Origin of the sequence: Bacillus sp. PSXD-155, from assembly GCF_049310765.1 — a bacterium.
Classification (GTDB): domain Bacteria; phylum Bacillota; class Bacilli; order Bacillales; family Bacillaceae_G; genus Bacillus_A; species Bacillus_A cereus.
In genome coordinates this window covers 114929-228568 of record NZ_JBMOWC010000002.1, presented here as the reverse complement: position 1 = coordinate 228568, position 113640 = coordinate 114929, and the positions used below count along the sequence as shown (strand labels likewise).

Genomic DNA, 113640 nt, shown 5'->3' with positions numbered 1-113640 from the left:
AGATTTCCCATAGCGTAAGCTAGTAAGATCCCTGAAAGATGATCAGGTTGATAGGTTCGAGGTGGAAGCATGGTGACATGTGGAGCTGACGAATACTAATAGATCGAGGACTTAACCATATAATATGAAGCAATGTTATCTAGTTTTGAAAGAATATAAAAAACTTGTTGACTTTAGAAGTTAAATGAGTTACAATAATTCTTGTCTTAAATGAATACAGTCTGGTAATGATGGCAGAGAGGTCACACCCGTTCCCATACCGAACACGGAAGTTAAGCTCTCTAGCGCCGATGGTAGTTGGGACCTTGTCCCTGTGAGAGTAGGACGTTGCCAGGCAAATGGAGGATTAGCTCAGCTGGGAGAGCACCTGCCTTACAAGCAGGGGGTCGGCGGTTCGATCCCGTCATCCTCCACCATTTAGCCGACTTAGCTCAATTGGTAGAGCAACTGACTTGTAATCAGTAGGTTGGGGGTTCAAGTCCTCTAGTCGGCACCAGAAAATCATGGCGGTTGTGGCGAAGTGGTTAACGCACCGGATTGTGGCTCCGGCATTCGTGGGTTCGATTCCCATCAGTCGCCCCATTTTTTCTTAAAATATTAATATGCGGGTGTGGCGGAATTGGCAGACGCACTAGACTTAGGATCTAGCGCCTTTGGCGTGGGGGTTCGACTCCCTTCACCCGCACTTTTAATAAAATATCTCAAACATGTCTTGCGGAAGTAGTTCAGTGGTAGAATACAACCTTGCCAAGGTTGGGGTCGCGGGTTCGAATCCCGTCTTCCGCTCCAATTTTCAATATGACATGCCGGGGTGGCGGAACAGGCAGACGCACAGGACTTAAAATCCTGCGGTGGGTGACCACCGTGCGGGTTCGACCCCCGCCCTCGGCACCATATGCGCCCGTAGCTCAATTGGATAGAGCGTTTGACTACGGATCAAGAGGTTAGGGGTTCGACTCCTCTCGGGCGCGCTTTTATTAACGGGAAGTGGCTCAGCTTGGTAGAGCACCTGGTTTGGGACCAGGGGGTCGCAGGTTCAAATCCTGTCTTCCCGATATTCCCAAAAACATGGGGCCTTAGCTCAGCTGGGAGAGCGCCTGCCTTGCACGCAGGAGGTCAGCGGTTCGATCCCGCTAGGCTCCACTTATTTTAATATCATTTATGGCGGTGTAGCTCAGCTGGCTAGAGCGTACGGTTCATACCCGTGAGGTCGGGGGTTCGATCCCCTCCGCCGCTACCATAAAGGACCTTTAGCTCAGCTGGTTAGAGCAGACGGCTCATAACCGTCCGGTCGTAGGTTCGAGTCCTACAAGGTCCACCACTAAAGGTTTATATCTCGGAGGTATACCCAAGTTCGGCTGAAGGGATCGGTCTTGAAAACCGACAGGCGGCGAGAGTCGCGCGGGGGTTCGAATCCCTCTACCTCCTCCATTTTTTCTTAAATTACATATTATATCATCGCGGGGTGGAGCAGTACGGTAGCTCGTCGGGCTCATAACCCGAAGGTCGCAGGTTCAAATCCTGTCCCCGCAACCAAATGGTCCCGTGGTGTAGTGGTTAACATGCCTGCCTGTCACGCAGGAGATCGCCGGTTCGACCCCGGTCGGGACCGCCATTTTAATAAGGCTCGGTAGCTCAGTCGGTAGAGCAGAGGACTGAAAATCCTCGTGTCGGCGGTTCGATTCCGTCCCGAGCCACCATTTTGAAGTCGCAAGCCGGCTTAGCTCAATTGGTAGAGCAACTGACTTGTAATCAGTAGGTTGGGGGTTCAAGTCCTCTAGCCGGCACCACTTTCAAAATGAGCCATTAGCTCAGTTGGTAGAGCATCTGACTTTTAATCAGAGGGTCGAAGGTTCGAATCCTTCATGGCTCACCATTTTCAATTTAATGCGGGTGTAGTTTAGTGGTAAAACAAGAGCCTTCCAAGCTCTGGTCGAGAGTTCGATTCTCTTCACCCGCTTTTCAATTATGGGCCTATAGCTCAGCTGGTTAGAGCGCACGCCTGATAAGCGTGAGGTCGATGGTTCGAGTCCATTTAGGCCCACCATAATTGTTCCGCAGTAGCTCAGTGGTAGAGCTATCGGCTGTTAACCGATCGGTCGTAGGTTCGAGTCCTACCTGCGGAGCCATATTTATAGAGAAGTACCCAAGTGGCTCAAGGGGCTCCCCTGCTAAGGGAGTAGATCGCGAACGCGGTGCGAGGGTTCGAATCCCTTCTTCTCTGCCAGTAATTGGCCCGTTGGTCAAGTGGTTAAGACACCGCCCTTTCACGGCGGTAACACGGGTTCGAATCCCGTACGGGTCATACTAAAAGAGATAGCATAATCTGCTATCTCTTTTTTGTTGTATAAAAGTAGACTTTGGATAGTCTGCTTTTTTTATGCAATAGAAGAAATATGAAGTATTCGCTGTTGCAGTTAGGTACATAGAGAGCCGTAAATACAATCATGTTATTTATTTGGACCTGTATGGATATGAAGGAAGTATGACTGTAGCCTCCTATACTTGGAGAAACCGATGAAAATACATCCGGGAGCTACTGTGGAAAATAAATAATATATAGAAGACAGCTTTTTTAGGTTGTCATTATTGTCGAGTTTTGTCGGTAAGTCGATATATTGCAAAAATCGCTGATATAATTTGAGTTACGATCGATAAATTTCAATAATCGCTGATATATTTGGAGTTACGGTCGATATATTCTAAAAATCGCCGATATAATTTCACTTACCGACAAAAACATAAGAAAATCCCTTTCACAATCTAAAGAAAACGCCTCCATTGAAATTGATTCCACACCTATTCTAATAACTTTACACTCTATGTGAAAAAGTTCACAAATAGGTCATAATTTGTGAAGTAATTCACAATAATACGTGCTACAATATGAATGTAAAGAAGTTAAACAACATTAAATTAGTATTTTAATTAATTACTTAAACAATCATAAAAAATAGATGTGAACAATAGAGAGGGGAAATTACCATGAAAAAAGGTATCAATCGTGTAGTATTAGTAGGAACAGGAGCTGTAGGTTGTAGTTACGCTTACTCAATGATCAACCAAGGTGTAGCTGAAGAGTTCGTATTAGTAGATGTTAATGAAGCAAAAGCAGAAGGGGAAGCAATGGACTTAAGCCATGCGGTACCATTCTCTCCATCACCAACAAAAGTTTGGAGCGGTAGCTATGCAGATTGTAAAGATGCAGATTTAGTAGTTATCACTGCTGGATTACCACAAAAGCCAGGTGAAACTCGTTTAGACTTAGTTGAGAAAAATACAAAGATCTTTAAACAAATCGTTCGCGGTATTATGGATAGTGGATTCGATGGAATCTTCTTAATCGCAACTAACCCAGTTGACATTTTAACTTACGTAACTTGGAAAGAATCTGGTTTACCAAAAGAGCGCGTAATCGGTTCTGGTACTACTTTAGACTCTGCTCGTTTCCGTTACATGTTAGGTGACTACTTAGATGTAGATCCACGTAACGTTCATGCTTACATCGTTGGTGAACACGGTGACACTGAACTTCCAGTATGGAGCCACGCTACTATCGGTGTACAAAAACTAGAAACAATCTTAGCTAACAACGAACAGTATAATCAAGAAGACTTAGATAAAATCTTCGAAAACGTACGTGATGCAGCTTACCATATTATCGAGCGTAAAGGTGCAACTTACTACGGAATCGGTATGTCACTACTTCGTGTAACTAAAGCAATCTTAAACAACGAGAACAGCGTATTAACTGTATCTGCATACCTTGAAGGTCAATACGGAGAGAAAGATGCTTACGTAGGTGTTCCAGCTGTAATTAACCGCGAAGGTGTACGTGAAATCGTAGAACTTGAGCTAAATGAAGATGAAAAAGCGAAATTCGCTCATTCTGTAAAAGTATTAAAAGAAACAATGGCACCAGTACTATAATAATTGCTAAATAATTCAGAGGTGGGAAACTGCTTCTTACCTCTGAACTTATATAATTTAATATAAATTCCTTTTCCGGTTTCCCTTGTATATCCCCAATATACCCCTTTTGCTGGATAAGGGTCGTTTATAGAAAAGAGCACTCTACTTTACGTAGAGTGCTCTTTATTATCCCGCATTAACGGGCAGTAAGATCCCCACCTCAAAATGCAGCGAAAGCAAAGAAGTTAGTTTGGTGATCAACTGCCCGTAAAAGCCCGATTGGTTCAACTAATAATCAGTGGGGGGATGAACACCCCCCACTGATTAAAGTTTCACTTTATCATTTTTTAGGCGTTAATCCCAATTTCTTTAAAATATCTGTCAGTGTACCGTTTTTTGATTTTTCTACAGGTGTTTGTGATTTAGATGCATCTGGCCCTTTTTTCAAGAAGTTCTTTTCAACGAAGCGAATATCTTTTTCGTCGACAATCCCATCTTTATTAAGGTCTCCGTCTTTTACAGTTAGTCCTTTTTTACCATAGTTGCTAGCGATAATTTCAGCATCTTTAATATCGATTACTTTATCAGCATTTACATCGCCGGCAAGGTTTTCGTCAGGTCTTGCATAATAATATTGGCCAAGCAGCTTACCGTCTTTTTCAGTACCAAGTTTCGTTGTTAGGCGGCTTGTTAAATGTCCTGGCACTTCTACATATAGGTTATAGTCGCGTTTATTAACTGGAAGTCCATTTAGTTTGAAGTACCCATATTTATCTAGTGAACCTTCAAACTTATGACGGTAAGAATCAGTTGCGTATACTTTTACGCCAAGCTTTGCATAATCAAACTTTTCATCTAAATATCCACGTTCATTTAAGAATGCACCAGGTTTAATATTTCCTTCTACTAGTGAATTTAAGGACATAACTGAGAATGTTTGATCTTGAAGTACACGCATTCTATTTGGTTCTGATTCACCTTGTTTCCAGTAAACAAAAATTGGTGACTCTAATTGAGCGTTTGCTTCATAAAATTCATCATTTTCTACTTTGAAAGTTACATCAATGAACGGGAAATCACCATCTAATCCAGCAAAGTTTTTGTCATCGATAGTGCCGCCAACTGTAACCGAACCTGCCTCTAGTTTCGGTTCATTTACTTTTGCGGTTACTCCTTTTTCGGAAAGTAGCTTTTCAAAAGCAGGATTAAATTTTGCATTTGCAAATTTGAAGTTCTTCTCTAGGAAGTTTACATTAAATTGCCCAGCAACAAATTGTTTTACGTGTTTTGCGTTTAGTGTTACTGTGAACTCGTCATTTTTATATAATTCTTTTTTATCGTAACTAGCTTTCGCATATTGAGCACCTTGTGGGATAAACCAGTAGTTATTTACACCGCTTGGATAGTCAGCTCCTGCAGTTGCATAATCGAAAATATATACGCCTGTGTTCATTGGACCTTCCGTTCTGAAGGAGTCAGGTGTAATGCCAACTTTAAAGTCGCCATTTGCATTAATCGGTAAAAACTTATGCAAGTATGGAGAATAGTCATAGTACATAACGCCATTCGCTTCTTGCGTAATGTTTAATCCTTTTCCTTTTAAGTAGTCAACGTTTGAATCGTATACATTTCCTTTAATCCATAGTGCTTTTTTGCCATCTTCTACTGTATAATTTTCTTCATTTAACTCGTAAATACCAGGTTTTAATCCAGTTAGTTTCACTTCTGGTGGGGTATTATCAATTACAACATAATCACCTTTTACACGTGCTTTCCCAGCCTTATCATAACCGACAAACTCAATTGTGTAGTCTCCTTCTGGTAAGTTGATTTTCTCATCACCAATTGGTTTTGCAGGATCATTTGTAAAAGGATACACTTTTCCATTAAAGAATGAGTCTAAGTAGTAATACACATCAGTTTTTAGTCCACTTGTGTTTAATGTCCCAATGAAGCCCAGAGCTTTATCTGTTTTGGAATCTTTTACGATAAGATCTAACGTTTCAAGTTCGCTGTTTAATTGGAATGCCCCGTGAACATACGATTCACCGTATGGATTAAATTTAGATGTATCAGTTGAAATTGCTTTTCTTGATAGTATTGCATTTTCAATACCAGGCTCTGATACACGAATAGAGAATGGGATTTGATATGTTTCTTCTTTATTTTTCGTGTTCGTAATATGAATATATCCTTCATATCGGCCTTGTTTTACACCGGCTGGAACATTAATTTTTGCTTCAATTTCACCTGCTTTGCCAGCATCAAGAGTAATTGTTTCTGGAGCAGAGATTTTTACACCGTTTGCGACAGCATCGTTAATAGTAGACGAAGCTGGTGTATAAGAAATTTCTGTTTTAAATTCTTTTTTCTCTTGTTTATTATGATTAGTTACTTTTATATTTCGTTTTTGTTCAAGAGCTTCACCGTCTTTTTGATAAAACTTACCGAATGCAATAGATCCAGTTTCTTCGGGCACTTCAATTACTTCATCATTTACAACAGTTTGTGTCGTATCTAATACTTTAAAGCTTGTTTCTGTATGAACGGCGTTGTAAGCATCTACTCGCCCAGCTCCAACTTCATACACCGAATATTTTTCTTTTAAATCATCAGCTGTGTTCATAAGAGACGCTTTTACATCGAACGGAGAGTAGTCTGGGTGTTCTTGTAAAATTAGAGCAGCAACGCCAGCAATATGAGGGGAAGCCATAGATGTTCCTTGCATACGCTCATAGGAAACAGCGTAGTTTTCACCCTCTTGCGGGTCGTTAATATATTCAGGAACTGTTGAAAGGACAGCGACACCAGGCGCTGTAATATCAGGCTTAATATCATCATTTGCTGTAACAGGACCGCGTGAGCTAAAGTCTGCAAGATGATCGCCTTCTGTTTGAATGTAATTAATTTCATCGAAAGTTAAGGATGTGCTACCTTGTTCAATTTGAGCTTTTAGTTTTTCACCGTCTTCTTTCGTTAGGCGGAATGATGGAATGTATTTTGTGCTTTCACCAACGTAGAAAGGAATTTCTCCATCCACGTTGTTATAAATAATAACGGCCTTTGCACCTGCTTGTTTTGCGTTAGCAATTTTTTCATCAAATGAGGTTGTACCACGTGCAACGAGAGCGATTTTTCCTTTTACATCTTTTTTACTAAACTCGTCAGGCGTACCGATTCCTACAGATTCAATAGGTAAAGTTTGTCCCTTAAAATCTTCTATTTTATCAGTGAAGTTTTTGCCGAACAAAATTAGGTTAGGGAATGGTAATTGTCCAGCATGACCTGATAGTTTCGGTAAGGAAATAGAGCTATCACTGGCTCCAACCGTAATAGCAAATGGCGAAGCACCTGGTGATCCGAGTGTTGATGGATTCGGTCCAGAGTTACCAGCAGCAACGACTGTAACAACGCCTGAAAGCATCGCGTTATTAACAGCGATAGATGTTGGATCAAGAGGATTGTTGCTATCATCACCTAACGATAAGTTAATAACGTTCATACCGTCAGAAATAGATTTATCAATTGCAGCGATAATACCTGAACTATCTCCACTTCCGTATGGACCGAGTACACGATAGTTATACAGTTCAATGTCAGGTGCAACACCTTTTACTGCTGAATCAGATTGGTTCTTCTTTTGAGCAGAAACGATACCTGCTACGTGAGTGCCGTGGGCTGTGTAGAAGGAAGAACCGCGGCTATCAAATTCAGGAGCACCAGATTTTTGCCATTCTGAATAAGTAGTTTCCATTGGATCTGCATCGTTATTAATAAAGTCCCAACCCTTTACTGAGTTTGGGTCTACTTTGCTAGAGTCCTCACCAGGTTTTGCGCGATAGCCTTTATATACGTCTTTTAAGTCAGGATGATTGTAATCAATACCTGTATCTAATACACCAACTTTAATTCCTTTTCCGGTAATGCCCTCACTATGTAACTTATCTACTCCAATTTGCGGGATGCTATCTGTTAGTTTTTGAGGTGCTTTTTGCTCAGCTTGTTTTGGTAAATTTAATTTCACTTCGTAATCTTTCCAAATGCGTTTTACAACACCAATTCGTAACAACTCTTCAACTGTATTTGCTGGTAATGTCATCGCAACACCATTTATCGCATGCTTATAAGAACGTTTAATTTGTACAGACTGGAAGTTTCCTGATTTTACTGATGGGCTGAATTGATAAAGACGTTTTAGTCCTTTTTCGAATTCTTCATGTTCTTGATCAATACGTGCTTTTGTATTTTCAGGAGCAGACTGTAATCCTTTTTCTTTTTGTTTTAATTCATTAATCTTTACTGGAGCAGTTTGAAATTCTACGATGATATTTACAGGCTCAGAACTACTCGTATTAATATCTGGTGAAATTGTAAAACCAGGGTTGGCATCTACCGTTTGTAATGCTAGGCGTTGTTCTTTAGAAAGCTTCGATAATATAGAATGAGCATTTGAAGATTCAATTTGGTTAATAGGACTTTCAGCAAGTACATTGAACGGAATGGCAGTTGAAAACAGAACGCCAGCCGTTACAATTCCAGTAACAAAACGGTTTTTCTTTTTCATTTATAGGCCTCCGGTAATATATATTTTTAAAAATTATTTCTCCACACCTGCTGTTTGCTCAGCATGGAATGTCCAGTTTAGCTGCAGGGAATCACCTTGAAATCTATTTTGATCTTGGTCGTTATCTTCAAATGAGAAGAGGACATGTAAGTAATCTGTTTCACCAGATTTAATACCATCTATTAAGTTATGACGTTCTAGAGACGTAGCGACATCTTCAGGTTTCATAGTTTTTAATTCTGATAGTTTTGTTTCCCACAAAATCTCATGATCATCGTTTGGATTAGATGGCTGTCCATCATTCACTAGAAACTTGACGATAATGTGATCACCTAAATCTTCACCGACATTATTTTGCGTTGCATCTGTAACTTCATATGATGTTTCAAGTGCTACTTTTGCAATATCCAATGTACCTTTATTTTCAAGCTTGAAGTTCCTTTCAATAAAATCACCTGGTTTTAAATCTTTCACATTAACGATTACACTTGGATTAATAGAAAGATCTAGTGTTCCAGCTTGAAATGAGTTACTTGATGTTTCTGAATCACTGAAATAGGCGAATACACCGCCGAATGTAAGGGATAAGCCAAGTGAAGCGGTGATAATTCCCATTCCTACTTTTTGTTTTAATGACATAAGAAAGCCTCCTAGTTAAATTTGTATAGCAACCGTTCGCAACAAGGATAAATAAGTAAACATAGTAGTCCGCTATGAATTATAGTTACGAAAGATCGTAGTTCTTTATTGAGAACAAGTATATGCTTATGAATTTCGCGTTTCAATAAAAATATGACAAAAAATGTTGAGAAACATTTTTTTATTACAGATTATTTTGTTTTGATTTTGAGTGGAAAATAGCATGAAAAATAGTATAAACCTAATAAAATAAAGGTTGAGAAAAAAATAATAGGAGGAAATATAGAAGTAGAATGAAGCGTTTACAATGAATATTCGTCAAAATTCGATATTTTACACGGAAATGTGAAGAAAAACTAACATTTTTAAGAAAAAAACGAATGTTTTTTATAAATTAACAAGGATATTGCAGTTTTTCGCAGAAATAGTTAAAGTATAAAAAATTCTGTCATCTAAGTGAGGTGAGCATATTGAATGTAATAAATTGTGAAGAAGTGAAACGAGATGAGTTTCATACAGAAAAGTACTATGAAAGTTATAACATCTTTGGCGCGCATGTTGTGACGGAAGATGAGATTCAAGGGGTACGATTTACAGTGTGGGCTCCTCATGCGAAAGCAATGAGTGTTGTTGGGGATTTTAATGAGTGGGATTATGAGCAACATAAGATGCTACAAGTGACAGAAGAAGGCATTTGGTCCTTATTTATACCGCATATTGAAGAAGGAGAAATATATAAATATGCGATTGAAACGTTGGCTGGTGACGTCATTTTAAAGGCAGATCCGTATGCTGTATATGCAGAAGTAAGACCGAATACGGCATCTGTAGTTTTTGATATAAAAGGATATGAATGGAATGATAAAAACTGGAATCGTAAGAAAAAGAAAAAATCGATTTATAAAGAAGCGATGACAGTTTATGAATTACATTTTGGTTCTTGGAAAAAGAAAGAAGATGGAACGCTGTACTCTTACAGGGAAATGGTTGAAGAGCTCATCCCGTATGTGGTGGAACATCAATTTACACATATTGAAATTATGCCGCTTGTTGAGCATCCATATGATCGTTCTTGGGGATACCAAGGAACGGGATATTATGCAGCGACGAGTAGATTTGGTACGCCGCATGATTTAATGCATTTTGTCGACGAATGTCATAAATATGGAATCGGTGTCATTTTAGATTGGGTGCCGGGGCATTTTTGTAAAGATGCTCACGGTTTATATTTGTTTGATGGTACACCGACCTATGAATATAAAGATAAAGATGTACAAGAAAATCCAGTATGGGGAACTGTCAATTTTGATTTAGGAAAGAGAGAGGTACGTAATTTCTTAATTTCAAATGCGTTATTTTGGATGAGATATTTCCATATTGATGGTTTCAGAGTTGATGCAGTTGCGAACATGTTGTACTGGAATAAAGAAGGACAAGAGCAAAGTAATGAGCATGCTGTTTCATTTTTAAGAGAGTTAAATGAAGCAGTGTTTGCAGAGGATGAAGATTTTCTTATGACGGCAGAAGATTCAACAGCTTGGCCACTTGTAACAACTCCAACGTATGAAGGTGGGCTTGGATTCAATTACAAATGGAACATGGGCTGGATGAATGACGTGCTGAAATATATGGAGTGTGCGCCTGAATATAGGAAACACATTCATGAGAAAATGACGTTTTCTTTACTATATGCGTACTCTGAAAACTTCATATTACCGCTTTCTCATGATGAAGTCGTTCATGGGAAAAAGTCGTTATTAAATAAAATGCCAGGTGATTACTGGGATAAGTTTGCTCAACTTCGTTTATTATATGGATATTTCTTTACTCACCCAGGAAAGAAGTTACTTTTCATGGGAGGAGAATTCGGACAGTTTGATGAGTGGAAAGACCTTGAAGATTTAGATTGGAATTTACATGATTTTGAAATGCATCGTTATATGCATGATTACTTTAATGAGCTCATAGCATTGTATAAGCGCTCAAAACCACTTTGGCAACTTGACCATTCACCTGAAGGTTTTCAGTGGATTGATGCTAATAATAATGAGCAAAGTATTTTCTCTTTTATCCGCCAAGGGGATAAACAAGAAGATGCGTTAGTTGTCGTATGTAATTTTACGAAAGCTACATATGAAAACTATAAAGTAGGTGTACCAGATTTCGAGTATTATAACGAGATTTTAAACAGTGATGCACAGCAATATGGCGGTTCGGGGCAAGTGAATAAGAAACGTCTTAAGACGATTCTAGAACCGTACCATAATCAAGCAGCGCATGTAGAGATTACAATTCCACCATTTGGCGTATCCATATTACGACCAGTGAAGACGAGAAAGGGGAGCAAAAAACAAGATGGCTCAAAAACAAAAGTGCGTAGCAATGTTACTAGCAGGGGGAAAAGGTAGTCGTTTAAGTGCATTAACAAAAAATTTAGCCAAGCCAGCTGTTCCATTTGGTGGTAAATATCGCATTATTGATTTTACGCTAAGTAACTGTGCGAATTCTGGTATTGAAACGGTTGGGATTTTAACGCAATATCAACCACTTGAACTTCATAATTATATCGGAATCGGAAATGCGTGGGATTTAGACCGAGTAAACGGTGGGGTCACAGTATTACCTCCTTATGCGGAGTCTTCAGGGGTTAAGTGGTATACAGGTACGGCAAGTGCCATTTATCAAAATTTAAACTATTTAAGTCAGTATGAACCGGAGTATGTTCTTATTTTATCAGGCGACCATATTTATAAAATGGATTACAGTAAGATGCTAGATTACCATATTGAGAAAGAATCGGACGTATCCATTTCTGTTATTGAAGTACCTTGGGATGAAGCGAGTCGCTTTGGCATTATGAATACAAATGAAGAGATGGAGATTGTTGAGTTTGAAGAGAAACCACAATTTCCAAGAAGTAATCTTGCATCGATGGGAATCTATATTTTTAATTGGTCAATTTTGAAAGAGTATTTAGAGATGGATGCAAGAAATCCTGAATCTAGTAACGATTTTGGAAAAGACGTCCTTCCGCTTTTATTAGATGAAGGGAAGAAGCTAATGGCGTACCCGTTTGAAGGATATTGGAAAGATGTTGGAACGGTGAAGAGCTTATGGGAAGCGAATATGGATTTGCTTCGCGATGAAACATCACTGAATTTAAACGATCGTAATTGGCGTATTTACTCTGTCAATCCAAACGAACCGCCTCAATATATTGCTGAAAAGGCGAAAGTAGAAGAATCGCTTATTAACGAAGGGTGCGTCATTGAAGGGGACGTGAAGCATTCTGTGTTATTCCAAGGAGTGACGGTGGAAGAAGGTAGTATGGTAATTGATTCTGTCGTTATGCCAGGGGCCAAGATTGGTAAAAATGTTGTGATTGAAAGAGCGATTGTTGGATCAGAAATGGTTATCGAAGATGGAACAATCATTCGTCCAGAAAAGAATGTTGACGATGTAGTATTAATTGCTGAAGGGAAATAGAAAAGGGGGATGAAATGAATGGGAGAAAAAATGTTAGGGATTATTAATGCAACGGGAAGTTTTCCTTCCTTAAAGAAAGTAACAGGGCATCGTTCACTAGCGGCGTTACCGTTTGGGGGCCGTTATCGACTCATTGATTTCATGCTTTCAAATATGGTGAATTCTAGTATTCATAGTGTGGCAGTTTTTACAAGCCATAAAAATCGTTCGTTAATGGACCATGTTGGTTCAGGAAAACAGTGGGATTTAGATAGAAAACGAGACGGACTATTTTTATTCCCGCCAAACTGCCAATGTGACCAAGATGAATTTGGGTCTTTTGCACACTTTAGAAGACATATTGATTATTTTCTAAGAAGCAGAGAAGAGTACGTTGTTATTACGAATAGCCATCTCGTAACAGCATTAAATTTTCAAGCGGTGTTAGAGCGACATATACATACGGCAGCTGATATTACAGAAGTTTGCCATGAAGGGGTTTCGCTTCAAACATACGTGTTAAAGAAACAATTATTATTAGATTTATTTGAGTCATATAAAGATGTGGAGCAATACAGTTTATTTGATGTAGTGAGAGAAAAACGCGGGAAATCATTACATATTGCTACATATGAACATACTGGATATGTAGCAATTATTGACTCGATCGAAAGTTACTATAAACATAGCTTAGAAATTTTGCAACCTGCTATTTGGAAGCAATTATTTAAGAAAGAAGCACCGATTTTTACGAAAGTAAAAGATGAGCCACCAACTCGTTATCTAAAGGGTGCAGTTGTGAAAAATACAATGATTGCAAATGGCAGTATTATTGAGGGGGAGGTAGAAAACAGTGTTATTTCCCGTTCAGTTAAAATTGGAAAAGGATCAATTATTCGTAACAGTATTATTATGCAAAAGAGCCAAATTGGAGATAACTGTATAATAGACGGTGTTATTATTGATAAAGACGTGAAAATTGGCGACGGTGTCGTATTAAAAGGAAATATCGATGAGCCGTATGTTGTAGAAAAAGGAAGCGTACAAAACAGTACGATTAATAGTTATTCCTAAAGAATCAGTGGGGGCTTTTTCCTCCACTGATTAAAGTTTTAATTTAAATGAAAACTCGAAGGGAGGAAGCTGCAAGAGGAGTAATAAAAACTTTTCGCGCAGTGGGACAACAAGTGAATATTTTATTTGCAGTATCAGAATGTGTACCGTTTGTGAAATCGGGAGGATTAGCTGATGTAGCGGGTGCGCTCCCAAAAGAGCTGAAAAAATTAGGAGTGGACGTTCGTATTATACTTCCGAATTATAGCCTCATTCCACAAAAGTTAAGAGATGGATGTACGTTACATAAAGTAATTAACGTCCCGCTCGGGTGGAGAAATCAATATTGTGGAATTTTAAAAGGTGAGCAAGACGGAATTACGTATTACTTAATAGATAATGAATATTATTTTAAGAGAGATTCTCTGTATGGTCATTATGATGACGGGGAGCGTTTTTCTTATTTCTCAAAAGCAGTGTTAGAGTGTATTCCGCACCTTGATTTTGAAGTGGATGTTCTTCATAGCCACGATTGGCATACGGCTATGGTTAATTTCTTACTTCGTGAAAAGTATCAAGATAACCCGTTATATGAGCGTATTAAAACGGTATATACGATTCATAACTTGCAGTTCCAAGGTGTATTTCCTCCTGAAGTGATGTACGACTTGTTAGAGCTTGGTGATGAATATTTTCATAGTGAGCAGCTAGAGTTTTATGGAAACATAAACTTTATGAAAGGCGGTATTATCGCTTCGGATCAAATTACAGCGGTGAGCCCGACGTATAAAGAAGAAATTCAATATGAATTTTTCGGTGAGAAGCTAGATGGATTACTGCGAAAATATAATGATAAGCTTAGCGGCATTGTAAATGGTATTGATACGAGCGTATATAATCCAGAAAAGGATTCGTATATTAAGGCTCAGTATGATGCAGAGTCATTATATGAAAAGAGTGAAAATAAACGCGCTTTGCAGCGTTATTTTGGTTTGCCAGAAAAAGAGGATACACCAATTATTTCAATGGTAACGAGATTAACGAAGCAAAAAGGTCTTGATTTAGTACGCACTGTATTCCGCGAAATAATGGAAGAAGATGTACAATGTATTATTTTAGGTTCAGGTGATTCGGAATATGAGCAATTCTTTGAGTGGATGGCATATGAGTATCCGGAGAAGGTAAAAGTTTATATCGGATTTAATGAAGAATTAGCGCACCAAGTGTATGCGGGAAGCGATTTGTTTTTAATGCCATCGCTGTTTGAACCGTGTGGACTTGGACAACTTATCGCATTAGCGTACGGTACGATTCCAATTGTAAGAGAAACAGGTGGATTAAACGATACAGTACATTCTTATGATGAAGAAACAGGCGAAGGAAATGGTTTCAGTTTCACGAACTTTAATGCACATGACATGCTGCATACGGTTCACCGTGCAATTGAATTTTATCATGATAAACCAGTGTGGGAGCAGCTTGTAAAACAAGCGATGACTGAAGATTATAGCTGGGAGCAATCGGCTCTTGCTTATAAGGAATTGTATAAAAGTCTCATGGAATAACATGTAGGTGGTGAAAAAATGTTTACTCATGTTGAAAGTTTTAAATCAACTTTTCTAGAAAAGTTAGAGACGATGTATGGGAAAAGTTTCAAAGATTCTACAACTCGTGATCAATATAATACGCTCGGCCATATGGTACGTGAGTATATGAATAGTCAATGGATTGCAACGAATGAGAGTTATCGATCCGGAGAGCAAAAGCAAATGTATTACTTGTCTATTGAGTTTTTGCTTGGACGTTTGCTTGGAAGTAACATCTTGAATTTAGGTATTAGAGATGTATGCGAGCAGGGGTTATCTGAACTAGGGATTTCGTTGCAAGAGTTAGAAGAAGTGGAAGCAGATGCAGGCCTTGGTAATGGTGGGCTTGGACGCTTAGCAGCCTGTTTTCTCGATTCACTTGCATCTTTAAACTTGCCAGGACACGGCTGTGGAATTCGTTATAAACATGGTTTGTTTGATCAGAAAATTGTTGATGGTTATCAAGTTGAATTTCCAGAACAGTGGCTTCTTCATGAAAATGTATGGGAAGTAAGAAGGCATGATCAAGCTGTGGAAGTAAGTTATTTCGGCAGTGTTGAACCGCTAGAAATTGACGGGCGTTTAGAGTTTAGGCATACAAATGCAGAAGTCATTATGGCAGTGCCATATGATGTGCCGGTAGTAGGCTATGAGGCGAGTACTGTAAACACACTTAGACTTTGGAATGCTGAACCAGTTCCTTTCCCGCAAAACTGCAAAGATATTTTGAAATATAAGCGCGAAACAGAGGCTGTATCGGAGTTTTTATATCCAGATGATACGCATGATGAGGGGAAAATACTTCGTTTAAAACAACAGTATTTCCTCGTATCAGCAAGTTTACAAAATATTGTTCGAATGCATAGAGAAAGATATGGTGACCTTCGTCAACTACATGAAAAAATTGCGATTCATATTAACGATACACATCCGGTTTTAGCAATTCCAGAACTGATGCGTATTTTACTAGACGAAGAAAAGTTAACATGGGAAGAAGCTTGGCACATAACGACGCAGACGATTTCTTATACGAATCATACGACGTTATCAGAAGCGCTCGAAAAGTGGCCAATTCACATTTTTAAACCATTATTACCGAGAATTTATATGATTATTGAAGAGATTAATGAACGTTTCTGTCATGAACTTTGGGAACGTTATCCTTATGAATGGCATCGCATCGAAGACATGGCAATTATTGCGCATGATCTTGTGAAAATGGCTCATTTAGCAATTGTCGGTAGCCATAGCGTAAACGGTGTAGCAAAAATTCATACGGAAATATTAAAGCAGCGGGAAATGCGATTGTTTTATGAATTTTATCCAGATAAGTTTAATAATAAGACGAATGGAATTGCTCATAGGCGCTGGCTTATGAAAGCAAATCCACAGTTAACAAATCTCATTTCAGAGGCGATTGGAACAGAGTGGAAGAAAGAACCGATTAAGCTTCAATCGTTGCAAACAGTTCAATATGATGCGAGTTTCCAAGAGAAATTTGCAGAAGTAAAACAAGAACGTAAAGAGATTTTAGCGGAGCGCATTCATAATACAATGGGGATTACGATTGATCCAAATTCTATTTTTGATGTGCAAGTGAAAAGATTACATGCTTACAAACGACAATTATTAAATGTTCTTCATATTTTATATTTGTATAACCGTTTGAAAGAGGATGCTAGTTTTACATTTTATCCGCGTACTTTTATTTTTGGAGCGAAAGCATCACCTGGATATTATTACGCGAAAAAAATTATTAAATTAATAAATGAACTCGCAAGAAAAGTAAATAATGACCCGTATGTCAGTCAATATATGAAAGTTATCTTTCTAGAAAACTATCGAGTTTCTTTAGCGGAAGATATATTCCCGGCAGCGGATGTAAGTGAACAAATTTCAACGGCGAGTAAAGAAGCATCGGGAACAGGTAATATGAAATTTATGATGAACGGTGCGATTACACTCGGAACGCTAGACGGAGCTAACATTGAAATAAAAGACCGGGTCGGTGATGATAACTGTTTCATTTTCGGCTTAACAGCGGAAGAGGTTCTTCATTACTATCAAAATGGTGGATATCGTGCAAGTGATTATTATCACCACAATAGGCACATTAAGAAAGTAGTTGATCAATTAACAAATGGTTTCTTTGCACAATCGGGAGCAGAATTTGAAGCGATTTATGATTCTCTCGTTATTCAAAATGATGAATATTTCGTTCTGCGAGATTTTGGCCCATATGCTGAAAAACAAGAAGCTGTCGGTAGAGCTTATGAGAACCGAACAAAGTGGCTAGAAATGTCGATTTTAAATATTGCACAGTCTGGTCATTTTGCGAGTGATCGAACGATTTTGCAGTACAGCAATGAAATTTGGGGTATTGGTAATGCAGTTAAACAGTTTTAAAGAAGTTGCTATATTGGGAGATATATTATCGATTTACCAACAAAAATGGATATTAATAAATAAAACGGGCTTAATAAAATTAAGCTCGTTTTATTTATTTTGCTTAAGAAAGACATGGAACAGTGGTATATATGATACCTGCCCCATCATACTCTCCTGTCGCAAAGTATGAAAATGTAAAGAAACCTGTGACCGTAAAAATTACAATAAGAAAAAGTGTGAAGATAAATTTTAACATGTAAGGTCCCCTCATCCAAAAATAACTTCATAGAGTATTATAGTATACGAATATTTTATTTCCAATTGTTTACTGGTTAAAAATGAGAAGTCAGACATGTTTTGTATGTTGTAATGGAATGATTATTTGTAATGGATTTTGTATTTTTTGTAAATGTCATATTGTGATGGACGTGTGCATACTCCCAATCATGATCATTAAAATTTATGTTTCGGGGAGGGAGAAGTGGAACGACATCGAACAAGTTGACGAAACGAAAGCTACTAGCTACTTGTAGTTTATAATAATTTCGAAAAGCGATATCTCCTACTTTTGGAGAAGCGAATGTATAAAGTCCATACTGTGCGAAGGCAGTATTTATACGTGCATCTAATATGTGTAATGTGGCAAGCGCACCACCTAGACTATGCCCAGTAGCTAGCAGTTTTTTATGTGCTGGCAATGATACGAGCATATCCATAATAGAATCACGACAAGACTCATAAATAGAGAGAAAGCCGTTATGGACATTTCCGCTATTTAAAGCATAAGGATAAGGTTTTTGATTGACGAGAGAGTCAATAATCCAATCAGGGTCTGTTTGAGTGCCCCTGAAGGCAACGATAATTGTATCCTCAGATTCTAATATAAACCCGAACCATTCTGTTGTTTGAATGGCTTTTCCTTGAAACCCTTGTACATATTGAAAACCATCTGGTATTTCGAAAATACCATTTTGTTTATATTGTTCATACGTTAACTCACAACAAGAAGCTAACAGTATGGCAGTGTCTTTATCAAAGGATAAAGGAGTACGCATTAAGGAAGCCCTCCTTAAGAAAAGGTATAGTTTAATATATGCGGTGAGGAACTTGATTCATGCTTTTGGAAAAAAGACTTGAACCTACAGTTACGTGAGGGAGTATGATTTTTGTAAACATATTGTTAGGAGGAGTGTAAGATGAGCAAAAGGGAAGGCTGTTCAATTGGTGAGTTTGCAAAGAGGACAGGCACATCAATACGGACACTACAATATTACGATGAAATTGGACTACTTAAACCTGGAAAGAATGTTAGCTCTGGTCACCGTGTGTACAAAGGAAAAGATATATTAGAACTACAGAAAATAGTGAGTCTTAAAGTATTAGGATATAGTTTAGAAGAAATACGCGTTATGCTGAAAATGCCAAGTTTGAATGTAAATTTAAAAGAAACGTTGGAACAACAAAGAAAAGCCTTTGAAGAAAAGAGAAGACACATTGAAGTTTCGATAAAGGCGCTTGAACGAACAATGGTATGTCTTGAGGAAGATGAAGAGTTGGATAGTGACATATTAATGAGTCTAATTAACAGCATTCAAAAAGAAAACGAACAACGTTTATGGCTTGAAGGATATGTATCAAAAGACTTGGCTGATGGATTATATAATAAGTCGGAAGAAGAGGGCATAGCACTTGATAAAGAGTTTGTGCGTTTAGCAAAAGAAGTGAAAAGGTTATTTGGAAGACAAATTGAGGATTCAGAAGTGCAAAAATTGGTTGATGAACATATGAAGGCGACTCTTAAGTATGTTGGTGAAGAGACAATGTATTCTTTAGGTAAATTAGAGAATGTAGAAGAACAATATAATAATATGATGCCATCTCCTTACACGGAAGAAGAAGAGACATGGCTTAATGAAGCGATGGAGTATTATATGATTCGAAATGGTATGTATAGCCCTCCGCATTAAAAATAAAGTGCCATAGTCATAAACTTTAGAGAAATGCCTCCGATGTTTTTTTGCATTGGAGGCATTTTTTACTCTTTTCCATCTAAAAGGTGAACAAGGCCACCTAATATACTACTTTCACCAGTACTTTATAATGCTGGGCTTGTAAGAGGTTTGAAAAAATAGCCTGTATATATTTGAACGATGATTACCTATTTACTTGTGTTTGTTCGCACTATATACCGAAAATTTCGGGAAACGAAACATATTATTTATCTGTTTGTTTTTGCTTTTTTTTCAAATACTCCGCACGTAATTGTTCAAGTTGCTGCTTTTTATCAAATTTGGCAGGCTTCTGTTTTTCATGAAACTTTGCCACAGCTACCTGACTTTTGGAATCCAATTGATATTTTCCCACTTTGTTCACCTACTTTTCTTGTCTTGAAAGAGAATCTATTCAACAAATATAATATACCTTATTTTACTGAAGTAAACCTTATTACTTTATTTCATCTGCTTTTTCTCGTTTGTAGACGTAAATTAAAACACCCTTTCACTGCATTACTGCAAGCAAGGGTGTTTAATTTTAGTATTATATTAGTCGATGGACAAGCCTGCATAAGGGCCCTTTTTACTCTTTCCCATCCAATAAACGACCAAGGCCACCTAATACACTACCTTCACCAGTACTTTGCGCTGCTGGGCTTGTAAGGCGTGCTGCTAATCGGCTAAGTGTTAAGGACTGAATCCAAACTGTTCCAGGACCTTCTAATGTTGCGAAGAATAAACCCTCACCGCCAAATAGAGCTGTTTTTACTTTTCCAACGAACTCGATATCATAGTTAATATCTTTTGTCATGGCAACGAGACAACCTGTATCAATGCGAAGTTTCTCACCAGGTTTTAATTCACGTTTATATACAGTTCCACCTGCGTGCATGAAAGCAAGGCCGTCACCTTCAAGTTTCTGCATGATAAACCCTTCACCACCGAAGAAACCAGTTCCTATTTTTTTCGTAAATTCAATTCCGATAGAAACACCTTTTGCGGCACAAAGAAAGGCATCTTTTTGACAAACTACTTTTCCTTGATATTCTGTTAAATCTACAGGAATAATTTTACCAGGATAAGGAGCAGCAAATGAGACGTGGCGTTTGCCGTGACCTGTATTTGTAAATACAGTCATAAACATACTTTCGCCTGTAACGAGACGTTTACCAGCGCCCATTAATTTGCCGAATAAACCGTTAGATGGGCCAGAACCGTCACCAAAGATTGTTTCCATTTCAATGTAATCTTCCATCATCATCATTGCGCCAGCTTCTGCGATAACGCTTTCTTTTGGATCTAATTCAATTTCAACAAACTGCATATCATCGCCATATAACTTATACTCGATTTCATGTGCTTGCATTTTTTCACCTCATAAATATGTAGTAATTATATTGTACAGAAGTTAAAAGAATTAGAGTACTGTATTTTTGTTAATTTTTGAATAAAAATAGAATGAAAATTTAAGGTTATACTAGGATTATAAAAAATGATGGAATGAAAGTGTTCTCATTTGACGTTTTCGATATAGCATGATATAGTGAAAGCACTATTGAGCTACATAATGTGGTACGGAAATAAAGCACGTTGTATTAAAGGCTGTAAGCTTGTTATACATTCATGTCCTTTATATCCACCTTTTCATGTGGATTCATAGTTTCATTTTTATTTAGGAGGTACATGACATGCAAACAGGTAAAGTTAAATGGTTTAACGGCGAAAAAGGTTTTGGCTTCATCGAAGTTGAAGGCGGAGAAGACGTATTCGTACATTTCTCAGCTATCCAAGGCGACGGCTTCAAAACTTTAGAAGAAGGTCAAGAAGTTTCTTTCGAAATCGTTGAAGGAAACCGCGGACCACAAGCAGCTAACGTTACAAAAAACTAATTAGCTAGCGATAAAAAGCATTCCGATTTTCGGAATGCTTTTTTTTATTCTTTGGAACTAGATTCATTTGAAGATAATTCACCTTTGAAGGTACGTTCTTCAAAATCATCAAGCATTTGTTCATATTCTTCATGCTCTTCTGTAGCGAAAACTTGTGGGTTTTTCCCGTACATATCCGTACCGATAAAGTTTTCAAAATCCTCCACGTAGCCTACGTTTTCTTCACTATTTACATACATGCCATTATAGTTTTTTGAATCTTGTCTTTCTAAATCAGACGGCGTTTCAGATGTTCCGTAATTTGCGACATCTTGCCACGCATCTTCCGCATCGTACTCAACAGAATGGTCCTCATCATGCTTGTGGAAAGAAGGAGACAACACTTCTTCTTCAACTGGCCGTGTATTCATATTTAACTTATTTGTCGCGTGCTGTATGCATGTTGTAGCAGTCGGCATTGCTTCCAATCTTTCAAATGGAATTTCTTCGCCAGACACTTCACAAATGCCGTACGTACCCGCTTCTATTTTTTGTAGGGCATGTTTCGTCTCCTCAAGCTGTTTATGCCAAAGTTCAATAAGCCCGAAGTCTTTTTCCCGTTCATATAGCTCTGTAGCCATATCACCTGGATGGTTGTCATAGCTAGACAGTTCTCCTACTGAATCGCGTTCAGAAGCACGATCTGTATTTTCATGAGTTTGTATCGTTTGTTCCAGTTCTTGTTTTTGTTTTTCTAAAATGGATTTAAATTGACCTACTTGTTGTGGAGTTAACATAGTCGTCCACCTTCCTACAATTCAGTTTCTTTACATAGTATGAGCGTTGAGAGTAGGAATTATGAGATGAATTTCAGATATGAAAAAGGAGCCACATAAGCAGCTCCTTTTATAGAAAGTATCCAAGTAATAATCCGATTCCCATTAGGAAACCGAAGATTGTATTTGTTTTTGCTGTTGCAATCATCGCAGGTACCATTTCCATTGGAATGCTTTTGCCGATAAAGCCTTTCGTCGCTTTAAATGCTTTCGGCGCACTTAAAAATACGATAAGCATCCATGGTGATACGATGCCCACGATAATTAAAGCAATTGTCCAAATGTAGGAAACGATGAACATCGAAGCAAGTACACCAACAGCTCTTTCACGTCCAACGAGAATTGCTAACGTTTTACGACCGTTTTCTTTATCGCCATCCAAGTCGCGAATATTATTAGCTAGTAAAATGGCGCCAATTAAAATGGAGCTTGGAATAGATAGTAAAATGACTTCTGATGTTACAGTTCCAGTTTGAATAAAGAATGAAATCCCAATAATAATGACACCCATAAATAATCCGGCTGTCAACTCTCCAAATGGTGTATATGCAATTGGAAGTGGGCCACCTGTATAAAGGTAAGCAACGGCCATACAAACAAGACCGATTGCAGCAAGCCACCAGCTAGAATTCATACAAATATAAACACCTAATAGTATTGCGATGCCGAAAAATCCAAATGCTAAGTTAAGCACTGTTTTTGGCTGAATGCCATCGCGAACGATAGCGCCGCCGATACCAACTGAACCTTCGTGATCGAGTCCTCTTTTATAATCAAAGTATTCATTAAACATGTTTGTTGCTGCTTGAATGAGAAGACAAGCAAGAAGCATCATAAGGAAAAGAGGAAGATGTATTTGATTTATACCTCCGACCTGCATCGAATATGCTGTTCCGATGAAAACAGGTACGAAAGCGGCTGTTAATGTATGGGGACGTAGTAAACTCCACCAGATGCGCCAGCCTGTTTGCTTACTTGGCTTTGGCGCCGTAGGAGAGGAATTCGTTTTGACGTTCATTTCCATGTTGAATCCTCCTTTGGTCACATATTGTACACAACTAAGTGTAGAAAAAGCATCATTTAGTGTCAACGTTTATTTTCTAGGAAGAGAAGGTGAATTTCTCAGAAATGCTAAACGTTGACAGGCCTTTCGTTTGAGGTGTATCTTAAAATCAAGCGTAATTATGACTATTTTTCGCCCATAGGGGGGAGACAATTGTGATTCAAACGAAACAAAAAGGCTTGCAAGAAGTTCTTATTGCAGCTATCAAGCGTGCAACTAACGAAAAAACATTGGTTAGTTTTGTAAAACAAATAGACTGGGTGGATCCGCTTCTGTTCTATGCAGCAGGAAAAAGGATTTCATTCGAAAATAGATGTTATTTTGCAGACCCGGCTCAGCATGTAATATTTGCAGGAATTGGCTCTGTTTTCACTATAGCAAATTCTTCTCATAAGCGCTTTCAAACCGCTCGTGACGAGTGGGAGAAAGTAAAAGAGAATGCATTTGTCCAAAGAGATGAATATGAATTTGGAACGGGTCCGCTTTTATTTGGTGGTTTTTCCTTTGATCCAGAAAAAGAGAAAACGGACCTATGGAAAGAGTTTAAAGATACGACATTTTCACTACCAGCATTTTTATTAACTGTAAAAAATGAAAAAGCATGGTTAACGATGAATACATTTGTTGCAGCAACAGATTGTGCAGAAACTCTTTATAATGAAATAATTTCTTTAGAAGAGAAAATTTTTGAGGAGAGTAAATGTGCGCTAAACGGATCGAAATTAACTGTTATTTCTAAAGTAGAAGTGGATCCGAAAGGCTGGATGAAAGCAATTGAAAAAGTACAAGATGAGATGAAGCAGGGTAACGTGCAGAAGGTTGTATTGGCGAGGGAACTAAAAGTAGAGATGAACCATTCGATTGATTCTGCTCTTGTTTTAGAAGCACTTCGCATTGGTCAACCGGATTGTTACGTATTTTCTTTTGATTATAAAGGAGCATGCTTCTTAGGAGCGACGCCTGAGAGATTAATTCGCAAAGAAGATGAGAAATTTACATCGATGTGTCTTGCTGGTTCAATCGGTCATGGTCATTCTATAGAAGAAAGTGAACGAAATAGTAATGCGCTTCTTCATGATGAAAAGAATTTAGCTGAACATGGTTATGTTGTTAACATGATCCGCTCGGTACTAAATGAACATTGCGAATACGTTAATATTCCGGAAAGCCCAGGTTTATTAACAACGAAAAACTTAATTCACTTATATACGCCTGTAGAAGCAAAAGGCGATGCGAGTCTTTTAACAATGGTAGAAGAATTACATCCAACACCAGCTCTTGGCGGGACACCTCGTTTGGAAGCGATGAAACTGATCCGTGATGTTGAATTGTTAGACAGAGGGTTGTATGGTGCACCGATTGGCTGGATAGATGATGAAGGAAATGGTGAATTTGCGGTTGCGCTGCGCTGCGGATTATTAAACGGCGAGAAAGCATCCTTATTTGCCGGTTGTGGTATTGTAATTGATTCAATCCCGCAGCTTGAATATGAAGAAACAAGTTTGAAGTTTAGACCGATGCTTGGTGCTTTGGAGGAATTAATGAAATGAACAATCATATAGAAGCATTATCATATTATTTAGGCGCGTTCGTGGATGAACTGACGCGTCTAGATGTATGTGATGTTGTCATTAGTCCAGGCTCACGGTCAACGCCGATTGCTTTACTAATGGAACAACACGAAGGAATGAACACATATTTACATGTAGATGAAAGATCAGCTGGATTTTTCGCGCTCGGTATTGCGAAAGCGAAAAAACGCCCAGTAGCATTATTATGTACGTCAGGAACAGCAGCAGCTAATTACTATCCAGCTGTATGTGAAGCTTTTCATTCAAGGGTCCCGCTTATCGTCTTAACAGCGGATAGACCGCATGAATTAAGAGATGTGGGTGCACCACAAGCAATGAATCAATTTAATTTATACGGTACTTTTGTGAAACAATTTACAGAGATGGCACTGCCAGAAGCGAGTGAAGCGATGTATCATTACGCTCGTATGACGACGCAGCGCATAGTAGCAAATGCTTGTTTAGCGCCGCAGGGTCCTGTTCATCTTAATTTTCCAGTTCGCGAGCCACTTATCCCTGATTTCTCACTAGGAAGCTTATGGGATAAAGGACGTAGTGAATATACAGGAGTAGTTCAGCAAGGAAACGTGACGATGCCGAGTGAATATGTAGATTCTCTTGTAGGGCGCCTTTCACATATGGAAAAGGGGCTTATTATTTGTGGAGATGATAGTCATTCAGAAATTGCAATGTTTGCAACGCAACTAGCTGAAAAAACTGGCTATCCTATATTAGCAGACCCACTTTCTAATATTCGTAGCGGACACCACGATAAAACGATGGTAATTGACTGTTATGATACATTTTTACGAAATGAGCAGTTAAAAGAAAAATGGAAACCGGACGTGTTAATTCGCTTTGGTGGTATGCCTATTTCTAAATCATTAACGCAGTTCATAAAAAAACAAACGAAAGCAGTTCATATCGTTGTCGATGAATCAGGACAATGGAGAGATCCAGCTCTTGTTGCGACAGAAGTTGTGCAAGCAAGTGACATTGAATTCTGCAAGGCAGTAATAGAAAAAATGCCAGTTATGAAGAAGAATGATTGGTTCGTAATGTGGCAACATATAAACGAAAAAACGAAGGAAACGCTTCGTGAAATGGAAACATATGAAACTGCATTTGAAGGAAAGGTTATTACAGATATTGTGCACGTATTACCAGAAGACGCAACGTTATTTGCGAGCAATAGTATGCCAATTCGTGATACAGACTCATTCTTCTTCACATCGGATAAAAACATCCATGTGATGGCAAACCGTGGCGTAAATGGTATTGATGGAATCATTTCGACAGCTTTAGGAGCGAGCATTATTTGCGATCCACTTGTATTAGTGATTGGTGATTTATCATTTTATCACGATTTAAATGGGCTATTAGCAGCGAAATTACATGAATTAAACATAACAATTGTCGTTGTAAATAATGATGGCGGGGGTATTTTCTCATTCTTACCACAATATGAGAAAAAGGAACATTTTGAATCATTATTTGGAACACCAATTGGACTTGATTATGAGCACGTTGTCAAAATGTACGGTGGTTCATTTAGCCGTGTAAATGGTTGGGAGCAATTCCGTGAAGAAGTACAAAAGGGAGCAACGACAAAAGGTTTACACGTTGTGGAAATTTGTACGAACCGTGATGAAAACTTAACATTGCACCGTACGTTATGGGCAAAAACACAAGACGTAATTACTACATCGTTGCAAGGTGAATCAAAATGAACGTAACACTGCAAGGTGTATCGTATGAATATGAAGTAGTTGGAAGCGGGGAACCACTTCTACTTCTTCATGGTTTTACGGGAAGCATGGAAACGTGGCGTTCTTTTATCCCTTCATGGAGCGAGCAGTTTCAAGTTATTGTAGTAGATCTTGTTGGACACGGAAAGACCGAGAGTCCTGAAGATGTTGCGCATTATGATATCCGAAATGTGGCATTGCAAATGAAAGAACTATTAGATTACCTTCAGATTGAAAAAGCACATATACTTGGCTATTCAATGGGCGGTAGATTAGCGATTACGATGGCATGTCTATATCCAGATTATGTACACTCTCTTTTATTAGAAAATTGTACAGCTGGGCTCGAAAACGAAGAGGATAGAAAAGAACGTCGTGAAAAAGATGATCGACTTGCTAATAAAATTGAGCGAGAAGGCGTTCAAAGTTTTGTTTCTATGTGGGAAAATATTCCGCTTTTTGAAACGCAAAAACGTTTAGCAGAAAACGTACAAGAAGCGGTGCGAAAAGAACGGCTTGCTAACAATCCAAAAGGACTTGCAAATAGCTTGCGCGGCATGGGAACAGGGGCTCAGCCTTCATGGTGGGATGAGCTACACAACTTGAAAATGCCTGTTCTTTTAATGAACGGAGAATATGATGAAAAGTTCTTTCGCATATTAAAAAACATCGAAAAATACGTTTCTGATGCGAAAATTGTCAAAATTGATGGTGCTGGCCATGCAATTCATGTGGAACAACCGGAAAAGTTTGATACAATAGTAAAGGGATTTCTAAAAACTATGCAGTGATGCTTTTTTCAGTAAGAAGGAAGTCACACTTATAGAGGAGATCAGAAATATACAAGGAGGTAGTTGTAATGGCTATTGAATGGGTAACAGAAGGCAATTACGAAGATATTATTTATTCAACATACAATGGTATCGCAAAGATTTCGATTAACCGCCCTGAAGTACATAACGCATTCCGTCCAAAAACGGTAATGGAGTTAATCAATGCATTTGCACACGCTCGTGATGATGCAAATGTTGGCGTTATCATTTTAACAGGAGAAGGTGGACGTGCATTCTGTTCTGGCGGCGACCAAAAAGTTCGCGGTCATGGTGGATATGTAGGTGACGACCAAATCCCACGTCTAAACGTATTAGACTTACAACGTCTAATTCGCGCAATTCCTAAACCAGTTATCGCAATGGTAGCAGGTTATGCAATCGGCGGTGGACACGTACTTCATATCGTATGTGACTTAACAATCGCTGCAGACAACGCTGTATTCGGACAAACAGGTCCTAAAGTAGGAAGCTTTGACGGTGGATACGGAGCTGGTTACTTAGCTCGTATGGTAGGCCACAAGAAAGCTCGCGAAATTTGGTACCTATGCCGTCAATACAACGCACAAGAAGCGCTTGATATGGGCTTAGTAAATACAGTAGTACCATTAGAAGAGCTTGAAGCAGAAACAGTACAATGGGCACAAGAAATTTTAGCAAACAGCCCAATGGCACTTCGTTTCCTAAAAGCTGCATTCAACGCAGACACAGACGGTCTAGCTGGTATTCAACAACTAGCTGGAGATGCAACGTTATTGTACTACACAACTGACGAAGCAAAAGAAGGTCGCGACGCATTCAAAGAAAAACGCAGTCCGGACTTCGGTCAATTCCCTCGTTTCCCGTGATCAAACCAAAAGCGGAAGCAGCTCACCCACAAAGTGAGACGCAACCAAAAGAACAAACCGGAAACAAAACAACTAAGAGACTTGATGTCATATCAAGTCTCTTTCTTTCATGAAAGGAGAATGAGTAATGGAGACGATGCCTAATTGGTTAATGCAGCGTGCATTTTTAACACCAGATCGCACTGCAATTGAAATAGAGGAAGAGAAAGTTACTTTTATACAGCTACATGAAAAAGTAGTATCTGTTTGTGAACACCTTACGCATGTAGGAGTGAAGCGTGGGCAAAAGGTGGCTGTTCTGATGAAAAATGGTATGGAGATGATTACAGTTATTCACGCCCTATCTTATGTAGGTGCAGTAGCTGTGCTTTTAAATACGCGTCTTTCAAGAGAAGAGCTACTTTGGCAAATGGATGATGCTGAAGTTGTTTGTTTAGTGACGGATCAAGATTTTGATGCTAAAGATGTTCCTGTTTATTCATTCGCCGAAGTGATGAATGGACCAAAAGAGGAAGCCTCTATACAAGAAGAGTTTTCTTTAGAAGAAGCGATGACAATTATTTATACATCTGGGACAACAGGCAAACCGAAAGGAGTTATTTTAACGTACGGAAATCATTGGGCAAGCGCAGTTGGTTCGTCGCTTAATTTAGGACTTCGTGATGATGATTGCTGGTTAGCCTGCATGCCGATGTTCCATGTTGGCGGGCTATCTCTTTTAATGAAAAACATTATGTACGGCATGCGTATTTTACTTGTTCCGAAATATGATGCTGATTTTATTCATAAAGCACTTCAAAAAAGAGGAGTAACAATTATTTCTGTCGTTTCTAAAATGTTAACTGATTTATTAGAGCGACTTGGGGCAGAGACATATCCATCTTCTTTACGATGCATGTTACTTGGCGGAGGACCAGCGCCAAAACCACTATTAGAAGCATGTGTAGAAAAAGGGATTCCTGTATATCAAACGTACGGTATGACAGAAACATCTTCGCAAATTTGTACGTTATCCGCAGATTACATGTTAACGAAAGTAGGATCAGCTGGAAAACCACTATTTCAGTGCCAACTTCGTATTGAAAAAGATGGCGTAGTAGTGCCACCATTTGCGGAAGGTGAGATTGTAGTAAAAGGACCGAACGTAACAGGCGGTTACTTTAACCGTGAAGATGCGACGCGAGAGACTATTCAAAACGGATGGCTTCATACTGGCGACCTCGGTTATTTAGACGAAGAAGGGTTTTTATACGTATTAGATCGTCGCAGTGATTTAATTATTTCTGGCGGAGAGAATATATATCCAGCTCAAATTGAAGAAGTGTTGCTTTCTCATCCGGCAGTAGCGGAAGCTGGTGTTGTCGGCATGGCTGACGATAAATGGGGACAAGTACCAGCTGCTTTTGTTGTGAAAAGCGGGGCGGTAACAGAAGAAGAAATTCTTCATTTTTGCGAGGAGAAGTTAGCGAAATATAAAGTGCCGAAGAAAGCATGTTTCTTAGAGGAATTACCACGTAACGCTTCGAAAAAATTGTTAAGACGAGAGTTAAGACAATTAGTGGAGGAGATGTAGGTGGAAATAAAAAAAGCGACACTGTATATAACGGAAATGCCACTCGTAATCCCGTTTGCTGCAAGCTACGGGACTTACGAAAAGCGTGAGAGTATCGTTATTGAATTAGAGGATACGGACGGGTACATCGGATTTGGGGAAGTCGTTGCATTCTCTGAACCGTGGTATACGGAAGAAACGGTGAAGACAGCGCTGCATGTACTGCAAGACTTTTTAATACCTGATTTATTAAAGGCTGAAATTTCTCATCCGAATGAGGTACCGGGTCTATTTCAACATATAAAAAGAAACCGAATGGCAAAAGCCGGAATAGAGGGGGCTGTTTGGGATTTATATGCGAAGCGTCAAAAGAAATCGCTAGCGACAGTACTTGGCGGAACTAGTCATGAAATTGAAGTCGGCGTTGTAATTGGGATTAATACGATTCCGGTTATGTTAAAACAAATCGAGAAGTACGCGGAAGAAGGATACGAGCGTTTTAAAGTGAAAATAAAGCCAGAGCATGATTATGAGTTATTAAAAGAAATTCGAAAAGAGTTTCCGCATATCCCGCTAATGGCTGATGCAAATTCAGCATATACATTAGCGGATACAGAGAGGCTGAAACGACTAGATGAATTCCAATTAATGATGATTGAACAACCGTTAGCGGATTACGATTTTCTTGATCACGCGGAGTTGCAAAAGAAAATTGAAACGCCGATTTGTTTAGATGAAAGTATTCATGGTTTAGAAGACGCACGCGTTGCGATTACGCTTGGTAGTTGCCGCATCGTTAACATTAAGCCAGGGCGAGTGGGCGGATTAACAGAGTCGGTTCAAATTCATAATTATTGCATGGAGCATAACATACCCGTTTGGTGCGGCGGTATGGTAGAAATGGGGGTTTCACGAGCGCAAAATGTTGCTCTTGCTTCACTGCCGAACTTTACGATTCCTGGTGATATATCCGCTTCTAGTAGACATTGGCAGAGGGATATTATTTCACCGGAAGTGACGCTTGAGGGCGGGAAAGTGAGGGTGCCGCAAAGCGTTGATGCTGAGTATGAAGTAGATCGCGGAAGGCTGGCGGAAATCACGAAGCAGCGAATTGTTTTTGAGCGGTAAAGGGGAGTTTCCTTAGGCTGCCCGCAAGTAGCGAGAGGATTTTGTCGTTCATTGTCGGTAAGTCGATATATTTCAATAATCGCTGATATAATTTTATTTACAAAGGTTACTTTAACGAGTAGCCTTTTTGTATTGTACAAATTGGATAGACTAGTTTACAATCGAGCGTATAAAAATGGAATGAAAAAGGGGGAGTAAAATGAAACGCATTTCAATTTTAATCGCTGATGATGAGGCGGAAATTGCTGACTTAATTGAGATACATTTAGAAAAAGAAGGGTACCATGTTGTGAAAGCAGCGGATGGGGAAGAGGCGGTTCATATTATTGAAACGCAGCCAATCGACTTGGTAGTTTTAGATATTATGATGCCGAAAATGGATGGTTATGAGGTGACGCGTCAAATTCGCGCGAAACATCATATGCCAATTATTTTTTTAAGCGCGAAAACTTCGGACTTTGATAAGGTGACAGGTCTTGTACTAGGTGCGGATGATTATATGACGAAGCCTTTCACACCGATAGAATTAGTTGCACGTGTAAATGCACAACTGCGTAGGTTTTTTACGTTAAATCAACCGAAAGTAGCGGAGAGTAAATCTGCTTTAGAAATAGGCGGAGTCGTAATTAATCCTGAGCGCAGGACGGTTGATGTGTATGGTGAGCAAATTGAATTAACGCCGAAAGAGTTCGATATTTTATATTTATTAGCGAGTCATCCGAAGAAAGTATACAATGTGGAAAATATTTTTCAGCACGTATGGGCGGATGATTATTATGAAGGTGGAAATACAGTAATGGTACATATTCGTACTTTGCGGAAGAAACTTGGAGAAGATAAAAGAAAGGATAAATTAATAAAAACAGTGTGGGGAGTAGGTTATACTTTCAATGGCTAATATGATGAAAAGTTTTCGATTTAAAATGATTGCCTTATTTGCGTTAAGTATGGTGCTTGCAGCAACTGTAACTTATATAATTTATAAAGGATTGCAGTTGTATTATAAAACGATGGTTCGCTACGAAGAGCCTTTAGCACAATTTAGGTCAATGGTAAGGGAATTTGGAGACATTAACTTCTTTTTAATTTTCTTTATTCCGTTATCTATTATCTTTTTCTTCTTTTTGACAAAACCGTATTTAAAATACTTTGATGAAATTTCTAATGGGATTCATCATCTTGCGAACGGTAACTTTACGAATAAAGTTCAAGTTTCATCAAATGATGAGTTTGGAAATATCGCGCGTGAAATAAATGTTGCAAGTGAAAAGTTAAAAGAAGCTGTTGAAAGAGGAGATTTTGCTGAAAGTAGTAAAGATCAGCTCGTTGTGAATTTAGCTCATGATTTAAGAACACCGTTAACATCCGTGTTAGGATATTTAGATTTAATTCTTAAAGATGAAAATTTAACAAAAGAACAAATTAAACATTTCTCCACAATTGCATATACAAAATCGCAAAGACTGGAAAGTTTAATTGATGAGCTATTTGAAATTACACGTATGAATTATGGCATGCTAAACCTGGATAAAAAGCCGATTGATATAAGTGAGTTGCTTATACAGTTAGAGGAGGAATTGTATCCGTTATTAGAAAAACATCATTTAGAAGCTAGATTGAATGTGGATCCTCATTTACCGATGCACGGTGATGGGAAATTGTTAGCTAGAGTATTTGAAAACTTGTTAACAAATGCCGTTCGTTACGGGTATGATGGGCAATTTGTTGATATGAATGGGTATGTTGATAATGGAGAAGTTGTCGTACAAATTATGAATTACGGAGATAGCATTCCAGAAGAAGATTTACCTTATCTTTTTGATATGTTTTATACAGGTGATAAAGCGAGAACAGAGAACCGTGGCGGGACAGGCCTTGGACTATTTATTGCGAAAAATATTGTCGAGCAACATAACGGTACGATTTCTGCTGAGAGCAATGTAGTTAGAACGCTATTTGAAGTACGATTGCCAAAAGACGAGAATGTAACAATTTAATAAAAATTTAAACTTTACCCCACTTTTTATTTTAATAGTTTTTTCTATTCTATACGTAAGTTACGTTAAGGAGGAACTAGAAATGAAAAAGTGGGTATTTATTTCTTTTTTTATAGCATTCACAGTATGTGTAGGCGTTTATATATCACCGTTATTTCAAAAGGAAATCGATGTTAAAATTGTCGGGAAAGATGAGCTAGTAAAGGCGGCAAACACCGAGGGGAAAGAGATTACGAAGGAACAAATTTATAAGGGCGATTTATTATTAGTTAACAGGGATTATCCAGTAAAAAAAGATAGTATTAGGTCTGATATTATAAATGTAAATCATAATAGTGAATTAGTAAGAGGTTATGTAATATTTGATAGAAATCTTCGTTTATCAAAGGATGTTGTGAAAAAGTTTTTGAACGTTGTCGATGCGGCTGGAAAAGAAAGTGTTAACCATTTTTTGATTAGTAGTGGTTATAGAGATTTCCAAGAGCAAAAACAGCTATATGAAAAAATGGGATCTGATTATGCACTTCCAGCAGGATACAGTGAACATAATTTAGGATTATCACTGGACATTGGGTCTACTCAAAAGAAAATGGAGAAAGCGCCTGAAGGAAAATGGATTGAAGAGAACGTATGGAAGCATGGCTTTGTATTACGTTATCCGAAAAATAAAAGTAACATTACTGGAATTCAATATGAGCCATGGCATATCCGTTATGTCGGCCTACCTCATAGCGCAATTATGCAAAAAAAGAATTTTACACTAGAGGAATATTTAGAGTTTTTAAAAGAGGAAAAAGAGGTTTCAACTGAAGTAGAAGGTAAGAAATATACTGTTTCTTATTATAAAGTTTCTGAGAATACGAAAGTGAACGTTCCAGCAAACAAGCAGTATGAAATTTCCGGGAACAATATGGATGGGGTTATTGTGACGGTTCAGGAATAGAGAAAAAGGCTGTGCCATTTGGAACAGCCTTTTCTTATATAAGAAAGGAAGTGACGTTTTTTGTCGGTAAATCGATATTCTTTGTCGAATCGTTAATATATTATAAGTTATGATAGATATAATTGAAAAATCGTTGATATATTGTAAGTTATGATAGATATATTCAAAAAATCGTTGATATAATTTCCTATACTATTAGCATTTTGGAGGAGCATCTTTTTATGTATTTTTAAACATTATAACGTTATATTTACTTCTCCCTTTTTTTGTGTTACGCTAAAAGTGTGAAAGAGATATAAAATGAAACTTTAATGTAAGCGTATTCTTATGGCTTCTTATAGAAAAGGGTGGAAATACAATGACAGAACGATTCGTACTACGTAATGTGAAACGTGTGAACGGGGAAGAGATTGACATTGTAATTGAAAATAACAAAATCGCACAGGTGACGAAAGCTGGTGCTGGCGAGGGTGGAAAGGTTCTTGATTACTCTGGTACTTACGTATCGAGTGGTTGGATTGATTTACACGTTCATGCTTTTCCAGAGTTTGATCCGTATGGCGATGAGGTGGATGAAATTGGCGTTAAGCAAGGGGTAACGACAATTGTTGATGCGGGTAGTTGCGGTGCTAATCGCATTGCAGATTTAGTAAAAAGTAGAGAGCAGGCAAAGACAAATTTATTTGCCTTTTTAAATATTTCTCGCATCGGTTTGAAACGAATTGATGAACTATCCAATATGGAATGGATAGATAAAGAGAAAGCGATAGAAGCAGTAGAAAAGTATAAAGATGTAATCGTTGGGTTAAAGGCGAGAATGAGTAAAAGTGTCGTTTGTGATAGTGGAATTGAACCGCTGCATGTAGCGCGCGCTTTATCTCGAGAAACATCATTACCGATTATGGTACATATCGGTTCAGCGCCTCCCCGTATAGAGGAAGTTGTACCTCTTTTAGAAAAAGATGATGTGATTACACATTATTTAAACGGGAAAGAAAATAATTTATTTGATGAAGAAGGGAAACCGCTACCTGTGTTGTTAGATGCGGTGAATCGCGGCGTGCATTTAGATGTTGGTCACGGTAATGCTAGCTTTTCTTTTAAAGTAGCAGAAGCGGCGAAGCGTCACGATATTGCCTTTAATACAATTAGTACGGATATTTACCGGAAGAATCGTATACATGGTCCAGTGTATAGTATGGCTCACGTTCTTTCGAAATTCCTTTACTTAGGTTATCCGCTAGAAGAAGTGATTGATGCGGTTACGAAAAATGCGGCAGAGTGGCTTAAGAAACCAGAGCTTGGCCGTATTCAAGAAGGGGATATTGCAAACTTAACTTTATTTACGGTTAAAGATGAGAAGGTTACGTTAATTGATTCAGAAGGGGATCAGCGCATTGCTGAAAAAAGAATTGATACGAAAGGGGTTGTAATTAATGGGTCATTCATTGAATGCTAAGTACGGATTAAAAAGAGTGATTAATGCGAGCGGTAGAATGAGTATTTTAGGTGTATCTGCTCCTACAGATACAGTAATGGATGCGATGAAACATGGTGGACAAAATTATGTGGAAATTGCTGATTTAGTAGATAAAGCAGGAGACCATATTGCGAGAATTCTAGATTCAGAGGCAGCGGTCGTTGTGAATTCAGCATCGAGCGGAATTGCGCTTTCTATCGCTGGTATCGTTACAGAAGGAAATCGCCGTAAAAGTGAAAGACTTCATCAAGAAGTAATCGCGAAAAACGAAGTGATTATGTTAAAAGGTCATAACGTTCAATACGGTGCTCCTGTTGAAACGATGATTTACTTAGGTGGAGGAAAACTCGTTGAAGTTGGCTACGCAAATGAAGGGAAAGCAGAACATATTGAAGATGCGATTGGCGAAAATACAGCAGCAATTCTTTATGTGAAATCACATCATGCAGTGCAAAAAAATATGATTTCTGTTGAAGAAGCATGGGAAGTAGCGCAGCGAAATAACGTACCACTTATCGTTGATGCGGCAGCTGAAGAAGACATTCAAAAATATGTGAAGTATTCAGACCTTGCCATTTATAGTGGTTCAAAGGCAATTGAAGGACCTACTTCTGGTATTGTTGGCGGTAAACGAAAATATATCGAATGGCTGAAAGTGCAATTACATTGCATCGGAAGAAGTATGAAAGTCGGGAAAGAGACAACTTTTGGCTTACTTCAAGCGCTTGATGAGTACGGAGTAAAAGAAGATAAGAGCGAGCAAGAAAAAGAATTGCTACTAGTACTTATGCCGCTAAAAGAATTAAATGGTGTAAATGTAACGATCGTTCAAGATGAAGCTGGAAGAGCAATCTTTAGAGCTCGTATTCATATTAACGAGAAAGAGTTAAACAAATCAGCAAGAGATGTTGTGACTGCATTACGCGAAGGGGAAATCGCCATTTATACACGTGATTACGGAGTAAGACAAGGATTCTTTGATATTGATCCACGTCCACTTCAAGGTGATGACATACATGTGATTGAAGAAAAATTGAGAGAAATCGTAGGGGGAAACTAAAATGACAAACATTCAAAACCGTTTTTATAAAGGCCGCGTAGCATTAAATGTATTAGCAAACAATATAGAAAATGCAAAAGATATTTTTGAAGCAGCAGAAGGTTATGTAGTAGTGGGAGTGTTATCAAAAGACTACCCAACAGTAGAAGAAGCTGTTACAGCTATGAAAGCATACGGAAAAGAAATTGATGACGCTGTATCAATCGGACTAGGCGCAGGAGATAATCGCCAAGCAGCAGTTGTAGCTGAAATTGCGAAGCATTATCCTGGTAGCCATATTAACCAAGTGTTCCCTTCAGTTGGAGCAACGCGTGCAAATCTCGGCGAAAAAGATAGCTGGATTAATAGTTTAGTATCACCAACAGGAAAAGTAGGTTACGTAAATATTTCTACTGGCCCAATTAGTGCGGCTGGAGAAGAAAAAGCAATCGTTCCAATTAAAACAGCAATCGCACTTGTGCGTGATATGGGCGGAAATTCATTGAAATACTTCCCGATGAAAGGGCTAGCTCACGAAGAAGAATATCGCGCAGTTGCGAAAGCTTGTGCAGAAGAAGGATTCGCATTAGAGCCAACAGGTGGAATTGATAAAGAAAACTTTGAAACAATTGTACGTATTGCGCTTGAGGCAAATGTAGAGCAAGTTATCCCGCACGTATACTCTTCTATTATTGATAAAGAAACTGGTAATACGAAAGTAGAAGATGTTCGTGAATTATTAGCAGTCGTGAAAAAGCTAGTTGATCAATATGCGTAAGAAAATTGCAGCGTTCGGCGAAGTAATGATGCGCCTGCAAGTACCTGGATATGAATTGTTGTCGCAAGCTAACACGTTAAATTACTCATTTTCAGGTACAGGTGTGAACGTTGTAGCGGCACTTTCTCACTTAGGGCATGAAGGGCTTCTTATTTCAACTTTACCGGAAAATTCGGTTGGAGATGCAGCTGTATCTTACATTCAAAAGTTAGGGATTCAAACTTCTCTTGTTTCAAGAGGCGGTAAATATGTAGGTATGTATTTTTTAGAAAATGGATTCGGTGCACGTGCAAGCCGCGTTACATATTCGAATCGATTAGAAAGTAGCTTCAATACGGCATGTGAAGAAATGTATCAATTTGAAGAAATCGCTAAGGAGATTGATATCGTTCATTTTTGCGGTATTACACTTGCGATGAATGATACTGTACGCCATCATATGAAGTCTTTAGCCAGAGCAGTTAAAGAAAACGGAGGAACCGTCGTTTTTGATTGCAATTATCGTCCATCACTTTGGGGAGAAGACGGATATGAACAGGCAAAACCGCATTATGAAGAAATGCTGGGGCTTGCTGATATCGTTATGATGAACGAAAAAGATGCGATGTTCGTTCTTGGAATGAAAACAGAAGAGACGGAGCGAGAAGCGCAGCTGCTGGATCTTATTCCAAAGGTAGCTGAAACGTATCATATCGCTACAATCGCTGGTACTCATCGCTCTATTAACAGTGATAATACACATTCGCTTCGCGGGTTTATATGTAAAGATGGTTCGTTAACTTTTGCAAAAACACTTACGTTTTCTGTATATGATAGAATAGGTGCTGGAGATGCTTATACGAGCGGAATTATTCATGGCGAGATAAAAGAGTTTGCACCAGAGAAAGCTGTTTCATTTGCGTCAGCAGCTGGAATGCTAGCACATACAATCGTCGGTGATACGCCAATGTCATCAGAGAAAGATATACTTCGGGCGATGACGGCATCAGTAGGTGATGTAGAAAGGTAGTGGGTGTAACAGTGAACGTAACGAGGAAAAAAGGACCATTATATTTACAAATAAAAAATATTATTCGTGATCGAATATTGCATGGCGTATATGCGATTCATACGAATATTCCTTCAGAACCGCAATTAGAAGAAGAGTTCAAAGTTAGTAAGATTACAGTGCGTAATGCGATTAAAGAACTCGCTCAAGAAGGATATTTGGAAAAGAAGAGCGGCAAAGGAACGAAAGTGATTCGTAATACTTCTGCGACAAAACTGTCAAAGGGTAAGAAATTTACAGAAGTGTTAGTGGAAGAAGGATATAAAGTACAAAAGAAATTATTAAAAGCAGAAATCGTTCATAATGAGGAAGGAACAGTGCCGTTTCGATTATTCGGTAAAGAGAGTTTTCGTATCGAGCGCCTATATATGTTAAATGATACGCCGTATATTCATTATACGCACTATTTCTCAGCTCGAATGGCGAGTACAGATTTATCGGACTTTGATTTACAATCGCTTTACGATTTAGTTGAGGACCGAGGTATACATTTAGAAAACTTCAGAGATGAATTCGCGGTTGGGCTTGCACCTAATTTCGTTGCAGAAGCGCTAGGTGAAAAAGAGGGAACAGCGTTATTAAAACGTATGCGCTATTCTTATGATGAAGTTGGCGAAGTAATTGAATATAGCGAAGGCTACTACAATACAGAAATGCAGCATTATGTAGTGAATTATGACGTATAAAAAAGAGGGGATGTTCCCTCTTTTTTTATAAAGTAAAACTTTAATTAGTGGAGGAGGGCATCACCCACTAATTATTAGCCCACACCAATCGGGATAAAAGTAAGGAGAATGAGAGATGGATATATACTTATTAATCGTCACGTTACTTGCGATCACAATTGTTATTTTAGGGGTATCATGGTGGAAATGGCATGCATTTATTAGTTTAACAGTTGCGAGTTTGTTTTTAGCTATTATGTCTGGACTGAACTTAACGAAAATAGTGGCTGCCTATGAAACTGGTGTTGGTAGTGTACTAGGTCATTTAGTTGGTATTTTGGCACTTGGAACTATACTCGGGAAAATGATGTCTGATTCAGGAGCAGGCATGCAAGTTGCAGATTTCTTTATTCGATTTTTCGGCGTAAAAAAATTACCTTGGACTATGTTATTTGCAGGTTTTGTTATAGGGATTCCCGTCTTTTTTGAAGTAGGGATTGTTATTTTATTACCACTTGTAATTTCAATTCGAAAAACAACGAAGCAAAACATATTATTAATTGCTTTACCTGTTATTGCGGGATTATCTATCGTACATGGGCTAGTACCTCCGCATCCAGGTGCCATGACTGCAATCGGTATTTATAACGCGAACTTAGGAAAGGTACTTTTATATTCATTAATTATCGCGTTACCGACGGCTATTATAGCAGGCCCAATATTTGCAAAGTGGGTACATAAGAGGGTTATACCTGAAAATGAACCGGAGCTTGTTCGAGTTACGACAGTATCAACTGATTTGCCAAGTCGTAAAGTTTCATTCTTTATTATTTTATTACCAGTTGTATTGATGATTTTATCAGTAGTTGCACCATATATTTCATTACCGAAAAAATTGACTGAATTTTTCGTGTTTATAGGAAGTCCAGTAATCGCCTTACTTATTTCATGTTTCGCAGCATTTTATTTACTTGGTATCAAACAAGGTATTAATAAAAAGATGATTAAAAAATTAACAGATGAAAGTTTATTGCCTGTCGGTTCTATTATTTTAATAATTGGTGCAGGCGGTGGATTTAAACAAATATTAATTGAAAGCGGCGTTGGAACAGCTATTGCACAAATGGCAGAACATATTTCGTTATCACCAATCGTATTAGCTTTCATGGTAGCTGGTTTAATTCGAATTGCAACAGGTTCAGCTACAGTAGCATTAACGACAGCAGCAGGGATTGTTTCACCAGTTATTCAGCACATGTCTGGTGTGAATTTAGAGCTTCTCGTTATTGCAACCGGTGCAGGTTCATTAATGTTTTCTCACGTAAATGATGCAGGGTTCTGGCTTGTAAAAGAGTATTTAGGTTTGACGGTGAAGGAAACGTTTAAAACGTGGACGGTACTCGAGACATTGTTATCATTTATTGCATTTGGTTTTGCTCTTTTGTTGAATATGTTTCTTTAGGAGAGGAGATCAGATTTAAACGAATAAAACCTACAGAGGAAATGTAATTTCTCTGTAGGTTTTATTCGTTTTTTGTGCTTTCTATTACTTAATGGAACGGACATACTGATCTTCTCCATCGTCTTTGACAAAGACTCCTAGCTCATTCAAATCTTTGCGTAAATGCTTCTTTTTTTTCGAGTTTCCTTCTCGAAGGGCATTTCGTCTTTCATACAAAATAGTATTTATGCTTTTATTAAATCGCTCATCCTCTAATTTCCATAAGCTATACTCATGTTTATAAGGATCTTGTTCCACCCAGGGGAAGCCTTGCATTAAGAAAGTATCTTTAATTTTGCTTGGGTTAATGTCAGATGTTTCACGTAACCATTCTCGGTCTTCTTGATCAATGATAACCACTTGACGCTTATCTACAAAAACGGCTTTTACATTTGATCTGGTGATTTGTTTCTTTTGATCGTCCTTATTCACGTGAATGCTTTCCGAAGTAATGTTCATCTTTAAAGCGTCACTATAAATAATTAAAGAAAATAAAATTCCTGCAAAAACACCAATTAGCATGAGGATAATAGGAAGCCAGAAGGGGTTAATAAAATTTAAAAGTTCTATAATTTTTGAATCAGAAAAGAGAGGAATCCTTTTTATAATCTCTATTAATTTAGGTGAAAAATATCCAATAATGCCTAAAAGGATTGGGCTTACTATAGCAAGTAATTTTTCTAAAAAACCTAATCCAATGACAGATGCCTTTTTCATGTGTAGTTCATCCTTTCATATATATTTTTTTAATCAAGGCATATTTAAACAGTGAGTTTCTTCACCATTTTTATGAGCTCATCTGAGTAATTTTCTATGGATATAGATGAATTTGCCTTCAGCATTCTTTCTTCGATTGCTCCTAAAATAAATGAAGCTAATGTGTCGGTTTGGAAAGAATCGGAAAACACGCCATTTTGTTGACCAGTCTTCAAAATATCTAATAACATCGTTCTAAGAGCATCCTCCTCTTCGTCGTCTTCGATTCTGTAATAAGGAACGTTCTCTTCATTTCTTGCATTAAAGACAATCTCAATTAAGGCAATATTATTTTTGTAATGAGTTTCTTGATAAGCCAAGTGTGCTTCAATAAAAGCCTCTAGTTTATTTATTTCAGATTGAGCTAATAGTACTCGATTACTAATAAATTCATGTTGTTTGGCAACTAAAAATTGTAATGTGCGATTCATAAGGTAAAGCTTATCGTTAAAATGATAAGAAATAAGTCCGGTGCTAATCTTAGCTTTTTTTGCTACCTTCGTTAAGCTTAAATTGTTATATCCAACCTCTTCTAATGTATCAATACATGCAAGAATAATTTGTTCACGCCTAGCCTCTGCAATAAAAGAATCAGTCACGCTATTCAACTCCTAATTTATATGATTTAAATGTATAATCAAAAAATTGATTGATCGTTCAATTAAATATTAGTAAGAAATTAAGAGTATGTCAAATGTTTTATGCTTACATCTGGATAAGGCTCATTCGCTTTTTAATAAAGCCCAATTCCTAAAACAAGCCCGTTTTTAGGTAAGCCAAGCTTCCTATTCGCCCTGAAAACATAATATAAATGGAATCCCCTCATTTAGAGCAAGGTGAACTTGTTATGAATGATACTAAAGGAGGAATAGGGTAATGAGCGAAAAGTGTGAACACAGACATGATGATTGTAACCGCAGACATGGTTGCGGAGGCGGTTTTGCGCTTCTAATCGTATTGTTTATTTTATTAATTATCATCGGTGCTAGCTGCTTCGGCGGAGGCGGCGGTTGTGGCTATGGTGGTTATGGTGGTTATGGCGGTTATGCTGGCGGCTACGGCGGATATTGCTGCTAATTATTAAAAACTATTGAAAATAGCCTTGTGCATATTGCACAAGGCTATTTTATTCATATTTTTATATGCTGTGATAATTTATTAATGTACAGAGAACGGATTAAGAAGAAGAAAATGATCTCGATAATCCCGAAAAAGGTGAGTACGATACATGTCTCTTTTAATAAGGAGAAAGAAAACATGCTTTGTAAAAACTTAACCGCAAATAATGTGTGAACACCAGCAACGATGTAAGGAACGAAAAATAAAATTCCTAATTGAATCGTTGCAGAGCGAAACATTTCTGATTCAGTTAAGCCAAGCTTTGTAATCGTAATATACTTTTGTCTTTCAGTTGTTAAGTCATTATACATACGGAAATATAAAACACTAGCTGCTCCGATAAAGAAAATAAAGCCGAGAAATGCCCAAATAAAGAATTGAGCGACTGCATTTCCTTTACTATGAACGAGTTCATCCGTAGCTGTATAAATATAAAATGGTTTAATGAAATTTTCTTCATTTTTATGTGCTTCATACAAAATTTCTGCATCATGATCTAAGCTTTTTAATATATTTTTTGTTGGGACAATTGCATTTTCCCAATTTTCCACGAAGTAGTTATAGACTGTAATTGTTTCAATATGAGGAATCATATTTTCAATTACTTCATCTTGCATCACAATTAAGTGAGGTAATGCAAAGGGAGGCTCAATTCCTCTATTAATAAAACCTTTAATTTGAAATTCCTTTTTATTAGAGCCAAGTGTAATTGTGTTCTGCTTCGCAAATGGGTTAGACACGAGATTTAATAACGCTGGTGAATAGCGAGAAATATTATAAACTTGTGAAGAATCGAGAGTGATTTTTGGTCTGTTTAATTGCTGTGCTATTGCGTTATAATCACTCATTTTCATAATGGCAATTGATTCTTTTGAAGCTGTATCTTTTAAAACGGTAAACTTATATTTGTCATATTGAAAATTAGCATTTGTAAGTTCAGTTTCAATCGTAGTAATATGCTTTTGTTCAAATGCATTAACACCTTCTGATGTATAGGTGAATGGTATTGGATATCGTTCTAGTATGGGTGCTTTCGTATTATTGTTTGCAGCAAATAACCCGATAATAATTGTAAATGCAAGTGCAGATAGCATAGAAACAATAAAGAGTACATTAATATTACTGCGTGTACGAGAAACTAAATCTGAAATCCATAACATATTTATTTGTTTTAAGTAAAACTTTCTTCGTTTCTTTAAAATATAGATAAAGAGAAGAAATGTTTGTGAAAAAAATAAATACGTCCCAATCACTACAAGCGGTAAAATAGATAGCATAATTAAGAATACAGATCCATTTTGTGCATTTTTTTCCGTTATGTAGCCTTGCGGATAACCGGCAATATAATAACATAGTCCTAAACAAGTTAAAGCAAATAGTGAAATGAGTATAGATGGTTTTTTTTCGCTCTTCTCTTTGTTAACACCCTTAATAAGCTTCGTTGTTTTTCGAGTACGAATAAACATTGGTGTAAATGTAGAAACGATTAAAAATAAAATGATAAACGTTACGGTTGTAACGATAATCGCTTCTGTTGGCCAATATAAATAGAGACCTTTCGCGTTTGTTAATTTCGAAGTGACTAATAAGAAAAAGTTAGAAAATACAAGTCCACCTTGAATGCCGATAAAGATGGATAATATCCCAATTATCATGTTTTCGGTAAATAACAATCTTTTTAATTGTCTCTGTGAGATACCAAGAATAGTGAGTATCCCGAATTGCTGCTTCCGCACATTTAAAAATGTTCCAATTGAATATAAGAGAAAGAAGAACGAGAACATAACAATCACAAGCTGTGCTGTACTAGCTAAATTCATTAGAGGATCACGTTCTTGAAAGCTTTGTACACTCTGTAAGCGTGGATGATACGCGTATACAGTAAATGAAAAGAAAACCATGATAGAAAACGCACTACTTACAAAGTAGGCGAAATATGCTTTTGAATTACGTGAGACATTTTTAAATGCGAATTGCCAAAACGTCATCCACGTCTTCCTCCTAATAAGGCTAGAACATCTAATATTTCTTGATAAAACTTCTCGCGATATAATCCGCGGTGCAGTTCATTGTAAAGCTCTCCATCTTTAATGAAAATAACACGGTTACAATAACTTGCTGCAAACGGATCGTGCGTAACCATTAAAATCGTTGCATCTTCTTCTTTGTTTAATTTCGTAAATAACTCCATTACATCAATAGCGGCTTTTGAATCCAGGTTCCCTGTCGGTTCATCGGCTAGTAAGAGAGAAGGGTGATGAATAACAGCACGTGCTACTGCAGTACGCTGTGCTTGTCCTCCAGAAACTTCAAAAATACGTTTGTCCAAAATATGATCAATTCCAAGCTTTTTTGAAATGTTATCAAGCTTTTCATCCATTTCTTTTAATGGAACATTATCTAATGTTAAAGGTAGTACGATATTTTCACCGATTGTTAGTGTATCTAGTAGGTTAAAGTTTTGGAAAACAAATCCTAACTCTTGGCGGCGGAAAATAGCTAACTTCTCTCTACGAAATGTGTGTGGTTTTTTTCCGTTAATAACGACGTCACCAGAAGTAGGAGAATCAATTGTAGAAATAACGTTTAAAAATGTAGATTTCCCGCTACCAGATGGACCCATAATGGCAACGAATTCCCCTTTATCTACGTGTAAATTTATATTTTTTAAAGCAGTATGAGGGACTTTTCCCTCATATACTTTTGAGACGTTTTTTATGTGTAATACTTCTTCCATAGTAATCACCTTTCTACTTTTAAAACTTAATATGTTGTGATAATTTTTGCATATAAAAGGAACGAATTAAAAGGAAAAATAAAATTTCAACTGTTCCAAAAATCAACAGTACGACTGTAATCTCAGCGAAGAACGAGAGATGTAGAACTTCTTGTAGCATCTTTGTCGCAAACATCGTATGGATTGATGCCATAATGTAAGGCACGAAGAAAAGAATCGCAAGCTGAATTGTCGCTGAACGTTTCATTTCAGTTTCAGTTAAGCCAATTTTCGTAATCGTTATATATTTTTCTTGCTCATTTGTTAAATCTGTATACATTCGGAAGTAAAGAACACTACCAGCACCGATAAAGAAGATAACACCTAAGAAAGTACCAATTAAGAAGAACGAAGCGACATTTAGTTTTGTCTTATATAAGGAATCGCTCGCTTCACTTGCATGGAAAGGTGGATGCTCTGCTTGAATTGCTGCATTATCGTTATCAATTTTTGTTATAAACGATGAACCGATATTATGTGCTTTTTCCCAATCTGTAACTTTGAAGTTATATACACTCATTTGTTTGGAAACTGTGGATAAGGATTCTACATTTTCATCAGATAGTATGAGTAATTGGTATATTAAGCTGTTTGGGAATGGGCTATAACTTTTATATTCTTTCACTTGTAGTTGTAAATTGTTTTGAGTAAGTGTAAGAGTATTTTTCTTTTCTTCATTGTGAAGTGTTCCAATAACTTGATCATCTAAGTCTTTCATAAGAATATAAGATTCATTCTTATTTACCGTGAGTTTTTCCCAATTTAATGATTTAGCAAGTACATTATAGTCACTTTGTTTAATTGCGTAATAGAGCTGCGTGTTATCTTCAGCTGAAGATACTTCATATATATCCGTTTTAAATTTCGTATAAGTAAAATGCTCTTCATTAAATTTCTGCTCTAACCAGTTTAAATGTTCATCAGCTAATGTATTTTCAGTATGTGATAAATACGTAAACGGGAAAGGGTTTTGTCTAATTGCATCAAACTTTGTAAATTTCCCAAAACCGTATAAGAATGTAATCATTGTAAAAGCGAGTGTTGATAGCATCGCTACAATAAAAAGCATGTTAATGTTTGTCCGAATGCGCGCTGCTAAATCCGAAATCCAAAGCATATTAATTCGTTTCATATAAAACGTTCTTCGCATTTTTAAAATACGAATAAGTAAAAAACTAATTTGTGAAAAGAAAAAGTATGTTCCAGCTGCAATAAGCGATGGAATAACAAATATACTAGAGACGGCATATAAAAGCCCAATGATATCGCCTAACGACATAAAATATAATGGATTGGATTCTAATACATATCCAGTTATTAAACATGCCGCACCAAATAGAGAGATGAGCACGGATGCTTTTCTTTCTTTTTGTTGTTTTCCTTCTTTTAAAAGACGTACGGCTTTTCTCGTGCGAATGAGCATCGGTGTAAAAGATGATACGAGAATGAAGAGCCCGAGAAAGATGATGATAGTTAAAACGATAGCACTTGTAGGCGGATATAAATATAAACCAGGTACGTGTGTAATTTTGGCGGTAACTAATAAAAAGAACTGTGAAAAGACAACTCCAAGTTGAATGCCAAAAAATATAGAAAGAGCACCAATTAACATATTTTCTATAAATATGAGTCGCTTTAATTGTTTTTGAGATATGCCAAGTACTGTTAAAATCCCGAACTGTTTTTTTCGTACTTTTAAAAACGTCCCGATTGAATACAGTAAAAAGAAAAATGAAAAGAACACAATGACAACTTCTGAAATTGTCATTAATATGTTCAGAGAATAATTCACGTCTGTCATATGCAATTTAGGATGAAATAAATAAACTGCAAATGAGAAAAAGATTGCGATGGAGAACGCACTGCTTACAAAATAGGCGAAATAAGCTCTGGCGTTCCGCGTCACGTTTTTAAATGCAAACTGCCAAAATGTCATTCACCTGAACCTCCTGATAGGGTGAAGATGAGAAGAGCATAGGAAATACTCTTTTCATCAAGTTTGTTTTAAATATTTTGTCCACTCGTGTATTGTGATAATTTTTGCATATAAAGTGAACGAATGAATACGAAAAATACGATTTCAACGAATCCAAAAATAATAAGAACGGCTGAAACCTCTTTGAACAGAGATAAACCAATTACATCTTGTAGCATTTTTGTTGCGAACATTGTATGAATGGATGCCATAATGTACGGAATGAAAAATAAAATACTAAGTTGAATGGTTGCAGATCGTTTCATCTCTGTATCTGTTACACCGATTTTAGAAATCGTTATATATTTCTCTTGTTCGTTCGTCAAATCCGTATACATTCTAAAGTAAAGAACGCTACCAGCTCCAATGAAGAAAATAACTCCTAAAAATGTCCCAATTAGGAAAAATGCAGCACTGCCTGATGTTATTTTGTATAACGATCCTGCTGATTCAAAGGAACGAATAAGAGGTCCTTCATACTGGGATTTATTTCGATCTTTTTGAACTTTTTCTATAAAATTATCAGCAATTTCATATGTCTGTTCCCAGTTTTGAATTTTGTAATTGTATGCTGATATATGCTTTACGGTGCTAGGTAAGTTATTTACGATAACATCAGGCAAAACTATCGTTTGATATGAAAAGCCAGCTGGAATTGCATTCACATGCTCATAGCCTTTCACTCGTAATTTCGTATTTGTACTAGAGAGTGTAATGTAATCTCTTTTGTAGCTTTGCTCAAATTCGTTGAATATGGTGATATAAGATGTCCCTGTTAGCACATATGCTTCGTTATCATCCATAAATAGTTGTTTCATTCGTAAAGAATCTGCAAGTTTGTTATAGTCACTTTGCTTAATTGCGTATACGTCATTATAAATAGCTATATCTTTATCTTCTTTTAGTGGTGTTTCATATATATCAGCTTTTATTTTTTGATAGGGGAAATGCTCTTTTTGTAATTGTTGCTCAAGCCAATTTAAATGCTCTGTAACAAAAGGGTTCGCATCATAAGAAAAATAAGAAATTGGAAAAGGAGAAGTTCTATTCACCTCTAGCTTAATAAATTTCCCGAATCCATATAGAAACGTAATCATTGTGAAAGCAATTGTAGATAGCATGGCTACAATAAACAGCATATTAATATTCGTTCGAATACGGCTTGCTAAATCCGAAATCCAAAGCATATTAATCCGTTTCATATAAAACTTCCTTCTTTTCTTTAAAATATAAATAAGTAAGAAACTAATTTGTGAAAAGAAGAAATATGTTCCAATTGTAACAAGCATTGGGATAACGAAAATACTTGAAACCATATATATAACACCGATTTGCGGGCTTACTGATACGAAATATTTAGGATTTCCAGCTAACGCATAACCACCAAATAAACAAATCGCACCAAATAATGAAACAAGTATGGATGGTTTTCTTTCTTTTTGTTTTCCACCATTTGTTTTTAAAAGGTGTACTGCTTTTTTTGTACGAATAAGCATTGGTGTGAATGCAGATACAATGATAAAAAGACTAAGGAAAACAATGGTTGTTAAAATAAACGCGTTAGTAGGCCCGTATAAATATATTCCTGGAACATGGGTAAGTTTGGCTGTTACTAATAAGAAAAATTGAGAAAAAACAACTCCAAACTGCATGCCGAAAAAGATAGATAAAATCCCGATTAACATATTCTCCATAAAAATAAGACGATGTAATTGTTTTCTCGATATTCCTAAAATGGTCAGAATACCAAATTGTTTTTTTCTAACTTTTAAAAAAGTACCAATGGAATATAGTAAAAAGAAGAAAGAGAAAAATACAATTACTACTTCTGAAAATATCATTAATCCTGAAATTTCAGAGGTCATGTCAAAGTTTTGTAATTTCGGATGGAATAAGTAAACAGCAAACGAAAAGAACACAGCAATGGAAAAGGAGCTACTTACAAAGTAAGCAAAATAAGCTCTTGAGTTGCGCGTGACGTTTTTAAATGCAAATTGCCAAAATGTCATAGATTATACCTCCGGCTAGAAGATATAGAAGTAGTTGTATTGCAAAAAATGTATGAGAGTGAGTTCTCATACATTTTGCTTGCATATGTTACGATCATGCTTCGGTCACCTTCTCCGTATGTTCTGCTTGATTATTTGCAGCGTTGTGGAAGATGATTTTAATCGTCGTTCCTTTATCAACTTCAGAATCTAGTTTGACAGAGTGACCTAAATAATCACAAATTTTACTTACAATATAAAGTCCCATACCAGTAGATTCTCCGAAGGCGCGACCGTTTTTCCCAGTGTAAAACGGTTCAAATACTCTTCGAATATCTTCTTGTGGAATACCAACACCTTCATCACGAACTTCTAAAATAATATCTTTTCCGTTTCGGTAAGCAGATAAGAAAACTTTCTTTCCGCGCTCACCGGAGTAACGAACAGCGTTTGTCATTAATTGATAGATGATAAATTTTAGCCATTTCGCATCAGAAGCAACTTTTAAATCAGAATGGACTTCTAAAACAGGGAAGACACCATTACGAATGAATAGTTCTTTTAATCCATTAATATTTTTTGTTACCGTATCTTTTAATGAAATCGTCTCGACATGGAAATCTTCATGGAAGTTATTTAACCTAGCCATGTATAAAGCCATATCAAGCCCTTGGTTTAGACGCTCTAATTCTTTTTTAAACTTTGGAATTAAATGCTCGTCTTCCATTTCTAGCACCATAAGCTGCATAACAGAAACAGGTGTCTTCATTTGATGTACCCAATGGTTAATGAATAGTTGATGTTCTTGTTGTTTTACTTCATACGATTGTAGTTCTTTTTGGAAGAGGCGGTACTGCGTACGCACGAGTTCATTGACACCGTGAGGCATCGGAGCAGTCGCTCTTTCAATAAACGCATCTTCCATTTTTTCTGGTTGCTCGCTTAATCTATGGTACATTCTACGATTGCGAACGTAACGGTAAGCAAGGAAACAAATAAATAAATATAAACTTAAAACGACGAAGTAAAATTTATTGTTTTGAAATCCATCTACTGCATCATAAAGAACGAAAATGATACCGAAGTTTAAAACGTACAGTAGGAAAAATGCAAAATGATCACGTAAAAATAGCTTCATGCTTATTCACTCCAAGTTGCGTTAAAGCGATATCCAAGTCCACGTACTGTTTCAATAGAGTTCTCAATGCCAAGCTCATTAAACTTTTTACGAAGACGCGTAATGTTTACGTTTAATGTATTTTCTTCAACGAAGCTCTCGTCATCCCAAAGCGCAGCTAATAAATCTTCACGGCTCGCTGTACGAGGGAATTTAGATAATAACATTTCAGCTAAAATAGCTTCTTTCTTCGTTAAAAGAACTTGTTCAGATCCGAAGTGAATTTCAGGACGTTCTGGGAATAGTTTTAAACCTTCTACTTCAACGATACGTTCAGAAATATTCGGTGCATAATCACCGTAAATACGACGTAATTGTCCTTTAATTTTCGCCATTACAACATCGTAGTGGAACGGTTTTGTAATGTAATCATCCGCACCGCTTTCAATTGCCATAATTTGTTCCATCTCACCAGCACGAGCTGAAATGAAAATAATTGGACAAGTAGATTCATGACGAATTTGACGGCACCAGTAGAAACCATCGAATTTCGGTAAGTTTACATCAAGTAAAACAAGATGTGGTTTCATAGCGTTAAACGATTCCATAATATCATCGAAATTCTCTGCTACCACAGCCTCATAACCGTACTTCTGAATGTGAGATTGCAGTAATGATGAAATATTTGGATCGTCTTCAACGATTAAAATTTTATACATATGTATATTCCTCCTCAAAAAAAACAATTGTAGCTATAGTGTATCATGTGTTTCAAGTCTTTTCATTATGTTGAAAGATAAGCTAGTAAACAGTATAGGTTAAAAGTGAGAAAAGTAAAAAGGGCGCTGGATGAAATTGACAAATAACGGTAATCGGTTTAACATTTAGATAAATATCTAAATGTCTAATTATCGAAAGGAAGAAAGACATTGAATCAAGCATTCAAAGCATTAGCAGATCCAACAAGGCGAAAAATTTTAGACTTATTAAAAGAAGGTGATCTAACCGCTGGTGAGATTGCTGAACATTTCAATATGACAAAACCAAGTATTTCACACCACTTAAGCGCACTTAAAAATGCTGAACTTATTCAAGATGAAAAGAAAGGGCAATTCGTTGTGTACTCTTTAAACACAACGGTCTTTCAAGATTTGTTGACTTGGGTGTTTACATTTACGAATAAGGGGGAAGAGGGGAAATGAAAAAGCATCTTTTTGCAATCTTATTAATTGTTATAACTTGTTTAGCTTGGGCGTTTGCTTGGCCACATTTACCGGATACAATTGCAACGCATTGGAGCGGCGGTAAAGTAGATGGATATTCTTCTAAATCGTATGGAATGCTTTCTATGGTTGGAATTATGATTGTTTTATATATTTTTCTAAACGTGTTACCAAAGATTGATCCAAAGAAAGCGAACTACGAGAAGTTTTCTAAAGCTTTTATGATGATGAATAACGGGATACTACTGCTACTATTTGTAGGGAATATAGATATTATTACAAGTGGATTAGGATACAATTTATTCATTAATCGCGTGCCGGAATTATTAGTGGGTATTTTATTTATAGTCATCGGAAACTATTTACCACAATGTAAACCAAACTACTTTGTAGGTATAAAAACACCGTGGACATTAAGTAACGAAGAAGTGTGGAGAAAAACGCACCGTTTTAGCGGAAAGGTGTTTGTTGCATTGGGGATCATTATGATTTTAAGTGTTTTTGCACCAGTGGCGTGGAAATCTTTCGTAATGGTTGGAATTATTATTGGTGCAGTAGGATTAACGATGGGATATTCTTATGTTGCCTATAAAAAAGAAATAGGGGCCTAATAAAAAATTATGGGGGAGAGAGGATGAAAAGACACGTATTACCATGGAGTTTAATTATTGGCATTGCAATTGGATGGTATATTGTATGGCCATATTTACCAGAACAAATTCCACGCCATTATAATGCGGCAGGAGTAGTAGATGGATATTTTTCTAAAGTAGAAGCAAGTTCTGTTTCAATAGGTAGCATGATGTTGCTGTATTTGATATGGCTAGCTCTTGGGTATATTGATGTAACGAAAGATAAGTATAAACAGCATGCTAAAGTCCTTTCCGCAGTCCATTATGCAATTCTTTTAATAGGATTCGGTTGTAACTTATTTGCACTATTAGCAGCGTCTAATTATATTGCATCGGGCTCAATTGCATTTAATTTTGGACTTGGAACATTGTTTCTTGTACTAGGTAATTACATGCAACAAACGAAGCCGAACGGGTTAGTAGGCATTCGAATGGACTGGACATTAGAAAATCCTGTAGTTTGGAGAAAAACACATAGATTTGCTTCGAGGGTATTTGTAATAGGTTCACTTTGTATATATGCCGGGGCTTTGCTTCCAGATCCATTTAATATTTTTATGGGGATTGGAATCATATTAATATGTATTATCGTATCAACAATAAAGTCATATAGTATTTATAAAGAAGAGTTGAAAATGTAAATAAAGCTGCTTTTCCTTTTAGGGAAGAGCAGCTTTGTTTTTTTATCACTTCTTCAAAACCGGTATCCAAATTTCACTTTTAAAGTTTGGAGAAGATATGTCTTTCTGTTCATTCCACAATACTTCCGGTCCTTCCGCTAGTTCATAGTTCGAAGAAGGGAACCATTCAGAATAAATGCGCCCCCATACATTTTGTAGTGCATCAGGAAATGGACCGACAGCTTCGAATATAGCCCATGTTGAAGCTGCGACTTCAAGTTGCGCGAATTGCTCTGGACAATCCTTTGTTGTGGCTACTCCAATATAGTGATCAAGTTCTCCTTTTTCCTCCATTCTTCCTTCAGAAAAATTAGTAGAAGCACTAATAATTCCATTAGGTTCAATGTTTGAAAGGGACTTTAATGTTTGAATAGACTCTGGGTTTAAACTTTTCCACATAGAAGCAATTTCTTCATTTACACCGTTAAAAACGATTGGTACTCGTTTTGTAATACCTATAATTCGAAAGGGCTCTTTTTCTTCAATTCGATAGTTCATTTCATTTCCTCCTTGAATGGATAATTGGAAGGTCATTGGTGAATAAGCCTTCAAAGAATGGCTACTATTTCGGGCCTCTGAAGGTGTTATACCGTGCAAGTTTTGAAATGCACGAGCGAATGAATCTGGTGAGTTGTATCCATATTTTATAGCGATATCAATGACTTTTACATTGTTGTTTTTTAGTTCAAAGGCAGCGAGAGTAAGACGTCTACAGCGAATATATTCTGATAGTGATATGCCAGCTAAAAAAGAAAACATTCTCTTGAAATGATATTCGGAGCAGTAAGCTATTTTTGCGACTTCTTTAAAATCAATTTCATGTGTAAGGTTGTTTTCGATATACTGCATTGCAGCATTCATATTTTTAAGTGAATCCATATTATGACCTCCTCTGTACATAGAATAGCAGGAACGAAATAGCTCCATCCGACATTTCGTGCACAACTTTGTAGGTGCATTTTTTACCTTACAAAATTGTAATGTTCCTGTAAGGAGAATGAATGGATGGTATGATATCCCAATGTTATAGTAACAAAGTACTTTAATTCATTACGTTAACTTTTTGATTTCTTTACTTATGTGCCTTACATAACTGTCATGTTTGTGTAAGAAACATCGATAGTGGCAAGAGTAGAGAGTGTATATAGTTGAAAATAGAGAATAGATGAAATGAGGGATGTCGAGATGAAAACAGTGCTAGAAGCAAAAAATATTGAAAAAGTATATGACACGGGTGGTAATAAATTTGCAGCGTTAAAAGGTATTAACTTACAAGTAAAAGAAGGTGAGTTCGTTGGAATTATGGGACCTTCAGGTTCTGGTAAGACGACTCTACTAAACGTTCTTTCTACAATTGATAATGCGACGAACGGTGAAATTTTAATTGATGGAAAAGATATCGTAAAAATGAATGACGATAAGTTAGCGTTATTCCGCCGCGATCATTTAGGTTTCATTTTCCAAGATTATAACTTATTAGATACGTTAACGGTGAAAGAGAATATCGCTTTACCACTTGCGTTATCAAAGGTGAAAGCGAGTGAGATTGATCGCCGCGTTCTTGAAATCTCAAAGAAATTCGGTATTGATCATATTTTAAGTCAGTTCCCATATCAAGTATCTGGTGGACAGAAGCAGCGCTGCGTAGCATCACGTGCGATTGTTACGAATCCAAGTATGATTTTCGGAGACGAGCCAACTGGAGCGCTTGATTCTAAATCTGCAACAGATTTACTTGAAAGTATGAAGTCGTTAAACGAATATGATAACTCAACAATTTTAATGGTAACGCATGATGCATTTGCAGCAAGTTATTGTAAACGAGTTATTTTCATTAAAGATGGTGAACTATATAAAGAATTGCACCGCGGTGAATCGACGCGTAAACAGTTCTTCCAAAAAATTGTTGATGTAATGTCTTCTATTTCTGGGGGTATGGCTGATGACCTTATCTAGCATTGCCCTCCGCAACATACAGCGGAACTTTAAAGACTACTTTGTATATTTTGCATCTATGATTTTTAGTATCGTTATTTATTTTACATTTAAAGCACTGCAATACAATTCACAAATGGAAAAAGCTGCAGAAGCTTCAAAAAAAATTAGCGGAGCGTTCCAAGTTTCAAGTGTCATGCTTATCATTTTCGTAGCAGTGTTTATTATATATTCGAACGGTTTCTTTACACGTAAACGTAAAAAAGAAGTTGGCTTATATTCGTTATTAGGTATCCGTAAAAGACAAATTGGTAAAATGCTCTTTTATGAAAATATGTTAATGGGATTAATGTCTTTAATTATCGGTATTGCGATTGGTAGTGTCCTTTCAAAATTATTCCTTGAACTGCTAGTAAGCATGATGGGATTAAACTTAAATGTTCATTTTGAAGTACCGATGGCTGCCATTATTGATACAGCACTTATTTTCTTTGTGATTATTTTATATACATCACTTCAAGGATATCGTTTAATTTATCGATTTAAGCTAATTGAACTTTTCCGCGCCGAACGTGAAGGAGAAGCAATGCCAAAAGGATCAGTTATTATGGCATTAATTTCAGTTGTCTTAATCGGTTCAGGTTATTTTTTAGCATTAATGTTCATGAAGGCTGTTAAATATGCAGACTTTATGGTCGTTGCATTATACATTTTATTAGCGACAGTAGCAGGGACTTATTTACTGTTTATGTTCTTCACAGTATTTGTATTGAAACGTGCAAGAAATAATAAGTCAGCGTTTTATAACGGTATGAATATGGTAACGACGTCGCAGCTACTATATCGTATTAAAGGAAATGCAAAATCACTTGCGACAATTTCTATTTTAAGTGCGGTAACATTAACAGCGGTTGGTACGTCAGTTACGATGTATTACAACACATTTACGCAATCAAAAGTTGCTGCACCATATAGCTATTCTTATGAGAAAAAAGATGCAGCGCTTGATAAGAAAGTAAATGCGATTTTTGCAGAAGAGAAGAAAGATCATCCGATTAAAGATCAATTTGAAATTGAGACAGTTCCTGTAAAAGGGAAGTTTGAAGGAGATAAAGTTGATTTCATCTTTAATATGAACTACAGTATCTCAGAGAAATATCAATTTATGTCTCAATCTGAATTTAATAAGCTTGCTAAGAAAATCGACGCAGAAACAGTGAATGTAGCTGCTGATGAAGCATTTATATATGATAGTTCGTATATTGAAGGACATGAGTTTAGTCCACAATATAAAGGAAACAGAGCAGTATTCCAAATTGGAAACGAAACGAAGCAATTAAAAATCCAAGGTGCAAATGACGTTGCGATTACAAATTTAGGTGAATTAGTTGTTGTCGTTTCAGATGAAATGTATGAACAAGCGAAGCAAGCATTTGGAACACGCGTTGTAAAAAATATTGATGTAAAAGATGAAAAAGATAGTAAAGTGTTAACAGAAAAATTAACAAAAGTGATGCCAGCTGGTGAATCAGAAATGGTGCCATCATTTAGAGATTTCTACACTGGTTTCCATATGGGGCTTGAAGGAACAGGATTAATGATGTTCATCGGAATGTTCTTAGGACTTGTATTCTTACTAGCAACAGGTTCTATCATTTACTTTAAACAATTAACAGAAGCAAATGCTGATCGTGAGCGTTATGTTGTACTTCACAAAATAGGGGTCACAAAACAAGAAATGAAAAAAGCTATTGCAAAACAAGTAAGCTTTATCTTTGCGATTCCGTTAGTAATCGGAATCCTGCACAGCTTGTTTGCATTAAAAGGTTTAGGGAACATATTACCATTTGAAATTATGATTCCGCTTCTCATTAGTATTGGAGTATACGGTGTCATCTATATTGGATATTACTTCTTAACGGTTCGTTCTTATTATAAGATCGTGAGTGCGAAGTAATAAGGGGCAGCTATCGCTACACGCGATAGCTGTTTTTTTTATTCTTCATAAAATCTTAAGAAACTTCCTCAATTTTTATTAAGAAACGATAGTTATACTTAGACACAAGTTAAAAACTATCGAACGAATGAGGAGAGGTTTACATGCAGCTCATTACATTTTTACATGAATTTATAAAGCATCCAAAACATACTGGTGCAATTGCGCCAAGTTCAAAAATATTAGCAAAGAAAATGGTCGATGTAATTGATTTTAATAAAGCGAAATGTATTGTAGAGTTAGGGCCTGGCACAGGGGTTTTTACGAAAGAGATTATGAAGAGAAAAAAGAAGGAAACAATATTTCTTCTTATTGAAATTAATGAAGTATTTTTCAAAGAATTAAAAAGAAAGTTTAAAGATGAGCAGAATGTCATTGTTGTACACGGTTCAGCTGAAAATATAAAGAAGTATATGGAGGAGCTCAATATAGAATGCATTGATTACGTTTTATCAGGGTTGCCTTTCACTTCTTTACCAGAAGAAGTTTCAAAGCGCATTTTAAGCAATGCGATGGAAGCGATACATGAGAATGGTGAGTTCATTACATTTCAATATTCACTTGTGAAAAAAGGGTTTATACAGCATTTCTTCCCTGAAATTACACTAGAAAAAGTATGGCTCAATTTCCCGCCAGCCTACGTCTTTAGTTGCAAAAAAGAACTAAGGAGAGCGTATGCATAATGGAATTACATGAATTATTATCCTATATCGAGCAATACGGTTATTGGGCATTATTTTTCTGTTTATGGTTAGGTATTATCGGTATGCCAATTCCAGATGAAATGATTGTTATGAGTGGTGGTTTCGTATCTTCAGTAGGTATATTAAGTGTTGTTCCTGCGTTTTTATTAACGTATTTAGGCGTTGTGTCCGGACTTTCTTTAGGCTATATATTAGGGAAAATATTTGGTACAAAAGTACTTGATAAGCTAATGAAAAAGAAAAAAGCAAAGTATGTTGTGAAATCGCAAGAGATGGTAGAGAAGTATGGTCATTATGCATTAGTTACAAGTTACTTCATACCAGTTGTAAGACATGTTGTACCGTATTTAGTTGGAATGAATAACATGTCATTTAAGACGTATGCTTTGTATTCTTATACGACAGGATTTGTTTGGACACTCGCTTATTTCGTACTAGGTTCTTTATTTGGACAACATATTGAAAGAATTGTAGCAGTTGCGATAGAGTATGGTGTGTATTTTGGCGGGAGCATTGCATTGATTGTGAGTGTGTTTTATTTTTACAGACAAAAAAGAAATACAGTGATGAGTAAATAAAGGAGGCGGCAGCCTCCTTTTATTATTAATATGGATTTATTTATCGAAGTGCTGATGCAAAGCCCTGTTACATTAAGAAAAAGTTAAGAAACCGTACGAGTTTTTATTAAGAAATGCTCTCTATACTTAGAAAGGTCTTATAGAAAAACATAATGAAAGGCGGAATATAGATGAAAAGATTTATTTTAGGATCATTACTTGTCATCATAGCAGGAGCGGCATATTTGTTATACGGGAGTGCTGCAGTGGATTCCATGAATCCGTTTCTTAAATTAGAATATCGTTATGCGGTAATTGATAACGATGGAGAAGATTTAGGTGGAAATAACGGCCGTGCATACACAGTGGACACATATGATAAGGATGGAAATAAAAAAGAGATAACAATTGATGGAGTGGATACACTGCAAAAAGGTTCCTATTGGCATGTAATTACGAGAGGAAAGTCTGTGCACGATAAAGTGCAAATAGAAGAAGAAATAATTCCTGATGGAGCGAAGGGGAAGTTAGGATTATAAGTATAGAACCGATTCTCAATAGGGGAATCGGTTTTGTTATTTTATGGTAAAGTGTAGGAGGGGGAGTGTGAGTTATGTTACTCATTGTTAGTCTTATATTAATTGGGATTATGTGCAGTATGAGAATAGTATCCTTACATATGATAGAACGAGAAAAGATAGAAGAGAGATATGTATATTGCCCAAAATGTGATGCGAAAATTAGAAAAGGGAATGCTGCGCCTTTTTGTTCAAAATGTAATTTAATATTTTAGAGAAGGTAAAAAGGCAACAACGAACATATTTCATTTCGTTGTCGCCTTTTTTTATGAAGAATAATAACAACTTTTTATGTTCCACTGATAATTTCTATAGTTACCTCCGCAAGAATAGTGGATTTTTTTTTAATAAAATCATTTTTAATAATTTTATTTTGGAGCTACAGACGTTGAAACATAAAATTGTTACTTCTTAGTATCTATAACACTTTAAAGTGCGTACTTTTTATTGTGTTGTAGATAAGACATAATTACATACGTGAGAGGGAAATGAGTAGTGTAGAACTAAAAAGCATATACGTTATCTTTCATAACTATCGTGCTTTGATCGGTCAGCCCTTGTCACATTAATTGATATCCATTAATCATTTTTAAATAGATTTTAGGAGGAGATTTTAAATGAAAGATTTATTAAAAGGCACACTTGGTTTTGGTACGGCACCACTAGGTAATATGTACCGCAATATTCCAGAAGAAGAAGCAATCGCAACAGTGGATGCTGCTTGGGATAATGGTGTTCGTTACTTTGATACAGCTCCACTTTATGGATCTGGTTTAGCAGAGATTCGTCTTGGTGAAGCACTATCGAAAAGAAATCGTGATGAGTACTTCTTAAGTACAAAAGTAGGTCGAATTATTTCAGATGAATTAGAAGATCCATCTACACGTGATTTAGGTGAAAAAGGCGGACTGTTCGAATTTGGTCGTAAAAATAAAATTATCAACGACTACAGTGCGGACGCAACTCTTCGTTCTATTGAAGATAGTTTAAAACGTTTAAAAACAGATCGTCTAGATTTTGTTTATATTCATGACGTAGCACAAGATTTTTATGGAGATGAGTGGATTTCACAATTTGAAATTGCTCGAACAGGAGCATTCCGTGCACTTACTCAATTACGTGATGAAGGTGTAATTAAAGGCTGGGGTCTTGGAGTAAATAAAGTAGAATCAATTGAACTTATGTTGGACTTAGAAGAAGCAAAACCAAATGTTTCTTTACTAGCTGGTCGCTATTCATTATTAGACCATGAGCGTGCATTAGAACGTGTAATGCCTGCAGCTGTAAAAAACAATATGGACATTGTTGTTGGTGGACCATATAGCTCAGGTGTTCTTGCTGGAGGAGCACACTTCGAATACCAAAAAGCGTCACCAGAAATCATTGCAAAAGTTAATAAAATGAAAAACCTTGCAGATCGTCATGGAATCAGTATTAAAGCTGCTGCTTTACAGTTTGCACTGGCTAATCCAGCAGTTGCTGCTGTTATTCCAGGTGCAAGTAAACCTGAACGAATTGCAGAAGACCAAGCGGCATTAAAAACAGTGATTCCAGCAGCGTTCTGGGAAGAAATGCGTGAACAAAAACTAGTTGCAGCTAATGCACCACTACCAATTAACGTTAAATAAAAAGGAGAGTAATTAACATGGCAAACACTATTACATCTATTGAAATTCCAGCTTCACCTGAACAAGTATGGCAATTAATTGGAGGCTTTGATGCACTTCCAGACTGGTTACCATATATCCCTAGCAGTAAAGTAACTGAAGGCGGACGTGTACGTCATTTAGCTAATCCTGATGGCGATGCGATTGTAGAGCGTTTAGAAGCATTTAATGAGAAAGAACGTTACTACACATATTCAATTATGCAAGCACCATTTCCTGTAACTAATTATTTATCTACAATCCGTGTTAAAGAAGGTAAAGGTGTTAACACATCATTAGTTGAATGGTCTGGTAGCTTCACTCCTGTAGAGGTTACTGATGAAGAGGCAATTAATCTATTCCATGGAATTTATAAAGATGGTTTAGAGGCGTTACAACAAGCGTATTTAGCTTAATCAATTTATTAAACATTTGAAAGCCTGCAGTGTAACAGCTGCAGGCTTTTTTATGATTATTGCATTTCTTTTTAAGAAAATATATCTATACTCAATGCTGTTACTTAAAGAGAACATCACGAATTATAATAGAATGAAGAAACTGTGGATGTAAAGAGGGCAGAAGCACATATAGATCGAGAGCGTTACATCGTCCTTTGAAAACTCGGTGTCACGAAAAAAGAAATGAAAAAGGCAATCGCAAAACAAATGAGATTTATCTTCTTTATTCCTTTAGTAGTTGGTATAATACACACTTTATTTGCACTAAAAGGATTAGCGACAGTTATTCCGTATGAAATTGCAGTTCCGTTACTAATTAGCATCGGTGTGTATAGTGTTATTTATATTGGTTATTATTACTTAACGGTTCGTTCTTATTTTAGGATTTTTTGTTTATTTCACACTAATAAACAAGGTGGATATTACACTTTGTTTACAATGTATTTTTGTATAAATATATTGTAATTTGTTTTGAGTGATTATGAAATAGAAAATGGAAAAGTGTCGATAAATAGTCGGAGTAGGTATTTTTTCTTTAAAATCTTATGTTCTTTAGTTGAGTTTCTTTTTAGAATTCATTAGATTTTTAATAAAAGTGAGTAGTGCTAATTAATAGGTAGTATAAATCTTGAAGTGGAAATAACTAGAGGTTAACGTAGAGTAATATATATTAGAAACACTTGCTACATATTTCTTAAGAATTTCAAAAAAGATTAGTAGAATGTGCTTAGTCATTCAGCTTTGCTTTTTTATTACCCAAAAATATTGTAGTGATTTAAAGTGAAAAGGGAGCATATTAATGGAGACACAAATCGTTATTGGAGTACCTGGTTTATGGAAAGATAGAACAGAATTAATACAAGAAGTTGTGAGTAAAAGTAACTATATATTAGCGGGAAATGTGATGCACCATAAGGAGAAAGAGATTGGCTTTGAAATTGATATATATGAACAAGACCCTTCTTTGAGAGAGGCTTTCTTCTATGCAGGTGGTGAGCGTTTTGATGAAGAATTGCTTCAGGAGTTGGAGAAGCATACTTATACAGTGTATGTTATTGCAAAAGTTGACGATACAGAGAGATTACAAGAAGTAATTGATGTAGGAATGGAACTTTTAAATGCAGGTGGACTTGCTTTAAAAGTTGAAACAGCAGGTGTGGCTTATTCGAAAGAAGAATGGCAAGAGCTTGCAGAGGATAAGGAAATCTTCCCGATGTATTCGCACCTTGTAACTTTAGTTGGAGATGAAGAGGACGGTTATTATTCATGTGGAATGCAAGCATTTAATCTACCAGACGTTGTTTTAGACGGAGGGATAGATCCGGAAGTAGCTGTAGATTTATTAAATGATTTTAACCTACATAATATATTGGAAAAACCTAATTTGAAAGATGGAGATACAATTAGTTTCACAGAAGATGCTCCAGTGTATCGTTTATCTCATTATATAGATAATCGTTATGAACAAGAGGATCCATTTTATAATCCGTGTGGGGTATGGAAGTTAGAGAGTGCTTCGGCAAAGAAATCTATCTTTCAAAAATTGGGGAGTGTGCTAAAAGGATGGAAAAATACATAAAAGAACAGAGGAGTATATGTGATAAATATAAAGCGGAGTATGTAGAATCTCCGAATGACTTGAAATTAGGAATAGCGCAAAATGTGAAAGATGGTATTGTTCCGATTAATGGGTTACGAATGCCTATAGAAAACGGAACGACAGGTTGGTACATTTGGGCTGGTGAAGAAATGGGGACAGAAGAAGATTTCTTTCTTCCTTTACATGTTCAACATATTGATGAATGGGCACCTGAAATAAAGAAGTATTTAGGGTTACCACCTGGTTGGAGATTTTTAATTGCTGGAGATTACGAGGACGTGTGGTATGATCCGAATTTACTTAATGAGGAGTTAGAAGAAGATTCAGATGCATGGGAAGAAAATATGCTACAAGAGTATGGATGGTACATGCATAGCATATTAGCAGAAGATATTGATGGCATCCATGCTAATTATCATACGCATGGTCTAAGAGATAGCTTTAATCATCAAGATTTACAAATAGCATTAAATATGGATCCTGAAGTCGCGCATAGTGTTTTTTGTACCATAATAGAAGAAATAAAGAGCGGAAAAAAGTTTGAACAAGGGATTGAGTATACGAATATTATTGAAGGATATCCCATTATTATGAAGTCTTTCGCAGAGATGGATCGAGAAGTTTTGAGGGTTTTATTACCTGATGAAAGAGGGATTCTTCCTACGAGGCCAGAGTGTGATGAGTGTTATAAGACTCAATTGGATGATATTGAGGAGAGTTGATAAAAAAGAGCTTGAAACTATTCAAGCTCTTTTTTTATCACTATTTATGTCCTAAAATATGCTCAATCTCATGCAAACTTAATTTACTTGCCTTAGCAATCGTTTCAAGTGGTATACCAAGATCATACATATTTTTAATCATTTGAATTTTTCCCTGCTGAACTCCTTCTTTTCGACCTTTTTCAATGCCTTTTTCAATGCCTTTTTTAATTCCTTGTTTCATCCCTTGTTCCATTCCTCTTTTTATTCCTTCTGTCTCTGCATGGGCGAATTTTGCTGCTTCATCCATTAAAACTTTCTCCCTTGCGTCATAGGCTTGCCGGAAAGAAGAATCTTGACTCATACGTTCCCATTTATTTATCGCTTTTTGTAAAATAGGATCTTCGTTCATAGCAATATCCTCCAATAGTTTAGTTAAGTGCTCATCCTCATTTGCTGAAAGCAATAAAAGCCAACGAACAAATGGATCTTTCCACGGATTTACTTTTTCTTCATGCCATTGTTCAGTTAACTTTGGAATTTCTATAATGTGGATTTCTATGTCTTCACTCAGGAGTTTTTGTTGTTGTGTATTCCATAATATGCTCGTTGTATGGAAGGCTGGGTGTTCCGAAAACATTACGAAGTTTAGTAAGTTTATGGTGATGGTTTTGTGAAGTGCACTGTAGGGCATCCCTTTTTGTAGTTGAGATGTGTATAGTCTTCCCCAATAATATAAACTGCGTTTAACCATATCGTGATTATTATTGAGTTGTATTTCTACATTGACTTTTGTTCCTGTGTCTAATGTTGCTGAAATGTCTAAAATAGATAACTTATCCTCTTCATATTCCCTGTGTAAATGTGGATCTTCTAGTTGTAGAGAAGCAATGGGCGACTCTAAAGACTCTTGTAACATAGCATTTAAAAATGCAATTAGAATATCTTCGCTACCATTCGTACCAAACAATTGTTTAAATGCAAAATCAATGCGTAAATTAACTAATTGTTGGTTGAACAAAGTTTGTCCTCTCCCTTATATGAAGGTACTTCTTTCCTTCATTGTACATAAAAAGAACTAGAGTATGCAAACAAGCCATTCTTCTATTTTTTAGTAGTTTTATTAGAATGTCACAGGTAAGTATGGTTATGTTATACTCTAGTGAAATTAAAAAAATATTTTTGTTTATATCGGGGTGAAGATGATACATATGCAAAAAGATATTTTAAAACTATTAGATAAAAAGCAAAGTAACTATGAATTTCCTGCCTTTGATAATGAATATATGGATATTTCACAAGTGAAATTCTCTCTTTTCTTTAAAGATGCTAAGGATTGGCTAATGGTGTTTCAAATTGTGGGTGTAGGTTCATTAGGTGTATGTAATGATATTCAAGTATATGGCGATAGAATTACTCATTCAATGGGTGATGATTGCATTTTACAATTAAATAATGGCGATTATGAGTTGTTTGATGATGAAGGTGAATTTATACCGAATATTTATAACGGCAGTTTAAAAATTCGCGAGCATCATTTTGAATATGAATTTACAGAAGAAGATTATATAAATAATGGAATAGAAGTACAAACGACAGAGCATTATCCAACATACTTCATGCGTATGCTTGCTACTAATGAGGAAGCTCAAAAATTATTGTGGTGGGATAAAGGAGAAATTTTAGAAGAGTTCGGTTTAGAAGGCGACTGGGAAGTAGCGTATGAAACGGAAGAATGGAAACATGTTGAAGACGAAAAAGTAAGTGAAAATGAATTCTTCCAATCAGTAGCCTCTGCAATAGAGAAGAAAGATCCAAGTGTTATTGTGAATGAAAATGCTAATACGCATTGGAGAAATTGGGTAGAGTTTGATTGTGACTGAAAAGGATAGGAGAAAGAATAACAAATGAAAAGAAGAAGAAAATCCGGAGAAAAAGTACAAATGCATCGTTTTGCACTACCTCTATGCTACGGAAGTGAAGCGCCATATTATTATTACGAGGTAGCGCCCCATGAAAGAGAGGGACGCTTCCATTTAACATCGGATCTTTGTGTAATGGATGATGAACATTATTTTATTAGAGGATGTTTAGAGATTCCTATCATTGACTACCACGAAAATTTCATATGGACTGTTTGGGTATCACTTAGTAAAGAAAGTTATGATGAAGTATTAGAAAAGTGGGATGAGAGAGGCCGAGAAAATAGTGATCCTTATTTTGGTTGGTTATCTGTAGAAATACCATTTTATCCAGAAACATTAAATTTAAAAACAAATGTACATATAAGAGAAGTTGGAACGGCACCGTATGTTGAATTAGAGCCAACCGAGCATCCTTTAGCAATCGAACAAAGAAATGGAATTACTTTAGAGAGAGTTAAAGAAATACAAGAAATGATTCAACGACATAGCTAGATTAGAAGAGAAAAAAACGAGTGCTAGCACTCGTTTTTTTCTTTACACAACCGCAGGATTATAAATCATCGTAAAGTGTCCTGTTAATAATTCAATGTGACAAGGTGTATGAAGCGAACTTTCTCCATCTGTATCTACTTCTTTTTCTTCTTTCGTTTCAATATGAATGGATTTCGCTTTTACGTGGAAGATGTCATTTTCATTTGAATCCTCGAATAGTTTCTTTCCGATGTAATCTTTAAATGCTTGAATACCTGTTGATTTGACTACGAAAATATCAAGTGTTCCGTCATCACATTTAACGTTCGGAATAAAGGATGGAATACCACCAAGATATTCACCATTTCCAACCATGACAAGGACAGCTTCGTCTTCATATACTTGTCCGTCATAAGTAATTTTTACTGGGAATGTTTCAGCATTTTTTACGGTTCGAATTGTGCTTAAATAGTAACCGATTTTACCAAGCTTTGCTTTTTCTTCTGCATCGATATTGTTTGATACTTCAGATACGAGTCCAATGCCCCAGAAGTTTAAGAAATGTTGTTCATTTGCTTTTGCAACGTCAACTGGTTTTACGTGTTCCTTTGTGATAAGTTTTGCTGCTTCTGCGATGTTTTGCGGAACGCCTAGTGTGCGAGAGAAATCATTGCAAGTTCCGCCTGGAATAATTGCAAGTGTAGGTCTAGTTTCAAGAGGTGCTAAGCCATTTGTGCATTCAAATACTGTTCCATCACCACCAAAGACGATAATTAAATCTACTTTACTAGCAAACTCTTGGCAATATTTTGTTGCATCACCTTGTTTTTTCGTATGAAGGATATGTAGATCAGGGAAAGCTGCGGCAAGAGGTGGTACGATTTTCGTTAAATTTGTATGTAAGTCACCTTGACCAGCTTTCGGATTTACGATGAGGAGTACTTTTTCAAATTTTGTCTTTGTCATTTTTATTCTCTCCCTTTGTCTTTTACGAATCGTGATAGAAAATAAACCTCCATCAGTAATTGATGGAAGCTTATTTTATTATATTACTCCGTTACAACTGAAGCGATAAATGGTAAGTTACGATATTTCTCAGCACAGTCGATACCGTAGCCAACGATAAATTCGTCTGGAATTTGGAAGCCAACATACTCAGCTGTTAAGTCTACTTTACGACGTTCTGGCTTATCAAGTAATGTACAGAACTTGAGTGCCTTTGGTTTATGCATAAAGAAGTGGTCTTTTAGAAAATGAAGTGTTAAACCAGAATCGATAATATCTTCTACAACAATTACGTTTTTCCCAGTAATGTTTACGTCGATATCTTTTAGTAGTTTCACTTTTCCTGTTGTTTCTGTTTGATTTCCGTAGCTAGATGCAGAAATAAAGTCAATTGTTACATCATTTTTGATGTGACGAATTAAATCAGCAGCAAATACGAATGAACCTTTTAATACTGCGATAACTACGATTTCTTCTCCTTCAAAATCACGTTCGATTTGAAGTGCTAATTCTTTAACTTTTGCTTGTAATTGTTCTTCAGAAATTAAAGTGTCTTTTATTTCAATATTCATTGTAATCCTCCTACAGTGTAAAACTTGCGAACATTTCGACTGTAAAGGATAGAATGGAAAAAGTCAAAGGAGATAGTAATTTTTTACAAAGATAACGCCAAAATCATCTGATGATATGATATACTAAGTGTATTAAGAAAACGCTTCCATAAAGGGTGAATATGATGAAGAAGAAACAGTACACAAGTGTAACATTTATAAAAGCATTACTTTTAACAATTGTTCTTGGCCTGTTGGCTTACGTAATTGATGTACCTGCGATTCGTATTTCATTAATTGGAATGACTTTAGTGTTAGGAGCAATTTCGCACGGTATGATGTCGCAGCTAAAAGAAGCTGGACTTGATGATATGAGAAATCATATAGATAAAAAGTAAGAAACCTTCATTATATAGAGTGAAGGTTTTTTTGTTTCTTACAAAAATGTAAGGTAGTTGTAAGGCAAATCGATAGTTGCATAATAGCATTTTGGATAAACTATGGGTGTAAGGTAAAAGGCAAGCATATTTTAGGTAAATTAAGTTTTAGGCACTCTATATGTGAAAAAGGAGTAGGAGGGCATGGAGAAACGTTGGACGACCTTTTCTTTTTTAGCGACTAGTAACACCGTAATGCTAGATGGAAAAATGGATTTTTTGCACTTGTTTGATCGTGAAGATGATCATTCTTCTTCTAAATTTACAATGAAATGGAATAAATGGAGCGAGAGTTGTAAGATTGAAGAAGAGGCCCCTAACGAAGAGCAAAAGATTATTTTAACAAACCCTATTAAAGCGTGGGTTGTTCAACGTCGTAAGTGTAACGTCAAAAATCACTTCAAGAAAACTGAGCCGAGACAATTAGTTATCGCTCCGGCCCGTTCTACTTCCAAATCACGCGAAAGTAACATGTAAATAATTGAGACACACACCCGAAAAAAACATCGTACATATTGCGATGTTTTTTTCTTTTTCTACAATGAAATCTTTAAATGAAATATATTTCATCTGCATCTTATATTTATATCTCTTGCTTATTCTAGTAATACATCCGATGCGAGTTGATGTGAATAAAATATAAGGAGAGAATGAAAATGAAAAAGAGACTATTACCAATTTGTGCAATGGCACTTTTAGCAGTAGGATATTCTTCAGTAGCGAGTGCAGATACTGGAACAGTAACAAAGGAAGAAGCGCAAGTGCAACAAGATAAAGCTAAAAAAGAAGAAGCAATTAAGGAACAGCAAAAAAGTGAAGTAGAGAAAAAGCAAGTGGCACAAGTACAAGAAAAAAATGATATGGCTAAAAAAGAAGAAGCAATAAAAGCTGAGAAAAAAAGTGAAGAAGAGAAAAAGAGAATAGCGCAAGAACAGTTAAAAAACGATATAGCCAAAAAAGAAGCAGCGATAAAAGCCGAGCAAAAGAATGAAGTAGCTAAAAAAGAAGTAGCAAAGCCAGTTGTACAAGGTGAAAAATTACCAAATACAGCATCAAATAATGTAGCAATGATGGGATTAAGTGCATGTCTTGTAGCGGTAGGTACATTATTTGGTTTGAATCGTCGCAATAAGATTAAAGCGTAAATAAAATATTTTCCTATAAAGAATGGGATAATTTCATATATTAAAAATGGTAGGTTACTCCTACCATTTTTGGCATGGAGGAATGAAGAATGAAGTTACTCAATTATATCGGTATCATATTGATGGCTATAGGGCTATTCATGGGATCCTATTATGCTGTGGAATGGTATAAAGGAAGAAGCTCTGCCGGGCAATTAACGGCAGAAGAAATAAAGAGTCTTAAAAATATACAATATACTCAACTTTCTCGTGAAACACCTGTAACTTCTCAAGTGCCTTCTTCTCAAACAGAACATAAAGAAGGAGAAAAGGTAGCGATGTTAAACATACCAAAAATAAAGAAGAAGTTTTCTATATATTGGGGAGCGGATGATACGACTTTGAAAAAAGGAGTGGGTATGTTCGTTAGTAATTTAACGACAACCCCATCTGGAGGGGGACATACTGTACTGAGTGGACATCGAGATACTGTATTTACAGATTTAGGGGAGTTGAAAGAAAAGGATACCCTTGTTTTAGAGTATGATAATAAAACGTACACATATGAAATTCAAAAGACATGGATTACTCATGCGGATGATCGTACTGTTATTATAAAAAAAGAAGAACCGATATTAACACTGACAACTTGTTACCCATTTGATTATATAGGGGATGCACCAGATAGATATATTATCGAGGCGAAGTTAACTGGCAGTTATTCAAAATGAAATTATAGTTTTTGAAAGCAGGAGGGGGATATATCAGTTATGTCAAAAAACATTTTAATTGTTGAAGATGAAGACATATTACGTGAAATATTAAAAGATTATTTTTTAAGTGAACAATATGTAGTGTTTGAAGCGAGGGACGGGAAAGAGGCTTTAGTTGTATTTGAAGAAGAAGAGGTTGATTTAGTTATTTTAGATATTATGTTGCCAGAACTCGATGGATGGTCTGTTTGCCGAAGAATTAGGAAGACGTCTGAGGTGCCTATTATTATGCTGACGGCGCGCGTAGATGAAGACGATACGTTACTTGGTTTTGAACTTGGGGCAAATGACTATGTGACGAAGCCGTATAGTCCGCCAATTTTATTAGCAAGAGCGAAAAGGTTGTTAGAAAGCAGAAAAGTGACAAAGCAACTTTTAGAGAATGAAGATGATACATTATCAATCCACGATATTCACGTTCATTTTCCGTCACGCACTGTTACGGTAAATCGAACTGATATTAATTTAACACATACAGAATTTGAAATATTAGCGTATTTCATGAAAAATCAAGGAATCGTTTTAACGCGAGAACAACTCATTTCAAGAATTTGGGGATATGAATTTGCTGGCGATGATCGAACGGTTAATAGTCATATTCGTAATTTAAGAAATAAATTAGGAGAGAAAGCAAAGTACATTACAACTGTAGTACGAACTGGTTATAAATTTGAGGGGAATATATGAGAAAAGGAATTGTACTAAAATTATTTACTCTTACAACAGCATTATGTATGTTGATTTTAGCGACGATATTTATTGGACAAACGATATTTTTTAAACAATATTATGCGAATCGAAAAGTGGAAGATATTAAAGTGAATTTAAATTCCTTTGAGAAGAATTATTTAAACTACACAGGAAACGTAGAAGGAATTCAGAAACTTGAGCAAGACTTTTTAAGAGAAAATAATACGTGGATTACGACATTAGATAACAACGGGAATTTAAAACATGCAGATGATTTTTATTTTGAAGTAACGATAGATCGTAGGCAACAAAAGAGCTTTGGACAACAAATATTCAAAATTCCTTTATACAATCTCGTCAATATAGAAGAGATTGATAATAAATCATCAGATCAGTTTCTAGGCCAAGGAATTTATTTTTCTGGAGTGAAAAAAGGAGATAGTTTTATTCCATTCTCTTTCTCGTTATCTAAGCAGAATTTAAGTGGATCTAATAAACCGTTAGAAAAAGCATTTAAGGAGAAAATGAGTAAATTAGATGAGGAGAAAAAGAAAGCAGCTGAGGAACAAGTAAGTAAGGAAAAGAAGCCGGCTGTTCAGGAGCAAGCTGCCCAAGAACCAGATGCTTACATAGGTGGGTTTGTTACAAAAGTACAGTTTCCAGATGTAAAAGGTCCTGTGAATCCAATTTATAAAAATACTTTATTTTTGGATAGTATAAAAGAATTTCAAACGGATGTATTACTAAAAGAGAGTAATCAAATAGAGTATTCAACAAAGACAATGGACTATGAAAAGAATGATATAAAATATAAATTATTAATGAAACCAATAAAAGAAAAAGATGGATCAGTAACATATATTTATGCGATGGCTTCTTTACAGCCCGTAGATGAAGCTGTACAAATGGTGCAAGATTATTACATCTATATCATTGCATTTGTAGTCGTTCTTATTTTTTTAGCTTCGTTTTATTATTCAAAACAAATTGCAAAACCGTTATTAAAAATAAATGATACGACGAAGAAAATAGCACAATTAGATTTTACAGAAAAAATACCGATTACTTCAAAAGATGAAATTGGAGATTTATCGAAAAATATTAATGTGCTATCAAATAAACTCCATTCGCATATTGGGCAGTTAGAAGAAGATATTGAAAAGGAAAGAAAGTTAGAAAAGACGCGAAAAGAATTCATTTCTGGTGTTTCACATGAATTAAAAACACCGCTAAGTATTATGAAAAGCTGTATTTCTATTTTAAAAGACGGGGTAGCTGAGCATAAAAAGGATTATTATTTTCAGGCGATGGAGAGAGAAGTAGACAAAATGGATACGTTAATTTTGGATATGCTTGAGTTAGCTAAATTTGAATCTGGTACATATAAAATGAAAAAGGATTCGTTTTATATTGATACAGTAATTGAAGACATATGTGAACATCTATCTGTGGAAATAGAGAAAAAAGAGCTTCGTGTTCATAAAAATATATGTTCATTTGAAGTGATTGCAAATCAAGGCCGGATTGAACAAGTCATCGTGAATTTCATTACGAATGCCATACGTTATACACCAAATAAAGAAGATATTATTATTTCTACAATAGATGAGAAGGATCGTATAAAAGTGTGCATTGAAAATAAAGGTACTCACATTGAAGAAGAACAATTAGATAAAATTTGGGATCGTTTTTATCGAGTGGATACAGCTCGTCAGCGTTCACAAGGTGGGACGGGGCTTGGGCTTGCCATTTCAAAAAATATTTTAGAACTACATGATACTGAATATGGGGCAGGAAATACAGAAGATGGTGTGTTATTTTATTTCTATTTACCGAAAAAAGCGTAGAAAATATGATCTACGTTTTTTTAAATTATTTTCATATTATCTTTACCTAATCTTTATTTTTAATCAGTATAATTTGTTTAGAATATGAGGTTATGTAAGGAGTCGATGAACCGTGCATAGCAATTGGCTAAGTATAATGGTATTTATTTTCTTTTGCGCATTTATTGTATTTTTAATTAATATTACGATATGAAAAAAGAGCGCTCATTAAGCGCCCTTTTTTTGTGTATTCATTTGATAAGCACTGATGCTTTTGAATAAGCGTGGTGAAGTGATAAATAAAAATATAAGTAAAACGGTACATAGAATATAGGAACCAATCATTGTACTACCGTTAAATATTAAAGAATATAGGAAAGCCGATTGGCCTTTTGGTGCATATTGTCCCCAGAAAATGATACCAGCGATAAAGTGACAGAAGTAACGAGCTAGACTACCGATAAAAGTAGCGACGATAATGTATCCAATTACTTTCTTTCCTTGGTTTGGTTTTGATGAAGGTGTGTCTTTACGGCTACCTAAATTTGATTGTTCTTCGCTATTTTCATTTGACGCTAAAAGCGCCTTTTGAATTGGACGATAGAATAAACCAGCAAATCCAATGAATGCGAAAGCAACAAAGTATTCAATTAATACTTGAATTGGTGTGACGATAATGGCATCGCCTACGACAATTTGTAATAATCCCCAAATTAAGCCTCCTAAGAAAGCCATTTTGAAGCCCCAGCGGTATGCGATAATAAAAATAGGAATCATAGCAAATGAAATGGAACCGCCTGTTGCTGATATTTTGATTGAAAGTGGTAAAATGTCGATGACCAAGGCGAAGGCTGCAAGAATAGCAGATTCGATCATCGCTTGTAAATTGGTGTTACGCATGTTGTCTCCCCCTAAATCCAAGTTGTACAAAAAAGAATAGATATCATAGGAGGATACGAAATACGTAAATAAAAATGAGGTATGTATTTCGGACGTTTGCACAATCCCTGCGTTAGCATTAACTAACAGGTTCGAAGGGTCGGAACGAAGTGTTCCCTCTCAGCGGCATGGCTCCCCCAGTGATAACGAGATTCTTTATTTGCTATTGTTTATTGTAAGCGAAATGGATGAGAATGGCAAACGAATACAGTATGACAATAATTGAAATAGAATTGTAGCGAAATGTTAATAAATATGAAGCAAAAGGGTATAGTACAAGAGAAATTGGGTGTGGTATAATTTTTTTGAAAATAATTATCATTCTCTTCTGAGGGGGAAGGTTATGAGCTTAGTAGATATTAAAATTGGAGAGAAAGTATTAGTAAAAAGTATTCAGTCTTTAGATCAGCTATTAAAGCGTAGACTAGCTGCTTTCGGTCTTGCTGAAGGAAGCGAACTTCGCCTGAAACAGAAAGCGATGTTTAAAGGTCCTTGTACATTGGAGTGTCGTGGACAGTTAATTAGTATTCGTCATTGTGACGCGAAAATGATAAAGGTGGAATTAGCGTGAATAAGGTAGCTTTGCTAGGGAATCCGAATACAGGGAAGACATCATTATTTAATGCACTTACTGGTTCTTATGAGTATGTAGGAAACTGGAGCGGTGTAACAGTAGAAAAGAAGGTTGGTAAATTAAAAGATAGACAAGGAACATTAATTGATTTACCGGGTGTTTATGATTTAAATCCAGTTTCACGTGATGAAGGTGTTGTAACAAACTTTCTATTAACAGAAGAATTTAATCATATGTTAAATATCGTAGATTCCTCGCAGTTTGAAAGAAATATGCATTTAACGTTGCAGTTACTTGAATTTGGTAAGCCAGTCTCAATTGGTTTAAACATGGTTGATGTGGCGAAGCAAAGAGGAATTGTCATTGATGTAAAACGATTATCAGAGCTATTAGGTGTAACAGTCGTTCCTGTTGTTGCAAGAAGTGGAAAAGGTTGTGAAGAACTACTTGCAACTCTTAAAGAAAATGACAAAAACGAGAAAAAGCCATTCCTTATTTCATATGGTGTACAAATGGATGAAGGAATTGGAGAAGTAATTGCTCTTTTAGAGACAGCGAATTATGAGCATCCGAGATGGTTAGCACTTCAATTTTTAAGCAATAACGAAGTAGTAGAAAAAGAAATGAAAGCATTACCAATTTATAAGGAACTCATAGCCATTCGATCTCGCTTAGAAGGAAAACTTGATTGTACGTTAGAAGAGCACATTTACAAAACTCGTGAAGCGTATATTGAAAAGTTAAAAACAAATGTTATGAAGCATGAGAAAGAAGGAAAAATTCCTTTTTCAGAAAAAATTGATAGATTAATTACACATAAAATTTTAGGACTTCCAATCTTTTTAGCAGTTATGTTTTTTATTTTTCAGGTTACGTTTACGTGGATTGGTACACCTTTATCGGATATGTTAGATGAGTTTTTTGGTGGTCAGCTTACGGATTGGGTGACGGCTGGACTTACAAGTATTGGAGCTTCTGATTTTATTCAAGCACTCGTTACAGAAGGTATTATTGCCGGTGTTGGTGCTGTATTAGTATTCGTACCACAAATCTTTGCACTATTCTTTTTCATTTCATTATTAGAAGACTCAGGATATATGGCGCGAATTGCAGTTGTTATGGATAGAATTATGGAGTTCTTTGGCTTAAACGGTAAAGCTTTTATTCCGATGATTATTGGTTTTGGATGTAACGTTCCAGGTATTATGGCAGCGAGAACGATTGAACAGGAGAAAGAGCGCTTACTTACAATTTTAGTAACACCGTTTATGTCTTGTTCAGCACGATTACCTGTATATGCATTATTTGCGGGCGTATTCTTCCCTAATAGTCAGGCGACTGTTGTATTTTCTTTATATGTCGCAGGTATTGTTCTTGCGTTATTAGTTACAAAAATTATGTCTCTTACGATTTTGAAAGCGGAAAAGTCTATTTTCGTAATTGAATTACCGCCTTACCGTGTGCCACAAGCGAAAACATTATGGCTGAGCACGTGGGAGAAAGGAAAAGGATTTGTTCGTAAAGCTGGTACATTCATCTTTGGTGGTTCGGTTGTCATTTGGTTATTAAACTATGCAGGTCCATCAGGATTTGGTGTTGATATGGGAGACAGCTACTTAGCGATGATTGGTGGATTTATCGCACCGCTATTTGCACCGCTCGGCTTTGGAACGTGGCAAGCTGCGGCATCCCTTTTAACAGGATTTTTAGCGAAAGAAGTTGTCGTTTCTACAATGGCAATTATTTATGCGGTTAAAGAAGATGTGCTTGGAAATGTAATGGGAGCACATTATACAGCATTATCAGCTTATGCATTTATGTTCTTTATTTTATTATATGTTCCGTGTTTAGCCACGGTAGCTGTTATTAAACGTGAAACAGGATCAGCGAAGTGGACGATTTTCTCAGTCGTTTATCCACTCGTAGTTGCTTATGTATTAACGCTCATTATATACCAAGTTGGATCCTTACTCGGATTCTAGAAGGAGATGTATTGTGATGATGGTCAATATTATAATTGGAGCTATCATTTTTGGTTATGCAGCATACACGTTAGTTAATTTTGTAAAGAGAAGTAAAAAAGGAAAATGCGCAGCATGTTCTTTAAATAAGTCATGTCAGTCGAATACTTGTAGTCCGGATATGGAACAAGTTGCTCATAAATAGAAAAAAGCTTTGCGAATTTCGCAAAGCTTTTTTGTTTTACTTTTTAATTTTTACAAGTTGAGAAGCTTCTACGCCTTTGTAACCAGGGAATTCTTTACTCGGGTCTTTATCAAATTTTAATACACCTACAGATTTTTCATCACCTTTTACATTGCTGTAAGTTGCGTCATCAACAATCGCATACATATCTGTATATGCACGGCCACTTCCGATAATTGTGTTGCCTTCATATTTTAATTTCGCTCCGTCAAGTGTAGCATTTTCTACTTTCTCTTTTGCGAATAATACACCTTGTTCTGTTGTTACAGCTGGTAATTTATCAAGTGGTTTCGTGTTGTCTTTTTCATCAACTTTGCTAAGTAACTCTTTTTTCACTAGTTCTTCACCAGTTTTCTTATCCATTACAAGAACTTTTTTACCATCTAATGTTGTCATTTTCATTTTATAGAAGTCTTTTTCTTTCACTTCTTTTTTGTTTTTATCTGTAATTTGTTGAACTTGTTCTTCTGAGCCGTACAGTACAAAACCGTTCGCTTTCTCTCCTAATAAAGAACAACCTGATAATGCTCCAAATGAAATTGCTGCTGCTAATCCGATTCCTACTAATTTTTTCATGATGATTTCTCCTTTTATATGTTTTATAGTAAATACATTTTTGTATTAGTTCCGAAATGATGAGAAGCTTGTTTGCTGCTTCTGGTATTAGTGTATAAGAAATATGGAAACGTAACTATCGAGTTAGCTTACAGTAACATTACACTTATGTAATTTAGTGAAAGTGCGCAAAAGTAAGTTAATTTCAAAGAGGGATAATGAGAATATATTAGAAATACAATATTGTATATAGAATGTCATATTATAATGGATGTATTTTGGAAATAACATGTAAGGACATATTAGTTTTGTTATAATAAACACATAGCCTGTAAAATGAATATTCTTTACTGTAAAGGGAGATTTTTCAGTTTTCCAAGTAGTGAATTTGAAATATGAGGTATATCATAGGAGGAATTTAAATGTCTGTATTTAAACGATTAAGAGATTTAACAATGTCAAATGTGTATTCGTTAATTGAAAAAGCGGAAGATCCAGTTAAGATGACTGATCAATATTTACGTGATATGCAAGCGGATGTACAAGAAGCAGAGAAAAGTGTAGCGGCTCAAATCGCGCTTGAGAAGAAATTCAAAATATTATTTGAAGAGCAAGAAGCACTTGTGAAAAAACGTGAAGAGCAAGCTCATATGGCTGTTCAAGCTAATAACTTAGATCTTGCGCGTCGTGCTCTTGAAGAAAAACAAAACGCAGAACAAAAGATGAATGAGTATAAAGCAAGCTATGAGCAAAACAAAGCTGCTGCTGATAATCTGCGCCTTAAGCTAGAAGAAATGCGCAAGCAATTAAATGAGCTGAAAAATAAACGTGAAACACTTGTAGCACGTGTAAATGCAGCGAAAGCACAGAAAAATATTAATCAGGCGATGTCTGGATTTGATTCAAATTCAGCAAAAGCTGGTTTAAGCCGTATGGAAGAGAAAGCTCTTCAATTAGAGGCTGAAGCGGAAGCAAGCGGTGAAGTTTATAAGAAAGAAAAGTCATTAGATGATGAATTCGCAAGCTTAAACAAAAATTCTGCTGTTGACGATGAATTAGCTCGTATTATGAAGCAGTATGAGAAATAATATAGAATAGAGACAAATGAACCGACATGTCTAAATATATTCATGTCGGTTTTCTATTATATTTTAGAGGAGGTTTTGCAATGACATGGATGAATGTAGTTGCCATGCTTGTATGGACTGGAGCGAGTGCAGTACTTTTATTTGCAATTATGTGGGTTGATTCAATTTTTACAAAATACAATGATTTAAAAGAAATCAAAAATGGGAATACAGCTGTAACAACTCGTTTTATTATGAAATTATTTGCACAGGGGTACATTTTATCCCAATCGATAACGAAAGCAAATGATTTATGGCAAGCGCTACTTGCATCAGCAGTTTCTTTCGTTATTTTATTAGTGGTAGAAATGTTTATCGAATTTGTGTTAAAGAAAATGTCTGGCTTAGATTTAGAAGAAGGTACGAAAGAAGGCAGCGTTGCACATGCGATGTTAGCTGGATCATTACATATTGTTGGTGCACTAATTTTAGGTGCTTGTTTATAAAGAGAAAAGGAGGGGTAGATCATGAGTTTATTTAAACGAATTAAAAATATAATGAAAAGCCCAGAGCCACCGAAGCCGGAAAAGAGTCTTTTAACGTTAGCTCCTGGTGATATGATTGAAGTTTCATTAGTCATGTACGAATTAACTGGGAAAACGAGTATGCATTCTCGCAAGGAAATTGTTTTAACACTGCAAGACGGGAAAGACATTCGTTATTTAAAAATTGAAGATCGTGAAAATACGTATTACAAATTATATACACCAATTGATGGTCGCTTAGATTCAATTGAGGAAATTCCGACGACAATTGAAATGGATGATACTGAGTATCATATGGAAGAACAATATAACGGACGTGTTGTTGTGATGGGGAAAACACCATTCTCCGCTTCAGAGGAACAGTACGTATGGGAATTCCAATCAGATAATCGAAAATTATTGCGTATTGAATGGCAAAATGGTCGCACAATGATGTATGAGGGAGAAGCAATCATTCCTGCTGATGTACAAATTATAAGAGCAACGTAAGGGGGCGTAATCATGTCAAACCGATTGTTTACCATGATTAAATCGTTTGTGATCCCTATACTTGCTATCGTTATATTACTTGTTGTTGCTGGTTATGCCTTATCAGGTTGTCAAGGCGGGCAGACAAAGTCGATTCAAGACCGTTATCCGCTTGAGTCTGTCGCAAAGGAAGGTAAACAAGAATCTTACGTGTATAGGGCCGCCAATCGGTCAGTTCCTGAAGTCGCGAAGGAACTTATAGCCGAAAGGAAACCGAAACAAGCATCTAAAGAAGACGAAAATCAAATGTTTCTCGTTTATTCGGATAAAATGTATAACCTTCAAAAGGATAAAGAGAAACCATCCGATACGTTAATTGAAGTAAGTAATGAGGAATTTGTCCGTCAAAACTACCAACCGTCCTTCTTGCAAGGATATATTATGGGTAGCATATTAAACGATATATTCGGTTCACGAAAATCATCATACGGTGATTATCGAGGATATAACGACAGACAAAATCATAAACCAGTCATTCCAGAGAGACCACCTACGAAAGAAGAAAAGAAAACCCCACCTCCAATTACGAAGGAAGGGAAAGGGTCTATCATTAAGCGAGGCGATAATGTAGATTCGAAACCATCAGTAGGTGATAAGGGAAGTATTACTGAAAAAGGAAGTAATACGACGCCTCCACCTTCTACTGGAAGCAAAGGTACAATTACAAAAACACCAGGTGGTTCGAGTGGATCAGATGTGAAGCCGAAATCATCTATTAAAACTCCGCCAAAGAATACATCACCCCCGAAAACGAGGGTTGGTGGTTCAGGGAAAATTACGAAGAGAAGATAGTGTAGAGACCGAAAAGTGTAAATTGCTTTTTGGTCTTTTTCCTTGTTATAAGAACTAATTCCTTTCAGGTGGTGTAATTTAGGCATAAGGGGGCGAGTAAAAATATATCAGCGATTATTAGAATATATCGACCGTAATTCAAAATATATCAGCGATTATTGGAATATATCGACCACAACTCAAAATATATCAGCGATTATTGAAATATATCGACTTACCGACAAAAACTGACAACGATAGCAACTTAATAATAAAAAGAGGGTGTGCCAAATTGTTGGCACACCCTCTTTTTCATAACGATTAATGAATATCGCGTTTCTTGAAATTACCGCCTTTTACTTCTGCTACGTCATAAACGGTAATAAAGGCATTAGGATCGATTTCATTAATAAGTTCTTTCATTTTACTTTCTTCTAAACGGTTAATTACGCAAGAAATTTCTTTGAATTTCTCTCTTGAATAACCACCGTATACTTCGTTATATGTTGCACTTCTGCCTAAACGATCGCGAATTGTTTCTACCATTAATTCAGGCTCTTTTGTGATAATTTTAAATGCTTTTGAACCACTTAAACCAACTTCAACGATATGAATCACTTTCGAAGCAATAAAGTAAGCAATTGCCGAAAGGATAGCTCCTTGAAGACCGAATACCGTTGATACGAAAATAAATACGAACATGTTTAAGAATAAAATAAGGTCACTCGTTCCAAATGGTAACTTACGAGAAAGCAATACAGCAAGCATATCGATTCCATCTAATGCCCCACCGTTACGTAATGCTAGTCCCATACCAAAACCGATAATAATACCACCAACAACTGTAACTAATAATGTATCGCCTTCAATAATAGCTGGTATTCCGTGCATGACAACGGTACCTATTGCTAATGAAGCAATCCCGATAATGGAATAAATCGCAAAGCTTTTACCGATTTGCTTATATCCTAACCAAACGAAAGGAATGTTAATAACTGCGATTAGAGCTCCTAATGGCAATCCAAATAATCTTGAACTAACGATACTTAAACCAGTCACACCACCATCTGATACGTTATTTGGAATTAATACTGCTTCTAATCCGTACGCTGTGATAAATGCCCCAATAATAATCATCAAAGCTTTCGAAGCAATTTTTAGCTTATTGGGCTTGTTTTTGATACTTTTCTCCATATAATTTCCTCGTTTCAAACTAGTTTCTTGTTTGTTACATAATTTACACCTAAATTTTATTTTAACATTTAATTTGAAAAATTTCTCCTTTAATGGATGTATGCAGGGAATATTATGACCATATTATCTTTAAAATATTTTTGAAATAAGTATAAGAAATCCCATCCTTTCAAAGGATGGGGTGCTATTAAGAAAATATAAAACTAAGTACTGATACGAATACAGCGAAGCCTAAAATAGTTCCACATATTTTCATATGGCGCTTACGTCCCATTACGACAATCGCAACATATTCACGGATCATTGCGTTAGGCCAGTAATAAAATGCAGTTTTTGATCCAATACCTTGGCTGTTAAGACTAGCTTGTCTTGCATATATACCAGCACGGAAAAGGTGGAAATTATTCGTTGTAAAAATACTTTTATATTTACCTTCTGGTTTTAAAGAATCCATAATTTCTTTAGAGAACAGCATATTTTGATATGTGTTCACAGAGCGATTTTCCTGGACTGTATGTTCAAGAGGAATTCCTTTTTCAACAGCGTAACTTTGCATCGCTTCCGCTTCTGGAAGACCTTCATCTGGACCTTGTCCACCAGAAAAAATAATTGTTGGTGGTGTATTCACAGCGGCTTGTTTCCAATAGAAGTCGATCGCTTTATTAATGCGGCTTGCAAGTAAAGGTGGTACTTTATCATTAATTAAGCCGCTACCAAGAACGATGATGAAATCTTGATTACGTCTTGGTCTGTTGAATTGGTATAAAAAATATGCGCTTAAGAAGTTAGATAAGTGTATAAAGAAATAGAAGCTTATAAGAGAAATAGCTGCAAAAATAGGCTCTAAATGCGATGAGACCAAACTTGCTGGATTTATAATAGGGAGTAACATAAAGAATAACATCCCTAAAGCAGCAAGGAGTGTTAAACAGTTGGTGAATCGTCTTCCTTCTCGCTTCATTAAAATTCTAGCATTAAGAAATAGCCCAAACATTAAAGCAATAATACCGAAAGGAAGCATAATAAGAAGTGCTAAAATAGGTAAAATTATAATATAGCGTAGGACATCACTACTTGAATTCACAGATATAATCACACAAAAAAGAAGGAAAAAACAGACAAAGGCATTAAATAAAAAGCCGTTTATTATTTTTCGTGGATCTTTTAAATAGGAAATAAGAAAAATAATAAATAGTATAAGAGGAATAATTCCGAAATACATCATAAATATAGTACACCTCAATTTGTATAAGAATTTGACATACCTTTTATATTACATGATTTTATAAGTAAAAATGAAAGGAAAAATGATTTTGAATTTTCTCAATAAAATATATAGATACGTATGTTACAATATATTCAAAGCGATATATTAAAAGTAAAATGGTTGAAAAGGCACTCAGTAGAGTGCTTTTTCTTTTTGTATGCAATTGTGCATATTATATTTTTTTTCAAATGAAGAGGATTACAATATAAGTTGTAGACAGACTTTATAAAGCAGAATTTCATACAAACATTTCCCTCTACTTTTTGTATCTAACAATCGTATAACAATAAATAATTCTGTTTTATAGTGTCTGTTTTTGAAAGGTGGCTTCTTTGAAGGCACCTTTTTTTTATTAGTATAGATAGTTTTCACTGTTAGCATAGTGTAAAATATCTATACTAAACATTAGCAATCTTCCGTATAAATATTATCAATTTACTATATATTCCAGTGGTGTTAACCTACATATGAAAGGCTTTCTTTTTCAAAATATTACCCCTAATAAAATTTTGAAGAAGTCAACTGTCTCCAAACTTGTCTTTATGCTTAAAGAAAAAGCACTCAAATTGAGTGCTTTTTCTTATTGAAACATGCTATTTTTCTAGGCGATTTTCATAAAATAAAAGTAAAGAAATGAAAGTGGGTGACAAAATGCCGGCAGTTGTGGAAGGTGTTATTATTGAAAACTGCAATGGAACAATTAATGTAGGTGACAAATATAACGTACAGCCGATTGAAAAGACGAAGGCTTATAATGGATCGGGATCATCAAATACAGGAATGAAAGTACAAACGTTTAGCGGGATTAGTACAGCTGATGTATGGGATAATGATGCGAATGATCAGGGGATACAGTTTACTTTATAGTACAGTATGTAAAATTGCATAAAATGATGAAGTTGCCCTATGATACAATCTAGCTGTGAGCTGTTAATGATTCTTCTATAGTGTAGTTGTTAGATTAGAAATATAACATCTTATCGAAAATCATACGTACAAAAAAAGACACTTCAAACGAAGTGTCTTTTTTATTTTAGTGATATCCTTTAGCAGAGTCTTTATGAATTTTATTTTTAAATATACTGTAGCTCCAAAGCTGATATCCAATAACGATTGGTACCATGACCATTGCAACGAAGAACATAATTTTTAAGTTTAATTGACTACCAGCTGCGTTGTATAACGTTGTACTGTATGCATCGTTAATACGGGATGGTAACATTCTTGGGAACATACCTGCAAAGCCAGTTGTCATAAACATTGCGATTGTTAGGCAAACGAATGTGAATGCAAGGCCGATTTTATGTTTGTACACCATAATAAGCGCGAGTACACTCATTAGCATTGCAAGTACTGGAAGAATGAATAGTACCGGATATTCCGTAAAGTTTTGGAATAAGTTTGTTCGATTAGCAGTTGCTACATAGAAGATAGCCAAAATAATAGCTGCTGCCATTGAAAATGGTCTTGCAATTTTATAAGCACGATCAGATACTTCACCAGTCGTTTTAATCATGACCCAAAGGGCACCGGATACGACAAATATAGCAGTGAAGAAAAGACCTCCTAATATACCGTAATGGTTTAATAAGCTAAGTAAATTTCCTTCATAGCCATTTTTTCCGATTTGTAGTCCGTAATACAAGTTAGCAAATGTAACACCGAATAAGAAGGCGATTAGGAAACTCCCAATTGCAAATGCCCATTTACAAGTTTTTTGCCAAATTGGTGAATCATCTTTATGCATGAATTCCAGTCCAGCTGCACGAGCAAATAGTGCAAGTAATACTAAGAATAACGGTGTATATAGATAACTAAACATATTTGCATATGTGACTGGGAAGGCAGCAAATGTTGCGCCACCAGCTGTAATTAACCATACTTCATTACCGCCCCAAAATGGGCCAATTGCTTCTTGTAATTGATTTCGTTCTTGTCGATCTTTCGTAACGAAAGGAAAAATCATTCCGTTACCAAGTGCATACCCGTCAAGAATGAAGTAAACTGTCCAAATCACGCCCCATAAACCAAACCAGATGATTGCAAGCATATCATGAGACATGAGCCACGCCTCCCTCAGTAGCAGGATCTTCTAATGCTGCAGGTCCTTTTTTCGCGAACTTCAGCATTAAGTATACGTCTGCGATTAAAAGTAAAGTGTAGAACAAAATTAAACTAATTAATGAGAACCAAATTTGTGGAACAGATATAGGTGATACAGATTCTGCGGTACGCATTAGTTTATATACTGTCCAAGGTTGACGCCCTACTTCAGCGACAATCCAGCCAGCATTAATCGCAATGTATGGAAGTAAGACAGACCATATTGTAATTTTTAAATAACGTTTTGAGTTCTCTAGTTTTCCTTTTCGGTTTAAATAGAAGCCATACCAAGTTAATGCCATAAAGAACATACCAAGTGCAACCATTAAGCGGAAGCTATAATACACGAGGTTAACATTTGGACGTTCATCTTTTGGAATATCTTTTAAACCAACAATTTCGCCATCAAATGAGTTTGTATAGAAGAAGCTTCCGAGTTTTGGAATCGTAAGGAATTCAAAGTTTTTCTCATTTTTTACATCAGGAATTTGAACAATTGAGAAGCCTTGTCCTTTTCCAGTTTCCCAAACTGCTTCCATCGCAGCTCCTTTTGCTGGTTGATATTTAGCTGCTGATACACCAGATTGATGTCCCATAAACGGTGTAATTGTTGCGGCGAATAAGCCTAACATTAAACCAAACTTAAATGATTTTTTGAAGAATTCCACTTCATTTTTACGTAATAAGTGATAGGCACTAATTGCCATAACGAAGAAAGCACCTACGATATAACAACCAATGACAGTATGGAAGAACATATTCCAAGCATATGGATTTGTAACGAGTGCCCAGAAATCATTTAATTCAGCGCGGCCATTACGTACTACGTAGCCAACAGGGTTTTGCATAAATCCGTTTGCTGTAATAATCCAAAGTGCGGAAATGTTTGTTCCAAGTGCAACCATCCACATACAGAAGGCACGGAACTTTGGTGAAATTTTGTCTTTGCCGAATAACCATATTCCCATGAAAGTAGATTCTAAGAAGAAGGCAACAAGTGCTTCGATTGCGAGAGGTGATCCGAAAATATCTCCCATATATTTCGAATATTCAGACCAGTTCGTTCCAAATTGGAATTCCATCGTAATCCCAGTTATAATCCCCATTACGAAGTTAATTGTAAATAATTTACCCCAGAAATTTGCCATTTTACGGTATGTTGGATTCAATGTGCGGGCGTATTGAGTTTCCATACATGCTACTAAAATGACAAGTCCGATTGTCAAAGGTACAAATAAAAAGTGATAAAAAATAGTAATTGCAAATTGAAAACGACTCAGTAACAGAACGTCGGACATAATAAATATTCACTCCTTTTTTACATTATCTACAATCAGTTTATAGTGAAAATACGTTTAAAGTATGTGAGACTTGTTACAAAGCTGTGTGTATATTTTGAAAGAATTATGTCGATTATCTGAAAATATCTTATTTTTACTATAAAGCGATATCCTTTTTGAGTTTTTCATATTTTGGTACACTATATAAGTAATGTAAATGAGAGAAAAGAGGGTTTTTTACTATGAAGTCATTAGAAGAGATTTTACAATACAATGAAAAATTTGTTGAAGAGAAAAGATACGAAGAGTATGAAACGGGAAAATTCCCGAATAAAAAAATGGTAATTATCTCTTGTATGGATACTCGTCTTGTTGAATTATTACCAAAAGCAATGAATATGCGTAACGGTGATGTGAAAATTATTAAAGTAGCAGGAGCTGTTATCTCACATCCATTCGGAAGTATTATGCGTAGTATTTTAGTTGCTGTATATGAACTTGGTGCTGATGAAGTTTGTGTAGTTGGTCACCACGATTGCGGTATGGCAAAAATTCAAGCAAGCAGTACAATTGAGAAGATGAAAGAGCGCGGTATAACAAATGAGAAATTAGATACACTCCGTTATTCTGGAATCGATTTAGAAAGATTCCTACAAGGGTTCTCTAGTGTAGAAGAAAGTGTAGAACATAGCGTATCGATACTTCGCAACCATCCATTACTTCCAGAAGAAGTACCTGTTCACGGTCTTGTTATAGATCCTGATACAGGAAAATTAGATTTAGTTGTGAATGGTTACGACAATTAAGAATTTACTTTGTCATCCTTTTTATCTGGGACAGGATCAAATCCTCCCGGGTGGAAAGGGTGACATTTTAATATACGCTTACAAGTAAGCCAAAAGCCTTTGAGGGCACCATGTTTTTGAAACGCCTCTAATCCGTAATGAGAACAAGTTGGATAAAAGCGGCAAGTTGGTGGTGTCATCGGAGAAATGAACTTTTGATAAAAGCGTATAATCCCAATAAAAATCTGTTTCATAATGGTCTCCTTTTCAGCATAGTCTTAAAGTATTATAGCACGACGGTACATAATACTTTACTAATGTGCATTTCCGTTATATCATATTGGATATAACGGAATTAAATTAAAAGCGGGAGAGATGTTGTATGCCATCAGTAGAAAGCTTTGAATTAGATCATACGATTGTAAAGGCACCTTATGTAAGACATTGCGGAGTTCACAATGTAGGTAGTGACGGTATTGTAAATAAATTTGATATTCGTTTTTGCCAACCGAATAAACAAGCAATGAAACCAGATGTTATTCATACGTTAGAACATTTATTAGCATTTAATTTACGTAAATATATTGATCGTTATCCGCATTTTGATATTATCGATATTTCACCGATGGGCTGCCAAACAGGATATTATCTTGTAGTAAGCGGAACACCGACAGTACGAGAAATCATTGATTTATTAGAATTAACATTAAAAGATGCGGTTCAAATTACAGAAATTCCAGCTGCAAATGAAACACAATGTGGTCAAGCGAAGCTTCACGACTTAGAAGGAGCACAACGCTTAATGAACTTCTGGTTAAGCCAAGATAAAGATGAACTTGAGAAAGTGTTTGGATAAGAAGAAAAACTGCCTGTGAAAGGGCAGTTTTTTTATTGTGCTAAGAGCAACCATACTCTTCTTTTTTATGAAAATATATTACATACTCCAACATATAAAACAAAGGCAGAACAGAGAAAATAAACAAATGCTTTCGTTTTTTGCTGCTTCTTTATTTCATCGATTCCAAAAAGGATACACATAATACTTAAAAGGATAAACACGTAAGGTAAAAGAATAGTGAAGTTTGCAAAGAAGCTAAATAGGGCGAGAGAAAGAGCGATAGTGGCGATTATAATTTGAATGTTTTTTAACATGGAATCCCCCTTAAGTAGAAAGAAATAGTTACTGAGAGAAAATAATTATAAATGCTAAATTGGTCAAAATTTCATTCTACATATAACGAAAGTAGTTTGATATTAAAAAGAAGAATATGAGACTGGAAACGAAAAAATACGGGATACTCATTGATTTTCGTCCGGATTTCAATTCATTAATTCCTAGAAGAATAAAGAAACAACTGAGAATAAATTGTACGTATGGGAGAAGTGAAAAATTATCGGTAACATGGATATAAGTGCTTAGAATGAGTAAGAGAAGCATGAGAAATGCTAAAAAACTCCGTAATATAGTTAGAGTTAGCATTGTATAGCCTCCTTTAGACCATTTATCGGAATATTTCTGTGAAACCAATAAATAAAGCAGCGGCTCCTGCTAGTAGAGCGAGCACACTACCTCCTGTTTGCCTTTTTAATATTTCCTCTAAACTTATGGTGAGGGCCATAACCTCTAAAGAGATAAACATATACGGCATTATTTCTCTATTACTAGTAAAAAATCCATAGATTGCTATACATAAAGCAATAAGTGAAAAAGTAATTCGCAATCCTTTTAGCATACATGTATCCCCTTTATTTTATATAGCTAATGATAAGAACAATCCAAATGAAAGCACCGGCAACAATACAAATGAATCCTGTTCCTGAATCCTTCTTTTTTATTTGTTCCATTGCAATGAGGAACATGAGAGCTCCTAATAAAAATTGTGAAAGTGGTAGAAAGTTATTTTGACCTGTATAGAGCCCGATTATCGACATTATGATCACAGTGAGTGCGATTGCAATGCGAAGTACACGAAGCATATTATGAATCCTCCTTATTATTTTTTGTATAAGGATTATCTTCTGGTTTATCAACGGAATGTTTGTATGCATAGCCTTTATTAATCGTCATGACGGAGAGTACTAGTATGATTAGGACGATGATAATACCGATAATTAATATTTTGAACATAAAATCCCTCCTTTTCTTTATTTTACATAATTTTGTAATTGATGAAAACAATAGAAAATAAAAGGATGAAAGAAGGGTGTTACATGGAGACGAAAAAAACATATTATATATCAATAGGAAATGGTCAAATTTCACAAGTGAAGACGGCGGATGCGTATAATTTTGAGATTTCCGCAAATGATGAGGAAATTACGGAATTACGAGAGCACTTTGATCAAGCATATGTAGAAGATTTAGGGTCATTTGTACGCTCCCACGTTCCATTTGTTGAGTATCATCACGATTCAAATAATGACCGATATGATGAACAACTACAAAAAGCATATAAAATGATTTACGATTTAGGAAATCATGAGACGAAAGAATTAGTCGCGCAAATGGGAATAATCAATGGATTGTAATTGGATAATATTATGCAGAAAAGCGAGAATATGCTACAATTTGTGGTAGGAAAAACTTGTAACCATCAATAGGGGAGTAATGGCATGTACAAATTTAAAGATTATTACCACAACACTGTACAATTATCGTTTGAACGTTATCCATTTTCTCCTGAGCCAAAGCATGTTTGGGTTGTATGCCGGTACGGGGATCAATGGTTATTAACGCATCATTTACGTCGCGGTCTTGAATTTCCAGGTGGTAAAGTAGAACTAGGGGAAACACCGGAAGAAGCGGCAGTTCGAGAGGTTCATGAAGAAACCGGCGGCATAGTTTCTGATTTAACTTACTTAGGACAATACAAAGTATCTGGAAAAGACAAAATAATCATTAAAAACATTTATTTTGCAACAATTAGTGCGGTAGAAGAACATACGCATTACGAAGAAACGAAAGGGTCTGTTTTATTAAAAGACATTCCTGACAACATTAAAACGAATAGAAAATTTAGCTTTATAATGCGCGATGACGTATTAGCGCGTACGATGAAACATATAGAAGAAATCGGCTGTTTTACGAAGTAAAGTAGCCGGTTTCTTTTTTTGTATGTAAGAATAAATGTAAATATATCTTTGCATTATTTTGGGTATATTATACAATTTTGCAAAGATATATTTACATTTTAGGAGGGGGAAGATGGAGAATAGAAAAGAAACGACTGTTGCTGTGTCTATGGTTAAATTAAATGTCTATGCATTTCTTATAATATTTGTTTTGGCATTTGGAATTAGTTTTTTACATGCACTTCTTTCAGGCGGGGTTCAAGTTGAAATTACGTTACCAACTGTGTTTCTTGTTATTATCGCAATGATTGTTCTCGTTTGTATTCATGAGGCAATACATTTAATTGGCTTTCGCTATATCGGAGGTGTTCCGTGGAGTGAACTAAAATGGGGCGTTAATTGGAAATTAGGTGTTGCATATGCTCATTCTAAACAGGCGGTTACAGTAAAGCAAATGAAGAAAGTGTTAATGCTTCCATTTTTACCAACTGGAATTTTGCCAATTGTATTGGGAGTAGCTATGAATCTGGAGCCACTCTCATTTTTAGGAATCCTACTAACAGCAGGTTGTATCGGTGACATTGCCTTATATCAAAAAGTTTCAAAGTTTCCAGATGATGCGCTAGTAAAAGATCATCCGAGTAAACCGCAGTTTACAGTATATGAATAACAAAGGAAGAGGAGGCATTTTTGAACAAATGCCTCCTCTTATTATTTTCATGTTTTATCGGTAAATCGATATATTGTGAAAATTATTGATGCAATTTAATTACTATTATTGTGTTTTTATCTCCACCTCTAAAAACGAAAGCACCTCCAACAAATCATCTACGATACGTGAATGCTTAAAATTCCCCCAAAACGAATCTTTTTTCCAAACACCAAGAATCCCTACTTGTTCAGAACCAAGCACATCGTTTTCTGGATGATCTCCAACATAAAGACATTCTTCTGCCTTCACATCTAGTTTTTGCAAAGCACGTTCGAAAATTTCAGGATGAGGTTTTTTAATTCCTTCAGCTTCTGAAACGAGAATGGTGTTTGTATACGTATGTATATGTAGTGCTCGAAGGTTGCCCATCTGAAATTCAGTAAAACCGTTTGTGATAATACCAATTTTAATGTTTCGCTGTTTTAACTGTTGAAGTAGTTCATGCGTGTTTTTGAAAGGAATACAATGATGTTGGAAGTTTGTAATATAGTCGTGTAGTAGTTGCTCTTGCGTTAAAGTAGTAATGTTGTATTCGGAAAGGAGAGTAGCATATACTTTATCCTTCCACGTATAGCCATTATTATCTAGTTCAAGAAACCGAGAACAATACTCTGATTTCTCTATACTCATCAAATGTGAGGAGAAGCGATTATATTGCTCACAAATAAATTGTTCTAAAGATTGGCGCCGATCTAATAGTGTTCCATCTAAGTCGAATAAGATTGCACGAATCATGAGAAGCCTCCTTGCAGTTTTTATAATTAATTATCGCATATTCGCAAAAAAATGATTATGATATTTTGTAGAATGGAATAATGGGGGATTGTATGAAGAAATTGTATGGCAAGTTAGTGTGTTGTATTATAGCAAGCAGTTTAGTTGCAGGATGCGATAGTGCTATCGAGGTTACGAAAGAAAAAGACATTTGTAAAATAGAAGAAGATTGCACGCAAATAGGAGATAAAACATTACAAAAAGTATATAAAAAGATAGAGGGACTTTCAGAACTTGAAAAAGTAGAAGATTATGACATAGAAGAGTATGAAAGTGTGAATATGAAAGAGGCGGAACAGAAAAAAGAAGAGGATGACAATTATTTCTTTTTAGCTTCTTATTATATCGATGGTGATGAAATTGTAGATCCTTATTTTGAGAAATTGGATCGTAAGAGATTGAATAAAGCTTTTGCAGATGACGAAGTAGCAAAAGATGATTTGTTAAGCCAGCGGCAAGATAGAGAGTATCATGAAACTTTATGGGACATGTATCGCACTCTCATTCCAGTGAAATATCGTGAGAATATAACAGGGTTTGATCTAATAACGGATGGTTATGATGGCGTTGTTGCTCATGTCATGCCAAGTATGGATGACCCGAGAGATTGGTTGCTTAGTTTAGACGTGCTCGATTCTGGGGTGAATATAGATGAAGTGATGAAAACATTAATTCATGAAACGGCTCACGTATTAACGATTGGGCATAAACAAGTACCAGTGGATAGGAAATATTTAGAGGCGTTTGATGAAGAGAAAGACATTTCATCATATCGAAATAAATGTAAAACGGTGTTCTTGAAAAATGGATGTGCGAGAAAAACTTCGTATATTAACCAATTTTATAATGAATTTTGGAAACCAATTGAGCAAGAGTGGACAGAAAAGAAAGTAGAAGAAAGTGAAGAGGCACAAATTAAATTTTATAAAGAAAAGCATGATGAGTTTGTATCGTTGTATGGAACAACAAATGTAACGGAAGATATCGCAGATACATTTACAGCGTTCATTTTACAAGATTCAAAAAAGTGAAAGAAGGAACAGAGTTAAAATATAAGAAAATTGCTTTCTTCTATCAGTTCCCTGAGCTTGTAAAAATGAGAGCGGAAGTGCTGTCAGGATTATATGATGTTTCGAAAACGATAGAACAACAAAGTGGAGACTAATGTGAGTTATGCGTTCGATATAGTTTCGTTAAAGTAAAGCGTGAAGAATTTTTAATTCTTTGCGTTTTTTCATGTTGATAAAATTGAAAATTCTGTATTTTTATTTAAAAGAAGAAGGAACTGGCGGTATAAAATAGAATTAGTATAAAAATGTCACAATTTAGACACAATTATAATGCGCGTGTTGTAGGGACTATAAGTTTACTCTCGAGGAGGTAATGAAACGTATGAAAACGATTCTTGCTGTTGCTGGTCTCATTTGGGTAATGTCTCACGGTTTTCCGATTTTTGAAGGGGAGCAAATTCGTAGTGCTTTGAATGAAAAGTTTAATGATTATCATGTGATAGATCGAAAAGATAATGTCGTTACAGTACGTGTGAAAGACTGTTTCCATACAGTTACGGTTACGGATGGAAACATTACAAATGAAACGAAAATGTGTGATAAAAGGTAAAAGAAAGAAGCTGACTATAGCGAACTGTTTTGAGTCAGCTTCTTTTTCTTTTTCCAATTAGAATTTTTTCAAATGCCTCAACAAATACATACATAAGAGTTGCAAGAACACATGTGAGTAGTACGCTAAGTAAGACGAGTGTGAAGTTAAAGACTTGGAATCCGTAGCTAATTAAGTAGCCAAGTCCTTGTTTGGAAACGAGAAGTTCTCCGAAAATAACACCGACCCAGGATAAACCAACGTTTACTTTTAACGTTGAGATAATTGCTGGAAAGGATGCAGGGAGAACGACTTGCTTATAACATTGCCATTTATTTGCGCCAAATGTGTCCATCACTTTTATATAGTTAGAATCGACTTCTTGAAATGCACTGTAAATAACGAGAATGGTAATGATGATGGAAATGATTACTCCCATTGCGATAGAAGATGAAATGTTTGGACCGAAAATAACGATGATGATTGGACCGAGTGCAACTTTTGGCATTGCATTTAGGACGACGAGATAAGGATCAAGTACGCGGGCTAGAAGTGGCATCCACCAAAGGAACGTGGCAATAATAGCACCAAGTACTGTTCCGAGAATGAAGCCTACTCCTGTTTCCAGCAATGTCGTCCATATGTGGACCCAGAGTGAACCGTCGATCCATTTCGTTAAGAAGAGATCCCAAATACTCGAAGGAGAGCTAAAGAGTAAAGGATCAATCCATTCTTTTTTGCTAGCTATTTCCCATAGTGCAAAGAAAAGAATAAGTAATAAAAGTTGTAGCGAGCGAGCAATCCAAGCACGCCTGCGTTCTTTCTTTCGAAATTGTTCATGTAGTTGTTTTATATTATCCAAGTCGTTCCAGCTCCTTCCATATATCTTGAAAGAGGGCTGGGAAATCGTAGTGATGGCGTGCTTCTAACGGTGATAAAGAACGGATACTTTCCGGTACGATAAAGGTTTTTGCGATTTTTCCGGGATTCGCTTGCAGTAAATAAATACGATCACTCATCGCAATCGCTTCTTCAATATCGTGAGTAACAAGTAGTGATGTTTTCTTATATTTATTTAGTAAGTTGAAAACGAGTTCTTCTAGTTTTAATTTCGTTTGATAATCGAGTGCGGAGAATGGTTCATCTAGTAATAAAATTTTCGGATCAGTCGCTAATGTTCGAACGAGAGCGGCACGTTGACGCATACCGCCGGATAGTTCACGAGGATATTGTTCTTCTACACCATGAAGACCGACTTGTTTTAAAAGATTTAAAGTATGTTCTTTCATCTGCTCATCATAAATCTTTCGAATATGAAGTCCGAGCATAATATTTTCTTCAATCGTTTTCCAAGGGAATAAGTAATCTTGTTGCAACATATATCCCATAGATGATGTTTTCGTTGTAATCGGTTCACCATCTAAAAAGACGATACCGTCAATTGGATCAAGTAGTCCAGCAATGATTGAGAGGAGCGTTGTTTTACCGCAACCACTTGGACCGAGTATAGAAATAAATTCGCCTTCTTCCACTTGTAAGCTCATATCTTCGAGAATAAGTTTGGCATTCTCTTTTGCAAAAAAGCAGTGAGAAACGTTACGTATTTGTAAAAAACTCATACACTTCGCCTCTATTTCTTAATAACGCTTTCGGCAATTTTTGTATTGACGAGCGCTTCATGTGGGACTTCTTTTTGTAATTCACCAGCGTCTTTCATAATAGTTTGGAGCTGTTTCCATTCTTCCGCATCTAATAGTGGATTTGTCGCATAAGAATGTTGCTTTTTATACCGTTCAATTACTTTTACTGTTATGTCTTTTGAAGTGTCTTTAAATAGCGGGGAAACAGCATCAGCAATCTCTTCTGGGCTATGTGTATCAACCCATTGCTGTGCTTTATAGAGAGCACGTGTGAACTTTTCAGCTGCAGCTTTATCTTTCTTTAAGAAACTTTCTTTTGCCATGAACGTTGTATAAGGAACAGTACCAGATTCATTTCCGAATGAAGCGACGATATAACCTTTACCTTCTTTCTCAAGTATACTTGCAGTCGGTTCAAAGAGCTGTACAAACTCTCCAGTACCAGATGCGAAGGCATTTGCAATATTAGCAAACTCGATATTTTGAATTAAGTTTGTATCTTTATGAGGATCAATGCCATTTTTCTTTAAAACGTATTCTCCAACCATTTGCGGCATGCCGCCTTTACGCTGTCCTAAAAATGTAACACCTTTTACGTCATTCCAATTAAAAGAGTCTAGTTTTTTACGTGAAACTAAAAATGTCCCATCTGTTTGTGTAAGCTGTGCAAAGTTAATGACAGGGTCTTTCGCTCCTTGTTGATGAACGTAAATAGACGTTTCAGAACCGACGAGAGCGATATCAATTCCGCCAGATAATAGGGCGGTCATCGTTTTATCGCCACCAGCTGTTGTTTGTAGGTCAATATTTAGTCCTTCATCTTTAAAAAATCCTTTTTCAATCCCAACATATAATGGGGCATAGAAGAGAGAATGGGTAACTTCGCCGACGCGAATGTTTTGAGTTTGTTCTTTCGTACCTTCTTTTTTACTACTACAAGCAGCAAAAGTAAAAACAGCTAGTAACATGATGCAAAAAATCGCGATTAATTTTTTCACTATATAACACCTCCTAGAAGTCACTCTACAAGCATGATATGTAGGTAATCGCCCATATGTGAGTGTAGATAGCAGGAATTTTTTTGGTGGTAAAGAAGTACAAATATAAGGGGTGATAAAATGGAGTACGAATACGATGATAGCGTACATTTACATCTTGATTATTTCGGGACAGAATGTGATATGGAATCGATTGCTTATAAGAGAAAGAATGAAGACGTATGGGATGTGTATTTTAATTTTGGAGTATACGGTATTCAAAAAGACGATGTAGAGTTAGGGAGATTTATGGACGAATATGCTGGTCATTACGTTTTTTCTGTACATGCTCGCGATCTTAGCTGGGAATTTGGAAGTGCCCAGTTTGAAGAGTGGGTTTTGAAAAATCGGATAGTAGAAAAAACGCTACAAAAATAGGAGGAATTTTGTGATTGGATTTCTCATCTTATTATTTATTTTTGTGGCCGGATTTTTTATCATGCAAATGCTTATTTACCGATTTGCAAAGAAAAACATCCATAAATATACAAAAATAAAATGGTTTCATATGTGGTTACATATGAATATGAAAAAAGGTCCGAGATTAGATTTTTTTGATTTTGTAATTATAGTACTCGTATGTATCGTATGGAAAATATGGCTGCTTCCTTTTATATAATACACACGCTAATCATTTTCTCTTTTATCATAAAATAACGAAAAGAACCTGTCTTGTGGCAGGTTCTTTTCGTTATAGTAATAGTTGTTAAAAACGTGCAACGCCTGTTTATTAATTCTTTCGTATTTTCATGTGGAATCTTTAATAGCATTAAGGATTTCTAAAAAATAGTTATTATATCATAAAGTGGATTGCTGAAATTAAGCTTTTCAAGAATGAGTAATTTGTATACCATAATTTAACGGTTGATTAAGGGAATATTAAGACAAAACATTTATGATAGAAGCAAGTATGCAGACGAAATATGTAATATATGTTATTTTAATAGAAATAGTTCTTTCGATGCGGGGGAAATTAAGACATAGAAACGAGGGAATGAATTGAAGTATGGTTCTACACTTTTTCATCTTCCAAAAAGAAATATATTAATTTCTAGCATTATAAGTAGTATGGTGACTTTATTAGTAATAACTATGCTGTTTATGATTTTAAAGGTTTTTAATTTAGACATGATGAAAGATCATTTAAATCAAAAGTTTGTTTTAAGTGTTATGATGATTTTCATATGGGGCATAACGTTTTATATTACGCATTTCAATAAAAAAGAGATGTCTATACTTAGAGCATCCCTGCGAGTGCATTTTATATTACTTTTACTAGCTCATACAGTAGCGTTATTTTATATTGTCATGCAAGTTAATATGAGTTTCATAGAGGCAATGAATTGGATTTACTTTTATAATATGCAGTTTATATTAAGTTTTGTAGTAATTTATGCAATATATATTCTTGTATATAATTTAATAGGTAAGGTTTTTCTAAGTATGGTTTTAACGAGCTGTACGTTAGTCATTTTATGTATTGTGAATTATTTGAAGCTTATTTTCAGAGGTGATCCGTTATATCCTTCTGATTTCACACAAATTACGCATATGCAATCTGTTATACCGATGGTGATGGACTATTTTAGTTGGAGTTATATTTTTGTCATTATCTTAAGTATCGTAGCTTGTATTGTAGCAGGGATATATATGAGAAGGTATATTCAAAATGTAAAGATTCATCTAGGAATAAGAGCCTTATTAGTAGTAGGATCTATTTTTGTTCTATATGCGTATGGCAATTTTGCGAATACATTTATGAATAAAGTATTTCAAAAATCAGGTGTAGATTTTGTTTTGTGGAATCAAAATGAGAACTACGCTTCAAATGGTTTTGTACTTGGGTTTATTAGTAATTTAGATACAACAGTTATGGAAAAACCAAAAAATTATTCTAAAGAAAATATGCTTCAAATAGCAAACGATATAAAAAAACAATATAGTGGAAATATAGGGAGTCAAAAGAAAAAAGAGAAACCGAATATTATTTTTGTAATGAGTGAATCGTTTTGGGATCCGACGAAAGTAACCAACCTTTCTTTTAGTGAAGATCCTGTACCAAATTTACATCATTATATAGAAAACTTTCCTGGTGGACAAACTATTTCTCCTACATTTGGGGGAAATACGGCGAACGTTGAATTTGAGGCATTAACAAGTTATTCAATGAGTTTGTTAAAGCCAGGTTCTATACCATATCAGCAGGTTATTACAAATAAGAAAGAAATTCCATCAATCCCTACGGTGTTGAAAAAAGAAGGTTATTATACAAGTGCAATTCATTCATTTGGTCGCACATTCTTTAAACGTGATGATGTATATAAGGTGTTAGGATTTGATAAGTTTAATGCAGAGGACACGATGGAAAATGTGGATATTGATGGAGATTATATTAGTGATTTAGCGATGAGTAAAGAGATAATTGCTGAGTTAGAGGAACAAAAACAGCCAACATTTATTCATGCAGTTACGATGCAAAATCATTTTCCATTTACAGAAGGCCGATTTGGTGAAAACCTAATAGAAATTAGCGGTCTAGAAAATGAAGAATCAAATGGAGAATTAGAGACGTATACAGAAGGATTAAGACGTTCAGATGAAGCTCTTCAATATTTAATAGAGCAACTAGATAATTTAGATAGACCTACATTATTAGTATTCTTTGGAGATCATCTTCCATCATTAGGAACAAATAAATCTTTTTATAAAGAAAATGGGTATATAACGAATGAAAAAACACCGAGCGAACGTTTAGCGATGGCGCAAACACCGTTATTAATGTATGCAAACTTTGATATGCCAAATGATAATTTAGGTTTAGTAAGCCCAATTCATTTTTCTAATCTTATTTTTGATTATGCAGGATTAAATAAATCCTTATTTTATCAATTTTTATCGGAACTTTACAAGGAAATACCAGTGCTTAGGGATGAATTAAAAGTTGATAAAAATGGAGAAGTAATTAATGATTTAACAAAGAAACAAAAAGAAATGTTAGAGCAATATAAAATGCTTCAATATGATTTACTCGTCGGAAATCAATATAGTAAAGATATCCTCTTTAAATAAAAGAAACAAAAAGAACTTGTATAACGATACAAGTTCTTTTTTCATAGTATTTAACGGGGTAAACAGACAAGCTGGGTTTAGGGAGTATTACTTGTACATTTAGTATATATGAAAATATAATCGTTTTATTCGTGTATTTGTGAGAAATGTGTGAATTTTATGTTTTCTAAAAAACGATTATGTTAACGTTCATTCTTATATTGCAGTTGTTATGTTTGTAAAAATTTTATCAGTTCTTTATTTAATTCATCCGCTTGATCGATTGGTGAACCATGACCACTATTTGTAAGAGCATGTAACTGAGAATTTTTAATTCGTTGTTGCGTAAGCTCAGCACTTTTGTAAGGAATTAGTTGGTCGTGAACGCCGTGAAAGATTTTTGTTGGGACGTTAATTTTATTTAAATCTTTCGTTACATCTTCATTTGCAGCTGCTTGTAAAATTTTGATAAGGGCATAAGAAGCGGACTGCATGCCGAGATAAGAAAACCATTCAAGGGTTGCAGCCCCTAAGTTTCTATTAAAAAAGGATAAAGATACATCATTTAAAAATTTTGGTAAATTAGCATACATTTGATTAATGAGAGCATCTGCTTGTTCTTTCGGTACACCGTAAGGGGACTCTTGATTTTTAACGAAAGAGGGGGAGACAGCGTCAATTAATGCGAGCTTAGAAATGCGGCGCCCATTATAGCGAGACATATAGCGAATAGAAAGAGCACCACCAACTGAGAAACCGACTAACGTAGCGTTCTCTACTTGAAGTGCTTCCAGAACAATTGCGATATCATCGGCTAATCGATCATACGTGTAACCAGTCCATGGCTTATCAGATTGCCCATTCCCTCGTATATCCATGGCGATACAGCGAAAGCCATGCTCTGGTAAAACATTGAGTTGATATTGGTACATTTGATGATTTAAAGGCCATCCGTGAACGAAGAAAACAGTCTTACTACCTGGACCAGGATTAACGTCTTGCACAAAAATATGCACATCTTTCTCGACAGTAACAAACATAAAACTCCCCCTGTTCTATCAATAGGCTCCATTCTAAAAGCTTTGTTTTACTTTTTAGGCCGTCTATATAAAACATCCTCCATAATATACGTATTAATGATCATAGATTTTATGCTCTGTATATAGTCTAAATATATTGCGTTTTTGGTACGATTTTCCTCAAATGTTCGATTTATCTTTGTTTGTCTATGAAAATCATTTATTATAATAAATGGTATTCTTCGAGATATTATTTTGAAGGGGTGTTGAAGTGAAAGAAAGTTTTCTATCATATAAAGAAGAAGAAAAGAATGCAAAAATCCTTTTATGGGTGTTATATGTCATTGTTATTGTATATCAAATTTTCTATGCAATCGTATTAGACGATAAATCAATAATGGATAAGGGATACAACATAGTATGGCAAGTTATTTGCGGAGTAGCAATACTGTGCGTGAATATATATTTAATGAAAAAAGAGAAGGCAAACCTTGTTAAATATGCATGGATATTTGCATACATAGGGATAGAAATCGCTAATATATTTTCATATATTTTTTATAATAAGGCGGCGTTTGATGCGACAAATATAATAGAAATTATTCTCATTTTCTTTGTACCCATATTTTTAAATAAAAAATTTTATGTGATTTTACTTTCTTCTATTGTAGGAAAATATTTGATTTATTTATTTGTATTAGAGGAAGTAAAAGCATTTATGTATCTTATTATGTATACACTTATGCTAATTGCGGCGTATATCATTTTAAACCGATTTTTACAATATCTTTCAGCTGTAAAGGAAAGTATTGCGATTGCTAGTGAATCGCAAAAATTAGCAGTAATCGGAAAAATGGCAGCGACGGTTGGACATGAAATTAAAAATCCACTCGCTTCATTAAAAGGATTTACACAATTACAACGAGAGAAGCATGAAGAGGAACCTATTTATAAACGTATGATTTTTGAAATAGAAAATATGAATAATATGATAAGTGAGTTGATGGAAGTTGCTACATGCAAACCTTCTATTTATAAGAAACATGATGTGGGGAAAATTGTATTACAAGTAATAACAAGTCTTCGCGAAAAAATGAATGAATTAAACGTACAGTTTATTTCTAATGTGGAAGAAAAAACAATAGAAATTGAATGTGATGAACGAAGAATAAGAGGAGTCTTTTTATATACGATAAAAAATGCTTTAGAGGCAATGGAACAAGATGGCATATTACATGTAAGATTAGAAAATAAAGGGAAAGAGTATGTAATGATCAGCGTGATTGATAATGGTCATGGTATTAAGAAAGAAAACTTAATTCGTGTTACAGAGGCCTTTTATACAACGAAACAAGATAAAATTGGTCTGGGACTTACGGTAGCGAATCGAATTGTCGCCGAGCACCTTGGTGAGCTGCATATTTCAAGTGAAAGAGATACTGGAACGAGAATAGACATCATTCTCCCAAAGAAGTGTGGAAATACTGAAATCCAAGTGGAAGAAAAGCTAGGAGTTACCATATGAATAAAGGCTATATATTTAAAAACGAAGAAATAAAGGCGCTGAAAGCATTTTTAAGTTTATTTTTCATTATATTTTTTGTATATGATCTTGCCTATGAATTTATCGTACCGTTAATCGGTGGAGAGCAAGAAGGTGTAGGAGAGTTTGAAGATGGTTTAGGTTTATGGCTTTACTTTTTGATGGTGGTATTGTTTTGCGTTGGGATATACTTTATGAAATGGAAGAATGCTTTTGCGGTAAAGTATATTATTCTAATTGGCTATAATGTATTAGATTTTATCCATAACATTATGATTTATTATGGTAGCGATGCAGAATTTGACGGTGGAAATATAGTAGAAGGATTTTTTATTTTGTTTGCACCAATCTTTGTGAATAAAAGATATTTCTGGTTAGTTCCAGCGATACTTGTCGGAAAGTATGCTCTTACAGGAATCATTATTCAATCTTCTCTCGTTTTAATCCCAATGGCATTATATAGCGTATTTACTATCATATGTTGGATTATATTTTTGAGGGTTCAGTCTTATGTTCGTACGCTTGAGATGATGGACAAAGAAATAAAACAGACAGAAAAACTAGCAGCTGTTGGAAAGATGGCAACGGTTATTGGTTATAAGATTAGAAGACCTTTAGCAAACTTAAAAAAACTTGTGAATAAACAAGCAGACAAGCATCCAGAGGATAAAATTTATAGTGATATTATGAAACAAGAAGTAGATCGGATTCATATAATTGCTACAGAACTTAGTGGATTTGAGAAATCTAAATCACTAGAATCAGAAACTCATAACATACAAGAAATTATCTCTTATGTTATTCGAGTTATGGAAAAGCCTGCTTTAAAACAAGGAGTCTACATACAAGGTATTTACAGTAAAGACTTACCATCAATTACATGTGATGAAAAACGATTAAAACAGGTCTTTTTTAATTTAATTAAAAATGCAATTGAAGCAATGTCAGTTGGCGGAACAATTACGATTAAAGTTACTGTAAAAGATGGAATCATCATTCAAGTGAAAGATGAGGGATGCGGCATTCCGAAAGATAAAATTCCAAAGTTAAATGAAGCCTTTTATACAACGAAAGAAACAGGAACTGGTCTAGGTTTAGTAGTTACAGAAAAAATTATTAAAGACCACAACGGTAAAATGAGTTTTGAAAGTGAAGTTGGGGTTGGAACGACGGTTGAGGTTATGTTACCACTGCATTAAATAGAAAAAACATCACTTCCAAATAAGTGATGTTTTTCTATTTTATCTTGCTATTTGTGGATAGTAAAAATCTCATTTTATCGATAAAGAATGTATGATGTATTCTAAGATCAAAATGTTTTTTTTTAGTTTTTATTATGGATTTTCAAGTAAAAAATTTAGACTATAAAAAGAAAATTGTTTTTTTCTAAAAAAACTATTTTCTTTTTTGGGTTTTAATGGTATATTCAAAACACGATAAATAAATACCTATTTTTGGCACACTATTCGAAAGGATAGGTCGCAAAGCTAAGAGTCTAAAGTAATGAAAATTACTATGATAGTCTGGTTGCAGTTTGGATTTTCACACATAGTTGTATGTATGAAAATCGAAGAGGCAACCGGATTTTTTATTGTCTCAAAAAGAAAAAATAAATGGGCACACTATTCGAAAGGATAGGTCGCAAAGCTAAGAGTCTAAGGTAATGAAAATTACTATGATAGTCTGGTTGCAGTTTGGATTTTCACACATGTTGTGATGTATGAAAATCGAAAAGGCAACCAGATTTTTTATTGTCTCAAAAAGAAAAAATAAATGGGCACACTGTTCGAAAGGATAGGTCGCAAAGCTAAGAGTCTAAGGTAATGAAAATTACTATGATAGTCTGGTTGCAGTTTGGATTTTCACACATGTTGTGATGTATGAAAATCGAAAAGGCAACTAGGCTTTTTATTTTCTAGGAATACACATTATGATTGTAAATTTAGCTGAATAATAAATTTAATGTTCGAAATATTCGGTTCATAAGAAGTGAGGGAGGGAAGTACATTGCAAAATCAAATAGGTAAATTTGGGCGTATACTTCTCGCTGGAGGAATATTATTTACGCAAGTTGGTGTGCTAGATTACTCTGCAACGAAAGTTTATGCGGTTACAAACGACGAGCAAGGACGTTTTATCGTTCATATGGATAAACAAGAAATAAAAGTTGATGAAAATGTAGTATTAAAGATTACAAATACAAATAAACAAGATGCTAATATCGAGCTGAAATTATCTAATGAACAGCTGTTCAATGAAGCAGAAACAAAAAAAATGAACGAAAACAATAAAGCGATTCAAAACATTTCAGTAACAGAAGATCACATTGTAAAAATTGAAAAGAATGAACAAAGTAATTTTATCGGTGACGTATATGTAGTCATTCAAATGAAAAAAGCTGGAGAGTACAAATTTGAACCGATAGTGAAGTTTGAAGGGAATGAAAAGAAAATTGAATCTCCTTCTCTACATGTTGTAGAGAAAAAAGAGGCTTTAAATGTAGCTATTTCTGATGAAAATCCAAAGGCTTCAGAGGAAGTTATGAAAAAAGAAATAAGTGAAAAAGTGAAAGTATCGGAAGAAAATAAAAAACAAGAAATAAATTCTACTAATGCTGAAGTTCCAAAAGAAACGAAGACTTTAGCGAAAGAAAAGGTTAATGAAGAACTCGTATCAAAGGAAAATGAATTAAAAGAGAGCAATAAGGTAAACGAAAATAATCAGGAATTACCTGCTATTCAAGCTGAGAAGGTATTAAAGAGCCAATCTCTACTAGCTGCTAGTCCTGTTACAAGTATTCTTAAATATCCAAATGTAAAGGTAATAAATAATAGAACAGGTGAAGGGCCTTCTATCTCGGGTAAATATGCTTTTAGATTTGTTTGGAGCCCACAAGTAACATATGAGGTAAAGGGTAGTAGCAATGACAGAACTGGTCAAAGTCAATATACATTTAGAAATTCAAATAGAGAACAGTACGTATTAGTAAAAAAAGCTGGTGAATATCAAGGGAAATGGATTGATGTCCGTATTAATATTCACTCTATGACAGCTTCATCTGTAGATGTTAAAACACCAATAACTAAAGGTGATGCAAAAAACTTTTTACAATTATATGGGAACGGAAGGTCAGGACAAACTTATAATGCTTCCTTTGAATTTTATGAACACGGAACAAGTAAAAAAGTACCATTAACGGCAATGTGGAATTTCAAAAGGATAAATAGTTATAAAAATGTAACGTTACGTAATGATGGTAGTCATTTAACGAATTTATACGTGTATGATACGAGTTCAATTAGGTATCAAGACAAAGGGAATAATAAAATCGAGTTTTCTGGAACAGCAGGTCCAGTAGCTACTCCAGAAGCAGATATGACAATTACATTTGATAATTTAACAGAATTACCGCTAGAAGTTAGATTAAATGCTTCAGGTGTTAATGTATCATACGACCAATTAGCGATTGCACAAATTGAAATTCCAGCTCCAAGTGTAATAGGAGATATTGTGGAAGATAATTCCCGTCAACTTTCTTATAAGGTATATCAAAATATGCCTGCTCAATCGAAAGAGATTCACTATGCGAAATCTTTTGTATTAGAAAGTGAAGTGAATAAGGATTTTACTGTGAATGATGTTTCCATTCAAGATGTGGAGAGTGGAGATGATGTAAGTAGCTTCTTTGATATTAGCAGGAAAAACAATAAAGTCACTGCGGTTGCGAAAGTAAATGCGCTAAAAACAGAAGAATTCAACGGGAAAATTTATGAAATGACAATTACAGGTTCTCCTGTAAAAGGTGCTAATGTAATGAAATATTACAAAGATGGTTATCTTGAAATACCGGTGTCAGCTAAAAATTATTTAGATGGCGATAAGAATGGACAAGATAGTAATCGAGATGGAATCGCAAAAATAAGGTATAAAGGTATTCCAACTGGGAAACCAGTCCCACAAAAAGTAGTGCAAGGAACAGATTTAACAAAAATGGATATTTCTAAATTTGTGACAGATTTATCTGTAGATACGAATTTGGATGTAGATAAACCAATATCAGTAGTGAAGTTAATCAATATTCCAGATACCAAAACAATAGGGAATCATACTGTAACGGTTGTAATTGAAACGAAGCAAGGTGTACAAGCGGAGATTCAAGTGCCGGTTACTGTCGTTGATGGGACTTTAAAGTTAGTAGACGTACCAAAAGAAATTACATTTGGAGATTTAACAATTCCATCGAAAACAACGACATACGCACCGAAGACGATTTCAAATCCTTTAAAGGTAACCGATGATCGTGTTAAAAAGCAAAAATGGAGTGTATATGTAAAGGAAATCACACCATTAACTTCAGCGCAAAATGACACATTGACAGGAGCATTGATTTACAAACGAAATGGAAAGGATACACCTTTAAGTACCTCTAGTATAGAAGTATTCTCGTATATTTCTAAAAACGACGAGGAGGTTTCACTAAATTGGAAGGAAAACGAAGGAATTCATTTACAAGTAAAACCAGGGCCGAATGTCAAAGCAAATACTAAATATGCTGGACAGCTAGAATGGACATTAACCGATGCTCCTCTCTAAAAATATATGAAATATATAAATTTTAGAAAGGAGAGAGTAATGAAAAAAATAGTTGGTATTATCGTTTCCACAGTTATATGTGTGCCGTTTCTTATGGCAAATGTAGTAACGGCTACAAGTACGAATTCAAAAGCGGGTATTACATTTTCGAATAGCTATACACCAAATACATCAACTGATCCGACAAAGATAAATACAAAAAAAGAGACAGTTGATAAAAATAAAAATGGAGATAAATATTTACCGAAAACAGGAGGCCAGACACGGGACTTCAAACAATATATAGGATTGTTTTCGATTGTTTTATCTCTATATGTATTCAAAAGAATTAGGGGAAAGCAAGTGTATTCAAAATAAAAAATAGATGAAAACAGAGAAAAGGGGAAGGTACATATGAAACTAGCAAAATTAGCATTAATCGGTGCAGTATCATTAACATCAGTTGCAGCAGTAGGAACTTCAGCATTTGCGGAAGAGAAAGCAAATATGAAATCAAAAACAGATGTAACGTTTATTGAAGATACAAGCACAACAGATCCAAACAATCCAGAAAATCCAAATGAAAAAATTACACCAGAGAACCCTGGTGACCATGAAATAGGAACAAAAGGTCCATTAAGTATTAACTACGTTTCTAACTTACACTTCGGCGAGCAAGTTATCTCTGGTAATGATCAAACGTACTTTGCAAAATTGGATAAAGTGAAACAAGGGAGCAAAACAGTTGAAGTACCTAACTTCGTATCTGTAACAGATAACCGTGGTACAAATGCAGGATGGAAATTGAAAGTAAAGCAAAATGCACAATTTAAAAGTGGTAATAGTGAGTTAACAAATGCAGCTTTAAGCTTAAGTAACCCAGCTGTAAATTCTGTAACTGATGCACAATATGCACCTACAACATTTAAAAATAAAGTAACGCTAGCTCCAGGTGGAGATGCGGTGGAAATTACTACTGCCGCAAAGAATAAAGGTATGGGTGATTGGACGACTGCATTCGGTAAAGGAACAGAACAAGGTAAAAAGAGTGTGAGCTTATTCGTACCAGGTACGACAGCGAAAGAAAAAGGTGCGAAATATTCAGCTGAGTTAACTTGGACTTTAGAAGATACACCAAACTAAGCTTATACAAGATTGAAAATTAAGAATGACTGAATTTTAAAAATGATCATAAAGGGGTATAAAACTATGAAACTAGCAAAAATAGCATTAATTGGAGCGGTAACATTATCATCAGTATCAGTAGGAACGTCTGCATTTGCAGCTGAGAAAGATGGCGGGAAATTAGACTCAAAAGCATTCATTAAATTCGAGAAAAATACAGATAAAATTGATGTTGTTAATCCAGAGAATCCAGATGAAACTGTAGATCCAGTTGATCCAGATAAAAAAGGTACAGATGGTCCACTAAGTATTGATTATGTATCTAACTTCAACTTTAAAACACAAAAAGCATCAGGGAATAACGAAATCTACTTTGCAGAATTAGATAAAGTAAAGAAAAAAGTAGACGGTTCTGTAATTGACGTGCCGAACTACGTTCAAGTAACAGATAATCGTGGTACAAATGCTGGATGGCATTTAACAGTAAAACAAAATGGTCAATTCAAAACTGCAGATGATAAAGCGTTGGATGGCGCGGCATTAACATTAAAAAATTCAGCTTTGAAATCAAATGCAGGTAGCGACGCACCAACAGCAGAACAATCTATCACATTAAATCCAAGTGGTGCAGCATCTGATTTAATCGATGCAAAAGAAAACCAAGGTATGGGTACATGGGTAAATACGTTTGGTAAAGATGCAACAGAAGCGAAACAAAGCGTAGAGTTATCTGTACCAGGTAAAACGAAAAAAGAACAAACACAATACACAACTTCACTAACTTGGGAACTAACAGACGCTCCTATGTAAGTAAGAGGAATTTTAAGATAAAAGAGGAAAATGAGAAGAGATAAGGGAATGGCTTTAACCTTGTCTCTTTCTTGTCTATAAAATGGATATGAAGGGGATTACATAAGAGATGGTAAAAAAACTATTTACTAGCTTACTATTAATTACATTCTTCATGGTAAACGCTTTTTCAGTATATGCAGCTGAAATGAAATTCGCTGTGACAGCAGTTATACCAGAAAATCAAATTGATAAAAATCAAACGTATTTTGATTTGAAAATGCAACCTGGACAAAAGCAAACAATTCAAGTCCAAATGAAAAATGATACGAATAAAGAAGTTGTGGTAGAATCGTTTGCTAATACAGCAATTACGAATAGCAATGGTATTACAGATTATAGTACAGTAGAACCAAAAACGGATTCTACTTTGAAATATCCGTTTTCTAAAATTGCTAAAATGCCAAAAGAAACGAAAGTCCCAGCTAACAGCATAGTGACAGTTGATATAAACCTAGAAATGCCAAATGAGTCGTTTGATGGTGTTATTTTAGGTGGTTTATACTTTAAAGAAAAAGAAGATGAGAATGCAAAGAAAAAAGATGAAGGTGTGCAGATTGAAAATAAATATGCATACGCAATTGGTGTTGTTTTAAAAGAAACAGATGCTGAAGTAAAACCAGACATGAAATTAAACGAAGTAAAGCCAACACAAATTAACGGGCGTAACGTTGTTACTACAAATTTACAAAACGTAAAGCCAGCAATGTTAAAAAATTTAAGTGTTGATGCAAAGGTATATAAAGAAAAAGGTACAGACATTTTATTTGAAGCGAAAAAAGAAAATTTAAGAATGGCGCCAAACTCAAACTTTGATTACGCTATTAGCTGGGAAAACAAAGCATTTGATCCAGGAACGTACCGAGTAGAAGTGAAAGCCACTGATGGCAATCAAAAATGGGAATGGACGAAGAAATTTACAATTGAAGGAAAGACAGCTGATAAATTAAATGATACAGCGGTAGAAGCGAAAAAAGACTACACACTATATTACATTATCGGCGGAGTACTACTGTTAATTATATTATTAGTTCTTGTATTCTTCTTAGGTAGACGTTCTAAAAAAGAGGACGATAACGAAAAATAATATATTGATAGTGTAAAAAGAAATTAATGGATGTTTTACTACGAAAAATATATAATGGCTTTGTCTGTTATTTGTTGTAGTTCATTTATATTTCTATTTGTTGACCCGAATCTCGGGTCTTTTTTTATGAAATGAATTGCTATATGTTAGTAATTAGAAAAACAGAATATACAGCACTTGCAGTATGAATATAAAGAGCGGTTGTATCCTCTCACAAAAATAGGTTTCCAGCTGTAATACTGGTAGCACCAGTAAAGTCGGTGCTACCAGTAGGTTCATTTTTCGGCACAACGAAAGCATTTACGTAGGTACATGTGCTTTCTCATTTATCTATTTTTCTGTGGTCGGTTGTATTGTGTATATAAATTAAAAAAATGATAGTGTTAGAGCCACCATTTCTCCTGCGGAAGCAAAATAACATCCACATCAAAATTCTCTTTAAACCAATCATACATCAATGTCTCTTTCACTAAATATTCAGAGGCAGAGTGTGACACCCCAATTAGAGACATATTCGTTTCTTTTACATAATCCATAATGAGAGAGTATTTATGTCGGCCGTAATCATTGTCGATATGGCAATGGATTTCTCCTGTAATATATGCTTCAGCACCTTTTTCTTCTGCTTCCTTCATTAAAGATACAACATCGCCACATCCAGCGATAATTGCGATTTTTTTGATGGAATCATGTCGTTTCCCTTCGAAGTCTGTGTAAGGAATCTGGAAGAGTTGTTTTAGATGTTTTTGGAGTGCTTCTGTTGATGTTTCATCTATTTCACAAATAAGGCCAACTGGTTCTTGTTCTGGACCTCCATATGCAAAGTGGTCCACTACAGTAGCGTTTAATGCTTTTGCAATTGAAATACTCGTTCCATGTGTTTGATGAAAATCCATTGGTACGTGACATGTATATATAGAAAGTTGTTTTTCTTTTATTTCTTGCAAATATTTTTCAGGGATTGGTATGAAACCGCGGCCTGATCTTCCAATTGGATCACCACACTCCATTACAAGGGGATGGTGCATAAAGAGTAAATCACCAGGTGTGGATTGTGAAATGAATGTTTCAAGAATGTCATTTGTAGGGAATACAGCTAAAAATACTTTGTTTACATTTTCAGATCCGTGCATCATAAGACCATTAAATAAATCTACAAAATTTGCTTCGAAAAATTGTTGCCAAGGAAATTTGATAGGATCATATACGGCTGGGATAAATCGACTAAAGGCACTATCTTTTCCGTATTTTTCAATTTGGAATAAGTGATCGAGTGATTGCTCTATTTTTTTTAAGGCTGGCATGTTTAATAATCCTCCTTAAGATGATTCTTGCTTTATGAGTTGTTTGTATTCTTCGTAGCAAAATAAGAAGCGGATAGGAAACAAATAAAACCTAGAATCCAGCCAATAGAAGGAGAATAGGAAGTACATGCTGTAATAGCATTCCGCTAGAAATGAAGAAACTACTAAATAGACCTAATAACATAGGATATCGTTGTAGTTTGAACACAGATAGTAAACATCCTTTCTCCTGCATGAACTACTCATAAAAGCTCGATTGCTGAAACTTTATCACATACATTGTATATTAGTCTTAATTTTCTGTATATAACTTTTAAGAAAAATGGTGATACAATATATGAATGATAAGAGAAGAGAGGATGAAGATTAACATATGTACGTTACTGTAACAGAAGCAGCATATAAAAAGATTATGGATACGATTCCAAGTGAAGCGAAATATATAAAGTTATTTTACGATAATGAGGGTTGCGGTTGTGTCATGAGTGGAATCATCGATTTAGTAGCTGTAGCAGAAAAAGATGAGCGCGATGTGGATATTGAATCAAGCACAATGAATTTTATCGCTGATCGTACAAAGCTTGTATTTATGGACGATAAGTTAACGGTTGATTGGCATGAAGGTGGAGGAACTTTTCAGTTGAAGAGCCCAAGCCAGTTTTATAATCCAAATATGAAATTACACGTTCGAGTATAGTAAAGGAAATGTGAGTCCAAAATGTATTTTGGATTCACATTTTTTTATTTTATAAGGCGCTATTATTGTCGATTTTTGTTGATAAGTCGATATATTGAAAAAATCGCCGATATAATTTCATTTACCAAAACGTCCCAATAGTAAAAAGGTTTTTTCACATAATGAAATGTACATATGATTGAATTTTCTGTATAATCTTATTTGCGGAGGGGATACGCATGAGAAGATGGGGAATTGAGTTATTAATTTTAAGTGTTGTTATTATTTGGGGGATTAACTATACGATTGCAAAGTATGGATTTTTAGAATTTACAGCAATTGAATTTACTGCACTTCGTATGATGGCGGCGGCACCGCTCCTGTTACTTCTTACCTTTTTTATTGAAAAATCGGTTTATATGGAGCGAAAGGATATACCTAGATTAATCATCGTTAGCGTTGTAGGTATTGTACTGTATCAAACGTTATTTATGGAAACTGTCAAATATACATCCGCTACAAATGCCTCTTTACTCATTTCTATTTCACCTATTTTTACAACTGTATTTGCGATTTTTCTGAAACAAGAAAATTTTTCTTCTCGAAAGTTAATCGGTTCTATGATTGCTTTTGTTGGTGCAGCATTAGTTTTAGTAGCAGGACATTCACTTACTAGTTCTTTTTATGGCAATGGAATTGGACTTATTACATCAATATGCTGGGGGCTTTATCCTGTTTTAGCAGGACCATTAATTAAAAAATATTCAGCATTACGTGTTACAGCATGGTCTGCATTAGTGGGTGCGATTCCGCTATTATTGTTAAGTGGTCCGCATGTGTTTGTCATGCCATTTCACATTACTCACGGAATGACACTATTTGCTTTACTATATTCTATTTTCTTTGTCACAGTATTTGGTCTAGTAATGTGGTATGTTGGTGTTCAAAAAATTGGGGCGTCACATACGATGGTATATATGTATATAACGCCGCTTGTAGCTGTTTTATTTGCAGCTGTCTGGGCAAATGAATATGTATCGTTTCAACAAATCATCGGTGGAATTATCATTTTTGTCGGTCTATGGTTTGTGAAATCGGAGAAAGTAAAAGTTCATTCTATTGCAGGGGAACCTATATCAAAATAGGAAAACAGATCACCTATGATCTGCTTTCCTATTTTTTTATTTTTGGTAAGAAGATGAGAAATAAGATAGCAGTAATAAGTGGAATTAAGTTTAAAAATGGAATACGGAAGAGTGTAATAAGAATAATACCTGGAAGAAGAACACCGAGGACAGCGTAAAAAATGCTATGGTTTTTCGTGTACCAATACAATGAAAGTCCGATAAGTGCAGGGATAATGAGGTGAATGAGAGCCATTAAAAAATAAATCATTAGACGCCCCCTTTATTTGTGTGCTTATTACATCATATCCGTATGTTCATAGATTGATATCATTTTTTTCATAAATGGACGAAAAAAGTTTGAAAAACCGTCACAAAATATGAGAATATGATGTTTGAAATCTTGTATAATATTATTTTCTAAAAGCATTTAAACAACATAAACATACTGTTTATGTTGTTTTTAATTTGAGTGAAATGGATGTAAGGAATATGGATTTGAAAGAAATTTTTTGTTGGATAGATAAGAACGAATGAAGAGAGGTACAGCATGATTAGTATGTCACTAAGATCATTTAAAATCCAATCGTATTATATACTAGGTATTTTGTTACTAGGTTGGATGTTAACACCGTTTTCAGCACACTTTTTAGGCGCTGGAATTGGGCTTATTGTAAGTATGTATTGCGTTTGGCTTCTAGGGAGAAGAATTGAGAAGCTTGGAGATAGTATTGTAAAGAAGACGAAAGCACCGACACTCGGTATGTTTAACCGTTTTGCAGCTGCCATTTTGGGTGCTATTATTATGTACGAAATTGAGCACCACATGGTTATGTGGGCATTTGCAGTAGGGATTATGGGTGGTTATTTCTTAATCGTTGTGAATTTAGGATACTATAGCATGAAAGATGAGAAAGAACTAACAAAGAGCTAAAAGAGATAAAAAGATAAAAGACTTCTTTTTAGATGGAATAGATGATCCAGCCACGAATAGAAGCGGTCAGGGCCTTTTTTAACCCCATATGATGTGAAACCCGAGAGATGTAGCGAGTAGGGATATAATGTATATATTCGAAGCTGTAATTTTATAATCTAGGTCACAGATGAAGAGATTAGCATTTCACTTTATATAAGATATAGAAAGAAGCTTACGTTTTCACGTAAGCTTCTTTTTTATGTAAGTGTGTGTAACCGTTAAGCCGCATTGGGTTTTGTCGGTGAGTACGCGAAACTTTACGGTTACAAGACACTTATTCATATGAGTAAAGGGTTATTCCAACAGAAAGTTTTAATTTAAGCGATTGGACCGCCTAAGTTAATAATATCTTCAGAAACGCTTTCGAACTTTTTGAAGTTCTCTTTGAATTCATTTGCAAGCTCGATTGCTTTTGCTTTGTAAGCAGCTTTATCAGCCCAAGTTTGTTCAGGCATTAACACTTCGTCAGGTACACCTGGTACGTGAAGTGGAACTTCAAGACCGAAGATATCATGTTTAGCTGTTTCAGTTTTTGCAAGTTCGCCGTTTAATGCTGCTTGAATCATTGCACGAGTATAACCTAAGTTCATACGTTTACCAACGCCGTATTCGCCGCCAGTCCAGCCAGTGTTTACTAGGAATACTTTCGCATCGTGTTTCTCGATTTTTTCACCAAGCATTTCAGCGTAGCGAGATGCATCAAGTGGTAAGAATGGTGAACCGAAGCAAGTTGAGAATGTAGCTTGCGGAGATGTAACGCCGCGCTCTGTTCCTGCTAGTTTACTAGTGTAACCACTTAAGAAATGATACATAGCTTGCTCTTTTGATAACTTACTGATTGGAGGCAATACGCCAGATGCATCAGCAGTTAAGAAAATAATTGTATTTGGGTGTCCAGCAACACTTGGCAGTACGATATTGTCGATCGCATGCATAGGGTATGCAGCACGAGTATTTTCTGTTAAAGTAGTATCGTTGTAGTCTGCGATACGCGTTTGGTCATTAATGATAACGTTTTCTAAAACAGATCCAAATTTGATTGCATCGAAAATTTGTGGTTCTTTCTCGTGAGAAAGATTTACACATTTTGCATAGCAACCACCTTCAATATTGAATACACCGTTATCAGACCAACCGTGCTCATCATCACCGATTAATTTACGGTTTGGATCAGCAGATAATGTTGTTTTACCTGTTCCAGATAAACCGAAGAATAGTGCTACGTCGCCTTCTTCACCTACGTTTGCAGAGCAATGCATAGAAAGGATATCTTGTTCAGGTAATAAGAAGTTCATAATAGAGAAGATTGATTTTTTCATTTCTCCAGCGTATTCTGTACCACCAATTAGTACGATACGTTTTTCGAATGAAACCATAATGAATGCTTCAGAGTTTGTACCGTCAACAGCTGGATCAGCTTTGAAATTCGGTGCAGAAACAATTGTGAACTCTGATTCATGAGTTGTTAATTCTTCTTCAGTTGGACGAATGAATAATTGATGTACAAATAAATTGTGCCATGCATATTCGTTAATAACTTGAATTGGTAGGCGGTAATTGCGGTCAGCGCCTGCAAATCCTTTGAAGACGAATAACTCTTCTTTTTCTTTTAAGTATTCTAAAACTTTAGTATATAATTTATTAAAATGTTCTTCAGAAATCGGTTGGTTCACAGCTCCCCAAGCAATTTTGTCAGCAACCGATGCTTCTTTCACAATAAATTTATCTTTAGGAGAACGTCCTGTATATTTTCCAGTTGAAGCAGAAACGGCACCAGTCGAAGTTAATTTCCCTTCATTTCGCATTAATACTTTTTCCACTAATTGCGGAACACTTAGTTGAATCTGTGCATTGCTTCCGTTCAATAATTCGTGTAAACCAATTTGGACATTCACAGTACTCATATTTATATACCATCCTTTTCATTTAAT

General features: G+C 35.7%; 111 protein-coding genes, 22 tRNA genes, 2 rRNA genes, 2 pseudogenes and 4 riboswitches. Of the genes and pseudogenes, 98 read left to right on the top strand and 39 right to left on the bottom strand.

From position 1 onward, the window contains the following. The 25 genes from ACO6VI_RS02730 to ACO6VI_RS02610 all read left to right on the top strand — a co-directional run. Positions 1–119: ribosomal RNA gene (locus ACO6VI_RS02730) — 23S ribosomal RNA — on the top strand; the annotation flags it as partial. Between the two features lie 101 nt (positions 120–220). Further along, positions 221–336, top strand: a 5S ribosomal RNA gene (rrf, locus tag ACO6VI_RS02725). A gap of 4 nt (positions 337–340) precedes the next feature. Then, positions 341–416 (top strand) — tRNA-Val (locus ACO6VI_RS02720). Between the two features lie 4 nt (positions 417–420). After that, positions 421–496 (top strand) — tRNA-Thr (locus ACO6VI_RS02715). 10 nt (positions 497–506) lie between these two features. Further along, positions 507–582 (top strand) — tRNA-His (locus tag ACO6VI_RS02710). 22 nt (positions 583–604) lie between these two features. Beyond that, positions 605–685, top strand: a tRNA-Leu gene (locus tag ACO6VI_RS02705). Positions 686–714: 29 nt separating this feature from the next. Beyond that, a tRNA-Gly gene (locus tag ACO6VI_RS02700) sits at positions 715–789 on the top strand. Positions 790–805: 16 nt separating this feature from the next. After that, positions 806–894 (top strand) — tRNA-Leu (locus ACO6VI_RS02695). A gap of 3 nt (positions 895–897) precedes the next feature. Next, positions 898–971: transfer RNA gene (locus ACO6VI_RS02690), tRNA-Arg, on the top strand. 10 nt (positions 972–981) lie between these two features. After that, positions 982–1055, top strand: a tRNA-Pro gene (locus ACO6VI_RS02685). A gap of 15 nt (positions 1056–1070) precedes the next feature. Further along, positions 1071–1143: transfer RNA gene (locus ACO6VI_RS02680), tRNA-Ala, on the top strand. A gap of 20 nt (positions 1144–1163) precedes the next feature. After that, positions 1164–1240 (top strand) — tRNA-Met (locus ACO6VI_RS02675). Positions 1241–1244: 4 nt separating this feature from the next. Next, positions 1245–1321 (top strand) — tRNA-Ile (locus tag ACO6VI_RS02670). 17 nt (positions 1322–1338) lie between these two features. Beyond that, positions 1339–1431: transfer RNA gene (locus tag ACO6VI_RS02665), tRNA-Ser, on the top strand. A 28-nt stretch (positions 1432–1459) separates the two neighbouring features. Further along, positions 1460–1536: transfer RNA gene (locus tag ACO6VI_RS02660), tRNA-Met, on the top strand. 3 nt (positions 1537–1539) lie between these two features. After that, positions 1540–1615, top strand: a tRNA-Asp gene (locus ACO6VI_RS02655). A 9-nt stretch (positions 1616–1624) separates the two neighbouring features. After that, positions 1625–1700 (top strand) — tRNA-Phe (locus ACO6VI_RS02650). 14 nt (positions 1701–1714) lie between these two features. Then, positions 1715–1790, top strand: a tRNA-Thr gene (locus tag ACO6VI_RS02645). A 10-nt stretch (positions 1791–1800) separates the two neighbouring features. Beyond that, positions 1801–1876: transfer RNA gene (locus ACO6VI_RS02640), tRNA-Lys, on the top strand. Between the two features lie 13 nt (positions 1877–1889). After that, a tRNA-Gly gene (locus tag ACO6VI_RS02635) sits at positions 1890–1960 on the top strand. Between the two features lie 10 nt (positions 1961–1970). Beyond that, positions 1971–2047, top strand: a tRNA-Ile gene (locus tag ACO6VI_RS02630). 7 nt (positions 2048–2054) lie between these two features. Next, positions 2055–2129, top strand: a tRNA-Asn gene (locus tag ACO6VI_RS02625). A 7-nt stretch (positions 2130–2136) separates the two neighbouring features. Next, positions 2137–2227 (top strand) — tRNA-Ser (locus tag ACO6VI_RS02620). A gap of 6 nt (positions 2228–2233) precedes the next feature. Continuing rightward, positions 2234–2305: transfer RNA gene (locus ACO6VI_RS02615), tRNA-Glu, on the top strand. A gap of 680 nt (positions 2306–2985) precedes the next feature. After that, the gene (locus ACO6VI_RS02610; RefSeq protein ID WP_000715346.1) at positions 2986–3930 is read left to right on the top strand and encodes an L-lactate dehydrogenase; all 945 of its coding nucleotides are present in this window, start codon (positions 2986–2988) and stop codon (positions 3928–3930) included. A gap of 322 nt (positions 3931–4252) precedes the next feature. Here the strand turns inward: ACO6VI_RS02610 and ACO6VI_RS02605 are convergent, their stop codons facing one another. Further along, positions 4253–8476: a S8 family serine peptidase gene (locus ACO6VI_RS02605; protein ID WP_063548919.1), complete on the bottom strand. Its 4224-nt coding sequence runs from the start codon at positions 8474–8476 to the stop codon at positions 4253–4255. A 33-nt stretch (positions 8477–8509) separates the two neighbouring features. After that, complete coding sequence (locus ACO6VI_RS02600) at positions 8510–9115, bottom strand: CalY family protein (RefSeq protein WP_000053928.1); 606 nt, start codon at positions 9113–9115, stop codon at positions 8510–8512. Between the two features lie 470 nt (positions 9116–9585). On the opposite strand from ACO6VI_RS02600, the gene glgB reads away from it, so the two are divergent. The 5 genes from glgB to glgP all read left to right on the top strand — a co-directional run bounded on the left by glgB (position 9586) and on the right by glgP (position 17625). Next, entirely contained in the window at positions 9586–11523 is a 1938-nt protein-coding gene (gene glgB, locus ACO6VI_RS02595; protein ID WP_063548917.1) for a 1,4-alpha-glucan branching protein GlgB, read from the top strand. After that, complete coding sequence (glgC, locus tag ACO6VI_RS02590) at positions 11471–12601, top strand: glucose-1-phosphate adenylyltransferase (protein WP_000057604.1); 1131 nt, start codon at positions 11471–11473, stop codon at positions 12599–12601. The genes glgB and glgC overlap by 53 nt, the downstream gene beginning before the upstream one ends. Before the next feature lie 18 nt (positions 12602–12619). Then, positions 12620–13654: a glucose-1-phosphate adenylyltransferase subunit GlgD gene (gene glgD, locus ACO6VI_RS02585; RefSeq protein ID WP_000504162.1), complete on the top strand. Its 1035-nt coding sequence runs from the start codon at positions 12620–12622 to the stop codon at positions 13652–13654. Positions 13655–13767: 113 nt separating this feature from the next. Further along, positions 13768–15198: a glycogen synthase GlgA gene (glgA, locus tag ACO6VI_RS02580; protein ID WP_063549374.1), complete on the top strand. Its 1431-nt coding sequence runs from the start codon at positions 13768–13770 to the stop codon at positions 15196–15198. A gap of 18 nt (positions 15199–15216) precedes the next feature. Continuing rightward, the gene (glgP, locus tag ACO6VI_RS02575; RefSeq protein WP_063548915.1) at positions 15217–17625 is read left to right on the top strand and encodes a glycogen phosphorylase; all 2409 of its coding nucleotides are present in this window, start codon (positions 15217–15219) and stop codon (positions 17623–17625) included. A gap of 103 nt (positions 17626–17728) precedes the next feature. Here glgP and ACO6VI_RS02570 read toward each other — a convergent pair whose 3' ends face one another. Together ACO6VI_RS02570 and ACO6VI_RS02565 are read right to left on the bottom strand one after the other, a co-directional pair. Next, positions 17729–17863: a hypothetical protein gene (locus ACO6VI_RS02570; protein WP_000911077.1), complete on the bottom strand. Its 135-nt coding sequence runs from the start codon at positions 17861–17863 to the stop codon at positions 17729–17731. 76 nt (positions 17864–17939) lie between these two features. Further along, positions 17940–18662, bottom strand: a complete 723-nt coding sequence (locus ACO6VI_RS02565; RefSeq protein WP_001260112.1) for a lipase family protein — start codon at positions 18660–18662, stop codon at positions 17940–17942. 141 nt (positions 18663–18803) lie between these two features. Here ACO6VI_RS02565 and ACO6VI_RS02560 point away from each other — a divergent pair, with 141 nt between their 5' ends. Beyond that, positions 18804–19574 carry a MerR family transcriptional regulator gene (locus ACO6VI_RS02560; protein WP_063548913.1) on the top strand — a complete coding sequence of 257 codons (771 nt, stop codon included), beginning with the start codon at positions 18804–18806 and terminating at the stop codon, positions 19572–19574. Positions 19575–19821: 247 nt separating this feature from the next. Here the strand turns inward: ACO6VI_RS02560 and ACO6VI_RS02555 are convergent, their stop codons facing one another. Then, a complete protein-coding gene (locus ACO6VI_RS02555; RefSeq protein ID WP_000521642.1) occupies positions 19822–19971 on the bottom strand; it encodes a hypothetical protein in 150 nt (49 codons plus the stop codon). A gap of 213 nt (positions 19972–20184) precedes the next feature. Beyond that, the gene (locus ACO6VI_RS02550; protein ID WP_001147841.1) at positions 20185–20967 is read right to left on the bottom strand and encodes a TIGR00266 family protein; all 783 of its coding nucleotides are present in this window, start codon (positions 20965–20967) and stop codon (positions 20185–20187) included. Positions 20968–21289: 322 nt separating this feature from the next. On the opposite strand from ACO6VI_RS02550, the gene cspD reads away from it, so the two are divergent. Next, a complete protein-coding gene (cspD, locus tag ACO6VI_RS02545; RefSeq protein ID WP_001193052.1) occupies positions 21290–21490 on the top strand; it encodes a cold-shock protein CspD in 201 nt (66 codons plus the stop codon). 44 nt (positions 21491–21534) lie between these two features. On the opposite strand, the gene ACO6VI_RS02540 is transcribed toward cspD, so the two are convergent. Together ACO6VI_RS02540 and ACO6VI_RS02535 are read right to left on the bottom strand one after the other, a co-directional pair. Continuing rightward, entirely contained in the window at positions 21535–22266 is a 732-nt protein-coding gene (locus ACO6VI_RS02540) for a yteA family sporulation protein (protein WP_000957398.1), read from the bottom strand. A 109-nt stretch (positions 22267–22375) separates the two neighbouring features. Further along, complete coding sequence (locus ACO6VI_RS02535; protein WP_000425770.1) at positions 22376–23329, bottom strand: 1,4-dihydroxy-2-naphthoate polyprenyltransferase; 954 nt, start codon at positions 23327–23329, stop codon at positions 22376–22378. Positions 23330–23523: 194 nt separating this feature from the next. Here ACO6VI_RS02535 and ACO6VI_RS02530 point away from each other — a divergent pair, with 194 nt between their 5' ends. The 15 genes from ACO6VI_RS02530 to gntP all read left to right on the top strand — a co-directional run bounded on the left by ACO6VI_RS02530 (position 23524) and on the right by gntP (position 40457). After that, a complete protein-coding gene (locus ACO6VI_RS02530) occupies positions 23524–24918 on the top strand; it encodes an isochorismate synthase (RefSeq protein ID WP_000616734.1) in 1395 nt (464 codons plus the stop codon). Then, positions 24915–26669, top strand: coding sequence for a 2-succinyl-5-enolpyruvyl-6-hydroxy-3-cyclohexene-1-carboxylic-acid synthase (gene menD, locus ACO6VI_RS02525; RefSeq protein ID WP_063548911.1), 1755 nt, complete (start codon positions 24915–24917; stop codon positions 26667–26669). Before ACO6VI_RS02530 ends, menD begins: the two co-directional genes overlap by 4 nt. Then, entirely contained in the window at positions 26666–27478 is an 813-nt protein-coding gene (menH, locus tag ACO6VI_RS02520; protein WP_063548909.1) for a 2-succinyl-6-hydroxy-2,4-cyclohexadiene-1-carboxylate synthase, read from the top strand. Before menD ends, menH begins: the two co-directional genes overlap by 4 nt. 68 nt (positions 27479–27546) lie before the next feature. After that, the gene (menB, locus tag ACO6VI_RS02515; RefSeq protein ID WP_000963892.1) at positions 27547–28365 is read left to right on the top strand and encodes a 1,4-dihydroxy-2-naphthoyl-CoA synthase; all 819 of its coding nucleotides are present in this window, start codon (positions 27547–27549) and stop codon (positions 28363–28365) included. A gap of 127 nt (positions 28366–28492) precedes the next feature. After that, entirely contained in the window at positions 28493–29938 is a 1446-nt protein-coding gene (locus tag ACO6VI_RS02510; RefSeq protein ID WP_063548907.1) for an o-succinylbenzoate--CoA ligase, read from the top strand. Next, positions 29939–31045: an o-succinylbenzoate synthase gene (menC, locus tag ACO6VI_RS02505; RefSeq protein ID WP_063548905.1), complete on the top strand. Its 1107-nt coding sequence runs from the start codon at positions 29939–29941 to the stop codon at positions 31043–31045. It begins immediately after the preceding gene. 199 nt (positions 31046–31244) lie between these two features. Then, positions 31245–31943 carry a response regulator transcription factor gene (locus ACO6VI_RS02500; protein WP_000822510.1) on the top strand — a complete coding sequence of 233 codons (699 nt, stop codon included), beginning with the start codon at positions 31245–31247 and terminating at the stop codon, positions 31941–31943. Then, positions 31936–33042 carry a sensor histidine kinase gene (locus tag ACO6VI_RS02495; RefSeq protein ID WP_063548903.1) on the top strand — a complete coding sequence of 369 codons (1107 nt, stop codon included), beginning with the start codon at positions 31936–31938 and terminating at the stop codon, positions 33040–33042. Before ACO6VI_RS02500 ends, ACO6VI_RS02495 begins: the two co-directional genes overlap by 8 nt. A gap of 82 nt (positions 33043–33124) precedes the next feature. Then, the gene (locus ACO6VI_RS02490; RefSeq protein ID WP_000759402.1) at positions 33125–33985 is read left to right on the top strand and encodes a D-Ala-D-Ala carboxypeptidase VanY; all 861 of its coding nucleotides are present in this window, start codon (positions 33125–33127) and stop codon (positions 33983–33985) included. Between the two features lie 358 nt (positions 33986–34343). After that, positions 34344–35444, top strand: coding sequence for an amidohydrolase/deacetylase family metallohydrolase (locus ACO6VI_RS02485; protein ID WP_098033593.1), 1101 nt, complete (start codon positions 34344–34346; stop codon positions 35442–35444). Then, positions 35422–36525 (top strand): DgaE family pyridoxal phosphate-dependent ammonia lyase, encoded by a 1104-nt coding sequence (locus tag ACO6VI_RS02480; RefSeq protein ID WP_098033592.1) that lies wholly within the window; start codon positions 35422–35424, stop codon positions 36523–36525. Before ACO6VI_RS02485 ends, ACO6VI_RS02480 begins: the two co-directional genes overlap by 23 nt. A 1-nt stretch (position 36526) precedes the next feature. Further along, positions 36527–37282: a 2-dehydro-3-deoxy-phosphogluconate aldolase gene (gene dagF / locus ACO6VI_RS02475; RefSeq protein WP_088021547.1), complete on the top strand. Its 756-nt coding sequence runs from the start codon at positions 36527–36529 to the stop codon at positions 37280–37282. Then, positions 37275–38291, top strand: a complete 1017-nt coding sequence (locus tag ACO6VI_RS02470; protein ID WP_001227512.1) for a sugar kinase — start codon at positions 37275–37277, stop codon at positions 38289–38291. Before dagF ends, ACO6VI_RS02470 begins: the two co-directional genes overlap by 8 nt. Then, positions 38291–39016 (top strand): GntR family transcriptional regulator, encoded by a 726-nt coding sequence (locus ACO6VI_RS02465; protein WP_000539259.1) that lies wholly within the window; start codon positions 38291–38293, stop codon positions 39014–39016. The genes ACO6VI_RS02470 and ACO6VI_RS02465 overlap by 1 nt, the downstream gene beginning before the upstream one ends. Before the next feature lie 115 nt (positions 39017–39131). Further along, a complete protein-coding gene (gene gntP / locus ACO6VI_RS02460; protein ID WP_161520168.1) occupies positions 39132–40457 on the top strand; it encodes a gluconate permease GntP in 1326 nt (441 codons plus the stop codon). An 84-nt stretch (positions 40458–40541) separates the two neighbouring features. Here the strand turns inward: gntP and ACO6VI_RS02455 are convergent, their stop codons facing one another. After that, positions 40542–41213, bottom strand: coding sequence for a YqeB family protein (locus ACO6VI_RS02455; protein WP_088021550.1), 672 nt, complete (start codon positions 41211–41213; stop codon positions 40542–40544). A 44-nt stretch (positions 41214–41257) separates the two neighbouring features. Continuing rightward, the gene (locus ACO6VI_RS02450) at positions 41258–41851 is read right to left on the bottom strand and encodes a TetR/AcrR family transcriptional regulator (RefSeq protein WP_000132248.1); all 594 of its coding nucleotides are present in this window, start codon (positions 41849–41851) and stop codon (positions 41258–41260) included. A gap of 277 nt (positions 41852–42128) precedes the next feature. Here ACO6VI_RS02450 and ACO6VI_RS02445 point away from each other — a divergent pair, with 277 nt between their 5' ends. Next, positions 42129–42329, top strand: a complete 201-nt coding sequence (locus tag ACO6VI_RS02445) for a YjcZ family sporulation protein (protein ID WP_078401185.1) — start codon at positions 42129–42131, stop codon at positions 42327–42329. A gap of 53 nt (positions 42330–42382) precedes the next feature. Here the strand turns inward: ACO6VI_RS02445 and ACO6VI_RS02440 are convergent, their stop codons facing one another. The 6 genes from ACO6VI_RS02440 to ACO6VI_RS02415 all read right to left on the bottom strand — a co-directional run bounded on the left by ACO6VI_RS02440 (position 42383) and on the right by ACO6VI_RS02415 (position 50946). Further along, positions 42383–44359 (bottom strand): FtsX-like permease family protein, encoded by a 1977-nt coding sequence (locus ACO6VI_RS02440; RefSeq protein WP_000144950.1) that lies wholly within the window; start codon positions 44357–44359, stop codon positions 42383–42385. Next, the gene (locus ACO6VI_RS02435; protein WP_000393250.1) at positions 44356–45108 is read right to left on the bottom strand and encodes an ABC transporter ATP-binding protein; all 753 of its coding nucleotides are present in this window, start codon (positions 45106–45108) and stop codon (positions 44356–44358) included. Before ACO6VI_RS02435 ends, ACO6VI_RS02440 begins: the two co-directional genes overlap by 4 nt. Positions 45109–45127: 19 nt before the next feature. Continuing rightward, the gene (locus tag ACO6VI_RS02430; RefSeq protein WP_088021551.1) at positions 45128–47083 is read right to left on the bottom strand and encodes an ABC transporter permease; all 1956 of its coding nucleotides are present in this window, start codon (positions 47081–47083) and stop codon (positions 45128–45130) included. A 68-nt stretch (positions 47084–47151) separates the two neighbouring features. Further along, positions 47152–49131 carry an ABC transporter permease gene (locus ACO6VI_RS02425; protein ID WP_088021552.1) on the bottom strand — a complete coding sequence of 660 codons (1980 nt, stop codon included), beginning with the start codon at positions 49129–49131 and terminating at the stop codon, positions 47152–47154. Positions 49132–49225: 94 nt separating this feature from the next. Further along, positions 49226–50248, bottom strand: a complete 1023-nt coding sequence (locus tag ACO6VI_RS02420; RefSeq protein WP_088021553.1) for a sensor histidine kinase — start codon at positions 50246–50248, stop codon at positions 49226–49228. Positions 50249–50250: 2 nt separating this feature from the next. Continuing rightward, a complete protein-coding gene (locus ACO6VI_RS02415; RefSeq protein WP_088021554.1) occupies positions 50251–50946 on the bottom strand; it encodes a response regulator transcription factor in 696 nt (231 codons plus the stop codon). 210 nt (positions 50947–51156) lie between these two features. Here ACO6VI_RS02415 and ACO6VI_RS02410 point away from each other — a divergent pair, with 210 nt between their 5' ends. From ACO6VI_RS02410 to ACO6VI_RS02400, 3 genes are read left to right on the top strand one after another with little or no spacing between them, the layout of a single operon-like run. Further along, on the top strand, positions 51157–51429 hold the full coding sequence (locus ACO6VI_RS02410) for an autorepressor SdpR family transcription factor (protein WP_001070531.1): 273 nt from the start codon (positions 51157–51159) through the stop codon (positions 51427–51429). Next, on the top strand, positions 51426–52061 hold the full coding sequence (locus tag ACO6VI_RS02405; RefSeq protein ID WP_000716363.1) for an SdpI family protein: 636 nt from the start codon (positions 51426–51428) through the stop codon (positions 52059–52061). The genes ACO6VI_RS02410 and ACO6VI_RS02405 overlap by 4 nt, the downstream gene beginning before the upstream one ends. 23 nt (positions 52062–52084) lie before the next feature. Then, positions 52085–52723, top strand: coding sequence for an SdpI family protein (locus ACO6VI_RS02400; protein ID WP_000820676.1), 639 nt, complete (start codon positions 52085–52087; stop codon positions 52721–52723). 45 nt (positions 52724–52768) lie between these two features. Here ACO6VI_RS02400 and ACO6VI_RS02395 read toward each other — a convergent pair whose 3' ends face one another. Next, entirely contained in the window at positions 52769–53641 is an 873-nt protein-coding gene (locus ACO6VI_RS02395; protein WP_049107529.1) for an AraC family transcriptional regulator, read from the bottom strand. A 306-nt stretch (positions 53642–53947) separates the two neighbouring features. Between ACO6VI_RS02395 and ACO6VI_RS02390 the strand changes: the two genes are divergently transcribed. The 11 genes and pseudogenes from ACO6VI_RS02390 (at position 53948) to ACO6VI_RS02340 (ending at position 62958) form a co-directional block, all read left to right on the top strand. Then, positions 53948–54718, top strand: a complete 771-nt coding sequence (locus ACO6VI_RS02390) for an ABC transporter ATP-binding protein (protein ID WP_422422975.1) — start codon at positions 53948–53950, stop codon at positions 54716–54718. Further along, positions 54705–56654: an ABC transporter permease gene (locus ACO6VI_RS02385; RefSeq protein ID WP_088021555.1), complete on the top strand. Its 1950-nt coding sequence runs from the start codon at positions 54705–54707 to the stop codon at positions 56652–56654. Before ACO6VI_RS02390 ends, ACO6VI_RS02385 begins: the two co-directional genes overlap by 14 nt. Before the next feature lie 143 nt (positions 56655–56797). Beyond that, positions 56798–57376, top strand: a complete 579-nt coding sequence (locus ACO6VI_RS02380) for a class I SAM-dependent methyltransferase (RefSeq protein ID WP_001176065.1) — start codon at positions 56798–56800, stop codon at positions 57374–57376. Beyond that, positions 57376–57975 carry a DedA family protein gene (locus ACO6VI_RS02375; RefSeq protein ID WP_065485479.1) on the top strand — a complete coding sequence of 200 codons (600 nt, stop codon included), beginning with the start codon at positions 57376–57378 and terminating at the stop codon, positions 57973–57975. The genes ACO6VI_RS02380 and ACO6VI_RS02375 overlap by 1 nt, the downstream gene beginning before the upstream one ends. 170 nt (positions 57976–58145) lie before the next feature. Further along, positions 58146–58493 (top strand): YxeA family protein, encoded by a 348-nt coding sequence (locus ACO6VI_RS02370; protein WP_088021556.1) that lies wholly within the window; start codon positions 58146–58148, stop codon positions 58491–58493. 74 nt (positions 58494–58567) lie between these two features. Continuing rightward, complete coding sequence (locus tag ACO6VI_RS02365) at positions 58568–58747, top strand: hypothetical protein (RefSeq protein ID WP_078994622.1); 180 nt, start codon at positions 58568–58570, stop codon at positions 58745–58747. 402 nt (positions 58748–59149) lie between these two features. Further along, entirely contained in the window at positions 59150–60160 is a 1011-nt protein-coding gene (locus tag ACO6VI_RS02360) for an aldo/keto reductase (RefSeq protein WP_016079933.1), read from the top strand. 17 nt (positions 60161–60177) lie between these two features. Next, the gene (locus ACO6VI_RS02355; RefSeq protein WP_065485475.1) at positions 60178–60594 is read left to right on the top strand and encodes an SRPBCC family protein; all 417 of its coding nucleotides are present in this window, start codon (positions 60178–60180) and stop codon (positions 60592–60594) included. A gap of 162 nt (positions 60595–60756) precedes the next feature. After that, a pseudogene (locus tag ACO6VI_RS02350) lies at positions 60757–61023 on the top strand (ABC transporter permease); the annotation flags it as partial. A 412-nt stretch (positions 61024–61435) separates the two neighbouring features. After that, positions 61436–62215 carry a DUF4261 domain-containing protein gene (locus tag ACO6VI_RS02345; protein ID WP_065485473.1) on the top strand — a complete coding sequence of 260 codons (780 nt, stop codon included), beginning with the start codon at positions 61436–61438 and terminating at the stop codon, positions 62213–62215. Next, positions 62200–62958 (top strand): DUF4262 domain-containing protein, encoded by a 759-nt coding sequence (locus ACO6VI_RS02340; protein ID WP_078994623.1) that lies wholly within the window; start codon positions 62200–62202, stop codon positions 62956–62958. The genes ACO6VI_RS02345 and ACO6VI_RS02340 overlap by 16 nt, the downstream gene beginning before the upstream one ends. A gap of 40 nt (positions 62959–62998) precedes the next feature. On the opposite strand, the gene ACO6VI_RS02335 is transcribed toward ACO6VI_RS02340, so the two are convergent. Further along, positions 62999–63958, bottom strand: coding sequence for an Rpn family recombination-promoting nuclease/putative transposase (locus tag ACO6VI_RS02335; RefSeq protein ID WP_088322476.1), 960 nt, complete (start codon positions 63956–63958; stop codon positions 62999–63001). A gap of 190 nt (positions 63959–64148) precedes the next feature. On the opposite strand from ACO6VI_RS02335, the gene ACO6VI_RS02330 reads away from it, so the two are divergent. Then, positions 64149–64820, top strand: coding sequence for a DUF7003 family protein (locus ACO6VI_RS02330; RefSeq protein WP_001168096.1), 672 nt, complete (start codon positions 64149–64151; stop codon positions 64818–64820). A 24-nt stretch (positions 64821–64844) separates the two neighbouring features. Further along, positions 64845–65354: a DUF2199 domain-containing protein gene (locus ACO6VI_RS02325; protein ID WP_098356071.1), complete on the top strand. Its 510-nt coding sequence runs from the start codon at positions 64845–64847 to the stop codon at positions 65352–65354. A gap of 42 nt (positions 65355–65396) precedes the next feature. Here the strand turns inward: ACO6VI_RS02325 and ACO6VI_RS02320 are convergent, their stop codons facing one another. Both ACO6VI_RS02320 and hpt read right to left on the bottom strand, forming a co-directional pair. Next, complete coding sequence (locus ACO6VI_RS02320) at positions 65397–66299, bottom strand: diacylglycerol/lipid kinase family protein (protein WP_098236117.1); 903 nt, start codon at positions 66297–66299, stop codon at positions 65397–65399. Positions 66300–66382: 83 nt separating this feature from the next. Further along, positions 66383–66910 (bottom strand): hypoxanthine phosphoribosyltransferase, encoded by a 528-nt coding sequence (gene hpt, locus ACO6VI_RS02315; RefSeq protein WP_001019295.1) that lies wholly within the window; start codon positions 66908–66910, stop codon positions 66383–66385. Positions 66911–67071: 161 nt separating this feature from the next. Here hpt and ACO6VI_RS02310 point away from each other — a divergent pair, with 161 nt between their 5' ends. The 6 genes from ACO6VI_RS02310 (at position 67072) to ACO6VI_RS02285 (ending at position 71760) form a co-directional block, all read left to right on the top strand. Further along, complete coding sequence (locus tag ACO6VI_RS02310) at positions 67072–67287, top strand: hypothetical protein (RefSeq protein WP_002081963.1); 216 nt, start codon at positions 67072–67074, stop codon at positions 67285–67287. Between the two features lie 183 nt (positions 67288–67470). Beyond that, positions 67471–67803 (top strand): hypothetical protein, encoded by a 333-nt coding sequence (locus tag ACO6VI_RS02305; protein ID WP_058839673.1) that lies wholly within the window; start codon positions 67471–67473, stop codon positions 67801–67803. A 179-nt stretch (positions 67804–67982) separates the two neighbouring features. After that, entirely contained in the window at positions 67983–68471 is a 489-nt protein-coding gene (locus tag ACO6VI_RS02300; RefSeq protein WP_098356072.1) for an LPXTG cell wall anchor domain-containing protein, read from the top strand. Between the two features lie 89 nt (positions 68472–68560). Continuing rightward, entirely contained in the window at positions 68561–69181 is a 621-nt protein-coding gene (locus ACO6VI_RS02295; protein ID WP_000771598.1) for a class D sortase, read from the top strand. Between the two features lie 39 nt (positions 69182–69220). Next, the gene (locus tag ACO6VI_RS02290; protein ID WP_000041862.1) at positions 69221–69910 is read left to right on the top strand and encodes a response regulator transcription factor; all 690 of its coding nucleotides are present in this window, start codon (positions 69221–69223) and stop codon (positions 69908–69910) included. Next, a complete protein-coding gene (locus ACO6VI_RS02285) occupies positions 69907–71760 on the top strand; it encodes a sensor histidine kinase (RefSeq protein WP_001225360.1) in 1854 nt (617 codons plus the stop codon). Before ACO6VI_RS02290 ends, ACO6VI_RS02285 begins: the two co-directional genes overlap by 4 nt. A gap of 207 nt (positions 71761–71967) precedes the next feature. Here ACO6VI_RS02285 and thiT read toward each other — a convergent pair whose 3' ends face one another. Beyond that, on the bottom strand, positions 71968–72639 hold the full coding sequence (gene thiT / locus ACO6VI_RS02280) for an energy-coupled thiamine transporter ThiT (RefSeq protein ID WP_097961168.1): 672 nt from the start codon (positions 72637–72639) through the stop codon (positions 71968–71970). A gap of 86 nt (positions 72640–72725) precedes the next feature. Next, positions 72726–72827: riboswitch (TPP riboswitch) on the bottom strand. A gap of 194 nt (positions 72828–73021) precedes the next feature. Between thiT and ACO6VI_RS02275 the strand changes: the two genes are divergently transcribed. The 3 genes from ACO6VI_RS02275 to ACO6VI_RS02265 are packed head-to-tail and all read left to right on the top strand — an operon-like array spanning position 73022 to position 75418. Further along, the gene (locus ACO6VI_RS02275; protein ID WP_000060512.1) at positions 73022–73249 is read left to right on the top strand and encodes a FeoA family protein; all 228 of its coding nucleotides are present in this window, start codon (positions 73022–73024) and stop codon (positions 73247–73249) included. After that, the gene (gene feoB, locus ACO6VI_RS02270; protein ID WP_098356073.1) at positions 73246–75234 is read left to right on the top strand and encodes a ferrous iron transport protein B; all 1989 of its coding nucleotides are present in this window, start codon (positions 73246–73248) and stop codon (positions 75232–75234) included. Before ACO6VI_RS02275 ends, feoB begins: the two co-directional genes overlap by 4 nt. A 16-nt stretch (positions 75235–75250) precedes the next feature. Beyond that, positions 75251–75418, top strand: coding sequence for a FeoB-associated Cys-rich membrane protein (locus ACO6VI_RS02265; protein ID WP_000989596.1), 168 nt, complete (start codon positions 75251–75253; stop codon positions 75416–75418). A gap of 36 nt (positions 75419–75454) precedes the next feature. On the opposite strand, the gene ACO6VI_RS02260 is transcribed toward ACO6VI_RS02265, so the two are convergent. Further along, on the bottom strand, positions 75455–76033 hold the full coding sequence (locus tag ACO6VI_RS02260; RefSeq protein ID WP_048565089.1) for a lipoprotein BA_5634 family protein: 579 nt from the start codon (positions 76031–76033) through the stop codon (positions 75455–75457). A gap of 401 nt (positions 76034–76434) precedes the next feature. Here ACO6VI_RS02260 and ACO6VI_RS02255 point away from each other — a divergent pair, with 401 nt between their 5' ends. From ACO6VI_RS02255 to ACO6VI_RS02240, 4 genes are all read left to right on the top strand, one after another. Beyond that, complete coding sequence (locus ACO6VI_RS02255; protein ID WP_000110280.1) at positions 76435–77100, top strand: PspA/IM30 family protein; 666 nt, start codon at positions 76435–76437, stop codon at positions 77098–77100. Positions 77101–77180: 80 nt separating this feature from the next. Next, complete coding sequence (locus ACO6VI_RS02250; protein WP_000220087.1) at positions 77181–77585, top strand: DUF350 domain-containing protein; 405 nt, start codon at positions 77181–77183, stop codon at positions 77583–77585. Positions 77586–77606: 21 nt separating this feature from the next. Then, on the top strand, positions 77607–78113 hold the full coding sequence (locus tag ACO6VI_RS02245) for a DUF4178 domain-containing protein (protein ID WP_000051755.1): 507 nt from the start codon (positions 77607–77609) through the stop codon (positions 78111–78113). Between the two features lie 12 nt (positions 78114–78125). After that, entirely contained in the window at positions 78126–78944 is an 819-nt protein-coding gene (locus ACO6VI_RS02240; protein ID WP_078994626.1) for a DUF4247 domain-containing protein, read from the top strand. A 300-nt stretch (positions 78945–79244) separates the two neighbouring features. Here the strand turns inward: ACO6VI_RS02240 and ACO6VI_RS02235 are convergent, their stop codons facing one another. Together ACO6VI_RS02235 and ACO6VI_RS02230 are read right to left on the bottom strand one after the other, a co-directional pair. Further along, positions 79245–80117 (bottom strand): YitT family protein, encoded by an 873-nt coding sequence (locus tag ACO6VI_RS02235; RefSeq protein ID WP_023523234.1) that lies wholly within the window; start codon positions 80115–80117, stop codon positions 79245–79247. A 187-nt stretch (positions 80118–80304) separates the two neighbouring features. After that, the gene (locus ACO6VI_RS02230; RefSeq protein WP_161520170.1) at positions 80305–81342 is read right to left on the bottom strand and encodes a YdcF family protein; all 1038 of its coding nucleotides are present in this window, start codon (positions 81340–81342) and stop codon (positions 80305–80307) included. Between the two features lie 675 nt (positions 81343–82017). Between ACO6VI_RS02230 and ACO6VI_RS02225 the strand changes: the two genes are divergently transcribed. Next, entirely contained in the window at positions 82018–82251 is a 234-nt protein-coding gene (locus tag ACO6VI_RS02225) for a spore germination protein (RefSeq protein WP_002001299.1), read from the top strand. A 166-nt stretch (positions 82252–82417) separates the two neighbouring features. Here ACO6VI_RS02225 and cydB read toward each other — a convergent pair whose 3' ends face one another. Next, positions 82418–83446 carry a cytochrome d ubiquinol oxidase subunit II gene (cydB, locus tag ACO6VI_RS02220; RefSeq protein WP_000017662.1) on the bottom strand — a complete coding sequence of 343 codons (1029 nt, stop codon included), beginning with the start codon at positions 83444–83446 and terminating at the stop codon, positions 82418–82420. Then, complete coding sequence (gene cydA / locus ACO6VI_RS02215; protein WP_001286164.1) at positions 83436–84785, bottom strand: cytochrome ubiquinol oxidase subunit I; 1350 nt, start codon at positions 84783–84785, stop codon at positions 83436–83438. The genes cydB and cydA overlap by 11 nt, the downstream gene beginning before the upstream one ends. 224 nt (positions 84786–85009) lie before the next feature. Between cydA and ACO6VI_RS02210 the strand changes: the two genes are divergently transcribed. Continuing rightward, complete coding sequence (locus ACO6VI_RS02210; protein WP_000838173.1) at positions 85010–85573, top strand: beta-class carbonic anhydrase; 564 nt, start codon at positions 85010–85012, stop codon at positions 85571–85573. Here the strand turns inward: ACO6VI_RS02210 and yidD are convergent. Further along, the gene (gene yidD / locus ACO6VI_RS02205; protein WP_000809334.1) at positions 85570–85806 is read right to left on the bottom strand and encodes a membrane protein insertion efficiency factor YidD; all 237 of its coding nucleotides are present in this window, start codon (positions 85804–85806) and stop codon (positions 85570–85572) included. The genes ACO6VI_RS02210 and yidD overlap by 4 nt on opposite strands. Before the next feature lie 128 nt (positions 85807–85934). On the opposite strand from yidD, the gene luxS reads away from it, so the two are divergent. Then, the gene (gene luxS, locus ACO6VI_RS02200) at positions 85935–86408 is read left to right on the top strand and encodes an S-ribosylhomocysteine lyase LuxS (RefSeq protein ID WP_001141371.1); all 474 of its coding nucleotides are present in this window, start codon (positions 85935–85937) and stop codon (positions 86406–86408) included. A gap of 65 nt (positions 86409–86473) precedes the next feature. Here the strand turns inward: luxS and ACO6VI_RS02195 are convergent, their stop codons facing one another. The 4 genes from ACO6VI_RS02195 to ytzI all read right to left on the bottom strand — a co-directional run bounded on the left by ACO6VI_RS02195 (position 86474) and on the right by ytzI (position 87680). Then, entirely contained in the window at positions 86474–86704 is a 231-nt protein-coding gene (locus ACO6VI_RS02195; RefSeq protein ID WP_023523232.1) for a YczI family protein, read from the bottom strand. Positions 86705–87054: 350 nt separating this feature from the next. After that, a complete protein-coding gene (locus tag ACO6VI_RS02190; RefSeq protein ID WP_161520171.1) occupies positions 87055–87285 on the bottom strand; it encodes a DUF3953 domain-containing protein in 231 nt (76 codons plus the stop codon). A 13-nt stretch (positions 87286–87298) separates the two neighbouring features. After that, positions 87299–87529: a DUF3953 domain-containing protein gene (locus tag ACO6VI_RS02185; RefSeq protein ID WP_000946673.1), complete on the bottom strand. Its 231-nt coding sequence runs from the start codon at positions 87527–87529 to the stop codon at positions 87299–87301. Between the two features lies 1 nt (position 87530). Next, positions 87531–87680, bottom strand: a complete 150-nt coding sequence (ytzI, locus tag ACO6VI_RS02180) for a YtzI protein (protein ID WP_145959740.1) — start codon at positions 87678–87680, stop codon at positions 87531–87533. A gap of 83 nt (positions 87681–87763) precedes the next feature. On the opposite strand from ytzI, the gene ACO6VI_RS02175 reads away from it, so the two are divergent. The 3 genes from ACO6VI_RS02175 to ACO6VI_RS02165 all read left to right on the top strand — a co-directional run bounded on the left by ACO6VI_RS02175 (position 87764) and on the right by ACO6VI_RS02165 (position 89294). Continuing rightward, on the top strand, positions 87764–88081 hold the full coding sequence (locus ACO6VI_RS02175; RefSeq protein ID WP_153593241.1) for a hydrolase: 318 nt from the start codon (positions 87764–87766) through the stop codon (positions 88079–88081). Positions 88082–88165: 84 nt separating this feature from the next. Further along, positions 88166–88645 (top strand): antimutator 8-oxo-(dGTP/GTP)ase, encoded by a 480-nt coding sequence (gene mutTA / locus ACO6VI_RS02170; protein ID WP_000276385.1) that lies wholly within the window; start codon positions 88166–88168, stop codon positions 88643–88645. Positions 88646–88757: 112 nt separating this feature from the next. Beyond that, on the top strand, positions 88758–89294 hold the full coding sequence (locus ACO6VI_RS02165) for a DUF3267 domain-containing protein (RefSeq protein ID WP_161520172.1): 537 nt from the start codon (positions 88758–88760) through the stop codon (positions 89292–89294). A 105-nt stretch (positions 89295–89399) separates the two neighbouring features. On the opposite strand, the gene ACO6VI_RS02160 is transcribed toward ACO6VI_RS02165, so the two are convergent. Continuing rightward, the gene (locus tag ACO6VI_RS02160; protein ID WP_161520173.1) at positions 89400–90071 is read right to left on the bottom strand and encodes an HAD family hydrolase; all 672 of its coding nucleotides are present in this window, start codon (positions 90069–90071) and stop codon (positions 89400–89402) included. 92 nt (positions 90072–90163) lie between these two features. Between ACO6VI_RS02160 and ACO6VI_RS02155 the strand changes: the two are divergent. After that, positions 90164–91275, top strand: a pseudogene (locus ACO6VI_RS02155) (recombinase family protein). A 227-nt stretch (positions 91276–91502) separates the two neighbouring features. Beyond that, positions 91503–91730, top strand: coding sequence for a hypothetical protein (locus ACO6VI_RS02150; protein WP_161520175.1), 228 nt, complete (start codon positions 91503–91505; stop codon positions 91728–91730). A gap of 34 nt (positions 91731–91764) precedes the next feature. On the opposite strand, the gene ACO6VI_RS02145 is transcribed toward ACO6VI_RS02150, so the two are convergent. From ACO6VI_RS02145 to ACO6VI_RS02135, 3 genes are read right to left on the bottom strand one after another with little or no spacing between them, the layout of a single operon-like run. Continuing rightward, positions 91765–92571, bottom strand: a complete 807-nt coding sequence (locus tag ACO6VI_RS02145) for an ABC transporter permease (RefSeq protein ID WP_000368771.1) — start codon at positions 92569–92571, stop codon at positions 91765–91767. Next, positions 92564–93328, bottom strand: coding sequence for an ABC transporter ATP-binding protein (locus tag ACO6VI_RS02140; RefSeq protein ID WP_000009022.1), 765 nt, complete (start codon positions 93326–93328; stop codon positions 92564–92566). Before ACO6VI_RS02140 ends, ACO6VI_RS02145 begins: the two co-directional genes overlap by 8 nt. A gap of 11 nt (positions 93329–93339) precedes the next feature. Continuing rightward, entirely contained in the window at positions 93340–94347 is a 1008-nt protein-coding gene (locus ACO6VI_RS02135) for an ABC transporter substrate-binding protein (RefSeq protein WP_000733140.1), read from the bottom strand. 120 nt (positions 94348–94467) lie between these two features. Between ACO6VI_RS02135 and ACO6VI_RS02130 the strand changes: the two genes are divergently transcribed. The 3 genes from ACO6VI_RS02130 (at position 94468) to ACO6VI_RS02120 (ending at position 97455) form a co-directional block, all read left to right on the top strand. Further along, positions 94468–94764, top strand: coding sequence for a DUF3986 family protein (locus tag ACO6VI_RS02130; RefSeq protein WP_000455579.1), 297 nt, complete (start codon positions 94468–94470; stop codon positions 94762–94764). A gap of 10 nt (positions 94765–94774) precedes the next feature. Continuing rightward, on the top strand, positions 94775–95005 hold the full coding sequence (locus ACO6VI_RS02125; protein ID WP_000578980.1) for a hypothetical protein: 231 nt from the start codon (positions 94775–94777) through the stop codon (positions 95003–95005). 380 nt (positions 95006–95385) lie between these two features. Beyond that, positions 95386–97455 carry an LTA synthase family protein gene (locus tag ACO6VI_RS02120; protein ID WP_161520176.1) on the top strand — a complete coding sequence of 690 codons (2070 nt, stop codon included), beginning with the start codon at positions 95386–95388 and terminating at the stop codon, positions 97453–97455. 209 nt (positions 97456–97664) lie between these two features. Here the strand turns inward: ACO6VI_RS02120 and ACO6VI_RS02115 are convergent, their stop codons facing one another. After that, positions 97665–98474: an alpha/beta fold hydrolase gene (locus ACO6VI_RS02115; RefSeq protein ID WP_000498279.1), complete on the bottom strand. Its 810-nt coding sequence runs from the start codon at positions 98472–98474 to the stop codon at positions 97665–97667. A gap of 250 nt (positions 98475–98724) precedes the next feature. Between ACO6VI_RS02115 and ACO6VI_RS02110 the strand changes: the two genes are divergently transcribed. The 7 genes from ACO6VI_RS02110 (at position 98725) to ACO6VI_RS02080 (ending at position 107629) form a co-directional block, all read left to right on the top strand. After that, positions 98725–99978: an ATP-binding protein gene (locus ACO6VI_RS02110; protein ID WP_088021562.1), complete on the top strand. Its 1254-nt coding sequence runs from the start codon at positions 98725–98727 to the stop codon at positions 99976–99978. Beyond that, positions 99975–101195, top strand: a complete 1221-nt coding sequence (locus ACO6VI_RS02105; protein WP_023523221.1) for an ATP-binding protein — start codon at positions 99975–99977, stop codon at positions 101193–101195. Before ACO6VI_RS02110 ends, ACO6VI_RS02105 begins: the two co-directional genes overlap by 4 nt. A gap of 247 nt (positions 101196–101442) precedes the next feature. Beyond that, positions 101443–101531, top strand: a riboswitch (cyclic di-GMP riboswitch). Between the two features lie 71 nt (positions 101532–101602). Further along, a riboswitch (cyclic di-GMP riboswitch) is annotated at positions 101603–101691 on the top strand. Positions 101692–101762: 71 nt separating this feature from the next. Further along, positions 101763–101851, top strand: a riboswitch (cyclic di-GMP riboswitch). A gap of 152 nt (positions 101852–102003) precedes the next feature. Beyond that, positions 102004–104589 (top strand): WxL domain-containing protein, encoded by a 2586-nt coding sequence (locus tag ACO6VI_RS02100; RefSeq protein ID WP_088021563.1) that lies wholly within the window; start codon positions 102004–102006, stop codon positions 104587–104589. A gap of 39 nt (positions 104590–104628) precedes the next feature. Further along, a complete protein-coding gene (locus ACO6VI_RS02095; RefSeq protein WP_000724871.1) occupies positions 104629–104946 on the top strand; it encodes a hypothetical protein in 318 nt (105 codons plus the stop codon). Between the two features lie 36 nt (positions 104947–104982). Next, positions 104983–105711 (top strand): WxL domain-containing protein, encoded by a 729-nt coding sequence (locus ACO6VI_RS02090; protein WP_422422974.1) that lies wholly within the window; start codon positions 104983–104985, stop codon positions 105709–105711. A gap of 66 nt (positions 105712–105777) precedes the next feature. Next, positions 105778–106503 carry a WxL domain-containing protein gene (locus ACO6VI_RS02085; protein ID WP_000761506.1) on the top strand — a complete coding sequence of 242 codons (726 nt, stop codon included), beginning with the start codon at positions 105778–105780 and terminating at the stop codon, positions 106501–106503. 109 nt (positions 106504–106612) lie between these two features. Further along, positions 106613–107629: a DUF916 and DUF3324 domain-containing protein gene (locus tag ACO6VI_RS02080; RefSeq protein ID WP_023523218.1), complete on the top strand. Its 1017-nt coding sequence runs from the start codon at positions 106613–106615 to the stop codon at positions 107627–107629. A gap of 383 nt (positions 107630–108012) precedes the next feature. On the opposite strand, the gene ACO6VI_RS02075 is transcribed toward ACO6VI_RS02080, so the two are convergent. Further along, complete coding sequence (locus tag ACO6VI_RS02075; protein WP_063548851.1) at positions 108013–108933, bottom strand: Nif3-like dinuclear metal center hexameric protein; 921 nt, start codon at positions 108931–108933, stop codon at positions 108013–108015. Between the two features lie 373 nt (positions 108934–109306). Here ACO6VI_RS02075 and ACO6VI_RS02070 point away from each other — a divergent pair, with 373 nt between their 5' ends. Together ACO6VI_RS02070 and ACO6VI_RS02065 are read left to right on the top strand one after the other, a co-directional pair. Further along, positions 109307–109630: an iron-sulfur cluster biosynthesis family protein gene (locus tag ACO6VI_RS02070; protein WP_000289570.1), complete on the top strand. Its 324-nt coding sequence runs from the start codon at positions 109307–109309 to the stop codon at positions 109628–109630. Between the two features lie 218 nt (positions 109631–109848). After that, entirely contained in the window at positions 109849–110754 is a 906-nt protein-coding gene (locus ACO6VI_RS02065) for a DMT family transporter (RefSeq protein ID WP_001255404.1), read from the top strand. Between the two features lie 28 nt (positions 110755–110782). Here the strand turns inward: ACO6VI_RS02065 and ACO6VI_RS02060 are convergent, their stop codons facing one another. After that, on the bottom strand, positions 110783–111004 hold the full coding sequence (locus ACO6VI_RS02060) for a hypothetical protein (protein WP_000639042.1): 222 nt from the start codon (positions 111002–111004) through the stop codon (positions 110783–110785). Between the two features lie 279 nt (positions 111005–111283). Between ACO6VI_RS02060 and ACO6VI_RS02055 the strand changes: the two genes are divergently transcribed. Then, positions 111284–111667 (top strand): ATP synthase subunit I, encoded by a 384-nt coding sequence (locus ACO6VI_RS02055; protein WP_000624926.1) that lies wholly within the window; start codon positions 111284–111286, stop codon positions 111665–111667. A 359-nt stretch (positions 111668–112026) separates the two neighbouring features. Here the strand turns inward: ACO6VI_RS02055 and pckA are convergent, their stop codons facing one another. Continuing rightward, positions 112027–113613, bottom strand: a complete 1587-nt coding sequence (gene pckA, locus ACO6VI_RS02050; protein WP_000108799.1) for a phosphoenolpyruvate carboxykinase (ATP) — start codon at positions 113611–113613, stop codon at positions 112027–112029. Positions 113614–113640: the final 27 nt, after the last annotated feature.

Excerpts from the sequence above, each read along its gene's own strand:
- ACO6VI_RS02535 (WP_000425770.1), bottom strand. The coding sequence starts at position 23,329 with ATGGAAATGAACGTCAAAACGAATTCCTCTCCTACGGCGCCAAAGCCA.
- ACO6VI_RS02105 (WP_023523221.1), top strand. The coding sequence starts at position 99,975 with ATGAATAAAGGCTATATATTTAAAAACGAAGAAATAAAGGCGCTGAAA.
- ACO6VI_RS02420 (WP_088021553.1), bottom strand. The coding sequence starts at position 50,248 with ATGAAGCTATTTTTACGTGATCATTTTGCATTTTTCCTACTGTACGTT.
- ACO6VI_RS02230 (WP_161520170.1), bottom strand. The coding sequence starts at position 81,342 with ATGATGTATTTCGGAATTATTCCTCTTATACTATTTATTATTTTTCTT.
- ACO6VI_RS02165 (WP_161520172.1), top strand. The coding sequence starts at position 88,758 with ATGGAGAATAGAAAAGAAACGACTGTTGCTGTGTCTATGGTTAAATTA.
- ACO6VI_RS02190 (WP_161520171.1), bottom strand. The coding sequence starts at position 87,285 with ATGCTAAAAGGATTGCGAATTACTTTTTCACTTATTGCTTTATGTATA.
- ACO6VI_RS02275 (WP_000060512.1), top strand. The coding sequence starts at position 73,022 with ATGAGCTTAGTAGATATTAAAATTGGAGAGAAAGTATTAGTAAAAAGT.
- ACO6VI_RS02080 (WP_023523218.1), top strand. The coding sequence starts at position 106,613 with ATGGTAAAAAAACTATTTACTAGCTTACTATTAATTACATTCTTCATG.
- ACO6VI_RS02240 (WP_078994626.1), top strand. The coding sequence starts at position 78,126 with ATGTCAAACCGATTGTTTACCATGATTAAATCGTTTGTGATCCCTATA.
- ACO6VI_RS02325 (WP_098356071.1), top strand. The coding sequence starts at position 64,845 with ATGAAAAGAAGAAGAAAATCCGGAGAAAAAGTACAAATGCATCGTTTT.
- pckA (WP_000108799.1), bottom strand. The coding sequence starts at position 113,613 with ATGAGTACTGTGAATGTCCAAATTGGTTTACACGAATTATTGAACGGA.
- ACO6VI_RS02415 (WP_088021554.1), bottom strand. The coding sequence starts at position 50,946 with ATGTATAAAATTTTAATCGTTGAAGACGATCCAAATATTTCATCATTA.
- ACO6VI_RS02210 (WP_000838173.1), top strand. The coding sequence starts at position 85,010 with ATGAAGTCATTAGAAGAGATTTTACAATACAATGAAAAATTTGTTGAA.
- ACO6VI_RS02225 (WP_002001299.1), top strand. The coding sequence starts at position 82,018 with ATGAAAGTGGGTGACAAAATGCCGGCAGTTGTGGAAGGTGTTATTATT.
- ACO6VI_RS02455 (WP_088021550.1), bottom strand. The coding sequence starts at position 41,213 with ATGAAAAAGGCATCTGTCATTGGATTAGGTTTTTTAGAAAAATTACTT.
- ACO6VI_RS02085 (WP_000761506.1), top strand. The coding sequence starts at position 105,778 with ATGAAACTAGCAAAAATAGCATTAATTGGAGCGGTAACATTATCATCA.
- ACO6VI_RS02175 (WP_153593241.1), top strand. The coding sequence starts at position 87,764 with ATGGAGACGAAAAAAACATATTATATATCAATAGGAAATGGTCAAATT.
- cydA (WP_001286164.1), bottom strand. The coding sequence starts at position 84,785 with ATGTCCGACGTTCTGTTACTGAGTCGTTTTCAATTTGCAATTACTATT.
- ACO6VI_RS02440 (WP_000144950.1), bottom strand. The coding sequence starts at position 44,359 with ATGACGTTTTGGCAATTCGCATTTAAAAATGTCTCACGTAATTCAAAA.
- ACO6VI_RS02370 (WP_088021556.1), top strand. The coding sequence starts at position 58,146 with ATGAAAAGATTTATTTTAGGATCATTACTTGTCATCATAGCAGGAGCG.
- ACO6VI_RS02445 (WP_078401185.1), top strand. The coding sequence starts at position 42,129 with ATGAGCGAAAAGTGTGAACACAGACATGATGATTGTAACCGCAGACAT.
- ACO6VI_RS02140 (WP_000009022.1), bottom strand. The coding sequence starts at position 93,328 with ATGAGTTTTTTACAAATACGTAACGTTTCTCACTGCTTTTTTGCAAAA.
- ACO6VI_RS02095 (WP_000724871.1), top strand. The coding sequence starts at position 104,629 with ATGAAAAAAATAGTTGGTATTATCGTTTCCACAGTTATATGTGTGCCG.
- dagF (WP_088021547.1), top strand. The coding sequence starts at position 36,527 with ATGACAAACATTCAAAACCGTTTTTATAAAGGCCGCGTAGCATTAAAT.
- ACO6VI_RS02360 (WP_016079933.1), top strand. The coding sequence starts at position 59,150 with ATGAAAGATTTATTAAAAGGCACACTTGGTTTTGGTACGGCACCACTA.
- ACO6VI_RS02265 (WP_000989596.1), top strand. The coding sequence starts at position 75,251 with ATGATGGTCAATATTATAATTGGAGCTATCATTTTTGGTTATGCAGCA.
- menD (WP_063548911.1), top strand. The coding sequence starts at position 24,915 with ATGAACAATCATATAGAAGCATTATCATATTATTTAGGCGCGTTCGTG.
- ACO6VI_RS02500 (WP_000822510.1), top strand. The coding sequence starts at position 31,245 with ATGAAACGCATTTCAATTTTAATCGCTGATGATGAGGCGGAAATTGCT.
- ACO6VI_RS02070 (WP_000289570.1), top strand. The coding sequence starts at position 109,307 with ATGTACGTTACTGTAACAGAAGCAGCATATAAAAAGATTATGGATACG.
- ACO6VI_RS02565 (WP_001260112.1), bottom strand. The coding sequence starts at position 18,662 with ATGCGTACTCCTTTATCCTTTGATAAAGACACTGCCATACTGTTAGCT.
- ACO6VI_RS02300 (WP_098356072.1), top strand. The coding sequence starts at position 67,983 with ATGAAAAAGAGACTATTACCAATTTGTGCAATGGCACTTTTAGCAGTA.
- gntP (WP_161520168.1), top strand. The coding sequence starts at position 39,132 with ATGGATATATACTTATTAATCGTCACGTTACTTGCGATCACAATTGTT.
- ACO6VI_RS02610 (WP_000715346.1), top strand. The coding sequence starts at position 2,986 with ATGAAAAAAGGTATCAATCGTGTAGTATTAGTAGGAACAGGAGCTGTA.
- ACO6VI_RS02090 (WP_422422974.1), top strand. The coding sequence starts at position 104,983 with ATGAAACTAGCAAAATTAGCATTAATCGGTGCAGTATCATTAACATCA.
- ACO6VI_RS02290 (WP_000041862.1), top strand. The coding sequence starts at position 69,221 with ATGTCAAAAAACATTTTAATTGTTGAAGATGAAGACATATTACGTGAA.
- ACO6VI_RS02235 (WP_023523234.1), bottom strand. The coding sequence starts at position 80,117 with ATGGAGAAAAGTATCAAAAACAAGCCCAATAAGCTAAAAATTGCTTCG.
- ACO6VI_RS02390 (WP_422422975.1), top strand. The coding sequence starts at position 53,948 with ATGAAAACAGTGCTAGAAGCAAAAAATATTGAAAAAGTATATGACACG.
- ACO6VI_RS02600 (WP_000053928.1), bottom strand. The coding sequence starts at position 9,115 with ATGTCATTAAAACAAAAAGTAGGAATGGGAATTATCACCGCTTCACTT.
- ACO6VI_RS02285 (WP_001225360.1), top strand. The coding sequence starts at position 69,907 with ATGAGAAAAGGAATTGTACTAAAATTATTTACTCTTACAACAGCATTA.
- luxS (WP_001141371.1), top strand. The coding sequence starts at position 85,935 with ATGCCATCAGTAGAAAGCTTTGAATTAGATCATACGATTGTAAAGGCA.
- ACO6VI_RS02250 (WP_000220087.1), top strand. The coding sequence starts at position 77,181 with ATGACATGGATGAATGTAGTTGCCATGCTTGTATGGACTGGAGCGAGT.
- glgP (WP_063548915.1), top strand. The coding sequence starts at position 15,217 with ATGTTTACTCATGTTGAAAGTTTTAAATCAACTTTTCTAGAAAAGTTA.
- ACO6VI_RS02185 (WP_000946673.1), bottom strand. The coding sequence starts at position 87,529 with ATGCTTCGTGTACTTCGCATTGCAATCGCACTCACTGTGATCATAATG.
- ACO6VI_RS02380 (WP_001176065.1), top strand. The coding sequence starts at position 56,798 with ATGCAGCTCATTACATTTTTACATGAATTTATAAAGCATCCAAAACAT.
- menB (WP_000963892.1), top strand. The coding sequence starts at position 27,547 with ATGGCTATTGAATGGGTAACAGAAGGCAATTACGAAGATATTATTTAT.
- ACO6VI_RS02550 (WP_001147841.1), bottom strand. The coding sequence starts at position 20,967 with ATGCAAGCACATGAAATCGAGTATAAGTTATATGGCGATGATATGCAG.
- ACO6VI_RS02540 (WP_000957398.1), bottom strand. The coding sequence starts at position 22,266 with ATGTTAACTCCACAACAAGTAGGTCAATTTAAATCCATTTTAGAAAAA.
- ACO6VI_RS02065 (WP_001255404.1), top strand. The coding sequence starts at position 109,849 with ATGAGAAGATGGGGAATTGAGTTATTAATTTTAAGTGTTGTTATTATT.
- ACO6VI_RS02055 (WP_000624926.1), top strand. The coding sequence starts at position 111,284 with ATGATTAGTATGTCACTAAGATCATTTAAAATCCAATCGTATTATATA.
- ACO6VI_RS02400 (WP_000820676.1), top strand. The coding sequence starts at position 52,085 with ATGAAAAGACACGTATTACCATGGAGTTTAATTATTGGCATTGCAATT.
- menH (WP_063548909.1), top strand. The coding sequence starts at position 26,666 with ATGAACGTAACACTGCAAGGTGTATCGTATGAATATGAAGTAGTTGGA.
- ACO6VI_RS02355 (WP_065485475.1), top strand. The coding sequence starts at position 60,178 with ATGGCAAACACTATTACATCTATTGAAATTCCAGCTTCACCTGAACAA.
- ACO6VI_RS02495 (WP_063548903.1), top strand. The coding sequence starts at position 31,936 with ATGGCTAATATGATGAAAAGTTTTCGATTTAAAATGATTGCCTTATTT.
- ACO6VI_RS02435 (WP_000393250.1), bottom strand. The coding sequence starts at position 45,108 with ATGGAAGAAGTATTACACATAAAAAACGTCTCAAAAGTATATGAGGGA.
- ACO6VI_RS02255 (WP_000110280.1), top strand. The coding sequence starts at position 76,435 with ATGTCTGTATTTAAACGATTAAGAGATTTAACAATGTCAAATGTGTAT.
- glgD (WP_000504162.1), top strand. The coding sequence starts at position 12,620 with ATGGGAGAAAAAATGTTAGGGATTATTAATGCAACGGGAAGTTTTCCT.
- ACO6VI_RS02245 (WP_000051755.1), top strand. The coding sequence starts at position 77,607 with ATGAGTTTATTTAAACGAATTAAAAATATAATGAAAAGCCCAGAGCCA.
- ACO6VI_RS02260 (WP_048565089.1), bottom strand. The coding sequence starts at position 76,033 with ATGAAAAAATTAGTAGGAATCGGATTAGCAGCAGCAATTTCATTTGGA.
- mutTA (WP_000276385.1), top strand. The coding sequence starts at position 88,166 with ATGTACAAATTTAAAGATTATTACCACAACACTGTACAATTATCGTTT.
- ACO6VI_RS02150 (WP_161520175.1), top strand. The coding sequence starts at position 91,503 with ATGAAAACGATTCTTGCTGTTGCTGGTCTCATTTGGGTAATGTCTCAC.
- ACO6VI_RS02295 (WP_000771598.1), top strand. The coding sequence starts at position 68,561 with ATGAAGTTACTCAATTATATCGGTATCATATTGATGGCTATAGGGCTA.
- ACO6VI_RS02510 (WP_063548907.1), top strand. The coding sequence starts at position 28,493 with ATGGAGACGATGCCTAATTGGTTAATGCAGCGTGCATTTTTAACACCA.
- ACO6VI_RS02075 (WP_063548851.1), bottom strand. The coding sequence starts at position 108,933 with ATGCCAGCCTTAAAAAAAATAGAGCAATCACTCGATCACTTATTCCAA.
- ACO6VI_RS02310 (WP_002081963.1), top strand. The coding sequence starts at position 67,072 with ATGATGAAGAAGAAACAGTACACAAGTGTAACATTTATAAAAGCATTA.
- ACO6VI_RS02560 (WP_063548913.1), top strand. The coding sequence starts at position 18,804 with ATGAGCAAAAGGGAAGGCTGTTCAATTGGTGAGTTTGCAAAGAGGACA.
- ACO6VI_RS02405 (WP_000716363.1), top strand. The coding sequence starts at position 51,426 with ATGAAAAAGCATCTTTTTGCAATCTTATTAATTGTTATAACTTGTTTA.
- ACO6VI_RS02195 (WP_023523232.1), bottom strand. The coding sequence starts at position 86,704 with ATGTTAAAAAACATTCAAATTATAATCGCCACTATCGCTCTTTCTCTC.
- ACO6VI_RS02570 (WP_000911077.1), bottom strand. The coding sequence starts at position 17,863 with ATGTTAAAATTTATCTTCACACTTTTTCTTATTGTAATTTTTACGGTC.
- ACO6VI_RS02160 (WP_161520173.1), bottom strand. The coding sequence starts at position 90,071 with ATGATTCGTGCAATCTTATTCGACTTAGATGGAACACTATTAGATCGG.
- ACO6VI_RS02490 (WP_000759402.1), top strand. The coding sequence starts at position 33,125 with ATGAAAAAGTGGGTATTTATTTCTTTTTTTATAGCATTCACAGTATGT.
- ACO6VI_RS02130 (WP_000455579.1), top strand. The coding sequence starts at position 94,468 with ATGGAGTACGAATACGATGATAGCGTACATTTACATCTTGATTATTTC.
- ACO6VI_RS02485 (WP_098033593.1), top strand. The coding sequence starts at position 34,344 with ATGACAGAACGATTCGTACTACGTAATGTGAAACGTGTGAACGGGGAA.
- ACO6VI_RS02425 (WP_088021552.1), bottom strand. The coding sequence starts at position 49,131 with ATGACATTTTGGCAATTTGCATTTAAAAACGTCACGCGCAACTCAAGA.
- ACO6VI_RS02330 (WP_001168096.1), top strand. The coding sequence starts at position 64,149 with ATGCAAAAAGATATTTTAAAACTATTAGATAAAAAGCAAAGTAACTAT.
- ACO6VI_RS02320 (WP_098236117.1), bottom strand. The coding sequence starts at position 66,299 with ATGACAAAGACAAAATTTGAAAAAGTACTCCTCATCGTAAATCCGAAA.
- ACO6VI_RS02340 (WP_078994623.1), top strand. The coding sequence starts at position 62,200 with ATGGAAAAATACATAAAAGAACAGAGGAGTATATGTGATAAATATAAA.
- glgC (WP_000057604.1), top strand. The coding sequence starts at position 11,471 with ATGGCTCAAAAACAAAAGTGCGTAGCAATGTTACTAGCAGGGGGAAAA.
- ACO6VI_RS02305 (WP_058839673.1), top strand. The coding sequence starts at position 67,471 with ATGGAGAAACGTTGGACGACCTTTTCTTTTTTAGCGACTAGTAACACC.
- ACO6VI_RS02060 (WP_000639042.1), bottom strand. The coding sequence starts at position 111,004 with ATGATTTATTTTTTAATGGCTCTCATTCACCTCATTATCCCTGCACTT.
- ACO6VI_RS02470 (WP_001227512.1), top strand. The coding sequence starts at position 37,275 with ATGCGTAAGAAAATTGCAGCGTTCGGCGAAGTAATGATGCGCCTGCAA.
- ACO6VI_RS02375 (WP_065485479.1), top strand. The coding sequence starts at position 57,376 with ATGGAATTACATGAATTATTATCCTATATCGAGCAATACGGTTATTGG.
- thiT (WP_097961168.1), bottom strand. The coding sequence starts at position 72,639 with ATGCGTAACACCAATTTACAAGCGATGATCGAATCTGCTATTCTTGCA.
- yidD (WP_000809334.1), bottom strand. The coding sequence starts at position 85,806 with ATGAAACAGATTTTTATTGGGATTATACGCTTTTATCAAAAGTTCATT.
- ACO6VI_RS02365 (WP_078994622.1), top strand. The coding sequence starts at position 58,568 with ATGTTACTCATTGTTAGTCTTATATTAATTGGGATTATGTGCAGTATG.
- ACO6VI_RS02605 (WP_063548919.1), bottom strand. The coding sequence starts at position 8,476 with ATGAAAAAGAAAAACCGTTTTGTTACTGGAATTGTAACGGCTGGCGTT.
- ACO6VI_RS02395 (WP_049107529.1), bottom strand. The coding sequence starts at position 53,641 with ATGGATTCACTTAAAAATATGAATGCTGCAATGCAGTATATCGAAAAC.
- cydB (WP_000017662.1), bottom strand. The coding sequence starts at position 83,446 with ATGTCTCATGATATGCTTGCAATCATCTGGTTTGGTTTATGGGGCGTG.
- ytzI (WP_145959740.1), bottom strand. The coding sequence starts at position 87,680 with ATGTTCAAAATATTAATTATCGGTATTATCATCGTCCTAATCATACTA.
- ACO6VI_RS02385 (WP_088021555.1), top strand. The coding sequence starts at position 54,705 with ATGACCTTATCTAGCATTGCCCTCCGCAACATACAGCGGAACTTTAAA.
- ACO6VI_RS02430 (WP_088021551.1), bottom strand. The coding sequence starts at position 47,083 with ATGACATTTTGGCAGTTTGCATTTAAAAACGTGACGCGGAACGCCAGA.
- hpt (WP_001019295.1), bottom strand. The coding sequence starts at position 66,910 with ATGAATATTGAAATAAAAGACACTTTAATTTCTGAAGAACAATTACAA.
- cspD (WP_001193052.1), top strand. The coding sequence starts at position 21,290 with ATGCAAACAGGTAAAGTTAAATGGTTTAACGGCGAAAAAGGTTTTGGC.
- ACO6VI_RS02115 (WP_000498279.1), bottom strand. The coding sequence starts at position 98,474 with ATGTTTGTTACTGTCGAGAAAGATGTGCATATTTTTGTGCAAGACGTT.
- ACO6VI_RS02480 (WP_098033592.1), top strand. The coding sequence starts at position 35,422 with ATGGGTCATTCATTGAATGCTAAGTACGGATTAAAAAGAGTGATTAAT.
- ACO6VI_RS02345 (WP_065485473.1), top strand. The coding sequence starts at position 61,436 with ATGGAGACACAAATCGTTATTGGAGTACCTGGTTTATGGAAAGATAGA.